At 68.3% G+C, this 115,343-nt stretch carries 95 protein-coding genes and 3 pseudogenes (1 of these 98 running past the window's edge); 51 read left to right on the forward strand and 47 right to left on the reverse strand.

All coding sequences use genetic code 11. The annotated features are described in order from the left end of the window. A pseudogene (locus ACFXKA_RS16300) lies at window positions 1-124 on the reverse strand (1,4-dihydroxy-2-naphthoyl-CoA synthase); the annotation flags it as partial. A gap of 1,511 nt (window positions 125-1,635) precedes the next feature. Between ACFXKA_RS16300 and ACFXKA_RS16305 the strand changes: the two are divergent. Both ACFXKA_RS16305 and ACFXKA_RS16310 read left to right on the forward strand, forming a co-directional pair. Continuing rightward, window positions 1,636-2,325: a Zn-ribbon domain-containing OB-fold protein gene (locus ACFXKA_RS16305; RefSeq protein ID WP_379427820.1), complete on the forward strand. Its 690-nt coding sequence runs from the start codon at window positions 1,636-1,638 to the stop codon at window positions 2,323-2,325. Window positions 2,326-2,385: 60 nt separating this feature from the next. Beyond that, complete coding sequence (locus ACFXKA_RS16310) at window positions 2,386-3,630, forward strand: serine hydrolase domain-containing protein (protein WP_379427821.1); 1,245 nt, start codon at window positions 2,386-2,388, stop codon at window positions 3,628-3,630. Between the two features lie 183 nt (window positions 3,631-3,813). Here ACFXKA_RS16310 and ACFXKA_RS16315 read toward each other — a convergent pair whose 3' ends face one another. From ACFXKA_RS16315 to ACFXKA_RS16325, 3 genes and pseudogenes are all read right to left on the reverse strand, one after another. After that, window positions 3,814-3,936, reverse strand: a complete 123-nt coding sequence (locus ACFXKA_RS16315) for a hypothetical protein (RefSeq protein ID WP_379427822.1) — start codon at window positions 3,934-3,936, stop codon at window positions 3,814-3,816. An 88-nt stretch (window positions 3,937-4,024) separates the two neighbouring features. After that, window positions 4,025-5,584, reverse strand: coding sequence for an enoyl-CoA hydratase-related protein (locus tag ACFXKA_RS16320; protein ID WP_379427823.1), 1,560 nt, complete (start codon window positions 5,582-5,584; stop codon window positions 4,025-4,027). A 254-nt stretch (window positions 5,585-5,838) separates the two neighbouring features. Continuing rightward, window positions 5,839-6,154 (reverse strand): annotated as a pseudogene (locus tag ACFXKA_RS16325) (hypothetical protein); the annotation flags it as partial. A 1,008-nt stretch (window positions 6,155-7,162) separates the two neighbouring features. On the opposite strand from ACFXKA_RS16325, the gene ACFXKA_RS16330 reads away from it, so the two are divergent. Both ACFXKA_RS16330 and ACFXKA_RS16335 read left to right on the forward strand, forming a co-directional pair. After that, a complete protein-coding gene (locus tag ACFXKA_RS16330; protein WP_354841796.1) occupies window positions 7,163-7,627 on the forward strand; it encodes a hypothetical protein in 465 nt (154 codons plus the stop codon). Window positions 7,628-8,251: 624 nt separating this feature from the next. Next, window positions 8,252-8,638 (forward strand): MarR family winged helix-turn-helix transcriptional regulator, encoded by a 387-nt coding sequence (locus ACFXKA_RS16335; protein ID WP_379427824.1) that lies wholly within the window; start codon window positions 8,252-8,254, stop codon window positions 8,636-8,638. Between the two features lie 402 nt (window positions 8,639-9,040). Here the strand turns inward: ACFXKA_RS16335 and ACFXKA_RS16340 are convergent, their stop codons facing one another. Then, window positions 9,041-12,322, reverse strand: coding sequence for a protein kinase (locus ACFXKA_RS16340; RefSeq protein WP_379427825.1), 3,282 nt, complete (start codon window positions 12,320-12,322; stop codon window positions 9,041-9,043). Window positions 12,323-12,769: 447 nt separating this feature from the next. Here ACFXKA_RS16340 and ACFXKA_RS16345 point away from each other — a divergent pair, with 447 nt between their 5' ends. Together ACFXKA_RS16345 and ACFXKA_RS16350 are read left to right on the forward strand one after the other, a co-directional pair. After that, window positions 12,770-13,261 (forward strand): Zn-ribbon domain-containing OB-fold protein, encoded by a 492-nt coding sequence (locus tag ACFXKA_RS16345; RefSeq protein ID WP_379427826.1) that lies wholly within the window; start codon window positions 12,770-12,772, stop codon window positions 13,259-13,261. Window positions 13,262-13,405: 144 nt separating this feature from the next. Continuing rightward, entirely contained in the window at window positions 13,406-13,729 is a 324-nt protein-coding gene (locus tag ACFXKA_RS16350; protein ID WP_379427827.1) for a hypothetical protein, read from the forward strand. Window positions 13,730-13,798: 69 nt separating this feature from the next. On the opposite strand, the gene ACFXKA_RS16355 is transcribed toward ACFXKA_RS16350, so the two are convergent. Beyond that, window positions 13,799-14,224, reverse strand: a complete 426-nt coding sequence (locus tag ACFXKA_RS16355; protein WP_379427828.1) for a hypothetical protein — start codon at window positions 14,222-14,224, stop codon at window positions 13,799-13,801. A gap of 404 nt (window positions 14,225-14,628) precedes the next feature. Then, on the reverse strand, window positions 14,629-15,867 hold the full coding sequence (locus ACFXKA_RS16360; RefSeq protein WP_379427829.1) for a cytochrome P450: 1,239 nt from the start codon (window positions 15,865-15,867) through the stop codon (window positions 14,629-14,631). Between the two features lie 8 nt (window positions 15,868-15,875). On the opposite strand from ACFXKA_RS16360, the gene ACFXKA_RS16365 reads away from it, so the two are divergent. Then, entirely contained in the window at window positions 15,876-16,793 is a 918-nt protein-coding gene (locus ACFXKA_RS16365) for a helix-turn-helix domain-containing protein (protein WP_379427830.1), read from the forward strand. 18 nt (window positions 16,794-16,811) lie between these two features. Here the strand turns inward: ACFXKA_RS16365 and ACFXKA_RS16370 are convergent, their stop codons facing one another. After that, window positions 16,812-17,708 carry a tyrosine-protein phosphatase gene (locus ACFXKA_RS16370; protein WP_379427831.1) on the reverse strand — a complete coding sequence of 299 codons (897 nt, stop codon included), beginning with the start codon at window positions 17,706-17,708 and terminating at the stop codon, window positions 16,812-16,814. Between the two features lie 305 nt (window positions 17,709-18,013). Between ACFXKA_RS16370 and ACFXKA_RS16375 the strand changes: the two genes are divergently transcribed. Beyond that, on the forward strand, window positions 18,014-18,979 hold the full coding sequence (locus ACFXKA_RS16375) for a LysR substrate-binding domain-containing protein (RefSeq protein ID WP_354841756.1): 966 nt from the start codon (window positions 18,014-18,016) through the stop codon (window positions 18,977-18,979). Window positions 18,980-19,461: 482 nt separating this feature from the next. Here the strand turns inward: ACFXKA_RS16375 and ACFXKA_RS16380 are convergent, their stop codons facing one another. The 3 genes from ACFXKA_RS16380 to ACFXKA_RS16390 form a co-directional block, all read right to left on the reverse strand. Further along, entirely contained in the window at window positions 19,462-20,997 is a 1,536-nt protein-coding gene (locus ACFXKA_RS16380) for a cellulase family glycosylhydrolase (protein ID WP_379427832.1), read from the reverse strand. Window positions 20,998-21,137: 140 nt separating this feature from the next. Next, the gene (locus ACFXKA_RS16385; RefSeq protein ID WP_379427833.1) at window positions 21,138-22,148 is read right to left on the reverse strand and encodes an alpha/beta hydrolase; all 1,011 of its coding nucleotides are present in this window, start codon (window positions 22,146-22,148) and stop codon (window positions 21,138-21,140) included. Between the two features lie 84 nt (window positions 22,149-22,232). Further along, window positions 22,233-22,952, reverse strand: a complete 720-nt coding sequence (locus tag ACFXKA_RS16390; protein WP_379427834.1) for a hypothetical protein — start codon at window positions 22,950-22,952, stop codon at window positions 22,233-22,235. Window positions 22,953-23,585: 633 nt separating this feature from the next. Here ACFXKA_RS16390 and ACFXKA_RS16395 point away from each other — a divergent pair. The 4 genes from ACFXKA_RS16395 (at window position 23,586) to ACFXKA_RS16410 (ending at window position 27,983) form a co-directional block, all read left to right on the forward strand. After that, window positions 23,586-24,185: a hypothetical protein gene (locus ACFXKA_RS16395; RefSeq protein ID WP_379427835.1), complete on the forward strand. Its 600-nt coding sequence runs from the start codon at window positions 23,586-23,588 to the stop codon at window positions 24,183-24,185. Between the two features lie 218 nt (window positions 24,186-24,403). Continuing rightward, window positions 24,404-24,526 (forward strand): hypothetical protein, encoded by a 123-nt coding sequence (locus ACFXKA_RS16400; RefSeq protein WP_379427836.1) that lies wholly within the window; start codon window positions 24,404-24,406, stop codon window positions 24,524-24,526. A 1,001-nt stretch (window positions 24,527-25,527) separates the two neighbouring features. Then, window positions 25,528-27,009, forward strand: coding sequence for a glycoside hydrolase family 5 protein (locus tag ACFXKA_RS16405; protein ID WP_379427837.1), 1,482 nt, complete (start codon window positions 25,528-25,530; stop codon window positions 27,007-27,009). A 41-nt stretch (window positions 27,010-27,050) separates the two neighbouring features. Continuing rightward, window positions 27,051-27,983, forward strand: a complete 933-nt coding sequence (locus ACFXKA_RS16410; RefSeq protein ID WP_379427838.1) for a tyrosine-protein phosphatase — start codon at window positions 27,051-27,053, stop codon at window positions 27,981-27,983. 190 nt (window positions 27,984-28,173) lie between these two features. Here ACFXKA_RS16410 and ACFXKA_RS16415 read toward each other — a convergent pair whose 3' ends face one another. Further along, the gene (locus ACFXKA_RS16415) at window positions 28,174-28,716 is read right to left on the reverse strand and encodes an SMI1/KNR4 family protein (protein ID WP_354841735.1); all 543 of its coding nucleotides are present in this window, start codon (window positions 28,714-28,716) and stop codon (window positions 28,174-28,176) included. A 344-nt stretch (window positions 28,717-29,060) separates the two neighbouring features. Between ACFXKA_RS16415 and ACFXKA_RS16420 the strand changes: the two genes are divergently transcribed. From ACFXKA_RS16420 to ACFXKA_RS16440, 5 genes are all read left to right on the forward strand, one after another. Next, window positions 29,061-30,011 carry a LysR family transcriptional regulator gene (locus ACFXKA_RS16420; protein ID WP_379427839.1) on the forward strand — a complete coding sequence of 317 codons (951 nt, stop codon included), beginning with the start codon at window positions 29,061-29,063 and terminating at the stop codon, window positions 30,009-30,011. An 87-nt stretch (window positions 30,012-30,098) separates the two neighbouring features. Beyond that, window positions 30,099-30,437, forward strand: a complete 339-nt coding sequence (locus ACFXKA_RS16425) for a transposase (RefSeq protein WP_379427840.1) — start codon at window positions 30,099-30,101, stop codon at window positions 30,435-30,437. Window positions 30,438-30,851: 414 nt separating this feature from the next. Continuing rightward, complete coding sequence (locus ACFXKA_RS16430) at window positions 30,852-32,312, forward strand: flavin-containing monooxygenase (RefSeq protein ID WP_379427841.1); 1,461 nt, start codon at window positions 30,852-30,854, stop codon at window positions 32,310-32,312. 100 nt (window positions 32,313-32,412) lie between these two features. Beyond that, window positions 32,413-32,745: a transglycosylase family protein gene (locus tag ACFXKA_RS16435; protein ID WP_379427842.1), complete on the forward strand. Its 333-nt coding sequence runs from the start codon at window positions 32,413-32,415 to the stop codon at window positions 32,743-32,745. A gap of 265 nt (window positions 32,746-33,010) precedes the next feature. Further along, window positions 33,011-34,492 carry an FAD-binding oxidoreductase gene (locus ACFXKA_RS16440; protein ID WP_379427843.1) on the forward strand — a complete coding sequence of 494 codons (1,482 nt, stop codon included), beginning with the start codon at window positions 33,011-33,013 and terminating at the stop codon, window positions 34,490-34,492. Between the two features lie 21 nt (window positions 34,493-34,513). On the opposite strand, the gene efeB is transcribed toward ACFXKA_RS16440, so the two are convergent. From efeB to ACFXKA_RS16455, 3 genes are all read right to left on the reverse strand, one after another. Next, window positions 34,514-35,743: an iron uptake transporter deferrochelatase/peroxidase subunit gene (gene efeB / locus ACFXKA_RS16445; RefSeq protein ID WP_379427844.1), complete on the reverse strand. Its 1,230-nt coding sequence runs from the start codon at window positions 35,741-35,743 to the stop codon at window positions 34,514-34,516. Between the two features lie 28 nt (window positions 35,744-35,771). Further along, window positions 35,772-37,862, reverse strand: a complete 2,091-nt coding sequence (gene efeU, locus ACFXKA_RS16450) for an iron uptake transporter permease EfeU (protein ID WP_379427845.1) — start codon at window positions 37,860-37,862, stop codon at window positions 35,772-35,774. A 107-nt stretch (window positions 37,863-37,969) separates the two neighbouring features. Further along, window positions 37,970-38,473 (reverse strand): GtrA family protein, encoded by a 504-nt coding sequence (locus tag ACFXKA_RS16455; RefSeq protein ID WP_379427846.1) that lies wholly within the window; start codon window positions 38,471-38,473, stop codon window positions 37,970-37,972. Window positions 38,474-38,777: 304 nt separating this feature from the next. Here ACFXKA_RS16455 and ACFXKA_RS16460 point away from each other — a divergent pair, with 304 nt between their 5' ends. Next, complete coding sequence (locus ACFXKA_RS16460) at window positions 38,778-40,976, forward strand: phosphocholine-specific phospholipase C (RefSeq protein WP_379427987.1); 2,199 nt, start codon at window positions 38,778-38,780, stop codon at window positions 40,974-40,976. Between the two features lie 47 nt (window positions 40,977-41,023). Here ACFXKA_RS16460 and ACFXKA_RS16465 read toward each other — a convergent pair whose 3' ends face one another. Together ACFXKA_RS16465 and ACFXKA_RS16470 are read right to left on the reverse strand one after the other, a co-directional pair. Beyond that, window positions 41,024-41,776 (reverse strand): hypothetical protein, encoded by a 753-nt coding sequence (locus ACFXKA_RS16465; protein WP_379427847.1) that lies wholly within the window; start codon window positions 41,774-41,776, stop codon window positions 41,024-41,026. A 6-nt stretch (window positions 41,777-41,782) separates the two neighbouring features. After that, a complete protein-coding gene (locus tag ACFXKA_RS16470; protein WP_379427848.1) occupies window positions 41,783-43,231 on the reverse strand; it encodes a lipase maturation factor family protein in 1,449 nt (482 codons plus the stop codon). A 242-nt stretch (window positions 43,232-43,473) separates the two neighbouring features. On the opposite strand from ACFXKA_RS16470, the gene ACFXKA_RS16475 reads away from it, so the two are divergent. After that, window positions 43,474-43,644, forward strand: a complete 171-nt coding sequence (locus ACFXKA_RS16475) for a hypothetical protein (RefSeq protein ID WP_379427849.1) — start codon at window positions 43,474-43,476, stop codon at window positions 43,642-43,644. Here the strand turns inward: ACFXKA_RS16475 and ligD are convergent. After that, the gene (ligD, locus tag ACFXKA_RS16480; protein WP_379427850.1) at window positions 43,641-44,606 is read right to left on the reverse strand and encodes a non-homologous end-joining DNA ligase; all 966 of its coding nucleotides are present in this window, start codon (window positions 44,604-44,606) and stop codon (window positions 43,641-43,643) included. The genes ACFXKA_RS16475 and ligD overlap by 4 nt on opposite strands. 111 nt (window positions 44,607-44,717) lie before the next feature. Here ligD and ACFXKA_RS16485 point away from each other — a divergent pair, with 111 nt between their 5' ends. Beyond that, entirely contained in the window at window positions 44,718-46,334 is a 1,617-nt protein-coding gene (locus ACFXKA_RS16485; protein WP_379427851.1) for an FAD-binding protein, read from the forward strand. 21 nt (window positions 46,335-46,355) lie between these two features. Here ACFXKA_RS16485 and xdhC read toward each other — a convergent pair whose 3' ends face one another. Genes xdhC through ACFXKA_RS16500 form a run of 3 tightly spaced genes read right to left on the reverse strand, consistent with a single transcriptional unit; the run spans window position 46,356 to window position 50,996 of the window. Then, window positions 46,356-47,183 (reverse strand): xanthine dehydrogenase accessory protein XdhC, encoded by an 828-nt coding sequence (xdhC, locus tag ACFXKA_RS16490; protein WP_354841699.1) that lies wholly within the window; start codon window positions 47,181-47,183, stop codon window positions 46,356-46,358. Then, on the reverse strand, window positions 47,176-49,548 hold the full coding sequence (gene xdhB, locus ACFXKA_RS16495; RefSeq protein ID WP_379427852.1) for a xanthine dehydrogenase molybdopterin binding subunit: 2,373 nt from the start codon (window positions 49,546-49,548) through the stop codon (window positions 47,176-47,178). The genes xdhC and xdhB overlap by 8 nt, the downstream gene beginning before the upstream one ends. Beyond that, window positions 49,548-50,996 (reverse strand): xanthine dehydrogenase small subunit, encoded by a 1,449-nt coding sequence (locus ACFXKA_RS16500; protein WP_379427853.1) that lies wholly within the window; start codon window positions 50,994-50,996, stop codon window positions 49,548-49,550. Before ACFXKA_RS16500 ends, xdhB begins: the two co-directional genes overlap by 1 nt. 397 nt (window positions 50,997-51,393) lie before the next feature. On the opposite strand from ACFXKA_RS16500, the gene ACFXKA_RS16505 reads away from it, so the two are divergent. Next, a complete protein-coding gene (locus ACFXKA_RS16505; protein ID WP_354841690.1) occupies window positions 51,394-52,785 on the forward strand; it encodes a nucleobase:cation symporter-2 family protein in 1,392 nt (463 codons plus the stop codon). Between the two features lie 4 nt (window positions 52,786-52,789). Here the strand turns inward: ACFXKA_RS16505 and ACFXKA_RS16510 are convergent, their stop codons facing one another. Continuing rightward, the gene (locus ACFXKA_RS16510; RefSeq protein ID WP_379427988.1) at window positions 52,790-53,797 is read right to left on the reverse strand and encodes a bile acid:sodium symporter family protein; all 1,008 of its coding nucleotides are present in this window, start codon (window positions 53,795-53,797) and stop codon (window positions 52,790-52,792) included. An 83-nt stretch (window positions 53,798-53,880) separates the two neighbouring features. On the opposite strand from ACFXKA_RS16510, the gene ACFXKA_RS16515 reads away from it, so the two are divergent. From ACFXKA_RS16515 to ACFXKA_RS16525, 3 genes are all read left to right on the forward strand, one after another. Further along, window positions 53,881-54,750, forward strand: a complete 870-nt coding sequence (locus tag ACFXKA_RS16515; protein WP_379427854.1) for a LysR family transcriptional regulator — start codon at window positions 53,881-53,883, stop codon at window positions 54,748-54,750. A 168-nt stretch (window positions 54,751-54,918) separates the two neighbouring features. Then, window positions 54,919-56,166: a glycosyltransferase 87 family protein gene (locus ACFXKA_RS16520; RefSeq protein ID WP_379427855.1), complete on the forward strand. Its 1,248-nt coding sequence runs from the start codon at window positions 54,919-54,921 to the stop codon at window positions 56,164-56,166. A 110-nt stretch (window positions 56,167-56,276) separates the two neighbouring features. Then, window positions 56,277-56,471, forward strand: a complete 195-nt coding sequence (locus ACFXKA_RS16525) for a hypothetical protein (protein ID WP_354841682.1) — start codon at window positions 56,277-56,279, stop codon at window positions 56,469-56,471. A 21-nt stretch (window positions 56,472-56,492) separates the two neighbouring features. Here the strand turns inward: ACFXKA_RS16525 and ACFXKA_RS16530 are convergent, their stop codons facing one another. Continuing rightward, entirely contained in the window at window positions 56,493-56,831 is a 339-nt protein-coding gene (locus ACFXKA_RS16530) for a helix-turn-helix domain-containing protein (RefSeq protein ID WP_354841679.1), read from the reverse strand. Window positions 56,832-56,900: 69 nt separating this feature from the next. On the opposite strand from ACFXKA_RS16530, the gene ACFXKA_RS16535 reads away from it, so the two are divergent. Beyond that, on the forward strand, window positions 56,901-57,227 hold the full coding sequence (locus ACFXKA_RS16535) for a hypothetical protein (protein WP_213557582.1): 327 nt from the start codon (window positions 56,901-56,903) through the stop codon (window positions 57,225-57,227). Window positions 57,228-57,234: 7 nt separating this feature from the next. Continuing rightward, window positions 57,235-57,876, forward strand: a complete 642-nt coding sequence (locus ACFXKA_RS16540; protein ID WP_354841676.1) for a cysteine hydrolase — start codon at window positions 57,235-57,237, stop codon at window positions 57,874-57,876. Here the strand turns inward: ACFXKA_RS16540 and ACFXKA_RS16545 are convergent. Next, entirely contained in the window at window positions 57,860-59,134 is a 1,275-nt protein-coding gene (locus tag ACFXKA_RS16545) for a cytochrome P450 (RefSeq protein ID WP_379427856.1), read from the reverse strand. The genes ACFXKA_RS16540 and ACFXKA_RS16545 overlap by 17 nt on opposite strands. 118 nt (window positions 59,135-59,252) lie before the next feature. Here ACFXKA_RS16545 and ACFXKA_RS16550 point away from each other — a divergent pair, with 118 nt between their 5' ends. The 3 genes from ACFXKA_RS16550 to ACFXKA_RS16560 all read left to right on the forward strand — a co-directional run bounded on the left by ACFXKA_RS16550 (window position 59,253) and on the right by ACFXKA_RS16560 (window position 62,418). Further along, complete coding sequence (locus ACFXKA_RS16550) at window positions 59,253-59,885, forward strand: TetR/AcrR family transcriptional regulator (protein ID WP_379427857.1); 633 nt, start codon at window positions 59,253-59,255, stop codon at window positions 59,883-59,885. Window positions 59,886-60,048: 163 nt separating this feature from the next. Next, window positions 60,049-61,524 carry an AIM24 family protein gene (locus ACFXKA_RS16555; protein WP_379427989.1) on the forward strand — a complete coding sequence of 492 codons (1,476 nt, stop codon included), beginning with the start codon at window positions 60,049-60,051 and terminating at the stop codon, window positions 61,522-61,524. An 87-nt stretch (window positions 61,525-61,611) separates the two neighbouring features. Further along, the gene (locus tag ACFXKA_RS16560; protein ID WP_379427858.1) at window positions 61,612-62,418 is read left to right on the forward strand and encodes a DUF1460 domain-containing protein; all 807 of its coding nucleotides are present in this window, start codon (window positions 61,612-61,614) and stop codon (window positions 62,416-62,418) included. A gap of 11 nt (window positions 62,419-62,429) precedes the next feature. Here the strand turns inward: ACFXKA_RS16560 and ACFXKA_RS16565 are convergent, their stop codons facing one another. The 4 genes from ACFXKA_RS16565 to ACFXKA_RS16580 are packed head-to-tail and all read right to left on the reverse strand — an operon-like array spanning window position 62,430 to window position 66,176. Further along, a complete protein-coding gene (locus ACFXKA_RS16565; protein WP_379427859.1) occupies window positions 62,430-63,221 on the reverse strand; it encodes a DeoR/GlpR family DNA-binding transcription regulator in 792 nt (263 codons plus the stop codon). Continuing rightward, window positions 63,218-64,042, reverse strand: coding sequence for a carbohydrate ABC transporter permease (locus tag ACFXKA_RS16570; protein ID WP_354841645.1), 825 nt, complete (start codon window positions 64,040-64,042; stop codon window positions 63,218-63,220). The genes ACFXKA_RS16565 and ACFXKA_RS16570 overlap by 4 nt, the downstream gene beginning before the upstream one ends. Then, window positions 64,039-64,875, reverse strand: coding sequence for a carbohydrate ABC transporter permease (locus ACFXKA_RS16575; RefSeq protein ID WP_379427860.1), 837 nt, complete (start codon window positions 64,873-64,875; stop codon window positions 64,039-64,041). The genes ACFXKA_RS16570 and ACFXKA_RS16575 overlap by 4 nt, the downstream gene beginning before the upstream one ends. A gap of 59 nt (window positions 64,876-64,934) precedes the next feature. Next, window positions 64,935-66,176, reverse strand: coding sequence for an extracellular solute-binding protein (locus ACFXKA_RS16580; protein WP_379427861.1), 1,242 nt, complete (start codon window positions 66,174-66,176; stop codon window positions 64,935-64,937). Between the two features lie 158 nt (window positions 66,177-66,334). Here ACFXKA_RS16580 and ACFXKA_RS16585 point away from each other — a divergent pair, with 158 nt between their 5' ends. From ACFXKA_RS16585 to ACFXKA_RS16610, 6 genes are all read left to right on the forward strand, one after another. Next, a complete protein-coding gene (locus tag ACFXKA_RS16585; protein ID WP_379427862.1) occupies window positions 66,335-67,288 on the forward strand; it encodes an SIS domain-containing protein in 954 nt (317 codons plus the stop codon). Between the two features lie 13 nt (window positions 67,289-67,301). Continuing rightward, on the forward strand, window positions 67,302-68,240 hold the full coding sequence (locus ACFXKA_RS16590; protein WP_379427863.1) for an ROK family protein: 939 nt from the start codon (window positions 67,302-67,304) through the stop codon (window positions 68,238-68,240). After that, window positions 68,237-69,394: an N-acetylglucosamine-6-phosphate deacetylase gene (locus ACFXKA_RS16595; RefSeq protein WP_379427864.1), complete on the forward strand. Its 1,158-nt coding sequence runs from the start codon at window positions 68,237-68,239 to the stop codon at window positions 69,392-69,394. Before ACFXKA_RS16590 ends, ACFXKA_RS16595 begins: the two co-directional genes overlap by 4 nt. Further along, the gene (locus ACFXKA_RS16600; RefSeq protein WP_379427865.1) at window positions 69,391-70,329 is read left to right on the forward strand and encodes a hexose kinase; all 939 of its coding nucleotides are present in this window, start codon (window positions 69,391-69,393) and stop codon (window positions 70,327-70,329) included. Before ACFXKA_RS16595 ends, ACFXKA_RS16600 begins: the two co-directional genes overlap by 4 nt. Next, window positions 70,326-71,183, forward strand: coding sequence for a class II fructose-bisphosphate aldolase (locus ACFXKA_RS16605; protein ID WP_379427866.1), 858 nt, complete (start codon window positions 70,326-70,328; stop codon window positions 71,181-71,183). The genes ACFXKA_RS16600 and ACFXKA_RS16605 overlap by 4 nt, the downstream gene beginning before the upstream one ends. A gap of 63 nt (window positions 71,184-71,246) precedes the next feature. After that, on the forward strand, window positions 71,247-72,899 hold the full coding sequence (locus ACFXKA_RS16610; protein WP_379427867.1) for a sulfatase-like hydrolase/transferase: 1,653 nt from the start codon (window positions 71,247-71,249) through the stop codon (window positions 72,897-72,899). Here the strand turns inward: ACFXKA_RS16610 and ACFXKA_RS16615 are convergent. From ACFXKA_RS16615 to ACFXKA_RS16630, 4 genes are all read right to left on the reverse strand, one after another. Then, window positions 72,886-73,734, reverse strand: coding sequence for an NAD(P)H-binding protein (locus ACFXKA_RS16615; protein WP_354841619.1), 849 nt, complete (start codon window positions 73,732-73,734; stop codon window positions 72,886-72,888). The two genes, ACFXKA_RS16610 and ACFXKA_RS16615, sit on opposite strands and share 14 nt — an antisense overlap. Window positions 73,735-73,745: 11 nt before the next feature. Then, the gene (locus tag ACFXKA_RS16620; protein WP_379427868.1) at window positions 73,746-74,750 is read right to left on the reverse strand and encodes a saccharopine dehydrogenase NADP-binding domain-containing protein; all 1,005 of its coding nucleotides are present in this window, start codon (window positions 74,748-74,750) and stop codon (window positions 73,746-73,748) included. A 163-nt stretch (window positions 74,751-74,913) separates the two neighbouring features. Continuing rightward, window positions 74,914-75,645 carry a DJ-1/PfpI family protein gene (locus ACFXKA_RS16625; RefSeq protein WP_379427869.1) on the reverse strand — a complete coding sequence of 244 codons (732 nt, stop codon included), beginning with the start codon at window positions 75,643-75,645 and terminating at the stop codon, window positions 74,914-74,916. 15 nt (window positions 75,646-75,660) lie between these two features. Beyond that, window positions 75,661-76,617 carry a GlxA family transcriptional regulator gene (locus tag ACFXKA_RS16630; protein ID WP_379427870.1) on the reverse strand — a complete coding sequence of 319 codons (957 nt, stop codon included), beginning with the start codon at window positions 76,615-76,617 and terminating at the stop codon, window positions 75,661-75,663. A gap of 139 nt (window positions 76,618-76,756) precedes the next feature. On the opposite strand from ACFXKA_RS16630, the gene ACFXKA_RS16635 reads away from it, so the two are divergent. The 3 genes from ACFXKA_RS16635 to rplL are packed head-to-tail and all read left to right on the forward strand — an operon-like array spanning window position 76,757 to window position 78,017. Then, the gene (locus ACFXKA_RS16635) at window positions 76,757-77,140 is read left to right on the forward strand and encodes an acyl-CoA thioesterase (RefSeq protein ID WP_379427871.1); all 384 of its coding nucleotides are present in this window, start codon (window positions 76,757-76,759) and stop codon (window positions 77,138-77,140) included. After that, entirely contained in the window at window positions 77,140-77,592 is a 453-nt protein-coding gene (locus ACFXKA_RS16640; protein ID WP_379427872.1) for an acyl-CoA thioesterase, read from the forward strand. The genes ACFXKA_RS16635 and ACFXKA_RS16640 overlap by 1 nt, the downstream gene beginning before the upstream one ends. 41 nt (window positions 77,593-77,633) lie before the next feature. After that, window positions 77,634-78,017 carry a 50S ribosomal protein L7/L12 gene (gene rplL, locus ACFXKA_RS16645; protein WP_354841604.1) on the forward strand — a complete coding sequence of 128 codons (384 nt, stop codon included), beginning with the start codon at window positions 77,634-77,636 and terminating at the stop codon, window positions 78,015-78,017. A gap of 20 nt (window positions 78,018-78,037) precedes the next feature. Here rplL and ACFXKA_RS16650 read toward each other — a convergent pair whose 3' ends face one another. The 3 genes from ACFXKA_RS16650 to ACFXKA_RS16660 all read right to left on the reverse strand — a co-directional run bounded on the left by ACFXKA_RS16650 (window position 78,038) and on the right by ACFXKA_RS16660 (window position 79,247). Continuing rightward, complete coding sequence (locus ACFXKA_RS16650) at window positions 78,038-78,178, reverse strand: hypothetical protein (protein WP_379427873.1); 141 nt, start codon at window positions 78,176-78,178, stop codon at window positions 78,038-78,040. 23 nt (window positions 78,179-78,201) lie between these two features. After that, window positions 78,202-78,810, reverse strand: a complete 609-nt coding sequence (locus tag ACFXKA_RS16655) for a MerR family transcriptional regulator (RefSeq protein WP_379427874.1) — start codon at window positions 78,808-78,810, stop codon at window positions 78,202-78,204. Between the two features lie 275 nt (window positions 78,811-79,085). Continuing rightward, window positions 79,086-79,247: a hypothetical protein gene (locus ACFXKA_RS16660; protein WP_354841596.1), complete on the reverse strand. Its 162-nt coding sequence runs from the start codon at window positions 79,245-79,247 to the stop codon at window positions 79,086-79,088. Window positions 79,248-79,406: 159 nt separating this feature from the next. Here ACFXKA_RS16660 and ACFXKA_RS16665 point away from each other — a divergent pair, with 159 nt between their 5' ends. Further along, complete coding sequence (locus ACFXKA_RS16665) at window positions 79,407-80,711, forward strand: hypothetical protein (protein WP_379427990.1); 1,305 nt, start codon at window positions 79,407-79,409, stop codon at window positions 80,709-80,711. Here the strand turns inward: ACFXKA_RS16665 and ACFXKA_RS16670 are convergent. The 5 genes and pseudogenes from ACFXKA_RS16670 to ACFXKA_RS16690 form a co-directional block, all read right to left on the reverse strand. After that, window positions 80,703-81,731, reverse strand: a complete 1,029-nt coding sequence (locus tag ACFXKA_RS16670) for an LLM class flavin-dependent oxidoreductase (RefSeq protein WP_379427875.1) — start codon at window positions 81,729-81,731, stop codon at window positions 80,703-80,705. The genes ACFXKA_RS16665 and ACFXKA_RS16670 overlap by 9 nt on opposite strands. 51 nt (window positions 81,732-81,782) lie before the next feature. After that, window positions 81,783-87,827, reverse strand: coding sequence for an amino acid adenylation domain-containing protein (locus tag ACFXKA_RS16675; RefSeq protein WP_379427876.1), 6,045 nt, complete (start codon window positions 87,825-87,827; stop codon window positions 81,783-81,785). Between the two features lie 117 nt (window positions 87,828-87,944). Then, the gene (locus tag ACFXKA_RS16680) at window positions 87,945-89,135 is read right to left on the reverse strand and encodes a DUF1501 domain-containing protein (protein ID WP_379427991.1); all 1,191 of its coding nucleotides are present in this window, start codon (window positions 89,133-89,135) and stop codon (window positions 87,945-87,947) included. Next, window positions 89,121-89,543, reverse strand: a pseudogene (locus ACFXKA_RS16685) (DUF1800 family protein); the annotation flags it as partial. The gene ACFXKA_RS16680 and the pseudogene ACFXKA_RS16685, both read right to left, overlap by 15 nt. A 64-nt stretch (window positions 89,544-89,607) precedes the next feature. Then, a complete protein-coding gene (locus ACFXKA_RS16690; protein WP_379427877.1) occupies window positions 89,608-90,480 on the reverse strand; it encodes a class I SAM-dependent methyltransferase in 873 nt (290 codons plus the stop codon). A 65-nt stretch (window positions 90,481-90,545) separates the two neighbouring features. On the opposite strand from ACFXKA_RS16690, the gene ACFXKA_RS16695 reads away from it, so the two are divergent. Then, window positions 90,546-91,253, forward strand: a complete 708-nt coding sequence (locus tag ACFXKA_RS16695; RefSeq protein ID WP_379427878.1) for a haloacid dehalogenase type II — start codon at window positions 90,546-90,548, stop codon at window positions 91,251-91,253. A gap of 56 nt (window positions 91,254-91,309) precedes the next feature. Continuing rightward, entirely contained in the window at window positions 91,310-92,653 is a 1,344-nt protein-coding gene (locus tag ACFXKA_RS16700) for a TerD family protein (protein ID WP_379427879.1), read from the forward strand. Window positions 92,654-92,815: 162 nt separating this feature from the next. Here ACFXKA_RS16700 and ACFXKA_RS16705 read toward each other — a convergent pair whose 3' ends face one another. Continuing rightward, window positions 92,816-93,910: a TerD family protein gene (locus ACFXKA_RS16705; RefSeq protein WP_379427880.1), complete on the reverse strand. Its 1,095-nt coding sequence runs from the start codon at window positions 93,908-93,910 to the stop codon at window positions 92,816-92,818. A 283-nt stretch (window positions 93,911-94,193) separates the two neighbouring features. Here ACFXKA_RS16705 and ACFXKA_RS16710 point away from each other — a divergent pair, with 283 nt between their 5' ends. From ACFXKA_RS16710 to ACFXKA_RS16720, 3 genes are all read left to right on the forward strand, one after another. Next, a complete protein-coding gene (locus ACFXKA_RS16710) occupies window positions 94,194-94,826 on the forward strand; it encodes a GNAT family N-acetyltransferase (protein ID WP_379427881.1) in 633 nt (210 codons plus the stop codon). A 100-nt stretch (window positions 94,827-94,926) separates the two neighbouring features. Continuing rightward, window positions 94,927-101,265, forward strand: coding sequence for an SDR family NAD(P)-dependent oxidoreductase (locus ACFXKA_RS16715; RefSeq protein WP_379427882.1), 6,339 nt, complete (start codon window positions 94,927-94,929; stop codon window positions 101,263-101,265). After that, on the forward strand, window positions 101,262-102,653 hold the full coding sequence (locus tag ACFXKA_RS16720) for an aminotransferase class I/II-fold pyridoxal phosphate-dependent enzyme (RefSeq protein WP_379427883.1): 1,392 nt from the start codon (window positions 101,262-101,264) through the stop codon (window positions 102,651-102,653). Before ACFXKA_RS16715 ends, ACFXKA_RS16720 begins: the two co-directional genes overlap by 4 nt. On the opposite strand, the gene ACFXKA_RS16725 is transcribed toward ACFXKA_RS16720, so the two are convergent. Next, window positions 102,626-103,918, reverse strand: a complete 1,293-nt coding sequence (locus ACFXKA_RS16725) for an MFS transporter (protein WP_379427884.1) — start codon at window positions 103,916-103,918, stop codon at window positions 102,626-102,628. The two genes, ACFXKA_RS16720 and ACFXKA_RS16725, sit on opposite strands and share 28 nt — an antisense overlap. A gap of 91 nt (window positions 103,919-104,009) precedes the next feature. On the opposite strand from ACFXKA_RS16725, the gene ACFXKA_RS16730 reads away from it, so the two are divergent. After that, window positions 104,010-104,891 (forward strand): LysR family transcriptional regulator, encoded by an 882-nt coding sequence (locus ACFXKA_RS16730; RefSeq protein WP_379427885.1) that lies wholly within the window; start codon window positions 104,010-104,012, stop codon window positions 104,889-104,891. On the opposite strand, the gene ACFXKA_RS16735 is transcribed toward ACFXKA_RS16730, so the two are convergent. Continuing rightward, the gene (locus tag ACFXKA_RS16735; RefSeq protein ID WP_379427886.1) at window positions 104,878-107,166 is read right to left on the reverse strand and encodes a molybdopterin-dependent oxidoreductase; all 2,289 of its coding nucleotides are present in this window, start codon (window positions 107,164-107,166) and stop codon (window positions 104,878-104,880) included. The two genes, ACFXKA_RS16730 and ACFXKA_RS16735, sit on opposite strands and share 14 nt — an antisense overlap. Window positions 107,167-107,501: 335 nt before the next feature. Between ACFXKA_RS16735 and ACFXKA_RS16740 the strand changes: the two genes are divergently transcribed. Genes ACFXKA_RS16740 through ACFXKA_RS16750 form a run of 3 tightly spaced genes read left to right on the forward strand, consistent with a single transcriptional unit; the run spans window position 107,502 to window position 110,824 of the window. Beyond that, the gene (locus tag ACFXKA_RS16740; RefSeq protein WP_379427887.1) at window positions 107,502-108,179 is read left to right on the forward strand and encodes a TetR/AcrR family transcriptional regulator; all 678 of its coding nucleotides are present in this window, start codon (window positions 107,502-107,504) and stop codon (window positions 108,177-108,179) included. Window positions 108,180-108,181: 2 nt separating this feature from the next. Next, the gene (locus ACFXKA_RS16745; protein WP_379427888.1) at window positions 108,182-109,042 is read left to right on the forward strand and encodes a 3-hydroxyacyl-CoA dehydrogenase; all 861 of its coding nucleotides are present in this window, start codon (window positions 108,182-108,184) and stop codon (window positions 109,040-109,042) included. A gap of 18 nt (window positions 109,043-109,060) precedes the next feature. Further along, window positions 109,061-110,824 (forward strand): oleate hydratase, encoded by a 1,764-nt coding sequence (locus tag ACFXKA_RS16750; protein WP_354841548.1) that lies wholly within the window; start codon window positions 109,061-109,063, stop codon window positions 110,822-110,824. A gap of 63 nt (window positions 110,825-110,887) precedes the next feature. Here ACFXKA_RS16750 and ACFXKA_RS16755 read toward each other — a convergent pair whose 3' ends face one another. Both ACFXKA_RS16755 and ACFXKA_RS16760 read right to left on the reverse strand, forming a co-directional pair. Next, window positions 110,888-111,022, reverse strand: a complete 135-nt coding sequence (locus tag ACFXKA_RS16755) for a LysR family transcriptional regulator (RefSeq protein ID WP_379427889.1) — start codon at window positions 111,020-111,022, stop codon at window positions 110,888-110,890. Further along, window positions 111,019-111,141, reverse strand: coding sequence for a hypothetical protein (locus tag ACFXKA_RS16760; RefSeq protein ID WP_379427890.1), 123 nt, complete (start codon window positions 111,139-111,141; stop codon window positions 111,019-111,021). Before ACFXKA_RS16760 ends, ACFXKA_RS16755 begins: the two co-directional genes overlap by 4 nt. Window positions 111,142-111,306: 165 nt before the next feature. Here ACFXKA_RS16760 and ACFXKA_RS16765 point away from each other — a divergent pair, with 165 nt between their 5' ends. Then, window positions 111,307-111,744: a nuclear transport factor 2 family protein gene (locus tag ACFXKA_RS16765; protein WP_379427891.1), complete on the forward strand. Its 438-nt coding sequence runs from the start codon at window positions 111,307-111,309 to the stop codon at window positions 111,742-111,744. A 76-nt stretch (window positions 111,745-111,820) separates the two neighbouring features. Continuing rightward, a complete protein-coding gene (locus ACFXKA_RS16770) occupies window positions 111,821-112,600 on the forward strand; it encodes an SGNH/GDSL hydrolase family protein (protein ID WP_379427892.1) in 780 nt (259 codons plus the stop codon). Here the strand turns inward: ACFXKA_RS16770 and ACFXKA_RS16775 are convergent. Both ACFXKA_RS16775 and ACFXKA_RS16780 read right to left on the reverse strand, forming a co-directional pair. Then, window positions 112,597-113,172, reverse strand: coding sequence for a TerD family protein (locus ACFXKA_RS16775; RefSeq protein ID WP_354841817.1), 576 nt, complete (start codon window positions 113,170-113,172; stop codon window positions 112,597-112,599). The genes ACFXKA_RS16770 and ACFXKA_RS16775 overlap by 4 nt on opposite strands. Before the next feature lie 358 nt (window positions 113,173-113,530). Further along, window positions 113,531-115,123 carry a carboxylesterase/lipase family protein gene (locus ACFXKA_RS16780; RefSeq protein WP_379427893.1) on the reverse strand — a complete coding sequence of 531 codons (1,593 nt, stop codon included), beginning with the start codon at window positions 115,121-115,123 and terminating at the stop codon, window positions 113,531-113,533. Window positions 115,124-115,306: 183 nt separating this feature from the next. On the opposite strand from ACFXKA_RS16780, the gene ACFXKA_RS16785 reads away from it, so the two are divergent. Beyond that, a protein-coding gene (locus ACFXKA_RS16785) for a cytochrome P450 (protein WP_379427894.1) crosses the window boundary here: on the forward strand, window positions 115,307-115,343 show its start. 1,184 nt of this gene lie beyond the right edge of the window; the window shows 37 of its 1,221 coding nt (coding positions 1-37); it begins with the start codon at window positions 115,307-115,309; its stop codon lies off the right edge, out of view.

Raw genomic sequence — 115,343 nt, forward strand, 5'->3', positions numbered from 1 at the left:
TGCGTACCTCGGGACGATCGAAGGCGATCCGCACCGTGCCCTGCTCGATGTGCCGGTGATACGTGATGTCGGTGAGGTTCTCGAATCCCGGGACGACATTCCACAGATCTGGATTGAAGGTCACCGCGCCCACCCTAGACAAGTTCACATTTCGCGAGATCCACGACCCATGTCCCGCTGGTAATGGCGAGCCGAAATACTGTGCAATACACCACTTCTCGCCTGGTACAGGACAGGTTGCCCGACATGGGACGGGTCCGCACAGCAACGCGTTCGATCGCGATCTAGTTGTATTCCGGATGGATCCAATGAGGATGCCTAGCAGCGAGGTGGTCGTCGATCGCGGCCTCGACCAGCTCTCGCCAACGCGGATTGCTCTGGGTGGTGTTCTCGTCGCGAAACCACCGGCAACCAACCGTAGGGCACAAGAATCGATAGGTGCCGAGATTGTCGATGCGGCCACCCAGGCTTATGGGGCGCTTACGGCTCGCACCAGCGTCGCGACGACTGCCGAAGGCTGAAAGTTCGTCTCCCACTCCAACACTCAATCACAGGCGGACATGCAGGCGACACTTACGAACCGCGTGGTATGTGATCTTGTGACAGGCGGCCTCTGATTTCGAACGGGCACAGCTGCGTCGCTCTCGGCGGGCGCTCGACGATTTCAACGCTGCACTGCGGCACTGGCTCGATCGCTGCTGACGCTGCATCGAGCATGTGCTGTGCCACGTTGTGGGCCAGCGGGTTTCAAGCATCTCGGCTAATTTGCACAACGCGTGGGGCACCCGTAGGGTTCGGCCTGGGCCGACCTGTATACCCCCAAGCGGTGTTGACCCACGCGATGGTGGCCAGTTGCAGCTCGAACGCTGTCGGCTGCCGATGATGTCGATGTCGCCGGGTCAAATTCCCCCCTTCACCCGGCGGCATCGCTCTGTCGAATCGGTCACCTCGTCATTGCGGTCGGAGGTCATCCGCCGCGCCGGGTCCGTCCTGGCCGACGACTCCGACCCTGGACAACCTTCCCCGCCTTTCTGCGAACAGCCTTGCTCAACCATCTCAGCACCCCCTGCCAACCAGCGCCGAGCGCATGATCGAACTACACCTGCGCTACCTGGACCGCGTGCTGGACGGCCTGACAAACCCGCCGCAGTGATGCGGCCCCGTCCACCGCCACGCCCGGGCCGGGCTCCGACACCTGGGCCCCTGACCGCATTCGAGCGATCGAGACCGCGACCTACGTGAAATTCGCCATCCTCGAGGTCGCCGCGGTACTGTCTGCGCTCAGGCGCTGACCGCACGCCTTCCAGACGAGTCAGCCATGTAGAGGGCCTTCAAGCAGGTGAATGCCTGCGGTTCCTATCCTGCAGACGCGTCGCGTCGTGCCGGACGGATTTGTGCCTGCCAGCCCTTGTCGACCGGTGCCTCTATAGGGCGGGGGTGGCAAAAATAGGTATGTCGTGGGTAGTTCTGCCGTCGCGGGCAGGGCCCTCCGTGACGCAGGCTCGTCAGTGACAGCGCAGGCAAGAATTGGCGAGGATTGCGATGTTCGACTACAGGCCGGAGAACCCACGACACCACGGCGGCACGACCCTGATGATCAGGCGTTGCACTGACTGCGCAACGTTGGTCGCGCCAATGACCAACGCCTGCTCATCGTGCCGAGCCACGACTCTGGACTGGGTACCCTCCTCGGGCACCGGGTCGATCGTGTCGTGGAAAGTGGCGCACCACCCCTCGAACACCGGGGCGTGGGAGCAGTCGACGGTCGCCATTGTCGAACTCGACGACGGCCCCTGGATCTACTCCACGATCTACGGTGAGCTCCCACCACCCTCGGACAAGCCGATCCGTGTCCGATACGAACCCGACCCGCCCGAGGACCGGTTCCCGGTTTTCGCCATCGACACCACCGACCCGCGGCCTTCGGACAGCAGCACCCCGCCCGGCAGCGCGCCCGCGAATGATCCGAAGCGCCCGCAGTCGGTGACTTCCCCGGAGACGCACACCACCCACGACCCGGGATGGGTTCGTTCCTCGATGACGCACTGCGATTTCCTGGCGGCCAACAAATCGCTCGACACGGCCGCGAGATCCGTGGTCGAGTTCGCGATCCGACGGGCCCCGTCCGGCGGCGCCAGCACAGGCGAACTACTGGTCGCCTTCGGCGTCACCCGCTGGCGGTTCGTGCAGATGATCCGCGAGGCCCTCGTCCAACGCCCCAGCGACACCCGGGATGCGCGCACGCTCAAACGCAACCTGCTGGACTCGCTGTCTTGGGCGTGGCGCGCCTACCCCGACTCTTCGGCTTCCTACGTCCCCTGCTAGCGACGCAGTTTCGATTCCCCTGTGCTGCAAAGAAATCCAGTAACAAAAGGCGACAACGACGTGCCTGATCCACTTCCCTTCCGACCCGATCACCCTCAGGCCGCCGGCACCGTCGTGCACGGCACCTGGGCACCCCGCTACGCCGATGCGATCGCCGCATTCGCCCGGCTGTTCTCCACCGGCCGCGGTGGCGGCGCACTGGCGGTCTACCACCGCGGCCGCCCTGTGGTCGACGTCTGGACCGGCACCGCCGACCCGGACCGCGGCACCGCCTGGCAACGCGACACCGCCGCACTGTCGTATTCGACGTCCAAAGGCATCACCGCCACCGTGCTGCACCGGCTGGCCGAACGCGGACTGATCGACTACCACGCACCGGTCGCCGAGTACTGGCCCGCCTTCGGCGCCAACGGCAAGAAGAAGATCACCGTCGCCGAAGTCCTCAGCCACCGCGCCGGACTCTCACACGTCACCCCGCTGGCCAAAAACCTCGACGAGCTGGTCGACCACCACCTGATGGAAGAGCGGATCGCCGCCGCCGCACCGGACCGATGGCGCGGAATACCCGCATACCACGCGATCTCCTTCGGCTGGCTGGCCGCCGGAATCGCCCGCGCGGTCACCGGTAAGGGAATGAGCGAGCTGTACCGCACCGAACTCGCCGAACCCCTGGGAACCGATGGCCTCCACCTCGGCATCCCACCCTCGTCGGCGAACACCACCGTCGCCGTCTCGCACGGATCACGCATCCCGTTCGGCATCCCCGGCGCCGCCCACGTCCTGCGAATCGCCGGACGAATCCCCCTGCCGGGCACCGGATTCGCCCGAGCCATCTATACCCACGGCATCGACCAGCTCACCTCCGGAAGCGCCCCAGCGATCCTGACCGGTGAAATGCCCGCCGCCAACGGAGTATTCACCGCCCGCGCTGTCGCCTCCGTCTACAACATGATCGTCACCGACAATTCCCTGTTGTCCCGGTCACGGGTCCAGCAGATATCGCGCGTGCAGACCTGGCTCCCGGACCGAAACCTGCTGCTCCCCATGGGCTGGCGACTCGGCTACCACTCCATCCCCGCGCCCGGCGCCCCACGAGGCTTCGGACACGGCGGGCTCGCCGGCTCCGGCGGCTGGGCCGACCCCGACAGCGGCCTCGCCGTGGGACTCGTACACAACTGGCTCCCCGACGCACGCCACCTACCCCGTGACCAATTCGTCCTCCCCCGCCTGCTCGCCCCCGTCGTCCGCGCCGCCATCGGCACCACACACCCCCAACCGAACGATCTCAGTACGGGGATCAGCTGACGAGCGTCGGATTGTTCGCCGGAGATCGAATCTTGCTTCTCGCCAGTTCATCTCGCAACCGTCCGGCCCCCTTCCCCTCGCTGCGATGACCCACGCACCTCCACGCTCGGACTACTGGAACGGCGATGCCGATGGCTCGACACCCCGTACCGAAGTTGCGGTATGACGTTGGGAGACAGCTGATTACGCTTGCACCAGCGCGACCGGGAATGGGCGCTCGAACAACCCCGCCAGCAGTTCGACGAACTGGTCCACCACGGACTCGAGCTGGTCGTTGGTGCCGACGAAACCGGCGTACATGCTCATCCCCACACGAGAAGCAAGGGCAAGTACATCGACTCGACGCCGGTGGGCTCGGCGGCCAGGTGAGCACCCTTGAAGTGATCGATAACCATCAGGTCTGCTCCGTTTGCGTGAGTTGTCCGAGAAGGTGGGCGGGTGTGGCCGAGGGGCGGGCCTTCGTCACGAAGTCGTGGCGGAGCCGGTGATAGGGCTCGCCCGGGCCGTAGAAATGTTGACGCATCCGGCCGAGTTCCTCGGATCGGTACGCCGCCAAGGGTTTTGCCGCCTCGTCCACTGCGCGGCCAAGCTTCTTGTCGAGCAGTCGACCCACTGTGGTGGACAGGGCCGCCGAGAGGGTGGCGGCCTCTCGCCGCACCCAGGCACGAAACTCTCCGACATCTCCTGCGACGACGCGGTCCACCAGGCCGAGAGCCTCGGCGGCGCGTGCACCGACCGGCAGTGCTTCCCGCATCAGGCGATCGGCCTGCTGCGTACCGGCCCGGCGTGGCAACGTGTAGGTCCAGTACTCGGACCCGTACAAACCCATCAGCCGGTAATGCGGGTTGAGCACAGTGGACTCCCGGCACCAGACCTCGTCAGCGGCCAGTGCCAGCATCACTCCACCCGCAGCCGCGCTCCCGGCCAGTGCCGAGATCACCAATTTGTCCGTGGTCGTGAGAATCGCCTCGACCAGGTCGTCGATGGCGTTGATATTGCGCCAGGACTCGTCGGCGCGGTCCGCGGCGGCTTCGATGACATTGAGGTCGATGCCGTTGGAGAAGAAGTCGCGCGCCGGCCCCAGCACGAGCACGGTTGTCGGTCGAGCGCACGCCTGCCGATACGCGTCGAGTAGCCGCCGGCACTGGTCTGTGCTCATTGCTCCACCGGCAAAAGAGAATTCGAGGTGGCCGACGTTGCCGAGTTCGTAGTACCGCAGCTCGGACCAGGTATCGCGGGTTGCGGCCTCGGCTGCCGAAATGGGAAGGTCCGGCACTCCGGCCAGGAGCTCGCGGTCTATCACCGCGGTGGCGGGCAGCTTGAAAGTCGCTGGGCCGCCGGGTATCCGGCGGCTGCGCAGCTGCGGCAGCCAGACCGCGGCGTCCACGGTGGCTCGGCAGATCGCGCCGTCCCGGGTAGCGAGAACAGCCCCCGGCGCTCCGCGCAGTCGATCCTCGCGATGCCCCCCGTGTACGAAGTACTGGCGTCCGTACAGCTCGTCCAGCACACCGGGTTGGGAGTCTGCCGCGCGCAGCTTGCGGAGCACCATTTCCGTGCTGTCGCTGGACCAATCGATACGTCGAAATTCCTGCGCGTGATATGGCCGCTGTCGTCCGCAGACATCGGGACGGTCGTAGTCGAGCGGTTCGGGCTCGAAGCCCCCCTGCTCGAAATGGTCAACCGCCCGCAATACTGCACACACCGCGGCATCGGAGACTTCGGTACGGTACAACTCACTTTTCCCACAGGGCCGCATCACAAACGACTCCGAGGCCCAGATCGGACCCGCGTCCAATTCCGCGACGGCCTGCAGAACGGTGACACCCCACTCGGTGGCGCCGGAACTGATCGCCCAGTCCAGCGCCGACGGGCCCCGGTCACCCTTTGGGCCCGGGTGCACGATCAGCACTGTGTTCTCCGACCAAATATCTTCTGGCACAGCGACTGTCAGCATCGGCGCAAGGATCAAGTCGGGCCGGAATCGCGCTACACCCGCCCGTAGCGACTCGTCACCGAGTGCCAACTCGACCCCCACGCGGTGCCCCCGCTGCCGCAATTCCGCGTGAATACGCTGAGTGAGGCTGTTGAATGCGCTCGAGAGAAGCAGGATTCGCACTGGGTCTCCCTAACACATTGAGCTCGATGCGACAGAAACCGACACGCACCAGAAATCCAAAAACAATCAGGGACAGAAAGGGCCTGCCACTTTCAAGAAGCATGTGTGCCAATACCTTGTGCATGAGAGTCCGGCCGACGCGGCACCGACGACAGACCGCCCCGACCAGCGCGACTGCCGCATCGACCGCATCACCCTTGGGGACCGGGCGACCAGCTTCCAGCCAGTACTGTGCCGCGAATTGCCTCGCACCGACCAGGCCAACCGCCAAGGTTCGAGCCTGATAGGACTCCAGTCCCGCACCCTGCGCAACGATGTCGAATACCGCGTCCACGCATGCCTCGACCCTCGCGTGACACGCCGCCATACCGAGAGCTCACCAGGTACGTCGGACTCAGCCATCCGCCGACGGCGCCGCAGTGGGCACCGCCATCGACGGGGTGATCGGGCGTGCCGGCGGAGCGCTGCTTGTCACGGCGTCGGTTGCGGTCGCCTCTCTGATACTTCACCACCGTCACGAACCCTTCACCACGGCGACGCCCGCCACCAATAACCGATGCACCCCGGCCGCACCATTCCGGCACGGCCGAAACCCACCATCAAGCACGGCCACCACAGGGCATCGCGGCAGGAGACCATCGGGGTCGTTGCCTCGTGGCCTGCGATCGCGGGATACCGCAATTCGCCGATTCGGACGAGATCGGTTACGCGAACCGAATTCAGTTCTCACCCACAGGCCGTCACCTCGAGCAGCGTTCCGTCACCGAGTGAACACATGGCAAAACGCCGTTTACATGCGCATGGCAACCTCTCTATAAGCGAAATTTCGATCCGACATGGTCGCTGATCCGCGCGACTCGCCGATGGACGCAAATTGTTGGGCAACCCACTTCTTCCGCAAGAGAAGCCTGAGACTCGCCAACCGCGCGGGCGGCAGCCGATGGCCAACATTGAACTAAACACCAGGTAAAGGCGCATGTTTGATCGAATTGACTGCGGTTTCTGCCCGTGATCGCAAGACCGATGAGTTCCAGAGGTTCGATCGATTCGCGTCAAAGCCTTAGCGAAATTAACTTTCCAAACTGAATAATTAATAGCGGATAAGGACCTGCCGGAACCATCCTCCGACCTAGCCATCGATGCCAAAACGTTATTTCCGATTTCGATCGATGCCAGATGTGAACAGGTTATATTTTAGACCCCTTATGGTTACGGCGCGACATCCCGGGTCGTACCGTTTCTTCACTTTTGGAGATAGTTATGAGATCGACTGCATCCATGCTGCTTCGTGCCGGAGTTGTTACTCCGATGGCGCTTGCCACTGTCTTCTGTTTAGCTGCACCCGCAAATGCCGCCGCCGTCAGCGTGAACTGGAGTTGCCAGGGCACCATCTTCGGCATAGGCCAAACCTCGAGCATGACCACATCGGTCAGCGGTACCGCGCCGGCCTCGGCGGCATCCGGCTCCGCGGTGGCCATCACCCTCACCCCCGGTGTTTCCACGGTTCCCGGCTCGGCCTCGGGCTTCACCGTGAACAACATCAGCAACCTGAAGATGATCTTCCCGACTCCGGCGAATTCGACGCTGGTCTCGGCTACCGCTTCCGGTGGTAGCGTGGCCGGCACCGTCACCACCTCGGGCGGGAATGTCGTTCTCACGGTGCCGGGTCCGATCGCCGGCGGCTCGAGCTTCACCCCGCCGGCGGTGACCATCAATGTCACGGCCGGTACCCCCGGAACGCCGATCACCAGCAAGTACGCGGGGACCAGCTATGCCAATCCCGGGATGACCATGACGACCAACGTTCAATGGGTCGGCAATGTCGCGACCGCGTGCTATCCGAATCCGTCCCCGACGCTCACCACCACAGCTGTCAGCTGAGCCCGAGGGCAGACGGAGCCGCGTGACAGTCGGTATCCGCTCTGGCGAAATGTGGTGAATATGCCTGGACTGGGCTGTTACCAGCAGCCCAGTTCAGGTTCCGCCCGATCGGATCGGACAATCGCCGCCCCGTACGGCGTTCGGCCGCTTCGGCTTTCGTGCCGCAAAAGCCACTCTGACCGGGGTATGTAATGCAGAATATCGTATCGGCTCACTGTGTCGCGGATGTCCGGGCACTGCCTCCGGTAGCTTCGGCGGCCGGGGCGGTGCCCGCCCTCGGGACGATAGTCAGCCGCGGTATGGACTGTTGACCTATCGTCGATAGGAGTTGGGAGATGCCCGCATCGAACACCTCGCGGGATCCGCACCGCACGACCGCGGCCCGCGATATTCATTGAGTCCATCGAACTCGGTGGTTCATGCGCGAAATCATGCTGTTCGACGATCGATCGAACCGTGGTCGTGGAATCCGTTGGGAGGTTTCATGTTTCAAGTGTTCGAGGGTGGGAGCCGCGTCCGATGTCAACCGAACCCGCTCGGATCGCAGTAGAGCTCAGAAAGGCTCTGGAGTTCTATCACGGAACTGCCGAGGATCTGGCCCGAGAATCGATCAGATTGCTGGGCGTGAACGAGACCGATCGACGTGCGCTGGAAATCGTCCTGCTCGGGGACGAGAAGTCCACGACACCCGGAATGCTGGCCGAACGGCTGGGGCTCACCGCCGCAGGCGCCACCGTCATGCTCAACCGGCTGGAGAAGCAGGGCTATATCGCTCGCTCACTGCACCCCACCGATCGTCGCCGCGTGATCGTGGTGGCCACCGATCTCGCCGCCCGTCGCGTGCAGGAACTCATCTCACCATTGGTCGACGAGGGCTACAAGATGATGCTGAGCTGGTTCGATCCCGCCGAACTCGAGATGATCGCGGGCTTTCTCACCCGGGCGGGCGAACTGCAACGAACCCACCGGCAACGGCTACGCAACATGGACCCCTACCCGCGGGCAAAATAGGTATGCCCCCGGGTCATTCGACGGTCGTGCGACTACTCCGCACAGACGATGCTGAAGCGAAATCCACCAGCACCGTTCCGCGGAGGTTCCATGTTCCCACCGAACGCCCAGAACCCGGACGGTGTCAGCGACGACCGCGCTGACCTCGGAGTAGCCCCACGTCTTTGGGAGGCTGGCCCCACGTCTTTGGGGGGCTGCGAGCCTTTCCAATATTCCGCAACATTCCGGAGAACGCGGAACTTGGATATTCATGAGCCGATGTGCAAATACGAGCATTCGCTCACACCGGGAAATGCTAGGGCACAGCGAAAGAGAACTTGAATCCTATTTGAGGACCGTTGACAGCCCGGTATCGTCAATGGTCGCGCAGCGAGGTGGCCGATCATTTCGATCGGCGGTCGATCACGGATTCTGGCGTTCCGCACCTTCTTCGATCCATGCCGCGATCTGGGCGCGGGAGGTGAATCCGAGTTTGGTGAGGATGTGCTCGACGTGGCCCTGGGCGGTGCGTTGGGAGATCACCAGTTCGGCGGCGATCTGTTTGTTGGTCAGGCCCCGGGCGACGAGGTCTGCGACCTGGCGTTCACGCTTGGTCAGAGCCACGCCCGGACCCGAGGTCTGCGGAGCGACGGGGGGCTGCTCGCCGAGTGCGTACGCCACGGCCGCGTCCATCCCCATCGCTCGGCCGCTGCGGACGGCCGCATCGAACCTGCGCGCGCCGAGGGCCGACCGGGTCAGCCGGAGACATTCGTCGTGATACTGCGGCACAAGCGGGACGACACTCGCGACGGTACCGAGGGACCGATCGAGTTCCTGCGCGGCTCCCATCAGTACGGCCGCGCGCTCGGCATCACCATCGGCGCACGCGGCCCAGGCCAACGCCTCGAGACTCACCGCGGCGATGAGCGGGCTGCGTATTGGCCGATGGATTCTCAATGCCTTCTCGAGCAGCTCGGTGGCCTGGGCCCGGTCGCCTTCCTGCCAGGCGATAGTGCCCAGGCCGTAGAACGCAGTCGAACGGAAGAGGGTTTCGCCGTGCGCGTCGGCGATGGAGATCAGCCGCCGGTAGGACTCGGCCGCCCGTTGGGTATCACCGGCAAGTCCACGCACCAAACCGAGCGCGAGCAAAGAGGCAAAGTACGCGAATCCGGGCCGATAGGAATCGAGCGCCTCGACGGCGCGTTCGAGGCGCGAGGTCGCGAGGGCAAGGTCCCAACGATAAACCGCCACCCCACCGTCGGAGCTGTCCATCAGCGCCTGGTTCATCGGCGTGGGATCTTGCTGGGTGAGGCGACGCCCCTCCTCGACGAGCGCGGCCGCCGCCGGCACATCACCTCGCATCACCACCATGGCGCAACAGGCGTGGATCGCTTTGACCCGGTCGGGGATGGATTGCCGGGCGGGGTGGGCGAGAGCACGCTCGATCCAGCGGCGACCTTCGCTGTACAGGCCCCGGAAAGTCCAGAACCCCGCCAATGCGGCGGTGGTCCGCAGTCCGGTTGCGGCCGCCTGGTCGGTGTCCTCGGCCAGGCAGTACTCGAGCGCGCCGCGCAGATTCGGTAGTTCGCGGTCGAGCCGGGCTACCCAGTAGGGCTGCCGGTCGCTGATCCACTGGTCGTCCGCGGCCAGCGCCAAATCCTGGTACCACTCGCGGTGCCGCCGGCACAGATCGGCGTACTCGCCGATTTCCTGGAGCTTCTGCCGCCCGTAGTCACGCACCGTCTCCAGCATCCGCAGCCGCACCACACCCTGCGACTCGACCCGGATCAGGATCGACTTGTCCACCAGCGAGGACACCACATCCAGCAAACTGTCGGCATCCAAGTCGATGCCGCAGATCCCCTCGACAGCGTCGAGCTCGAAACCACCGGCGAACACCGACAGCCGCGCCCACAGCCGCTGCTCGACCGGGCTGCACAGCCGGTAGCTCCAATCGACACACCACCGCAGCGTCTGCTGCCGCGTCGGCGCGCTGCGACTGGCGCGGGTCAACAACGCATACCGGTCGTCGAGCCGCCCCAGGATCTGCTCGGGCGACATCGTGCGGACTCGCGCCGCGGCCAGTTCGATCGCCAGCGGCAACCCGTCCAGCCGCGCGCAGATCCGGGCCACCGTTGCCTTGTCGTCGTTGGAGAGCCGCAGGCCCGGCACCGCCGCGTTCGCGCGGTCGGCGAACAAGGTCACCGCGTCGTAGCGGGGCAGTTCCCGCGACGACGGCTCCCGCTCCGGATCCGGGATCGGCAGCGGCGGCACCCGCAGCACCACCTCTCCGCCGATATCGAGCGGTTCGCGGCTGGTGGCGAGGATCCGCAGGTTCGCACACGCCCGCAACCACGTCTCGGCCAGCCGCGCGACCGCCAGGGCCAGGTGCTCGCAGTTGTCCAGCACCAGTAGCGACTCCCGATCGGACAGGAACTCCAGCACTACCTGCGGCAACGGCCGTGCCAGATCATCACGCAACCCCAGGGCAGCCGCCACCACGTCGACCAGCAGGGACGGATCGGTGACGTCGGCCAGCTCGACCAGCCACAACCCGTCGCCGAACTCGCGGCGCACAGTCGCCGCGGAATGCAGCGCCAGCCGCGTCTTGCCGACCCCGCCGATCCCGGTCAATGTCACCAATCGCGCCGAGGCCAGCAGATTCTTCACCTCCGCCACCTCGTTGCGTCGGTCGACGAAACTGGTCAACTCCGGCGGCAGGTCGCCTGCACCCTGCGAAGGCGCTGACGCCCGCGCACGCCACCCCGACGCGACGCGCCCGCGCTCCTCGCGCTCGTGTGCCGGTTCGGCCTGCAACGCCATCTCCTTCACGGCGTACCCGTGAAGGCGCTGTGCCTGCCGGATCGCCTCCCCCAGCGCCTGCGCCGACGGCCGCTCAGCAGGATCGCGGCTCATCGCCGCCGCCATCAGCGCGGCGATGTCCTCCGCAATGCCCTGCTCACGCAGGTCCGGCACCGGCTCGGTGGTGATCCGCAGAAACTGGGTCACCACGTTCTCCCCGCTGCGCCGCTCGAATGCCGCATGCCCGGTCAACGCACAGAACAGGGTCGCGCCCAATCCGTAGACATCCGCCGCGGGAGTCGGAGCCTCCCCCTCGAGCACCTCCGGAGCTGTGAACGCCGGCGACCCGGTCACGGTGCCCGTCTCGGTCCGGAACCCGCCCGCGATACGCGCGATCCCGAAATCCGTCAACGCGGGCTCGCCGTAATCGGTCAATAAAATATTGCCCGGCTTCACATCCCGATGCAGGATGCCCAGCCGATGCGCGCTCTCCAACGCCCCGGCGATCTTCACGCCGATCCACAACACCGTCTCCGCCTGCAGCGGACCTTGCTCGCGGATCCGGGCATCCAGCGAACCCAATGGGTGATACGGCATCACCAGAAACGGGCGCCCGTTCGCGGTGGCCCCCGCCTGCAGCATCGTGACGATATTCGGATGCCCCGTCAACCGGCCCATCGCCCGCTGCTCCCGGAAAAAACGCGCCCGGCTCTCGGCATCCAGCTCGGCGGTCAGGACCTTCACCGCCACCGTCCGATCCAGCTCCTCCTGCGTGCAGCGATACACCACACCGAAACCGCCCCGCCCGATCTCCTCCGCATCCTCGAACCCGGCCTCGGCCAATTCCTCTGTCACCGAATCGAACACGTCACGGACCGTCCGGAACCGATCATCCTCGATCATCAGCTACACACCACCCGCCAGACAGGGCACGAACACGGAGAATCACTGTGTTAACTCGTCGTTAATGGACAGCGTATCCCCACCGACCTCGGCGACCGAAGTAGTTGAGCGAGAGCGAACCTGTGCCCTCCGTGCCTCTCTATCGCAGCGGTTTCGCCCTGGTGGCGGCGCACATCCGGGGTCGCCGAACCAACTCGGGCCCGCCCGCTGACAACCGCTGCCCGCGTCGGCCGGTGAGGACTCGGAATAACGACGAGGGGGGCGCCGCAGACACTCAGATCCGCAATATCTCCATACGGCGATTCGTGGAGTGACCTGTTCATACGCACGCACCGGCGAAGGCTCGGCCAAAAATAGGTATGCCCCCGGCAATTCAACCGTCGTGGGAGTACCCCGCGCGGACGATGCTGAAGCGAAATCCACCAGCACCGATCCGCGGAGGTTTCCATGTTCCCGCCGAATGCCCAGCAACCAGAGGGTGCTAGCGACGACGGCGCCTATCGTGTCGAAGACACGTTGACGATCCGGCGTTGCGCGGCCTGCGACAAGCTCTTCGCGCCGCTGACCCCCGCGTGTTCCGCCTGCGCGTCCGACGATCTCGAGTGGGTGCCCTCGTCCGGTGCGGGTTCGATCGTGTCGTGGCGGGTGGTCCATCGCGCGAGTGATCCGCACGGCGAGTTGACGCCGTTGACGATCGCCGTAGTCGAACTCGACGAGGGCCCGTGGGTCTACACCTCCATCGAAGGTGAAGTCCCGCTGATCTCCACCGGGCCGGTGCGCGTGTACTTCCAGCCCAGTCCCCGACAGGACGGGTTCCCGGTCTTCAAAGTCGACTCAGATTCGCGACAGCCGGCGCTCACGATCGCCAAGCTGGTCATCGCCGCCCGCGCCGGCAGATCGGCATCGCGCATGCCGGCCACAACCCGCCCACTTCCGTGAGCAGATCGGCCGCGCCCGCATACCGAGAGCGATGGCACAGGGTGCACAGATGCCGCCCCTGGGCCGACAGATCCAGATGACACACCTCCCGGCTGCGGGAGGTAACCCTCTCGTGGCCGACCGACCGGGAAACCGGATGCTTCGATGACTGCTTTACTGCCTCTTGCCTATGGATATGTGCGCGACGATCTGCTGAGTGATCGCGACCCGAATTCCAGCGACAGCATATTGCGGGCCGCCGCCAGATCACTCGGGTATGCGCTGGGCACCGTATTCCACGAGTCGGAACCACAGAACGCGATATTGCCCCCGGCGTTCGTCGATCTCGTCCAGGAATGCCGGCGAGCCAAGGCACAAACTGTGCTGACGTTGCCCGGACACCTGTCGGGCATGTCCGTGTGCCGCATGGTCCTGCTCGCGATCCTCGAGGTACGAGCCGAAGCCGCAGTACAGGAAGTTCACCCCTGACCTGGATGATGTTCTGCGTGCCCTGACCGGGCAGGCCACCATGGAAGTCATCGCACGATGAACACACGTTCAGGCCGAGACGCGGTCCGATCGCTGGAGAATCGCCAGCCGGATGGCGGCCAGTACCACTGCTCGGTGTGGCAATCCGAGCCGGCCCGGCTCCGGTTCGTTCGCCCAGTGCCAGCCCGGCTCGTGGTCGGAGGTCGGCAGCATGATGTGGCTGCCGCGGTCCGGCATGGTTACGCCGTTCTCCTGCAAGAAGGTTCGAAGTCGCTGGGGTACGGGGTGATATGGGAGGGGCGGGGCGACCAGGAAGGTCCAGAAGCGGTCGCGCGGGTCGGCGACCACCGGCGTGGACGGCAGCCAGGACAGCCGTAGGCGGACCCGGTCGCCCAGTGATTCCGGCAGTGCCAGTGCCTCGACCGCAGCGCCGACGGTGAGGAGCGGGCGGTCGGCGTACATCTCCACCGGTAGTCCGAAGCGCGCTCTCAGCACATGGGCTGATTCGTAAGGGGAACAACATGATTCGAACATCGAAACCTCCGTGCGCGCAACGAGGGGTGCACCCGGCGCCAGGGGTGTCCGCGGGTTCCCGTGGCCGACGCGAGGCATGAACGGAGGATTCGCGTCGAGTGCGGACACCGGGCGATTGGAGGCTCGTCGACCGGCACCGGGTGCGAGAACAGTCTCGACCATCAACCGTGCCACAACGGTGACGCCCGGATGGCATCCGGATGACCGGCTGTAAATCTGTGTCCCCCAACAGCGAACCAGCGCCCGTGAGAAAGCTCACCAGCGAAACCGACGGCCCTGGAATACTTTTCACCACCGCATCGAGAGCGTCGCCGACCTCGGTGATCTCGGTGCCCGTGGTGGTCCAACGCCGTCTGTGCTCGGCGTCAGTGCAGCTGGACCGGGAGGGCGGCCAGGCCTCGGACGATCAGGCTTTTGCGCCAGTGGAGGTCGATGTCGGGGGCGAGTTCGAGGTTGGGGTAGGTGGATAGGAGGCGGGTGAGGGCGATGGCGCTTTCGGTGCGGGCCAAGGGGGCGCCTACGCAGCGGTGGATGCCGTGGCCGAAGGCTATGTGGTTGGGGGCGCGGTCGGGGTCGAAGCGGTGAGGGTCGGGGAATTGGGTGGGGTCGCGGTCGGCGGCTGCCATGGAGATGAGGATGAGTTGGTCCTGGGGGATTTCGATGCCGCCGAGGGTGGTGGGGGCGGTGGTGTAGCGGAAGGTTGCTTCGGTGGCGGGGGCTTCGAAGCGGAGGACCTCCTCGATGAAGGCGGGGATGCGGTCCGGGTCGGCGAGGAGGGCCTGGTGAAGGTTCTTGTCGGCCAGGAAGATTGCGACGCCGTTGCCGATGAGGTTGACCGTGGTCTCGAAGCCGGCGACCAGGAGCAGGAAGACCATGCTGATCAGTTCGCGGTGGCTGAGGCGGTCGTCGTCCGCCCGGGCGGCGATGAGTTCGGAGAGCAGGTCCTGGCCGGGGGTCGCGTCCTTGGTGCGGATCAGCTGGTCGATGTAGCGGACGAAATCCATGACCGCGGTGGCGCGGGCCTCGTTACTTTCCTCGCTGGACAACAGTGAGGTGGACCAGCGCTGGAAGGCGTCGCGGTCCGTGCCGGGAACACCGAGTAGTTCGCAGATCACCGACATGCCCAGCGGGACGGCGAAGCGTTCCAGCAGATCCACGACTTCGCCACGGCCGGAAGCCAAGTCGGCGAGAAGGTCGTCGGCGAGTTCGCTGATCCGCGGCGACAGCTCGGCCATGGCGCGTCCGCTGAAGGCCCGGTTGACCAGGCCGCGCAGGCGGGTGTGCTCCGGCGGGTCGTAGAAGACCATCATGTCCGCGAACATGCTGCCGCCGAGATGCCGGTCGCCGCCCTCCGCCGCGACCGTGGCCTTGGCGCCGGGGGACTTGAGGACCTTGCTGAGGGCTGGGTCGGTGAACGCGGCCTTGGCGACCTCGTAATCGGTGATCAGCCATCCGAGTCCGGAATCCGGCAGGCGGACCCTATGCACCGCTCCCTTGCCCCGCAGCTGGTCGTACACCGTGTGCGGGTCATCGAAGAAGTTATCGGTCAGTTCGATGACCTCGGTCGCCAAATTGTCTGCCGGAGAGACGATCTCGTACCCCATGTTTCGGAATGTATCAGGGCGGGTCCGACGCGACCCGAACCGAACATCCCCGGCCCGTATATACAATCGCGTTGCATGTAGTACCCAGAGAGGATCCGCCGAGAGTGGTGAACGAGCCCACGAAACCGTCGTTGGGGCAGCATCTTACGTTTTTGCGCAAGCGCGAAGAGGTGCACAGGCACGAGACCGGCGAGCTTCCCGCGGCGCGCAAGTTCAGCCGGGAAAAGGCTGCGGCCGAAGCGCATATCACCGCCAGCTATCTGACCAAGGTCGAGCGTGACGAGGTCGGACAGGTCGACGTCGGGATCCTGCGAGTGCTGGCGACGACCTATCAGGCCAGCGACGACGAGTGGCGTTATATCTGCGATCTGGCCGGCTACGCCTCGCCCTATCCGTCCATCACCGGAATCGGCCCGGCCCTGGAGATCCCGGAGTTCGAGGTGTTCGAGACCGCGGTGACATCGATCATGGACACCGAAATGACCGAGGCGGCAGCCGATCTCGTGTCCTTCTACGCGCCGCAGCGTCGGCTGATCACGGCGAATCAGGCCTACTACGACACCTTCCCGACGCATCGGCCGGGGATGTACATGCTCGAGTGGTCGTTCACCGACGAGGCTCGGGAAATCATGATCAACTGGAATGACCAGGTGGGGATCGGAGTCGCCACCCATCGAGGATTCATGGGGCGCTACGGCCACACCTCGTGGGCGCAGGAATACCACCAACGGCTGGAGCGATTCCCCGACTTCCGGACCATGTGGGAAGCCGGGGCCGTGACTTACACGCTGCCACTGGATATGCAATCGCGGCTGCGGGTTCGAGGCGGGCTGTATTCGCTGACCATGGAGAACTGGCAGATGCAGCACCAGCTGCCGATCGTCCGTTCCCGGGGCCGGCTCCACCCCCTGGACGCCGACTCCTGACAGCCCGCCGCCGGGCGGCTACTGGATCAGCTTGTGCTTCAGCTGTTCAATGGTCTGACCCTTCAGGCCCAGACCGTCCTTCAGATACTTGTCGACCGAACCGTAAGTCGCGGTGAGCTGATCGATTCCGGCCTGCAGGTAGCTGCGGTCCACACCGAGCAGCGGCTGGTAGAGGGCGGCGGCCGCGTCGCCCTTGGCAGCCTTGATCTGGGCGAGGGTGGCGGCGATGGAGGCGGCCGAGTACTGGTTGGTGAGCAGGTAGTCGTTCATGATGGTGTCGGAGTCGACGCCCGCGATGCTCAGCAGCAGGTAGGCGGCCCAGCCGGTGCGGTCCTTGCCCGCGGTGCAGTGGAGGATCGCGGGACCGTCCTGACCGGCGAGCTGGGTCAGCAGATTCGCGAACCCCGCACGCTCGTCCGCGCCGGTGACGAAGAGCCGGTTGATGTCCCGCATGAAGTTGGCGGCGTCATCGGGCGACTTCAGCTTCGCCACGGCGCCGGACAGATCGCCGCCGAGAATCGGGATGTTCACGTACGCAGCGCCGGCCGGAACACGGTCCTGTTTGGCGGCGATCTCGCTGCTGCTGCGCAGGTCGAAGACGCTGCTCAGGTGCAGCCCGTTCAGCGTGGCCAAATCGGAATCGTTGGGGGTCAGCGCGTTCGAGCGGTAGAACACCCCCTTGTTGACGTGATGGCTGCCCTGCGCGTCGTAACCGGCCCCGGTGCCCGCGACATCGCGGAAATTGTCGACGCTGGCGAGCCGGGGCGCATCCGCCGCCTGATCGGATTTCGGCTCGGCGGTCGCCGCCGGCAGCGCCGACAGCTGGGCATCCACCACGTTCCCGAGCAACGGGCTTGCCAGCAGCCCAACACTCAGCGCGACAACGACGGCGCTACGACGCCACGAAACAGACAACTCTCGGACTCCTGTTCGTGCCTGCCACCCGCGCCCTGATCTGCGACAACGCGTGACACGCAATTGATCGCAGACAGATCTACGCGGACCGGATGAACCGGCGGAAACCAATCAGAAAACAGTCCAACAGGTCTCATTCAGCGGGACATCGACTACCCGGTATGCGGTCGTGCGGATACGACGAGGAGTGAGTGAGTACGAATCTCTGCTCCGACCTGGATAACTGCTGCAAAATTGCTGATCGTTCAAGGCGGAGTTGGCGGAATGACCCATTTAGGACATCTGACCAGCCTAGACTGCCCTGCGTGGAAGTTCATTCTCGGCAGTTGCAATACTTCATCGCGGTAGCGGAAGAGTTGAGTTTTACCCGTGCCGCCCAGCGGCTCCACGTCTCCCAGCAGGGTCTGAGCACACAGATCAAACAGCTGGAGCACGATATGGATGTCGCACTCTTCTCGCGCACAACCCGGCAGGTGGAGCTGACGGCGGCCGGGGCGGCATTCCTGCAGCATGTCCGAGAAGCCTTGGCCAGCTTGGCTTTCGGGCTCGAGGAGGCCCGTGCCGTGCATCGCGGTGAACACGACAGGCTGGTGCTGGGCTGCCTGGAGGGGGCGGCGCTGACCCTGACCGAGCCGATTCTGGCAGCGTTCCGGGAACGCCATCCCGAGGTCACCCTCGAGATGAACCACTTCACGTACGAGACGCCGTCGGCGGGCCTGTCGAGCGGGCAGGTGGATGTCGCGATCGTGCGGCGGCCGTTCGCGGACGCGGGGCTGCGATTCGAGCCGCTGTTCGAGCAGCCGTTGATGGTGATGCTGCCCGCGCACCATCACCTGGCCGACCGTGCGGAGGTCACGACGGAGGAACTACTGGACGAGCCGATTCTCTCCTCCGCAGCCACCGACCCGGTGTGGAATGCCTTCTGGCAGCTGGACTCTCATCGCGGTGGTCGCCCCGCACCGGTGGCCTATCACGCCAAGACCCTGCTCGAGGAATTGCACCAGGTTGCTACGGGGGCCGCCATCGCACTGACGGTGCCGTGTGCGGCGTGGATCAAGTTTCCCGGCGTGCGCCTGGTCCCCGTGACCGACGCGGCCCCCAACCAGGTCGCGGTGAGCTGGCGCGCCGGACACGAGAACGCCCTCGTACGTTCGTTCATCGAGGTCGCGCGCCGGGTTCGCGATGCGAATCCCGGCCTGCTCGCGCGGCTTCAAGCGCCGCGCTGCCACGACCGGCAACACGCTCGCGCGGCCGCCGCGATACCGTCCTGACCTCTTCGCGCCCGGCGAACCTCGCTGCGCGATACCACTTACGATCTACAATTGTTCCTTGTCGATCATCCCCGACAATTGATTTCAGTTCTTTTCCCATGTGCCATAACGTTTTCGATGTGAGCGCAAGCTCATTCGAAAACACCTGAAGGAGAAGAACAAATGGGTTCGGTCGCCAATTTCCTGCTGGACGCTCTCATCTCGGAGCTGACCAAGAAGCTGTTCAGCGGTTCCGCCGGCACCAAGGCTTAATTCGCCCCTGCCCCGGGCGATTTTAAATATACGGGGTGCCGTGTCTTACGACAACGACTCGGCACCGCTTTTTTGCGTCCGGACACCGGGGCAACGGCACAAGGCCCGGAACCTGATGGTTCCACCGGCGCGAAGAGAAATCCGAATTCGAGACCGATTCACAAACCCCGGCTGTCGATAACGTTGCCAGGAACTCGAACACCTCGATCACTCAAAGGACGAACACCGGTTCAAGAGCCCGATCCGGAGGACGAGCCCGATCCGGATCCGCTGGCAGAGCCGGACGCCGAGCCGGACGCGGAACCCGTTCCGACCGGGCCGTCGGGCACGGTCGCGCCCTTCGATCCGGGGCGGTTGATGTATACCGTGACCGGCGTCGAGCCGTTGGCCTGCACGGTCACCACGCGAGCGCCGGCGGGTGAGGTCACCGTGCCGCCGTCGACGCGCACTTGATAGCCGTCCGGGTAGTGGAGGTCGGAGACGTAGATCTCGGTAGGCTTCGTCGTGGCATGGGGGGTGTAGCGGTAGGCGAAGTCGCCGTTACCCGAGTCGAAGATCATCCGGCCGGGTGTGCCCGCGGTAGCCTGCGGATAGGTGCGCACCAGCTGCGTGCCGATATCGCCGCGGAACGGTTCGTCGCCCCGGTAGGCCCAATACTGCCAACCCAGGAACCGGTCATCGGCGTTGATCAGCGTATTGCTCAGCACCGTCGCGTCGCCGTCACCGAATTCGGTGACCAGCGCAGGGATTCCGGTTCGATGCTGGAAGGCGTCGATATTGCCCCAGGTCTTGCCCTGCTGCAGCGGGCACAGGCCGCGCAAGAAGGTCGGCAACCCGTTGTAGACGGCCATCTGGCTGGGAATGCAGTAGTCGTGCGGCGCGAAGACGATCCCGGGTGCGCTGATCGGCGGATTCTTGCCCAGGTTGGTAGGCATGGTCTCGTTCCAGGTGACATTGGGCTCCCAGAGCACCATGATGTCGCCGTTGCGGACCCGCACCGCGTCGGTCAGCTTCTGCATGGCCGCTTGATATTTCGTATCGAAGCCCGAGCAGCCGTTGGGATAGCAGGACAGAAACGCCGAGCCGGGCCACGGCTCGTTGAGCAGCTCGATACCGAGCGCACCCGGGTGGCCCTTCATCTTGTCCGCGAGCGCGCCCAGCGCCTGCCCCAGATAGTCCAACGCGCCGAAGCTGTTGTTCCACAGCTCGTCCCAGGCGGAGTTCATGCTGGGCATCAGATAGAAGAGTGGGAAGCCGGGATTGTTTTCGCCAGGGCCGGGCCGGGCGTGGATGGCCCATTCGGGAAACCCGTTGCCGCCCCAGATCCTGGACAGCCCGTCCTGGTGATTGTCGAGCACGGTGTGAATACCGTACTGCGCCAACAGGTCCACTACGCCGGCGACGCGATCGAGGTACGCGGTGTCGACCACGCCCTGGGTCGGCATGAGCCCGTCGAAATTGACACCGAGCCGAACAGTGTTGAAGCCGTGCTCAGACAGCAGTTCCGCATCCTGCGCGCTGAGAGTCAGCCCGGGCTCGAAGTAGGGCGGTTCCTTGTTCACGCTGTTGACGCCGTGCAGCAATACGACCCGGCCGTACTCGTCGACGAACCGGGAGCCGTCGACATGCAATCCCGAAATTCCTTCGGGCGCAGCCATGCTGGGCGGCGTCGACGCGCCGAGCACGCAGCAGGCCGCCGCCAAGACAGCCAGTGATCGGGTCAATCGCTTGGCCCGGCGGGGCGTGCCGATGACTTTCGTGTTCATGATCTTCCTGTTTCAGTGATCGGCACCGCCGCCGGTCCGGAGCTCGAGTCGGCCGCCGACGGTGCCGACCATTCGAGATGGCCCCACGTCGTTGGGGGGCGCAGCGAGCCGGTACGGGCGGCTCGCGTCTACACGCCCGGCTACTCCACGCCGAGCGCGGAGGCCAGCAGCGGCCAGGAGTTGTGGAGGTCTTGTTGCCAGTAGGCCCAGGTGTGGGTTCCGGTGGGCCGGAAATCGACCTGGGCCGGAATATTCAGGGCGGCAAGATGATCGGCGAGCTGATGAGTGCACGAGTTGGTGGCGGCCTCGATCATGCCGCCCAGCACCATCTGATTCGCCTTGGTGATCACCTGGTCGGGTGTGGACCGCGCACCGAGCTCCTCGGCGGGTCCGGGCAGGCCGGTGCCGCTGGAAAGGTAGATCGCCTTGCCGCGCAGGCTGTCCGCATTCAGGACGGCATCGTGGGCGCGCCAGGCCGGGTCGTCATCGGGGCCCCACATGTTCTTGGGGTCGGCGTCACCGCGCGCCAGCACCAGGCGGATGTAGGCCCGTCCGGCGGGATCCGAGGTGGACGCGCAGCCGCTGTAGGCCGCGACCGCTGAGTACACCTCCGGCGCGGCCGATATGAGGTCCAGCGCCGAGGTGGCCGACATGGAAACGCCCGCGATCGCATTCATGCCCGATGTGCGCAGGGCCGCGTCGATGATGGGCGGCAGTTCCCGGGTCAGGAACGTCTCCCAGCGGTTGCGGCCCAGCTTCGGATCGTCCTGTTGCCAGTCGGTGTAGTAGGAGAACTCTCCTCCGACCGGAGTAACCACGTTCACATTCTTGTTCCAGAAGAACGGGACGATATCGGTCCGGCTGTACCAATTGGTGATATCCGTCCCGCCGCTCGCGCCGTTCAGCAGATACAAAGTCGGGCGTGGCACGCTCGTATCGGAGGCCGTGAGTACCTGCAACGGGATTACCCGTTGCATGGCAGCCGAATACACATAGAACATTTCCTGCCGCTGTCCCGCGCGGTCGATGTGGTCCAGATGGGAGGCGACGTCGGCACGCGAAACCTGTAGCGCACCAGGTGCGACGTAGAGCAGGGACGCGGCGACGGCGCACGATGCGATGAGCGACGCGATGGTCCGCCTGGGCGACACAACTGACTCCTCGGAAACGATGGTGGAAAGGGGTCCTGGGCCGTGGCGGCCGCGCAACACGCCACGGTCCAGGAGTATCGGAACTCAGCTGCCCATCAGGCGCTTGATCACATTGGCGATGGTGTCGGTCACCGAACCGGTCGAGCTGAGCTGGTTCTGCGAGGAACCGAAGCCGCCCTGGTCGAGGCTGCCCAGCAGAGCCTCACCGGGATTCGCGCCGCGAGCGGTGAAGCACACGCCCATGCTCGGCTGGTTGGATCCGACGCCGACGGTGCCGCCGACGCCGATACCACCGCTGAGGACCTGCTGTCCTTCGGTGACGGAGGCGGGCACCTTGTAGGTGAACTCGGCGGTGACGGGATAGCTGGAGTTCACGAACCAACCGGTGCTGGTCACCATCCAGCCGCCGAAGTCCGGCTCCGGCGTCACTTCGACGGCCTGCTCACCCGTCCCGGCGTGATAGGCGGTGACAACGGCCTTGACCGGTTTGTCGAACCCCGGCGGCGGAAAGTCGTTGATTCGATTGACATACGGATTGCCGATGCTGGTGGTGCCGACCACGATCTTGTAGGTGACCAGGGTTCCCGCCGCGGCGGTCGATACGTCGACGGACTTGTCGTAGGTGTGAGTGATCCAGAAGCTGCTGGCGCCCGGGTTGTAATCGACGTGCTGAGTCTGGACGCACGATGAGGACGGGGGTGTCGTATCCGCGGTGGCGGGCGCGGTGCCGAGAGCGATACCCGCCCCCGATATCACCAAGGTGGCCGCCGCGATTCCGGCAGCCAATTTCGGGGTCTTACTCATGATTCCTTCCAGCAGTTCCCGCCGAACGCGGAACTGGTAACGAGTGAGCCGGTGTGGAATTCGAGCCTTCGCTCACGCCGAGAAACGCTAGAGCACAACGGAACAGAACTTAAATCCTAATTTCCGGGGCATTGACAACCCTGCCTTGTCAATCGTCCGGAACTACTGTTTCCGCTCCGGTCCGGTGGGCCACTACCGGTCACGTCCCGGCCCTGCCGCAGATCACCGTCGGGACGAACGACCCGGTGTCAACCCGCGCCGGCCTGACTGCGCGCGAAACCCCTCGCCTGACGGCCTCGAGGAGAGGAGATTCCCAGATGCCACACCGACCTCGATTGCGCGCCATGAAAGTCCATACCCGCCGAGTGCTACCGTGGGGAAAACGCGCCGGAACCGCCTCTGGTTCCGGCGCCGTTTCATGTTGGATCGCAACGCGTTCGGCGAAGTCCACACACGGCGACCTACAAGTATGGGTTGTGGATGATCCGTAAATTGTGATTTCTCATGCGTTCCGTAGGGTTCTAGCATTTCCCGGCGTGAGTGGAACGACTCACGGTCGTAGTTAGAAATGACACAAGGGAAATCGCTATGGGACGACGAGTTATGACGCATTCCGCTGCAGGTGCCGCGGCCGTGATCGGGGTTGGGGCGTTGGCCCTGTTCGGCGCCGCTACAGCAAGCGCGGATCCCGCGACGATCACCTGGAACAACGACAGTTCCCAATACACCCGCACGATCAGCAACGCCACGCCCGCCGTGGGTGACACCATCACCGTCACCACGACTTTCAATCGGGTCATGATCGGGGATGAAAACCTCAACTGGTTCAAGGACTGGCACCCCTCGTGCCTGACCTATGTCACCGATTCGGCCAAGGTGACCGACGCCGCCGGGGACCACCCTGTCGAGCCCTATCTCGAAATCAAGCCCGATTTCATCGCGGGGGACTTCACCGCCACCAGCTATCGGGTAGTCATGAAGGACCACGGCCCGGCTGCCAGATTCAGCGCGAAGTACACCGTCGGCTCGTGCGCCACCGGGACCGCGCTGAACACCGGGATGGAGTACATGTCGAACACCGCCGGTCATGTCGACTTCTCCACCAAGGGCCCGTCGATCACCGTTGGCGGGACTTCCGGCCCGGGCACCGGAGGCGACACCGGCAGTAGCAGCCCGACCTCGCTGCTCGGCGGGCTGACCTCGCTGCTCGGCGGCCTGGGTTCCAGCAAGTAGCACCGAATCGCTTGTGGTTGCCCGAATTCGACCATGTTGGATATCTGACCAGCAGAGCTGGTGACCGGCTCACCGATCGGGCGGTGACCGGCACTCGAATCGCTCCGGAAGATTCCGGTGGATGAGACATACAACAAATACGTCAACGAGGTCACTCGCGCCCGCCGCCGACCCCTTCGAACCCGGCGACATTCCGGCACCGGTTCAAACTCGCGGACGTGATCCGCATCGACACCGGCCGGCACTGCATCATCGCTACCAACGACGGCCAGCCCGGCGGCCTGACATCCATCGTGCTCGGAAAGAGATCAGCTGAAGGCTTCGGAGCCCAGCCCGAATAGCATGAGATGCACCGTTGTCCTAGGTAACGGGCGGCGCGGGCGTGGCGGCGGCGGAGCCGGTGGCGAGAAGTGTCAGTGCGCCGACCGTCAGCGCGGCGGCCGCGATCGTCGCAGTTGATGTAGCCGGTCGTTGTGCCATGCCGGTTTTCCTCATCTTCTCTTCGCATACATTGAAGCTCGCTGCACTCCAGGTGTTTTCGGTGCAGCCGAATGAGCGCATTCACTCAGGCTCTGAAACGTTATGCCAGGGGTAGAGGAACTGAAATCTCCAGTTCAGGATTATAGACAACAGAAAGTTGTTGATCGAGAAGCACATCGCCCGTTCGAGATTCCTGCACCAGATCTACTCGCCAATCCACCGTTGCAGGCCCGACGGGATCGACAACTCAATCTTGCCGATACACAAGAAGAATCGACTTCTCGAAGTTACAGCCGAGAAGTACGGTTTCCTCACGCGCCGGACCGTACGACACCGGAATTCGCTATGGAGGTGGCGGATTCGGCTCGGTGCGCTCATCGGCTCCAGCGCGTCCTCGACGACCGCGCCGAAGGAGGCCGGCAACCGACTCCCGGCTCCGGCGTCCGCGGCCGTGGTACTCGAAGAACATCACGTCCCATTCCGGCGGAAACCGCCGGCTCATCGCGAAATACGCGGAAGTCGCGCCGCCCGCGTTCGGGAATCCGATCAACCGGATGGTGGGGTGACCGGATATCGGCAGGTGCAGGAATCGGTTGATGACGCCTTCACCTCCGCGGTCGAGCACCGAAGTGGATATCGCTGAGCCGGTGGGGAATTAGAGTGTCCCCTCACTCCGGGAAACGCTAGAGAACAACCGAAGAGAACTTGAATCCGAAATTGCGGGACATTGACAACCCCGTCTTGTCAATCGGCCTGGAACTACTGTTTCCGCTCGGGTCCGGTGGGCCACTAGGTTTTTCGTGCACCCACCGGGCACCGCCCGGAAAAATCGTCGCGATTTCGCCCCATGGAAAGGTTTGACATGCTACGGAGAGGCCGAGTCCTGGCCCCTGCCGCCGCGGCGGCGCTCTTGTTCACCGGCCTTGCGGCTCATCAGGCTCCGGAAGCCTCGGCGGCATCGGACGGATGGACCCTGCCGCAGCTCACCGTGTCGAACGGCGTCATCACCGATGTCACTGGGCGGACGGTGTTGCTGCGCGGCGCGAATGTCAACCAGCTCAACGACTACGCGCAGAACGATCCGGCGCTGCCGACCGTCGCGCCGCTGGATGGCACCGACTTCGCGCAGATGGCGGCCCTCGGCTTCAATGTGGTGCGGCTCAATTTGGCCTGGTCGGCGCTGGAGCCCACGCCGGGCGCGTTCGATCAGAACTATGTGGCCCGCATTCACACCGCGGTCGACGATGCCAAGGCCAACGGCATCTACACCGTGCTGGACATGCACCAGGACGCGTGGGGCAAGGCGGTGGGCACGCCCAAGGGCCAGGGCTGCCCGATCTTCATGCAGCCCGGTCTCGGCTGGGACGGCGCGCCGGCCTGGGCGACCCTCACCGACGGTTGGACGACCTGCAACTTCGGCGGTGTCCGCGAGTCCGCGCCCGCCGTCGCCCGCTCGTTCCAGAACTTCTACGACGACACCCAGGGCATCCAGGGCCATCTCGTCGCCACCTGGGCGAAGCTGGCCGCGGAGTTCAAGGACGAACCCGCCATCGCCGGGTACGACCTGCTCAATGAACCCAATCCCGGTCTGCGCGATCCGTTTTCGGCGGCGGACCAGCTCGGCAAGTACTACCAGCGGGTCATCGCCGCCATTCGGCAGGCCGAGCACGGCAGCCCGCCGCACCTGGCGATCTTCGAGCCCAGCGCCATCTGGTCGGCCCTCGGCATCGACGCCACGCCGCCCGCGCACTACATCACCGATCCGCTGGCGGTGTTCTCCCCGCACCTCTACAGCGAGTCCATCAATGTGGTGAACGCCTTCCCGACCATCGAGGTGGGCTTCAAGTTCGCCCTGGACGCCGCCGCCAAGTACAAGGTGCCGGTGTGGAGCGGCGAGTGGGGCTGGTTCGGAGATCCGAATTCCGATGCGGCCAAGGTAGATCGGTTCGAGGACCAGTTGAACGCCAATCGCATGGGCGGGGCCTGGTGGTCGTGGAAGCAGGCGTGCGGCGACCCGCACGCGGTGAAGGGCGGCGAGCCGAACCATCCACAGGGCAATCTCAACCCGTTCGCCTGCCCGTCGGGGTCACCGCTCGGCCGGCCCGCCGGATACGCCCGGCCGCTGTCGCGCGCCTACCCGCGCGCGGTACCGGGGTCCCTGACCGCGGTCAACGCTACCGGCTTCACCGGCAGCGGCACCGGACGCATCGAAGCCTGGTACCCCGGTGCCACACGCCCGAGTGTGCAGTCCACCAATGTTTCCGACCTCACCTTCACCCAGGTGCCGGGCGGCTGGCAGCTGACTGGGAACACCGTCGGCTCCTACTCGATCAAGCAGTCCTGATGGACTCGAATCTCGTTATCCCCCACTGTAAGTAGGTCACCATGTCCCCTCGCAAGACCCGTCGCGTCGATGCCGCCGCAGTGGCGCTCGCCGGAATGATCGTGCTCGGCGCGGCCTTGGCCGACGCCCCGGCGTCGGCGCAACCCGCCGATATCGCGTCCGGATCCGGTTCCGGCTCGGGAAGTCTCGGTTCGTCGGGCTCTTCCGATTCCGGATCCGGCGCGGCGAACGACCCGGTGTCGACCCTGCCCGCACCGGCCTCGACCACCATCCGGCTCGACGGTGCGGCCAATTTCCGCGATATCGGCGGCTACCGCACCTCCGACGGGCACACGGTCCGCACCGGCGTCGCCTTCCGCTCCAACCGACTGGCCGGACTCACCGACGCCGACCTGGTCAAGCTGGCCACGGCCGGGGTCACGCTGGATGTGGACCTGCGTGCCGGCTCCGAACGCAGCAGCGCGCCCGATCGGGTGCCGACCGGCGCACAGTACAAGGTCGCCGACGTGATCAGCTTCGACAGCGGTATCTCGTTCCACGAGTTCCCGCCGATCACCCTGGGGCGCGGTGTGATCGACGGTGTGGTCAACGGCTCCGCCAGCCTGGTCCAGTCGATCGACTATCCGTTCATGGTCAACTTCCACGGCGCGGACGTCGCCTTCGGCACCCTGCTGCGCTCCATCGCCGGAAACAGCGGCGCGACGGTGTACCACTGCACGGACGGCAAGGACCGCACCGGCTGGGCCACCGCGGTCCTGCTCACCCTGCTCGGTGTGCCCCGGGATGTGGTGAACGCCGACTATCTGGCGAGCAATGCCGAACTCGGAAACCCGCAGGCGGTCCAATTGTCCTGGCTGGAAGCGGCTTTCGGCGAGGTCGACCGGCTCTACGGCAGCGTCGACAAGTACGTGCGCGACGGGCTCGGCCTGGATCAGTCCACTATCGACGCGCTGCGCGCCAAGCTCCTGGCCTGATGCTCGCGACGTAACCACAAGAATTGTTTGCGAACAATCCGGAACTCGTGATTTCTCCCGCATTCCGATAACTTCCAGTATTTCCCACGTGAGCCAAATAGCTCACCGACTCCGGCAGTAGCAGCCTCACCTCCCCGCTCGGCGGTCTCGGCTCGAGCAAGTAGTGCCGGACCGCCGAAACCGATGGCGGTCAGCGCAGACATCGGCGGTCCGCGATCTCCTCGTTCAACGCGTAGGAGATCGCGGCCGCTTCGTGCTCGGCCCAGACGCCGAAGTCGGGGTAGCGGAGGTCGATTCCGGCCGCGCAGTCCCAACACGGACTCGCGCCATACTCCGGCCGCATCGGGAACATCATCACGATGAATCGCGGTGAGAACATGGTTTTCCCAACGAGCACACGGCGATACCCATCGGGCACGACGAGCACGCCCGAAGCGTCGGTGCCGAAATACGCCTCGGCGAATGCCGAATCCCGACGCCATTTCTCACCCGCGGCGAGATCACCGACGCCGAAGAGTTGGATCGTCCCGAACCGTGACCATCCGTCGCAAACCAACAGGAACTCACGGAACTCGGCATCGAAGCACACGCCCAGCCGTCGCTCGGCCGCCGCGATCGCGGCCTCGGAGGCGGGCGGATTGGGCGGCATGGACAGGCCCGGCTCGCCGAAGCGCTCTGCGGCCCCGTATTGGGTTGCGTACAGCGAGCCCACCAGGGCGTTCCAATTCGTCATCGATTCCTGTCGCCGGGGACGATTTCGATCGCGAAAGTGTCGGCACCGCTGGCTGTCCCCGGCTCCTCGCTACGGTTGCCAACGGCGCCGACATTGCCTCAGCACCAGTGAGGCGGTGCGAGCCTGGAGGGAAGCGGGCTCGCACGTTATCGCGTTGTCGGAGCGGCATGGGAAGGGACTACTTCCGGTCTCCCGGTCACGACGAACGCTCTGGAAACGCTAGAGCACCGGACAGGCGAAGAGAAATCATTGTTCGTGGACTGTTCACAAGCCCCATTTGTCAATCGGTCCGCTTTTCGGGAAAAAGTTCTGTCCGGAACCGTCGTCCACCTAGACTGCGCGACATGGAAGTTCACACCCGTCAGTTGCAATACTTCATCGCAGTTGCGGAGGAGCTGAGTTTCACTCGTGCGGCGCAGCGATTGCATGTCTCGCAACAGGGGTTGAGCACTCAGATCAAGCAGCTCGAGCAGGCGATGGACGTGGTGTTGTTCTCCCGGACCACCCGCAATGTCGAACTGACCGCCGCCGGCGCGGTGTTCCTGCAGGATATCCGCGGCGCGCTGACCGGCCTGGACGTCGCGGTCGAGCGCGCCCGTTCGGTACATCGCGGCGAGCAGGACCGGCTGGTCCTGGGCGCACTGGAGGGCGCGGCACTGACCCTGACCGAGCCGATCCTCTCCACCTTCCGCCAGCGCCATCCGGGCATCACCGTCGAGTTGCGCCATTTCACCTATGAGGATCCGTCGGCCGGTCTGGTCACCGGATCGGTGGACGTGGCCTTCGCCCGCCGCCCGTTCGTCGACGACGGCGTCCAGTTCGAGACGTTGTTCGCCGAACCCCTGATGGTGATGCTGCCGACGAACCATCGGCTGGCCGAGCGCACCGAGGTCTTCGCGCACGAGCTACTCGATGAGCCGCTGCTCGGCGCCGCGACCACCGATCCGGTGTGGAATGCGTTCTGGGAGTTGAGCGCCCACCGCGGCGGGGCCCCCGCCACGGTGGTGTCACGTTCGAGTTCACTCCTCGAGGAGCTGCACAAGGTCGCGACGGGCGTCGGCATCGTCCTCACGGTGGCCTGCGCCCGGTGGATTCCTTTTCCGGGGGTGCGCCTGCTCCCCATCGCCGACGTGCCGCCCAACGAGGTGGCCGTCGGCTGGCGCGGCGCGCAGGAATCGGCGCTGGTCCGCTCCTTCGTCGAGGTCGCCCGCTGCATCCGCGACACCTGTCCGGACCTGGTCGCTCAGCTGCAGGAACCCGACTTCACGGATTGCACTGTGCCGCCGCATCTCTGATTGACAACCCGGACTTGTCAATAATCCGAAAATGGTGATTTCTCCGTAGTTCCGTTGTGAGCTAACGTTTCTCGGGATCGACGAGAAATGGGGTCGCCCGTGGCACCACCGAGAAAGTATCCGGACGCGCTGCGGACGCATGCGATCCAACTGTACCGAGAATCGGATCCCAAACCGACTTTTCGAAGAATGGCAGCGGATCTCGGCGTCCATCACGAGGCGCTGCGATTGTGGATTCGCCACGCGGAGCACATGGAAGGGCGTGCCGGGAACGCAATCGGCGCGACCGAGGAGAGCCTTTTCACCGCCATGGCCAAGGAGAACAAGAAACTCCGCAGACGGGTGGCCGACCTCGAACGGATAATCGCCGTATTGCGCACGACCCGGCCCCTTGCCTCCATGGAATTCGGCCGAATCCTGCCCTGACCGAACACAATTCGTCGTTGTCAATGCATCCATAGCAGTGATTTCTCTTCGAACTCCTTGTGCCATCACGTTTTCAACGAGCGCACAAGCAATCCAAACAATTCCGGATCGAAGGAGAAAACAATGGGTTCCCTGGGCAATCTCTCGCTGGACGCCATCCTCCCGGCACTGAAGAACCTGATGAGCACCGGCTCGGCCACTCTCCACAAGACCAACTGACCCATTCCGGGGCGCGGGTTCCGGTTCCGAACTGTGACCGGACCGGACCCGCCCTCGAACCAGCGGAACCGACCCGCACACACAACCGCGCCAGTTCCGCGCTGAGCTGCGACCATCGCCGGCCGATTGACATACCCACCGGTTCCAAATACCGTCAGTATTTGAGTTCCTGAGGTATCCAACAAGGAGGTTGGGATGGGTGCGGCGCGGCAGCCTCGCATCGTGATCATCGGGGCCGGGGTGTCCGGCATCGCGAGTGCGATCACGTTGCAGCGCAATGGGTTCGACGACTTCGTGATCCTGGAGAAGGGGTCCGACGTCGGCGGGGTGTGGCATTGGAACCACTACCCCGGACTGACCTGTGACGTTCCCTCCCAGCTGTACCAGTTCGGGTTCGCGCCGAAGCCGGACTGGTCGCACATCTTCGCACCCGGCCCGGAGATCCAGCGGTATCTCGCCGATGTGGCCGAGCAGTACGGGCTGCGGCCGCATCTGCGGCTGAATTCCGAGGTGGTGGCGGCGACGTTCACCGGGTCCGGGTGGCTCGTCGAGACCGGCGACGGGAGCCGCTACGAGGCAGACTTCGTCATCGCGGCCACTGGAGTACTGCATCATCCGGCGGTGCCGGATCTGCCCGGACTGTCCGAGTTCACCGGCGAGGTGCTGCACACCGCGCGCTGGGACGACAGCGTGGCGACCGCCGGGCGGCGGATCGCGGTCATCGGCACGGGTTCGACCGGCGTGCAGGTGGTTTCGGCGCTGCAGCCGGAAGCCGAGCGCGTCACGCACTTCGTGCGCAGCCCGCAGTGGGTGATCTGGGCTCCGATGCAGATCCCGCAGCCCGCGATCCTCGGTGCGGTGCTGAACCGGCTGCCGCAGGTGAATCGCGCGCTCTACCAGGCAGGCATGACGGGAGCCAGGCTGTTCACCGACGTGGTGACCCGGCCGAGCTGGCGGCGGCGGGCGGTCCAGCAGTACGCCCGGCTGAGCCTGCGTGCGCAGATCCTCCAGCCGGAGCTGCGCGAACAGCTCACCCCCGACTACGAGCCGCTGTGCAAGCGGCAGGTGCTGTCCGGCACCTACTATCGCGCGCTGCGCGCCCGCAATGCCGAGCTGATCACCAAGGCCATCGAGGAGGTGACCCCGACCGGCATCCGCACCGCCGACGGCCGCCACCACGAGCTCGATATGATCGTCCTCGCCACCGGCTTCCGCGCCCACGACTACATGCGGCCGATGAATCTGACCGGTCGCGACGACATCTCGATCGACGATGCCTGGGCGAAGGGCCCACGCGCCTACCGGATGACCGCGATCCCGGGCTTCCCCAACTTCTTCACGGTCCTGGGCCCCCACTCCCCCACCGGCTCCATTCCGCTGCACCACGCCGCCGAGGTGACCGCCCGCTACATCACCCGGTGGATCCAGCGCTGGAGCGCAGGCGAATTCGACACCGTCGAGGTCACCGAGGACGCCACCGCACGGTTCGAGACCGAGGTCTCCGTGGCCATGGGCCCCACGGTCTGGAACACCGGCTGCAACTCCTGGTACTTCACCGAGGGCGGCAGCATCGACCTGCTCCCCTTCGACCGCGCCACCATGGAGTCCATGCTGTCCGAGCCCGACCCGGCCGACTTCCACCTGCAAACCAGCTAATTGCCAGGTCAATACTAAAATATAGAATCCTAGCAAATCTTCAGCTACGATCGGCTGGTTGTCTTTCCCGCGAGTTCGGCTACCAGGGCGGAGATACGCCATGATCGGACAGCACTCGTTTCGAAGACCTGCTCACTTTCTTGCTCTCGCGGTTGGAATCACGGCCTTGACCTGCGGGCCGGCCGCAACCGCACTCGCCGCCGGCTGGCACGACTGGGATGCCGTCGTCCAGTGCGAGGCGGGCGGGGATTGGGGGGCGAACACCGGCAACGGCTACTACGGTGGCCTGCAATTCAGCCAGGGCACCTGGAATGCGTACGGCGGCAGGGGGAATCCCGCCGACGCCAGTCGCGAGGAGCAGATCCGCATCGCGGAACGGATCCTCGCGCACGAGGGTCCCGGGGCGTGGCCCTACTGCGGGTCCTATCTCTGAGGCCACAGCTCCTCCGACTTCACTACCTAGAGCGCAACTTCACGACCTAGAGCGACACGCGGGCAAATTCGGTTACGGTTGCCTGTGAGTTGTCTTAGGCCTAGGTCGAACTCATGCCTCGCCACCCGGGTGGTCGGCACAATTACCTGGCGGCTGTTGAACATCCGCAGGAAATTGCGGCAAACCACACATAGTCGACGTCCCGGGCAGGCGTGCATCTGTTGCCCGCCATGGTTTTCCGGCTAGCACCGAGCCTGGAGGGCACATGCGCAGAGTGAGATCCGTACGGGCGACGGATGCCGGCTTCTCGCGAGGCACATTTCTGTGTGGCGCACTGGGAATCGCCCTGGCCGGGTGGGGATTCACCGGCCTCTCCGATGCCGATCCCGTCTCGGTCGCCTCCGGACCCGGTGCGGCCAAACCGAATTGGAGCAGGCTGGAGCGGCTCATCCGCGGCCGCGTCGTCCGGGTCGGCGACGCCGGCTACGAGATGGCCAGGCAGGTCTTCAACACCCGGTTCGACAGCGAGACACCCACTGCCGTGGTGCAGGTCGCCTCGACCGCCGATGTCGTCTCCGCCATGAGTTTCGCGGCCGAATACCGGCTGCCCGTGGCCGCTCGATCCGGCGGGCACTCCTATGCGGGGGTGTCGACGACGACCGGCGCGATGATCATCGACGTCCGGCAGCTCACCGGCGTGAGTGTTGTCGATGCGGGACAGGCGGTGGTGGGGCCGGGCCACACCCTGTACGACGTCTACCGCGAGCTCGACCGGTCGGATCTGACCATCCCGACCGGTATGTGCCCGGATGTCGGCATCAGCGGACTCGCCCTCGGCGGCGGCCTCGGCTTCGAATCCCGCGCCTACGGCGTCACCTGTGACCGGCTCGCCGGCGCGACGCTCGTGCTGCCCGACGGCACCGTCGCGGAGGTCTCCGAGACCTCCCGCCCGGACCTGCTCTGGGCGCTGCGCGGCGGCGGCCCACTGTTCGGCGTGGTCACCTCGCTGACCTTCGACACCTGCCCCGCGACGCCAAAAGATTTGGTGCGCTTGACCTTTCCCGGCGACAGCGCCGCGCAGGTGATCGCCGGCTGGTCCGCCTGGCTGCAGTCCGCGGACCGCTCCCAGTGGGCCGACGTGAGCATCGACGCCGATGGCAACGGCAGCCTGGACTGCTGGCTGCAGCTGGTCTGCCCGGCCGGGTCCGGCGACCAGGCCGCGGCCGCGCTGACGGATGCGATCGGTCTGCCACCGTCGACCACCGACACGCAGACCCTCGATCACATGGACACCATCATGTATCTGGCGGGCGGCAGCCCCACCTCACCGCGCGCGAGTTTCACCAACGGTTCCGACGTCGTCTCCGAGCTCACCTCCGACGCCATCGCCCGCATCATCGAAGCCCTGACGATCTTCTCGCGCGCCGGCGGCACCGGCTGGGTGCAGATCAACACCCTCGACGGCGCGATCCGCGATACCGCACCCACCGCCACCGCCTTCCCCTGGCGCAACCACGCCGCCCTCGTCGAATGGGGCGCCTACCAACCGATCCCGCACGACACCGCCCAGGCCTGGGTCACCGCCGCCCACCGGCTCTTCGCACCGGTCTCGGTCGGGGCCTATGCCAACTACCTCGAACCCGGCGATCCCCTCAGCCGCTACTACGGCCAGAACTACCCGCGCCTGGCCGCGCTGCGCCGAACCATCGACCCCGGCAACCGGATCCACACCGTGCTGACGGTCTGACCCGGCTCGGGCGGCGACGGATCAGCCCAGCAGCGTGCGGGCGTACCAGTCCTTGGTGTCGGTGACGCCCGGCAGGACGAAGAAGTAGCCGCCGCCGAAGGGCTGGACGTAGTCGGTCAAAGGCTCTCCGGCCAAACGGGTCTGGATGGTTTCGAACTGACGCTGGATGTCCTGCTGGAAGCAGGTGAAGATGTGGCCGGTGGCGAGATTGCCGTTCGGGTCGACGCCGAGGTCGTAGTTGTAGGAGCGGCGCAGCAGCTGCTGGTCGGCGGTGTCGGCGGTGCGGGGATTGGCCAGGCGGATGTGGGCGGTGGCGGGGGTGACGGTGGCGTCGGGATCGGCGGCGTAGTTGGGGACGTCGAATTCCTTGGTGCCGTCCAGGGGTGCGCCGGATTCGCGGCGGCGGCCGAACATGTTCTCCTGCTCCGCGATCGAGACGCGGTCCCAGAACTCCACCAGCATGCGGATGAGGCGGACCACCTGATAGGTGCCGCCCCGGGTCCACGCGGGCTCGTCGGGGCTGTCGGCCCAGATCAGAGCGGCGGCGTCGGAACCGGTCGGGTTGGCGGTGCCGTCCTTGAAGCCGAGCAGATTGCGGCCGGTGCCGGACGGCCGCGGCGGGGAGTTGTAACCCTGGATCTTCCAGCGCAATTGGATCCCGCCACGGGTGTGGCGGGTGAGGTCGCGGATGGCGTGGTGGATGGTGTCGGGGTTGTGGGCGCACAGCTGCAGCAGCAGATCACCGTGCATCCACGCCGCTTCCGGGGAGTCGTCGGGGAAGACCCGCATCGGCGTCAGGTGCGCGGGCTTCCGGGAAGCCAGCCCGTACCGCTGATCGAACAGGCTCGCACCGACACCGGTGGTGACGGTCAGGCCGTCGGCCGGGATATCGGGCCCCAGGACGGCGCTGTCGGCGGGCGGGTGGCTCGGACCCAGATCCGGCGGCGGGCCACCGGCGGTGAGGGCGCGGGCGCGCTCGGTGAGCGTCTTCATCAGGTCGGCGAGTTCGGCGCGGTTGGCGGCGGTCACGTCGAATGCGGCGAAACAGGAGGCATTCTGGCGATCGGCCGGAGCCGGGGTGAGAATGCCCGCCTGATGCGCGCCGTGGAACGGGTAGGCCGGTGTGGTCGTGGCCTGCCCGCCCGCGGCGGCGTCCACGCGGGCGCCCTCGACGAGAACGCCTGCGGTCAGGGCGGTTCCGGCGGCGCCCGCGGCGGCGCCGGAGAGGAAGCGGCGGCGGCTGACAGTCATGGTGATGGCCTCGGTCCTTCGTAGAGAGTCAGTTCGCTTTGGTTTCCAGCAGCCGCGGCACCCGGTCCAGTGTTTCCAGGGCGGCGCCGATCGCGGCGAGCACCGCCTGCCGGGTCGCCTGCGGCGTCTGCGCGGGCGTGCGCCAGTGGCCGTTGTCCTGGGTGGCCAGCAGGGCAGCGCGCAGCCGGTCCAGTTTGGTCCCGAGGTCGGGGCGCAGCTGCGGGTCACGCTCGTCCAGCGGGACGGCGAGCTGATCCAGGACGGTGCGGGTGACCTCGACATCGGCCAGCGTCGCCGGATAGGCCGCGCCCGCACCCTGATCGTCCAGGCCCGAAAGGTGGTCGCGCAGTGCGTCTTCCAGAATCTCGTGGGCGCGCACCGGCAGGGTGGCGGGATCACCGGCGATATCGGTGCTGGTCAGCTTGTCCCCGATCGCGGCGATATCCGCGGTGAGCTTGTCGACCACGGGCAGCAGCTGATCCGGGCCCTGGCCGTGCCAGAGGCCGTATTCGAGGCGGTGCAGGCCGGTGAATCCCGGATCGTTGACGCCGTCCGGCAGACCGCCGGGCAGCCCGTCGACCGCGGTCCCCGCCTCGCCGAAGCTGTTGTACGACGCGCCGACCCGCTCCCACTCCTGCAGCGCGAGCAGCCAATCGGCCTGCGCGGCGGGGATATTGCGCGCCCGCAGATCCCGGCCGACCGTGCCGACGGCACCGGTCAGACGGGTCAGCACGCCCCGCACGTACGCCTGGTAGGCCTCGTTCGGCCCGTGCAGTTCGCTGGCCCGCGCGGGTTTGAAGGCCGGCGGCGCGTCCGTCTGCGGACCGGTGGCCTGAACGCGCGGCGAGGACAGCGACGGGCGGCCCGACATCAGGCAGACAATGGTGTAGCTGCCCGAATTCAGGGTCGCGGTCAGCTCGGCGGTGGTGCCGGGACCGATGTTCTCGATCTCACCGGCCACCGCGCCGTCCGCGTCGACCAGATCGATCTCGCCGGACTTGCCGGACGTATTGTGCACCGCGATGGTCTGGGTGCCGGTGTGCGCCGAGGTCCATTCCGGCGCACAGGCATCCGCCGTCACGGTGACCGTGCGCGCGGTGTTCGAGCCGCCCGAGGGCAGCAGGGCGATGGCGGTGCCGGCCGCCAGCACCGGGACCAGCACCAGGGTCGCGCCGACCAGCACCGGACGCGGACCGGCGATCCGCTCCCACCAATCCGCGTGCGCGGGCTCGGTTTCCGGCTTCTTGTCGGTGGGCTCGGTTTCCGGCTTCGCCACCGGCTCGGCCTCGGTCGCGGGGGTGCGGCCCGCCCGGACGAACAGCGGAATCACGGTGGCCAGGTAGGCGATCCACGCCACCACCTGCAGCACCGTCATCCTCGGCGACAGGTTGGTGATGCCGGTGATGATCGAGACCCACCACGAGTTCGGGTCGACGTGCGCGGTCAGGTCGAACGCGATCCAGCGCGCGCCCGGCAGCCAGCCCGCCTCCTGCAGGTCACCGAGGCCGTAGGCGAGCACGCCCGCGGCGATGATGATGAGCAGCACGGCGGTCCGGTTGAAGAAGACACCGAGGTTCAGCCGTACCGCACGCCGGAACAGCAACCAGCACAGCGCGATCGCGATACCCAGTCCGAGGGCCGCGCCGACCAGCGGAGCGGCTGTCGATCCCGCCGCCTTGATGGCCGTCCATACGAACAGCGTGGTCTCCAGGCCCTCGCGCCCGACGGCCAGGAACGCCGTCACCGCGAGCACGCCCGCGCCCAGCCCCGCGGCCCGCGCGACCTCACCGCGCAGGTGTCCCGACAGCGAGGCCCCGGTGCGCCGCATCCAGAAGATCATCGCGGTGACCAGGGCCACGGCCAGCACGCTCAGCACGCCCGCGACCGCGGCCCGGGCCGAACTGGTCAGTGCGGCAGTCGAATACGTCAGCACGGCGGCGAAACTCCCGGCCACCGAGATCGCGCCGAGCACACCCAGCCAGACCGGCGTGGTCGAGACCGGGCGTTCAGGTGTGGACAGCCGGCGCACGGCGGCCAGCAGGATGGTCACCACGAGCCCCGCCTCCAGGCCCTCCCGCAGGCAGATCAGCAGATTCGGCACAGCCTCGGCAACACTCACGGGTGCCAAGGTAAGCCATACCTATATGCCCGTCCAGCCCGCCCCCGTCCAGCCCCGCTGACCCGTCCTCGCTGGTAGCGCTGGTGGCCGGGTATCGCACACGCGCGCTAACGACGCGAGCGGCCGCTGGTCGGTGACCAGGTCCGGAAGACGAGCAGCCGCATCGACGTGTACATGAACAAACCCTCGCCGAGACCGCCCAGGATGCGGGCGATCCGGTAGTCGATGCCGAGGGCGGCCACACCGCTGGTCACGCCGAGGATGAACACCAGGTAGTTCACCGCGACGACCACGACATAGACGGCGACCTGCGGACCGACCGCGGCGTGCGACTCGAAGTTGAGGGTCCGATTCAGCAGATAGCTCGCGCCGAATGCCGTGCAATAGGCCACGGTCACCGCGATCGGCAGCGCCAGGCCCGCGACCCCGTGCAGGGCGGTCAGCACCACCAGATCCAGGGTGAAGGTGAACCCGCTCACCAGCAGATAGCCGACGAAGGTCGGGGCCACGAACCGGCCCAGCCCGAACGGCAGCCGCGCCACCACCCGGTCGCACACCAGGTGGAACCAGCGCACCGCGCGCGCCGGCCGCGTCTGTGTCTCCGTCCGCACGCGACCACCGTGGCACCTCTACATGACCCCGGGGTGATCATCCGACCAACTTCATGGGGCCGATTTTTCCGCTACCGGCACCCCCACTATCCGCGCTTATAGCGAAAAGCGCTGGCCAGGACACGTTTTGGACGCTGCGGACCGGCGGGCGTGCCGGTAGCGTCTGCGGCGCCGCGATGGCTGGGGACAGACGACGGATCGGAGATTTCTGATGGGGCGTGGATTCGCCAGGACGAATCGGCGAACGGTGCTGGGGTCGATGCTGGCCGCGGGCGCGGCGGGGGTGACCGGGCTGCCGGAGGGCATGGCGGAGGCACTGGCGGAGCCGGGGCGCTCGGGTTCGTTGGATCAGGTTCAGCACGTGGTGATCCTGATGCAGGAGAACCGCTCGTTCGATCACTACTTCGGAACCATGAGCGGCGTCCGGGGTTTCGGTGACAAGCGCGCCGTCAGGCTGCCCGCCGGCGGCTACGACCCGATCCTGCAGGCGGCCATGGACACCGTCCTCGCCGGCGGACCCGGGACCGATCTGGGCAGTGGGTCGGCGGGCACCGGGAGTGCCAGTGGATCGGCGAGTGGTTCGGGCAGCGGATCGGGCAGCGGGAGCAGCAGCGGATCGGCGGGCGGCGACAACCGGGACGCGTTCCATCAGCCGGATGCGTTCAGCAGCACCGGATTCCTGCTGCCCTGGCACGTCGACACCAGCCGGGTGGACGGGCAGGATCTCGGCGATCTGGCGCACGACTGGAACACCACGCACATGGCGTGGGCCGATGGCGCCTACCACTCCTGGATCGCGGCCAAGTCCAAGATGACCATGGGCTACTTCACCGAGGCCGACATTCCCTTCCACCGCGCACTGGCCTCCGCGTTCACCATCTGCGATCACTACTTCTGTTCGATCCAGGGACCCACCACCCCGAATCGGCTGTTCCACTGGACCGGCACCATCGACGCCGCCGGCCGGGCGGGCGGACCCGCCGTGTCCAATCCCCCGGACTATCGGCCCGTGTACACCTGGACCACCTATCCGGAACGCCTGCAGCAGGCCGGAATCTCGTGGCAGGTGTACGCCGACTCGCACAGCGGTGGCGACTTCCTCGCCGACTTCGGCGACAATCCGCTGTGGCTGTTCCGCGCGTATCACGACGCGGCGGCCTCGTCCGATCCCGCGGTCCGCCAGCTGGCCGATCGCGCCAAGGTGACCACGACCGGCATGACGCCCGCACCGGCCGGCACCGACGGCACCAATGTCGATTACGTGCTGCAGCAGTTCATTTCCGATTGCGCCGCCGGCACCCTGCCGCAGGTGTCCTGGGTGGTCGCGCCCGCCGGCTACTCCGAGCACCCGGCCTACCGTCCCGCCGACGGCGCCGCCTACATCCAGCGCGTCCTGCAGGCCCTGTGGGACAACCCGAAACTGTGGGAGTCGACGGTCCTGCTCGTCAATTACGACGAGAACGACGGCTTCTTCGACCACGTAGTGCCGCCGACCGCGCCACCCGGCACCACCGATGAGATCCTGCCGTCGCTGGAGATCACCGGCACCGACCTGAATTCCGGCTCGGCGACGCTCGGGCTCGCCTCGGGCTCCGCGACCATGGACACCCTGATCAGCCGGGCCGGGGCGCTGCTGGGCGGGCAGTCGCCGATCGGCCTGGGACCACGGGTACCGATGCTGGTCATCTCACCGTGGAGCCGCGGCGGCTACGTGAATTCCCAAGTGTTCGATCACACTTCGGTGCTGCGCTTCCTGGAGCAGTGGACCGGCGTCGTCGAACCCAATATCTCGGCCTGGCGGCGCGCGGTGTGCGGCGACCTCACCAGCTGCTTCGATTTCGGCAGACGCGACACCAGTATTCCCACCCTGCCCGACGCCAATGCCGAGCGCGCCCGCGCGGCCGGTCAGAAGAACCTGCCCAAGCCGACCCCGCCCTCCCCCGCCGGACAGCAGATGCCGGTCCAGGACGCGGGCCGCGCCAAGGCCCGGCCGCTGCCCTATCAGCCGGTCGCCTGGGTGGAGGTCGCCGGGAACGCCGCGACGGCCAGGTACGGCAATCAGGGCACGGTGGCCATGCCGTTCCAAACCTTTGCCTACCACGACAATTCGATCCGGCAGACCGTGGTTGCCCCGGGCGGCAGCGCCCAGGAGCGATTCCAGCTCGGCGGCTCCTACGACTTCGCGATCCACGCCCCCAACGGATTCCTCGTCGAGGCCGCGGGCACCGCCGATACCGCGGCGCTCACCGCCACCGCCGCCGTCGGTGACACCGCCGATCAGCCCACTTTCGTTGTCACCGTGATCAATTCCGGCACTTCGGCACTGACGGTCCAGGTGAGCGGCGGTTCCCCGGCCACGATCGACGCCGGATCCAAACGCGATATCACCGCCCCGCTCGACCAGGGCTGGTACGACCTGACGCTCAGCCTCTCCGGAAACTCCAACTGGCGCAGGCATTTCGCCGGTCACCTGGAGAACGGCAGCGCGAGCAGCACCGCGTAGTCGCAGCACGGCCTTCGGATCGGGCCTTCCGGATCCGAAGGCCGGCTTCAGGATTCGAACGCCGCGGCGCGCCAGCCAGGAAGGGCGTCGGGGTTGGCTCGCAGGTATTTGAGGGATTGCTTCATGTAGACACGGGGGTTGGTATCGAGGTGGGCCGACCAGGCGGGGCGCGGGTCGCCGCGCATGACCGTCCAGCAGGCCAGGGCGTAGCCGTACATGGGCTGGGAGAGGTAGCCCAGGCGCTGGGAGCGCCAGCCGCGGCTGTTCTGCGAGAACTGGAAGGCCGCATTGGCATTGAAGACGCCGAGGCCGAGGTAGACCGTGGCCAGATCGGTGAGTTGTTCGCCGTCGTGCCGGTCCGGTGCGATGCGCTGCTCACCGAGCAGTCGCTCGTGGGCGAGTTCGTGGGCGACGGTCGCCACCAGCGTGACCGGTGAGCGCAGCCGCGCCAGTTCGAGCGTCACCACCGCCCGCCCGTGCTCGAGCCGGTAGTGCCCGGCCTCGCCGCGGGCCGCGCCCTCCAGCTGCATGAGCTGGTCGGGCGGCGCCGCACCGGCCGGATCGAGTTCCACGACAATGCGATCCCGCCCAACCCCCATGTACCGGACCACCCGCTCCACGACCGCGAGCACCTGCGATTCGGCGCCCGAGTAGGTGTCCGGGAAGTAGTCGGAGGTCGGGAGGATGACGGGGGTGCGCAACGTCCTGGTACCGAATTGGGTGGCGCACCAGGACAGCATCTCCTCGACCCAGAGCCGTTCCACCTCCCCCACCGGGCAGCGCGGCCTGAAGAAACCCATGCCGCATTATGTCCGGGTCACGCGCGAGATGCGCGGCGAGAACATCGGCGGCGCGTATTCGCCGACCAGGGTACGAACCCACCAGGCGTGGGTCTCCAGCAGTTCACGGGGACTGGTGAAGCGGTACTCGTAGAGCCGGGCGCGGATGTAACGGGGCGGGACGTCCGGGAAGGGATTGCGGCGCAGCAGGCGCAGGGTGGCGGGGTCGTTGCGCAGCAGGCGCTGGAGGAGACCGTCGAACCACGGCCGGGCATAGCTGGACGAGTGGGCCGCGAACCACATGAGCCAGTCCAGGCGCAGGTGGTACGGGGCCCACTGGCGGGGCAGCCGACGGGGGTCGCCGGGCTTGCCCTTGAATTCGTATTCGCGCCAGTGGGTGTGGGCGGTGAGCGCGACTTCGTCGGTGCCCTCGACGACCACCTCGTAGCGGATGCGGTCTACGACGCCGAACGCGCCGAACGTGTTGATCAGATGGAAAGGATTGTAGGACTGGTTCATTCGCTGATGACTCGACAGCATATTGCGGACCGGCAGGTAGCTGAGCACCACGGTGCAGGCCACGAAGACGAATACCGGCACCGTGAACCAGAGCGGCGAGTCCGGCAGAGCCGGTGCCGCGGGTATCGGAAACACCTTTGCCACCGCGGAATCGGAGACGGCGGACCAGGCGAGCACGATGACCAGCCAGTTGAGGAAGGCGAAGTTGCCCGACAGCACCAGCCACAGCTGCGTGACGATGATGATTCCGGCGGCCACGCTCGCGATCGGCTGTGGCGCGAAGAGCCCGAAGGGCACCACCAACTGCGCAACGTGATTGGCCCCCGCCTCGATCCGGTGCAGCGGCCGCGGTAGCTGATGGAAGAACCAGCTCAGCGGGCCGGGCATGGGCTGGGTCTCGTGGTGGTAGTAGAGGCAGGTCAGATCCCGCCAGCAACTGTCACCGCGCAATTTGATCAGTCCCGCCCCGAACTCCACCCGGAACACCAGCCACCGGGCCAGCCACACCACCAGCACCGGCGGGGCCACCCGGTCGTTGCCGAGGAACGCGACCAGGAAACCGGCCTCCAGCAGCAGCGACTCCCACCCGAACGAATACCAGACCTGCCCCACATTGACGATCGACAGGTACAGCACCCACACCAGCAGCCACACCACCACGGCCGCCCACAGCGGCAGCAGATCCGCGACCCCGGCCACCAGGGCCGCGGACACCGCCGCCCCGCTCCAGGCCACCGTCGCGTAGAACCGGTCGGTGTAGTGCAGCTGAAAGATGCTCGGCGCCACCCGGAACGGTCGCCGCGCCACGAACCGCGGTACCGGCAGCATGCCGTGTTCCCCGGTCAGCGCCCGGAACTGCCGGGCCGCCGCCACGAACGCGATCAGATAGATGGCCGCGATCCCGCGCTCGATCACCTGCCGCGCGAACCAGTATTCCGGTGCGATGAACCACTCCATCCCGCGCCTCCTGCGCCGGCCGTGTCACCTCGGGCACTCAGTCCGTCCACTTGGAAGCGTACTCACCCCGCGCGCACCGGCCCGGTTCGCTGACCCGGGTGGCCGTTGACTCCCCGCCCGCCAACAGCCGCGGGAGCAGCCGCTGCGCGGGCCGGACGCGGACCCCACTGCACGGTTCACTCCTCCGCGGCCGGACGGGTCTGTCCGTCGGGTGTTCGGCGGACACCGCGGCGTCCGCCGGGATGCCATGCCGGCTCGAATCCGGTTCGGTACGTGACCGGGTGCTGCGCGAAGCCGACCCCACCCACGCCGCGGTCGCGCAGGAGGCGACGTGGCCGGCCATCCGCTTCCGGCACGCCGCCTGCCTGCTGCTCACCGTGGTCCATCTGACCGGCGGAACCGACGCGCTCTAGTCGCCGCCGTCCTCGTCGAGGTCGACGTCGATCCGATCGCGGTCGGCCCACTCCAGCAGCGGTTCGATGTCGAACACCGCCTCGTCGATGCCGGCGTGCAGGTCGCCGAGTTCGGCGTAGCGCGCGGGCACGGTCTTCATGGTGAAGTCGCCGGGGTGCACCTCGGGAATCTCGTTCCAGCGCACCGGAGTCGACACCGTCGCCTCGGGCACGCCGCGCACCGAGTACGCCGCGGCGATGGTGTGGTCACGCGCGTTCTGGTTGTAGTCCACGAACAGCTGGGCCGGGTCGCGGTCCTTGCGCCACCAGGCGGTGGTGACGTCCGCGGGCGCGCGCCGCTCCACCTCGCGGGCGAAGGCCAGCGCGGCCCGGCGCACCTCCTGGAATCCGAAGCGGGGCGCGATGCGGACGTACACGTGTAATCCCTTGCCGCCGGAGGTTTTCGGCCAGCCGACCGCACCCAGCTCGTCGAGCACCTCGTGCACGACCCCGGCCACCCGCTGCACCCGCGACCACGGGCAGTCCGGCATGGGGTCGAGGTCGATACGCCATTCGTCGGGTAGTTCGGTATCGAAGCGGCGCGAGTTCCAGGGATGGAACTCGACGGTCGACATCTGCACCGCCCAGATCACGTCGGCGACCTTCTCGACACAGAGTTCGTCGGCGGTGCGGCCGTAGCGCGGGAAGTACAGCTGGACAGTCGGAATCCAGTCCGGCGCACCGCCGGGCAATCGTTTCTGGTGGACCTTGCCGCCGGGCAGGCCCTTCGGGAAGCGGTGCAGCATGCACGGCCGGTCCCGTAAGGCGTTGACGATCCCGTCGCCGACGCTCAGGTAGTACTGCACCAGGTCGAGCTTGGTCGCCCCGGTCTCCGGGAAGTACACCCGATCCGGATTGGACACGCGCACCGTGTGTTCGCCGACCGGCACCTCGATCGCCGGTGCGGCTGACTTGCTGGCCACCCGTCCGACGGTAACCGGCCTTCCGGTCATCCGCGACCGGCTCGCCGCGAACCACACACCGAACTAGAACACGTTATAGTTCACCTCGCTGGGATTTCTTCACTCGGGAAGGTGGACGCAACGGTGCGGACCTGGGACTATTCGGCCGATGTGGTGGTGGTCGGATACGGCGGCGCGGGTGTCGCGGCGGCGCTGGCCGCGCGGGAGTCGGGCGCCGACGTGCTCGCCCTGGACCGCTACCTGGGCGGCGGGGCGACGGCGCTGTCCGGCGGAATCGTGTACGCGGGCGGCGGCACCTGGGTGCAGCGCGCGGCCGGGGTCGAGGACGACGTGGAGAACATGCTCGCGTATCTGCGCGCCGAGGTCGGCGACACCGTGAGCGAGCGGACACTGCGCAGGTTCTGCGAGGAGTCGCCCGCACTGATCGATTGGCTGACCGGGCACGGGGTGCCGTTCCAGCCGTCGCTGTGCCCCTTCAAGACCTCGTACCCCACCGACGACTACTACCTGTACTACTCGGGCAGCGAAAACTCCGGCGGCTTCCGGGAATTGGCGCGACCGCGGCAGCGCGGGCATCGCGCGCACGGACACGGCGTGTCCGGCAAGAAGCTGTTCGGTCCGCTCGCCCAGTCGGCGGCGAAACACGGAGTGCGCGTTCGAACCGGGACCCGGGCAACGCGACTCGTGGTCGAGGACGGCCGGGTGGTCGGCATCGAGGCGACCACGATCAGCGGCGCGCCCGCGGCGGTGCAGCGCAGGTTCGCCGCGCTGGCCCGGATCTCGGCGAAACCCGGTGTGTACCACCAGGGTTTGCGCAAGTCGGTGCAGGCGCTGCTGGCCCGCATCGAGCGGCGCTACGGGGCGCCGGTGCGCATCCAGGCGCGGTCCGGTGTCATCCTCACCACCGGTGGCTTCATCGCCAATGGCGCGATGGTCGCCGAGCACGCGCCCGACTATCCGTGGGCCGAGGGCCTGCCGCTGGGCACCGCCGGTGACGACGGCAGCGGTATCGCCATGGCCCAGGCGGCGGGCGCGGCCACCGGTCGCATGGACGCGCTGTCCACCTGGCGTTTCATCGCCCCGCCGAGTGCCTACTTCGGCTCGATCGCGGTGGATGCCAACGGGCAGCGCATGATCGACGAGTCCCGCTACGGCGCGGCGCTGGGCGCGGCCATCGCCGCCGGTCCGGGGCATCGGGCCTGGCTGCTGGTCGATGCGCGGCTGGCCGCCGAGGCGCGCAGCCAGATCGGGAAGCAGTCGGTGTGGTTCCAGCGCATGCAGGCCGAGCTACTGCTGCGGTTCGGCAGCGTGACCGGCCGGACCGTCGAGGAGGTCGCGGCCCGGGCCGGTATCGACCCGGCGGCCCTGCGCAAGACCGTGGACGCGCACAATCGCGCCATCGAGCAGCAGCTGCCCGACCCCATGGGCAAGCCCGACGACATCCGCCGCCCGTTGCACGCGGGACCCTTTGCGCTGCTGGATATCTCGTTCAAGTCCCGGCTGACCTACCCGATGCCCATGCTCACCCTGGGCGGGCTGCTAGTGGACGAGGAGACGGGCGCGGTCCGCACCGAATCCGGCGCGGCCATCCCGGGTCTGTTCGCGGCGGGCCGGGCCGCGGTCGGGGTGTGCTCGAACTCGTACGTGAGCGGCCTGTCCCTGGCCGATTGCGTCTTCTCGGGCCGCCGCGCCGGCACCCACAGCGTGGAGCTGGCGGCCACGCACTGAGCCCGGCGGCCGGCCGCGGCGTCAGTCGGTGGTGCGCGCCCCGAGTTCGAAGGTGCGCAACAGATCCGCCGCGACGCTCACCGCGATGACGGCGGGTTCCTTCCCGGTGATATCGGCCAGCCCGATCGGAGTCTTGATGCGGCCCAGGGCTTCCGGCGAATGGCCGCCCTCGGTGGTGAGCCGCTTCCGGAACCGCGCCCACTTGGCCGGGGATCCGATCAGGCCGATGGTGCCGAGGTCGTCGGCGCGCAGGGCGGCATCGCAGAGGGCGGCGTCCTCGGCGTGATCGTGGGTCATGATCAGGACGTGGGTGCCGGGCGGCAGCCGGTCGAGGACCTGCTCCGGCAGCAGCGGCGTGTGATGGGTATGGACCCGGGCGATGGCGTCGTCCAGCGGCGCGAGCCGTTCCCCGGTGAGCACCTCGGGCCGGGAGTCGATCAGGTGCAGGTCGACATCCTGACGGGCCAGGATGCGGGCCAGTTCCAGCCCGACATGACCGACCCCGAAGATGGCCACCGCCGGGCGCACCGGCAGCGGCTCGAGCAGCACGGTCACCGTGCCGCCGCAGCATTGGACGCCGTGCTGACCGACGACCTTGTCGTTGAGGGCGAATTCCATCAGCTCGGGTTCGGCGTGCGGTTTCGCGATCAGCTCGCGGGCGCGTTCGACGGCGACGGCCTCGACATTGCCGCCGCCGATCGAACCCCAGATATCGGACTGTCCCACCACCATTTTCGCGCCCGCCCGGCGCGGCGCGTGGCCGCGCACGGACGCCACCGTCACCAGGACGCCGGGTTCCCGCCGGTCGCGCAGTCGCGCGACCGCGGACACCCAGGTCAGGTCACGCACGGGCGGAAACGCTTTCCCCGGTGGCGAATTCGCGGGCCCGCCGGGCCGCGTCGAGGGCCCAGTACACCGCCTCCGGCGTGGCGGGCGCGCCCAGCTCGACGCTCACCCCGTCCGGTCCGAAGGCCGCGGCTGCCTGGCGCAGTGCCTCGCGCACCGAGAACGCCAGCATGAGCGGCGGCTCCCCCACCGCCTTGGACCCGTACACCACGCCCTCCTCGTGCGCGTGCTGCAGCAGGGTGACATTGAAGACCTCGGGCATCTCCGAGAAGCTGGGCAGCTTGTAGGTGCTCGCCGCCTGGGTGAGCAGCCGCCCGCGGCCGGGTCCGTCACCGGTGTCCCAGCGGATGTCCTCGAGCGTCAGCCAGCCCGCGCCCTGCACGAAACCGCCCTCGATCTGGCCGATGTCGATGAGTGGGGACAGGCTGTCGCCGACATCGTGGACGATGTCGACGCGGCGGATGTGGTACGCGCCGGTGAAGCCGTCCACCTCCACCTCGGCGGCGGCGGCGCCGTAGGCGAAGTACTTGAACGGCGAGCCGTGCATGGTCTTCGCGTCCCAGTGCAGGCCCTCGGTGCGGTAGAAACCGGCCGCGGACAACTGAACTCGCTGCAGATAGGCCGTCCGGCACAGCTCGTTCCACTCGACGACCTCGTCACCGGGGCCCAGGGCGCGGGCGACGCCGTCGGCGATGCGGACGTCGGAGGCATGGACTCCCAGCCGGGCCGCCGCCACCTGCAGAAGGCGCTCGCGCAGCTGCTCGCAGGCGTTCTTGATGGCCGCGCCGTTCAGGTCGGCCCCCGAACTCGCCGCGGTCGCGGAGGTGTTGGGCACCTTGTCCGTTCGCGTCGGCGCCAGCCGCACCTTGTCCAGCGGGATGCCCAGCGTGGTGGCCGCCACCTGCAACATCTTGGTATGCAGGCCCTGCCCCATCTCGGTGCCGCCGTGATTGATCAGCACCGACCCGTCCTTGTAGATCAGCACCAGCGCCCCGGCCTGGTTGAAGGCCGTCATATTGAACGAGATGCCGAACTTGACGCCGGTGACGGCCAGCCCGCGCTTCACGTGCGGATGCGTCGCGTTGAAGGCCGCGATCTCCCTTGTGCGCGTGGCGATCTCACCGCGTTCGAGCACCTGGTCCCAGGTGGCGGTGATGCGTTCGGGGTGGCGCACCTGCTGCCCGTAGGGCGTGGTCTGCCCGGCACGGTAGAAGTTGCGGCGGCGCAGTTCCATCGGATCCAGGCCGAGCAGTGGTGCGCACCGGCCCAGCAGGTCCTCCATGACGAGCATGCCCTGCGGACCGCCGAAGCCCCGGAAGGCGGTATTGGACGGCTTGTTGGTCTTGGCGATGCGACCGGTGAAGCGCGCGTTGGGAATCCAGTACAGGTTGTCGACATGGCAGAGCGCGCGGGCCAGCACCGGTTCCGAGAGGTCCAGGCTCCAGCCGCCGTCCGAGGTCAGGGTGGTGTCCAGGGCCTGAATGTGCCCGTGGTCGTCGAATCCGACCCGCCACTGCGCGTGGAATCCGTGCCGCTTGCCGGACATGGTCAGGTCCTGGGTTCGGTTGAGCCGCAACCGGACCGGACGCCCGGTGAGGGTCGCGCCGAGCGCTGCGATGGCCGCGAAGCCGTGCGGCTGCATCTCCTTTCCGCCGAATCCGCCGCCCATGCGCAGGCATTGCACGGTCACCTCGTGACTGTGCAGCCCGAGTACGTGGGCCACGATCTCCTGGGTCTCCGACGGATGCTGCGTGCTGGACTGCACGAACACCTGCCCGCCCTCGTCGACATGCGCCAGGGCGGCATGGGTTTCGAGGTAGAAGTGTTCTTGATCGGAGAAGTGGATTTCACCGGTGAACACGTGCGCCGAGGCCGCGAACCCCGATTCGAGGTCGCCGCGCCGCACCTGAGGATGCGCGCCCTGGAAGCTGCCGGCCGCCACGGCTTCCTCGATCGTGATCAGCGAGGGCAGCGGCTCCAGCTGCACCTCGACCGCCGCCGCGCCCAGCCGCGCGGCCTCCAGGGTCTCGGCCAGCACCCAGCAGACGGCGTGGCCGTGGAAGCAGACCTCGTCGGGGAACAGCGGCTCGTCGTGCTTGACGCCGGCATCGTTGATGCCCGGCACGTCCGCCGCGGTGAGCACCCGCACCACGCCCGGCACGCGCAGCGCGGGCGCGGTGTGCAGGGCCGTGATGCGCGCGTGTGCGTGCGGCACCTGCACCGGGTACGCGTGCAGCACATCCTTGGTGCGGTACACCAGGTCGTCGGTGTAGAGCGCGGCCCCGGTGACGTGCAGGGCGGCGCTCTCGTGCGGCAACGCCACACCCACCGCGGGATTCTTGGGTCGTTGCGACAGGTGGCTCATCATCACAGCACCCCCGCGAGTTCGGTGGTCTCGGCGAACAGCTTGCGCAGGCTCTCCCCGAGCATGGCGCTGCGATACCGCGCGCTGGCGCGGTGATCGTCGAGCGGAGTGCCCTGGTCCCGCAACACCTGTGCGGCGGCGATCACGGTCGATTCGGTCCAGGGCCGGCCCACGAGGGCCGCCTCGGTGTCGTAGGCGCGCACCGGGGTGGCGGCCACACCGCCCAGCCCGATGTGCGCGGTGCGGACCAGACCGTCTTCGATGTCGAGCGCGAAAGCCACGGCGACGCTGGAGATGTCGTCGAAGCGGCGCTTGGCGATCTTGTGGAAGGCGGTCACCGGCGCCAGCGGCAGTGGAATCCGGACGGACTTGATGAGCTCGTCCGGCCGCCGCACCGAGCGCCGATAGCCGGTGAAGTAGTCGGCCAGCGCGACCTCGCGCTCACCGTCGGCATCGGCCAGCACGACCGACGCCGCCAGCGCCAGCAGCACCGGCGGCGCGTCGCCGATGGGCGAGCCGGTGCCGAGGTTGCCGCCCAGGGTGGCCGCATTGCGGATGAGCCGGGAAGCGAACTGCGGGAACAACTCCGACAGCAGTGGCACCCGCCCGGCCAGGCGGCGTTCGATCTCGGTGAGGGTGAGCGCGGCGCCCAGCTCGATCCGGTCCGCGCCGATGGTCAGCTCACGCAGTTCGGGCAGCTGATCGACGGCCAGCGTGTATTCCGCCCGCCGGCCGCGGAGGTTCACCTCGACGCCCACGTCGGTGCTGCCCGCCACCACCGTGGCGTCCGGGTGCTCGCGCAGCAGCCGGAGTGCGTCGGCGAGGGTCGCGGGCCGGACGAAACGCTGCCCACCGGAACTGAAGTCGGTCGCCACCGGTTCCGGCGGGTCGGAGGCCAGCCGCCGGGCCAGTTCGTCATCGGCCTCGGGCTCGCCCACCGCGAAGGCGGCATCGCGGATGGGGCGGTAGCCGGTGCACCGGCACAGATTGCCGCTGAGCGCGTGCAGATCGAAGCCATTGGGCCCGGTCTCGGCATGCGCGCAGTCGGGTGCGATCTCGTCGAGCGCCCGCCGATCCGGCCGGTAGTACTCCGCGGCCATGCTGCACACGAATCCCGGTGTGCAGTAACCGCATTGCGATCCGCCGCGCACCGCCATCTCACGCTGCACCGGATGCAGCCGCGCGGGGCCGCCCAGGCCCTCGGCGGTGACGATCTCCTGTCCGTCCAGCGCGACGGCGGGCACCAGGCAGGCATTGATCGCCACCCATTCGGTCGGCTCGGCCACTCCCGGCCGGGCCACCAGCACCGAACACGCGCCGCATTCGCCTTCCGCGCAACCCTCCTTGCACCCCGTGAGACCGAGCTCCCGGAGAAAGTCCAGCAGAGAAGTATGCGGCGCGGCGGGAGAAATCGTCGTGGTCTTCCCGTTCACCGTCATGAAAATTGCCATTGCAGGCTGCCTTCTACATCGAGTGCACTATCCAGTGTTCGCGGATTAATTCCGCTCGTCGAGAAAGCCGTGCCTCAGCAGCCGTGCGCCACCCGGCCTGGCACCCACACCGTCCGGTGGGCGAGGCGACGCAGGTCGGAATTGGTGGACATCCGGTCGCCTCCTGCCTGTGACCACGGGTTACGAGGCCCCGAACCTACGTCGCGGCACGATATTCGGTCAACACGAGGGGCCGCGCGCCGCGGGATTCTGTAGGAAAATACGAAGGTGGCCGGGAGGCGCGCCGAGCCGGCTGGACAATCGAACAATCTGCTGCGGGACAGGTATTTCCTGCGCCATCATTCGGGTCGTGGTCGCGGCCTGTTCGGGCCGTTGTTCACGCGTTCCAGGAGGCATCATGCAAATGCGCTTTTCGCGCCCCTCCCGTAAACCCGATATCGGCGTCGCCCGGCCCCGGCATCCGGTCGACGAAATCCCGCCGCCCCCACGATTGGCGCTGCTGGGCCTGCAGCACCTGGCGATCATGTACGCGGGCGCGGTCGCGGTACCGCTGCTCGTCGGCGGGGCGCTGAAACTGCCGGCCCACACCATCGGCCTGCTGGTCAATGCCGATCTGCTGGTCTCCGGCATCGTCACCATCATCCAGTCGGTCGGCATCGGCCGGATTCTCGGTGTGCGGCTGCCGGTGGTCGCGGGCGCGACCTTCACCGTGGTCTCACCCATGATCCTGATCGCGCAGCAGTTCGGCGGCGGCGAGGCCGGGCTGCCCACCGTCTACGGCGCGATCCTGGTGTCGGGCGTGTTCGGTCTGATCATCGCCCGCTTCTTCGCCAAGGTGGTGCGGTTCTTCCCGCCGCTGGTGTCGGGCTGCGTGATCTGTGTGATCGGGCTGTCGCTGATCGGCGCCGACGCCGGGCTGATCGCCGGCGACGACCCGAAAGCGGCCGACTACGGCCAGATTTCGCATATCGCGCTGGCCGGGCTGGTGATCGCGCTGATCGTGGTGATCCACCGGTTCGCCCGCGGGCTGATCGCCCAGCTGGCCGTGTTGATCAGTGTCGTGATCGGCACGCTGGTGGCGGTGCCCATGCATCTGGTCGACATGTCGGCGGTCGGGTCCTCGGGCTGGTTCGCGATCTCGCGGCCGTTCGTCTTCGGCGCCCCCGAGTTCCATCTCGGCGCGATCATCTCCATGTGCGTGGTCATGCTGGTGACCTTCACCGAGTCCACCGCCGATATGGTCGCCGTCGCCGAAATGGTCGACAAGCAGCTCGAGCCCGCGGACCTGGGACGCGGCCTGGCCGCCGACGGACTCTCCGCGGTGCTGGCCGGATTCATGAACTCCTTCCCCGACACCGCCTTCGCCGAGAATGTCGGCCTGGTCGGGCTGACCGGCGTGCGCAGTCGCTGGGTGGTCGCGGCCTGCGGCGGCATGCTGGTGGCGCTGGGGCTGGTGCCCAAGGTCGGCAGTGTGGTCGCGGCACTGCCGGGTCCGGTGATCGGCGGCGCGGCCACGGTCATGTTCGCCATGGTCACCGCGGTCGGGCTGCGGGTGCTGCACAAGGTCCAGTTCGAGGGCACCAGCAATATGCTGATCATCGCGGTCACGTTGTCGGTGGCACTGCTGCCGGCGGTGGCCCCGAACATCTACACCAAGTTCCCGGCCGACTTCCAGATGATCGCGGGCAGCCCGATCACCTCGGCCGTGATCGTGGTCTTCGTGCTCAATCTGGTCTTCAACCACTGGGGTGCGAGCAAAACCGGCACACCGGTGAACGAGGCGCACTGACCCATCACACCGGTTCCACTGCACCGCTGGGCAACTCGGCTTCCACCGGGTCCGCCCGGCGGGCATAGCGCTGGGCCAGAGCCGCGCAGGTGAAGAGCTGGATCTGGTGGAAGATCATGAGCGGCAACACGATCAGGCCGACCGGATGCCCGGCGAAGAGCACCGAGGCCATGGGCAGGCCGGTGGCGAGGCTCTTCTTGGAGCCGCAGAAGGTCAGCACGATGCGGTCCGCGCGGGAGAAGCCGAGTAGCCGGCCACCCAGCGTGGTGAGGGCCAGCACCGTGGCCAGCAGGGCCGCGCAGACCAGCACCGTGGACACCAGTACCCGGGCCGACAGATCGTGCCAGATGCCCGCTGTCACACCGGCACTGAACGCCGCGTAGACGACCAGGTAGACCGAGCCGCGATCCACCGTCTTGGTGGCGGCCGGATGGCCGAGCACCCAGCCCAGGCGGGGGCGCAGCAACTGCCCGGCCAGGAACGGCAGCAGCAGCTGGACCACGATGGCGAGCACTGCCGACGGTGAAACATGCACGCCCGCCGTGGTTTTCATGCAGGCCATCACGAGCAGCGGGGTCGCGAAGACGCCGATCAGATTCGACAGCGAGGCGCTCACCACCGCGCCCGCCACATTGCCGCGGGCCATCGAGGTGAAGGCGATGGAGGACTGCACCGTCGAGGGCACCAGGCACAGGAACAGCACACCGGTGTACAGGTCCGGGGTGAGCACGCTCGGCACCAGCACCCGCAGGGCCAGGCCGAGCAACGGGAAGATCACGAAAGTGGCTGCCAGCACTCCGGAGTGGAGTCGCCAGTGCCGCAGTCCGGCCAGGGCCTCCCGGGGTTCCAGGCGGGCGCCGTAGAGCAGGAACAGCACCGCGATGGCGATCTTGGTGGCCCAGTCCAGCACCTCGGCCGCGTCGCCGCGCGCGGGCAGCAGGGCGGCCAGCGCCACGGTGGCGAGGATGCCCAGCATGAAGGAATCGATGCGGAGTTTGGCGAGGAGCTGCACGTTTCGACGGTAGGAGCGCGGATGCTGATCGCGATAGTCGTTCGATCCGATATCTCTCATCGGGATACGTGATAATTACCTGTATGTTCGAACCCGAGCTGCTACGCACCTTCCTGGCCGTGGAGCGGGCCGGCGGCTTCACCGCCGCGGGCCGTCAGCTGGGCCTGCGCCAGTCCACCGTGAGCGGCCATATCGCCCGGCTGGAACAGGCCGCCGGGCGGGAGCTGTTCCGCCGCGACACCCGCAATCTGGCGCTCACCGCCGATGGCGCGGCCATGATCGGCTTCGCCCGCGCCATCCTCGACGCGCAGGCCCAGGCCCAGGCCTACTTCTCCGGTTCCGCCCTCACCGGCCTGGTCCGGCTGGGCGCGTCCGACGATGTGATGGCCCGGGCGCTTCCCGACATCCTGGTGGAGTTCCAGCGCACCCATCCGGGCGTGGATCTCGAGCTCACCGTCGGCCTGAGCGAGACCCTCAAATCCCGCATGGCCGCAGGCGAACTCGACCTGGTCTTCGGCAAGCGGCTGCCGGGCGAGCGGCACGGCACGCTGCTGTGGCGGGACCGGCTGGTGTGGGCGGGGCGTTCGGCCACAACGGAATTCGAGGACCCTGTGCCCTTGATCACCTATCCGGAGCCGAGCCTGACCCGGCAGCAGGCGTTGCGCGCGCTCGAGCACGCGGGCCGCACCTGCCGGGTCGTGTGTGTCAGCGACAGCCTGCTCGGCCTGCGGGCGGCGGCCCTGGCCGGGCTCGGGGTGATCGCGCACGCGGCGGGTGTGCTGCCCGACGGGCTGGTCCCGCTCACCGACCCCCGGCTCCCCGAATTGGGGGAGCTGGATTTCGTTCTCACGCACCGCCGCACCCGGCTGGCGGATCCGGAGCAGGCGCTGGCCGACGCCATCATCGCCAATGCGCGCCGCCTATCACTCCAGACCACGCGGTCGGGCATGTGACCGCACCGTCCGCTGCGGACGGTAGGGTGCTGAGAATCCGAATTCGCGCTACGCAGAGCGCGGATCGGCCGGCCGCTGGCCGGGAGCGTCAAGGCGGGTGGGCTGAAGCGTTCGTGTTCAGCATTTCTCGAGCCCGGCAGTGTGTATCGCACATCCGAGGTGGGTTTGGTGTTGATCGGTGCAAGGACGAACGACGGTGCTGTCATTGCGGATTCCGGTGGGCCACCACCGGCGTGGCGCAGGACGACGCTGATCGTGCTGGCCTTCGGTGCGGTGCTATCGCTGGTGCTGATCTTCACGACCGTGGATCCGTGGCTGGACCAGGTGGGTTTTCTGGCCGGCGGCTTCGACGTCCACGTGTACCGGGACGGCGCGTGGAAGATCTACCACGACCATCCGCTCTACACCGAGACGACGCATCGCGGCCTGTCCTACACCTACACGCCGTTCTCCACGCTGATGTTCCTGCCGATCCTGATGGTGCCGTGGGGCTACGTCACGAATTCCTGGCTGGCACTGAACATTTGCGTGCTCTACGGCTGTGTCCTGTTGTGCTGGCGCGTACTCGGCCACCGCCTCACCTGGCGGCTCGCCGGGATCAGCGCCCTGCTGGCGGCGACGGCCATGTTCCTGGAGCCGGTGCGCACCACGCTGTATTACGGCCAGATCAATCTCGTCCTGATGGCGCTGATCCTCTGGGACTTCTCGCGCCCGGAGGGCAGCCGGTTGCGCGGCGTGGGCACCGGGCTGGCCGCGGGCATCAAACTGGTGCCGCTGTATTTCGTGGCGCAATTCCTGGTGCTGCGGCAGTGGCGGGCGGCCGTGGTGGCCGCGACCAGCTTCGTCATGACGATCCTGGTCGCCGGCGCCGTCCTCCCGTCCGATTCGAAGCAGTACTGGACCAGGACGTTCTTCCAGTCGGATCGCATCGCCCCCGATACCCAGCCGGCCAATCAGTCGCTGCGGGGCACGGTCGCCCATCTCACGGGCCATCAGGTGCCGCAGTGGCTGTGGCTGCTGATCGCCGTCCCGGTCGCGGTCGGCGGCCTGCTGCTCGCGGCGGCGCTCTACAGCCGCGGCGAGAGACTGCTCACCGTCACCACCGCGGGCCTGACCTCGTGCGCGGTCTCCCCGTTCTCCTGGAACCACCACTGGGTCTGGTTCCTGCCGCTGTTCGTCTACCTGATCAACCGTGCCGCGTCGGAACCGCGTTGGTGGTCGGCGGCCGGGTTCCTCTACCTGACCACCGGCGCCTGGGCCTACCACTGGACCGATCGCTGGGTGGTGGTCGGCTGGTTCCTGTTCCCGCCGTCCTGGCCGATCTCGCAGATCCTGCTGAACTGCTATGTCATCGTCTACATGGTCATCCTGGGCGGCCTGATCGCCTGCCTCCGGCGCTCCCCCGACCGCGGATAGGCAACCGACCGGTCGGCTATTTGACCGCATCCGTTATGGAAGAGTTGCCGAGGGTATATCCGAATCAGGCCGGGGATGGGAATCCCTCTCGCGCATACCTTTCGCGAGCGATGACCGAGGAGGACGCCATGAAGGAGCCGGTGTGCATCGATTGCTGGCGGCGTGACAACCTCACCTTCGCCCAGCGGCTGGACCCCGCCTTCATCAAGCCGGGGCCGAAGTACCGGTGCGCCATGCACCGGGCACAGTGCGAGGCGGACGGCATAGGACCGGACCACACGGAGCGCACCGACCGCGCCGCCTGACGAACCCGGACGCGGGGCGTGTCACGGCGTCTCGATGACGAGACCCGTTCGCGCGCTCCGCTTCTCACCCCACTCGTAGAGCGCGGTCAACACCGGGACCAGACTCCACCCCTCGTCGGTGAGGTCGTACTCCACCTGCGGCGGGACGGCGGGAAATACCGTGCGCCGCACCAGCCCATCGGACTCCAGTTCCCGCAACTGCTGAACCAGCATCTTCTCGCTGGTGTCCGGCATGAGCCGCCGCAACTCCCCATACCGCCGCACCCCCTCCTTGAGGTGCGCCAGAATGACCGCCTTCCATTTGCCCCCGATCAGATCGACGGTCACCTCGACCGGGCAGTGGTAGCGCTTCGCCGGCATCTCGCCTCCGGTACTTACCGAAAAGTGCGTTCTTGTAACACTGTAATCATGGGACTTTCATGAATTCCCATGAAGGTCATTACATTCGATCGATTCAAGCCCGGCGTCACGCTGGAGACCATCACCCCGTATCTGCCCGAGGAGGTCGCCAATGTGTGGCGGCTGTGGAAGGCGGGCATCGTGCGGGAGAACTATGCCCGCGCCGACGAGCCGGGGGTGGTCATCGTGTTCGAGGTCGACAGTGTCGAGGAGGCGCAGCGCTACGTGAACGACTTCCCGCTCACCAAGAAGGGGTTCCTGGAGTGGACGTATGTGCCGGTCACGGCGCCGCTGCCGATCGAGGCGCTGATGGACGCCTCGGTGGATGTCGCGGAACCCTACGACCGCACCCGGTGAGGCCGTCATGCGACAAGCCTACGGCCTGACCATTCCGCAGACCGTCGAGGACGTCTGCCACCCGGAACGCATGGCGCTGCTGATCTACGACATGCAGGTCGGCATCGTAGGGCAGCTGCCCGACGGCGAGAGCATCGTGAAATCCTGCGTGCGGTTGCGGGATGCGGCGCGGGCGAACGGTTTCCGCGTCTTCTACACCCGCCACATGTCGATCCCTCCGGCGGCGGCGGGGATTTCACAGCTGCGCACCGCCATGGAGTGGCAGCACGTGGACGATCCGGCCGAAGTGCGGGCCGCTTTCGCGCAGGGCTCGCCGCAGTACCAGTTGGTGCCCGAGCTGTCCCCGGGTCCCGACGAGGTCGTCTTCGACAAGATCACCATGTCCGCCTTCGCCGCGACGCCGCTCGATATCGCCCTGCGGGACTTGGGAATCGGCGCGTTCGCGGTGGCGGGCATCGCCCTGGAGGTCGGCATCGAACCCACGGTGCGGCACGCCACCGACCTCGGCTACCTGCCCATCGTGGTGACCGACGCCTGCGGTGCGGGCCACGCCGAGGCGGCCGAACGCTCGCTGGCCGGACTGGCCTTCGCGGGCGGTTCCCGCACCACCGGCACCGATGCCCTCGGCGCGCTCATGAATCGCCGCTAGCGGGCAGAATCTCGGTGTAGGACAACGGGATCGCGGCCGGTCCGCGCAGCGTGACATGTTCCCGATACGGCGGACTGTCGCAGTCGAGCCGGGGTTCGCGCACCCGCCGCGCGAATCGGGTCACGGCGATATCGGCCTCCAGCCGGGCCAGCGGTGCGCCCAGGCAGAAGTGCTGGCCGAGACCGAAGGCGAGGTGCCGGTTCTCGCGGGCCGGATCGAAACGGCCGGGCTCCGCGAAGACCTCCGGATCGCGGTTGGCGGCGGCGAGCAGCATGATGATCATGTCTCCCGCCGCGATCTCGATGCCCGGCAAGGTAATCGGGTCGCGGGCGATGCGCGGAACCAGTTGTACCGGCGGGTCGTAGCGCAGGGTCTCCTCGATCACCGGACCCGCGAGCGATCCGGCGGTACGCAGATTCGCCAGGTGATGACGGTGATCGAGCAGTGCCAGAGTGGCATTGGCGATCAGGTTCACCGTGGTCTCGTGCCCGGCGATCAGCAGCAGCCCGCAGGTCGCGATGAGCTCCTCGTGGGACAGCGCGTCCCCGGACTCCTCGGCGGCGATGAGCGCGGTCAGCAGGTCCTCCCCGGGCCGCCGGCGTCGCTCGCGCGCCAATTGTTCGAAGTAGGAGTGCAATTCGTTGTTGGCCCGCACCAGCTCGACCGGGTCGGGGCGGCCGGAGGTGGCGGTCCCCGACACCGGGTCGAGGGTGCGGGCCAGCATGGACGACCACTCCCGCAGGCGCGGTTCGTCCTCGATCGGCACCCCGAGCAGTTCGCAGATCACCGTGATCGGCAGCGGATACGCGAGATCCGCCACCATATCCAGCCGCCCATGCTCCGCGGCCCGATCGAGAGCGGCGTCCGCGATCGCGGTGATCCGCGGCGCCATCCCCCGCACCACCGCCGGCGTGAACGCCCTGGCCACCAGCCGCCGCAATCGCGTGTGATCGGGCGCGTCCCGGAACAGGAACGACATCGTTCCCGCCAATTCCGCGCCCCGCTCCCCCGCGAGATCGTAGGTCGGCGTCGGCCCCAGCGGCAGCGACGCATGCCGCCGTTCCACCACCGCCCCCGGATGCCGCAGCACCGCCGCGCAATCCGGATACGACGTCAGCACCACCACCGGCCCGCCCCCGAGCCGCACCGGCCCGTGCTCGCGCATGCGGTCGTACAGCGGATAGGGATCGGCCCGATTCGCCGGATCCAGCAACCCGGCGAAGAACCCGGGAGCGGACGGGGAGTGCGCAGTGGTCATGGATACCGCCTAGAGGTCCGCCGAGCCGACAAAGCTACAGTCACTGTAGCTACACTGACTGTAGTATTTGCGCGACAGATCCAGATGTCAAGGCAGCTCCGAAGCAGAGAGGTGAATCGTGACCGAGCGCCGAAACCGCGCCTACGCACCTCGGATGGCACCCGAGCAGCGACGGGAGCAACTCCTCGACGCGGTGCTTCGGGTCATTGTCGAGGAGGGCATTCACCGGGTGTCCATCGACTCCGTGGCCCGGGTGGCCGGGGTCAGCCGGCCGGTCATCTACGGCCTGTTCGAGGATTCGGACGCACTGCTGCGCGCCTCACTGGACCGCGAGGAGACCGCGGCGCTCGCGGAGCTGGCGACCGCGGTGCCGCTGGCCTCCGCCGGGGATCCGGGCCGCGCCGCCACCGAGAGCCTCGAACGCTTCCTCACCGCGGTGCAGGCCGCGCCGGATCGGTGGCGGGCGGTCTTCCAGCTCGTCGATTCGAGCACTCCAACATTCCGGCGCCGGTTGGAGCGCGGGCGGCAGGCGTTCATCGCGGCGCTGGAAACCTTCGTGCGCGAGGCGGTTCCGGCCCAGCGACGAGCGGCGGTGGATGTGGAGCTCACCGCGCGCACCCTGTTCGCGCTGTTCTGGGAGGCGGGGCGGCTGGTGCTGGCCGCGCCCGAAGCCTTTCCGCCGCAGCGTATCCGCGATTTCGCCGCGAATCTGATCCCGGCGCTTCCCGCCTTCCAGCGGCCGGGCGACTGAGCGCGAAAACATCTCGGGGAATCCCCGGATGGCCATTGATTCGGACATTCGGGACACTGGTGGCTGTGAATCTCCTATTGCCCGAACAGGTCCGCGCCGCCGGTGAGGGGCCGCGGTGACGGCACTCGCCCGCGGGGAGAATCGGCCCGCGCCCGCCGACCGGATGACGGTCACCGTGACCTGCTCCGCCGCAGTCGATGTGTCCGCGCTGCTCCTGGGCGCGAATGGGCGGGTGCGGTCGGACGGGGACTTCATCTTCTTCAACCAACCGGTCGGTCCCGGCGTGGTCTACCGGCACGGCCGCGGGGCCGGGGACATGGTGGACGTCCAGACCTCCGCCCTGCCCGCCGACGTGGATCGAGTCGCCATCACCGCCAGCCTCGACGGCAGCGGGCCCGCCACCTTCGCCGCCGCCGGGACACTCACCGCCGCCATCGGATCTCCCGCGGGCACACTGACTTTCCCGATGAGCGGACTGACCAGCGAGGCAGCCGTCGTCTGCGTGGAGATCTACCGCCGCGGCGACGCCTGGAAGGTGCGCGCGGTCGGCCAGGGCTACGACAACGGCCTGGCCGGACTGGCCGAAGCCTTCGGCGTGTCCATCGACGACGACCCCGAGCCGCCGGTGCAGGCCCCGCCCGCCCCTGCGCTTCCGGCGCAGGCCCTCCCGCCGCAACCGGCCGCGCCACCCCAGCAGCCGCAACCCGCGCAATACCTGCCGACACAACCCAATCCCGCAGCGCAGCCGATGCCGTTGCCGCCGCCCACCCTGCCGGCCCAGCAATTCCAGCCGCCGGCCGCGTCGCAGCAGATGCCCACGGCCCCGGAGTCTTTCGCGCCGCCGCCCTATCCGCCCGCGGCCCCCGTCCCGAATCATTCCGCGCCACAAGGAGTTCCGTCCGTGCAGAGCGAGCTGTTCCACCCGAATCATGCCGAGGTCAGCGGTTACGGCATTCAGAAGCAGGGCGGCAAGATGATCCGGGTGGCCGTCGACGGGGAGACCCTGGCACGGGCCGGATCGATGGTCGCCTATCAGGGCGAGCTGCACTTCAAGGCGCTCGGGTCGGGTGGGATCGGGCGGGCGATCCAGCAGCGGCTCACCGGTGAGGGCGTGCCGCTCATGCAGGTGTCCGGGCGCGGGGATCTGTTCCTGGCCAATGCCGCCTCCGATGTGCACATCGTGGACCTGGACGGCACCGACGGCCTGACCATCAATGGCGCGAACGTGCTGGCCTTCGACTCCACGCTGTCCTACAACATCCAAAGGGTCCAGGGCGCGGCAGGTTACGCCAGCAATGCGGGCTTCTTCAACTGCGTCTTCACCGGTCGCGGCCGGATCGCCATCACCACCCACGGCTCCCCCGTGGTGCTGAATGTCGACCAGCCGACCTACGCCGATCCGCAGGCCGCGGTGGCCTGGTCGTCGAGCCTGCAGACCGGCATCAAGCGCAATGACTCCTTCGGTTTCAGCCGTCTGATCGGCCGCAGCACCGGTGAGGGCCTGACCCTGTCGTTCTCGGGCCGCGGCTTCGTCATCGTGCAGCCCTCCGAGCTGCCGCCGGGCGGTTTCATCGGCGGCACCGGCGGTGGTCAGGAGGCCGGGCAGTCGGGCGGCATGTTCGGCGGGCTGCTCGGCTGACCTCGCCGTTCGTGGGTCAGACTGTGGCTCAGCGCTCGACGGCGGCTGTTAGGTTCGATGTGCACGTCTCGTTCCGATGGAGGGGTTTTGCGCACAGTCACCCGAATCCTGCTGATGCTGGTCACGCTGGTCTCCGCGCTGGCCATGCTGCCTTCCCAGGCCATGGCCATCCCTGCCGACCCGGCGCTCGACGAGGCCACCTCGCAGCAGCTGGACGAGCTGCTCGCCGTGCGCAACTCGACCACGGGCACCCGGACCGACGCCATCGCCCAGCTCTCCAGCCACTTCCTCGGCACCCCCTACGGCGCGAACATGCTCATCGGCTCCGCCACCCAGCCCGAGCAGCTGGTCATCGACTTCCGCCGCGTCGACTGCTTCACCTACCTCGACTACGTGGAGGCCCTGAGCCGCTCCACCACCCGCGCCGACTTCATCCAGAACCTGGTGGCCACCCGCTACGCCGAAGGCCAGGTCGAATTCACCCGCCGCAAGCACTTCTTCACCGACTGGGCCACCGTCAACCGCATCGCCGCCACCGACATCACCCCCACCCTCACCCCTGCCGCGATCACCGTCACCAAACACCTCAACGCGAAAGCCGATGGCGGCAACTATCTTCCGGGCATCCCCGTGGTGGACCGCGACATCACCTACATCCCCAGCCGCTCCTTCGACAACGCCGTCATCACCGCCCTCCACACCGGCGACTACCTCGGCGCCTACACCCCCGACGCCGGCCTCGACGTCTCCCACGTGGGCATCTTCATCAGCACCCCGAACGGCCCGATGTTCCGCAACGCGTCCTCCCTGACCGCCAACAACCAGGTCGTCGACACCCCCCTGACCCAGTACCTCACCACGGCGCCGGGCCTGGTCGTACTGCGCCCGAACTGATTCGGCCGCGCTCAGACCAGGTGGACCTCGACGCCCGCTTCGCGGATGGGGGTGAGGGCGGCGGGGTCGGCTTCGCGGTCGATGACCAGGACGTGGATGGCGTCGATGGGGCAGATGCGGGCGAGAGCGGTGCGGTTCAGTTTGTCGGCGGTGGCGACCGCGATGACGCGGTGAGCGCGGCGGACCATTTCGGCATTGATGCCGGCCTCGTCGAGGTGGCGGCATTGGGCGCCGCCCTCGGCGGAGATCGCGCCGACGCCGAGAATCACGGTGTCCAGGCGTAATTCGGCCAGCGCCAGGGCGGCCAGGGGGCCGTGGAGTTCGTAGGATTCACGGCGGGCCAGGCCGCCGAGGCAGATGGTGCGCAGGTGGGGGCGCAGGACCAGTTCGGCGGCGATATTGAGGGCGTTGGTGACGATGGTGAGTTCGTGGTCGGTGGAGGTGGGGAGGTCGGGGCGAGCGGCCAGGGCGCGGGCCACGGCCGTGGTGGTGGTGCCGCCGTTGAGGGCGACCACTTCGGCCGGATCGATCAGGGCCGCAGCGTGTTCGGCGACGCGCTGTTTGGGCTCGTCGGCGCTGCCGCGGTAGCGGGCGGGGAGATCGTAGGCGACGGCGGTGGCGACGATGCCGCCATGGGTGCGGGTGGCCAGGCCCTGGTCTGCGAGGGCGGTGAAGTCGCGCCGGATGGTGGCGGGGGAAGCGCCGAGGCGGGCGGCGGCCTCTTCGACCGAGAGGCGGCCGGCGTCGGCGAGCAGTTCCAGCAGGCGATTCCAGCGCCGGGAACGGTCTGCGGGAGCGGTCATTTGACGCTGCCGGCGGTGAGGCCGGCGACCAGGCGCTTCTCGATGAGCGCGAACAGAATCACGACGGGCACGATGCCGACGGTAGAGATGGCGAACACGTATTGCCAAGCCACGTCGTACTGCCCGACGAACTTGGTGAGCGCCACCGACAGTGGCTGATTCTCCGGCGTGGTGAGAATGACCAGGCTGGCGGCGAATTCGTTCCAGCACGAGACGAAGGCGAACACGGTGGCGGTGACGATGCCGGGCCACACCAGCGGCAGGCTCACCCGGGTCAGGATCTGCCAGCGGTTCAGCCCGTCCAGCTGGGCGGCCTCCTCCACCTCGACCGGCACCCCGGCGAAGAAGCTGTGCAGGATCCACACCGCGAACGACAGATTGAACGCCCCGTTCACCAGGATCATGGCCAGCCAGGTGTCGTTGATGCCGAGGGTGAAGAACTCGCGGAGCAGGCCGGTCACCAGCACGGTCGGCTGCAGCATCTGGGTGACCAGGACCAGACCCAGGAACAGCGTCTTGCCCGGAAACCGCCGCCGCGCGGTGTAATACGCGGCCGGAATGGCCACCACCAGCACCAGCAGCGTCCCGAACACCGAGATCACCAGGGTGCTCACCAGATTGAACGGCAGCGGCGTCTCCGGCGTGTGCCACATGGTGGCGTAGTTGTCCGGCCGCCACTGCCGCGGCAGGTAGGTCGGCGGGATCCGCAGGATCTCCGAACGCGGCTTCAGCGACCCGAGCACCATCACCAGATACGGCAGCAGGAACACCGCCGCCAGCACCGCGCCGACAGCCGTGAGACCCCACCGCCGCCGGGTCATCGCGACTCCTCGCCGGCGGGCCGGATCAGCTTCACATAGATCGCGATGATCACCAGGATCAGCACGAAGTTCAGCACGCTCATCGCGGCCGCCGTCGCGACCTGCTGATTCTGCCGAATCAGCTTGAAGGTCAACGTGGTCGTGGTGTCCGCCGAGAAGCCCGCGATGCTGCCGGTCAGCACCTGCAGGATCGGCAGCGAGTTGAACGAGTTGATGATGTTGATGACCGTCGCCACCGCCATGGCCGGACGCAGTTGCGGCAGTGTCAGATACAGGTATCGCTGCCGGGAGCTCGCCCCATCGACCCGCCCCGCCTCATCGATATCGGCCGGAATCGATTGCAGCCCAGCCAGAATCGTGTAGGTAGTGAACGGCACGGACACGAACACCGCCACACCGATGGCCACCAGGAACGCCGGCCCCGGCTCCTTGGTGAATCCGAAACCCCGGTCCAGCACCCCGATATCGACCAGGAACCGGTTGGCGATCCCCACATCCGGATCCAGCATGTAGTCGAAGATGGTGGTCGTCATGACCACCGACGCCGCCCACGGCACCAGGATGGCCAGCCGCACCGCCGTCCGCCCCGGGAAGTCCTTGTTCAGGAACTGTGCCAGCCCGGCCGAGAGCACCAGCGTGATCACCACGACCGCTACCACCCACACCACGGTGTGCGCCAGGATCGCGGGCAGCTCGTCGATGGCGAACAGCCTGCGGAAGTTGGCGAATCCGGCCGGGCCGCGGTCGGTCCCGTAGGCGCTCAGGTCGCGGGTCGAAGTCCAGATCATGTACCCGGCCGGGTACGCCACCACCGCCGCGATCAGGACCAGCACAGGGCCGATCCACGGCAACGCGCGCAGCGTGGCCGTGGATCGATGGGAGGCGACGCCCCTCAACTCGCCGCCTGCTGAATCTTCTGCAGCACCGAGGCCGGGTCGCTGCCCTGCGCGATCGTGCCCATCTGCTGCCGGATGGCGCCCTGTGCGGCACCCCATTTCGGGTTGTTGCTCGGATAGAACTTGGCGACCGGGAGGGTGGCGGCGAACGCCTTGGTGACGGGATCGTCGGTGAGCGCGGCCGCACCGCTGGTGGTGATGGGGATGAAGTGCTCGCCGCTGACGAACTTGGCGTAGACGGCCGCGGAGTAGAAGTAGCTGAGGAACTTCTTGATGGCCGCGGCCTTGGTGCCGTCCTTCTTGAAGGCCATCAGGTGGTCGGCCACACCGAGGGTGGACGGGTCGCCGGTCTTGGTCGGCGAGGGCGCGGTGGCGTACTTCAGGCTCGGATTCTTGGCGGCGATCTGGCTGATGGTCGGCGGCAGCCCCTCGATCATGCCGATCTTGCCCTGGATGAACGCGTTGATGACGTCGAGCCGGTTGGTGGCGCCCGGATTCGGTTCGGTCGCACCGGCGTCCGCGATGGCCTTCATGGCCCGCACGCCCTCGAGGTTCTGCGGGGTGTCGACGGTGACCTTGTCACCGTCGGACCAGGTGCCGCCCGCGCCGAAGGTCCAGATGGAGGTCTCGCCCTGGGCTTCCTCGCTGCCCAGCGGCAGCCCGTACCCGGAGACGCCGCCGAGCGCCTGGATCTTCTTGGCGTCGTCGGTGAGCTCCGTCCACGTCCGGGGCGGTACGCCGATGCCCGCCTTGGCGAACAGCTCGGTGTTGTAGAACAGCGTGCGGGTGGAGGCGAAAAGCGGTAGCGCCCATTGGGTTCCGTCGATGGACGCGTTCTTCGCGAAGCCGGGCTGGATGTCGGCGATCACCGCCGGGTCGGCGATATCGGTGGCCGGGTACAGCTGGCCGTCGGTGGCATAGGTCGAGTAGGCGTCGATGTTCAGGATGTCGGGCGTGGTGCCCTTGGACTGCAGTTTGGTGCGGACCACGTCATTGATCGAATCCCAGGACTCCATCGAGAGTTTGACCTTGACGTCCGGATTGGCCTGCTGGAAATCCGCGATGATGGCGTCCCACTCGGCCTTGGTCCCGTCGCTGTAGGTCGGCGCGAGGAAGGTGAGCGTATTGGGGTCCGAGTCGTCGGATTTGCTCCCGCCGAAACCGCAGGAGGACACCGTCAGCACCAGGCCGGTCAGCAGCGCCACCGAGGAAAGTGCGCCGCGCAGTGGACGTTTCACGACAAGGGCTCCTCAATCTGCACACCCTGCGACTCGAATCGCGGATGATGAATGAAGCGAACGATTCGGTATGTCCGAATCTAACGCGAAGTCTGCTCGAATGTGATCGTTTGACCGGGAAAATTGACAGGAACAATCACTAGGTTGATCCTGGGTACGTGCTGCCCGAGGCAAATCGAATCTCCATCCCCGCAAGCCATCTGGCCGCCGGATCCCATCTCGCCCGCGAAGTGGCCACCCAGCCCGACGACTGGGCCCGCGCCGCGGCCACCGCCGTCGCGCACCGCCACCTGCTGCCCGTTTCGGGCGAACGGGTGGCCGTACTCGGCTGCGGCACCTCGCTGTTCATGGCCCGCGCCTTCGCGGCACTGCGCGAATCCGCCGGGCAGGGGCTCACCGACGCTTGGCCGGCGGGCGATCCGCGGCTGCGCGATCTCGCGGGGATCGGCCGCGGCTACGACCGCTATCTGGTGATCTGCCGCTCCGGCACCACCACGGAGGTGCTGGACGCCATCTCCGTACTGCCCGAGGAGATTCCGCGCACGGTCATCAGCTCCAGCCCCGCCACGCCGGTGCTGGAGCTGGCCGACCCCATCCTCATCGACGAGGTGGACGAGCGGTCGGTGGTCCAAACCCGGTTCGCCACAACGACGCTGGCGCTGCTGCGCTGGCACCTCGGTGAGGATCTGCGCCCAGTGATCGAGCAGGCCCGGGCCGTGCTGGCCGACCACGACCCCGATGCGCTGAACGTTATCCGCCATGCCGAGCAGATCACTTTCGTGGGAATGGATTTCGCCGCCGCGCTCGCCGACGAGGCCGCGCTCAAGCTGCGCGAATCCTGCCGCTCCTGGACCGAGTCCTATCTGTCCACCGAATACCGGCACGGCCCCATCAGCATCGCCGGACCCGGCCGCGCGGTGTGGGCGCTGGGCCCGCAGCCGCCCGGGCTCACGGACGACGTCCGCGCCACCGGAGCGCATGTCGAGCAGCACGACATCGACCCCATGGCCGAGCTGGTGCGAGTGCACCGGCTGTGCCTGCTGCGGGCCGCCGACCTGGGTTTGGACGCCGATCACCCGCGCAACCTGACGCGATCGGTCATCCTGAGCTGATGGGTGTGCCGTGATGGCTGACGCAGCAACGGATCTGGTGCTCGCCGTGGACGTCGGGGGCGGCACCACCAAGGCCGAGATCACCGATGCGGGCGGCGCCGTCCGATGCGCGGCAACCGTCGGGACACCGCACGGCGAGGCCGCCTTCGACGGCATCGAACGGCTCGGCCGCGAGCTGCTGGCGGCCCTGCCGCCGGGCGACCGGCAGCAGGTAGCGCGGGCGGCGGTGGTCCTGCCCGGGCTGGTCGACTCCGATCGCGGCATCGCGGTGTTCAGTAGCAATCTCGGCTGGCGGAATGTGAAGGTGGGCCATCGTTTCGCCGACAGCTGGGGCCTGCCGGTGCTCATCGACCACGACGTGACCGTGGCGGGCTGGGCCGAATGGCGCTTCGGCGCGGGCCGCGGCCTCGACGATGTCTGCGTGCTGATCCTCGGCACCGGCATCAGCGGCACGCTGTCGGTGGGCGGCCGCCTGGTGCGCGCTTCCGCCGGGCAGCTCGGCCTCGCACAGACCGGGGAATACGGCCACATCCCCGTGCGCTACCGCGACGGGCTGCCCTGCCCGTGCGGCAATACCGGCTGCGTCGAGACCGTCGCGTCGGGACCGGCCATCGCCCGCGCCTACGCCGCGAGCACGGGCCGCGAAATTAACGGCGCGGAAACCGTTTTCGCCGCTGTCGATACCGATCCGGCAGCCCGGGCGGTAATCGACGATGCCATCGACGCGCTGGCCGCGGGCCTGCTGGGTGTCGTGCACGCGAGCTGCCCCGAGCTGATCGTGCTCGGTGGCGGCCTGGCCCGCGCGGGCGCGGTCCTCACCGACGGCCTGCACGCCCGGCTCACCGCCCTGCTGCGGGTGGCGCCCGTCCCCCGGGTCACACTGGGCGAGTTCGGTATTCGGGCCGGCCTGATCGGCGCTGCCCACCTGGCGCGGACGGGCGAACTGCGATGAGCGCCCGGCGCGGACTCGAATTGCGCGGCCGGGTGGTGACCCGGGCGGGGGTGCTGGAGGACGGTGTCGTCTCGATCCGGGGCGAGCGGGTGGCCACGGTGCGACCGGCCACCGAATGGGCCACGACCCACCGCGAACTACCGCCCGAATACGCGGGCACGATCGTCCCCGGCCTGGTGGACATCCACACCCACGGCGGTTTCGGCCATCGTTTCGACACCGAGGACCCGGCGGAGGCGCGCGCGGCCGCGGCCTTCCATCACCGGCACGGCTCAACCAGCGTGCTCGCGAGCCTGGTGACCGCGGCGCCCGACACCATGGTGGCCCAGGCCGCCGTGCTGCGGACGCTGGCCGCCGACGGAGCCATCGCCGGCATCCACGTCGAGGGTCCGTTCCTGTCCCGGACCCGCTGCGGGGCACACGATCTCGGCTGTCTCATCGATCCGGATCCCGCGCTGATCGACCGTCTGCTGCGGGCCGCCGAGGGCAGCCTGCGGGTCATGACCCTGGCCCCGGAACGTGCCGGATTCGATACCGCCGCCAAACAATTGGCCGACGGCGGCGTGGTGGTCGCCGTCGGCCACAGCGATTCGACCTTCGCCCGCTTCCGGGCGGCGTTGAGCCCGGAGGGGTCCGCCACCCTGGTCACCCATCTCGCCAATGGCATGCCGCCGCTGCATCATCGGGCGGCCGGGCCGGTGGCGGCGGGCCTGGTCGCGGCGGCCCGACGGCAGGCCTTCGTGGAAATCATCGGGGACGGCGTGCATGTCGATTCCGGTTTCGGCGCACTGGTTTTCGCTGCCGCCCCGGACCGCGTGGTGCTGGTCACCGACGCCATGCAGGCCGCGGGCATGCCGGACGGACAGTACCGGCTGGGACCGCGGCCCGTCACCGTGACCGACGGTGTGGCCCGGGTCCCGGGCGGCTCGCTGGCGGGCGGCACCGCGACGCTGCTGCACTGCCTGCGCTGGGCGGTGCGCGAATGCGGCGTCCCGCTGTACGACGCCGTCGCGGCCGTCACCTCCACCCCCGCCGACGCCACCGGGCTGGATCAGGTCGGCGACCTGCGGCCGGGCCTGTACGCCGACGCCGTGGTGCTCGACGACGACCTGAACCTGCGGCGGGTGCTGCGGCGGGGACGGTGGCTGGCGTGATCCTCACCGTCACCATGAATCCCGCCTACGACCTGACCTACCGGCTCGAACACCTGGAACGCGGGCGCGCCCAGCGGGTGCTGTCGGTCGAGCAGCGCCTGGGCGGCAAGGGCATCAATGTCACCCGCATCCTGTGCCAGCTCGGCAGCTGCGTGCGGGCAACGGGATTCGCCGACCACACCTTCGCCGCGGCGGCCGCGGCCGAATTCCCCGCCGACTTCGTGCCCGCCCTGCCGTGGGTCCGGCGCACCCTGGTGGTCAGCGAATCCCGCGACGGCACCGCCACCGGCCTGTGGGAGCCGGGCGCGTACGTGCACGAGCCGCACGCCGTGGACCGGCTGCTGGATCGCGTCGCGTTCCTGCTGCCCGAGCTGCGCGGGCTGGTGATCTCCGGATCGCTGCCCGGCGGGGTCGACGACGCGGTGCCCGCCGAGCTGGTGCGCACGGCCGTCGCGGCGGGCGTGCCGGCCGTGTGCGATGTCGACGGTCCGGCACTGAAGCTCGCGGCCACCGTCCCCGGCGTCGTGCTCACCCCCAATCAGGATGAGCTGGAACGTCTCACCGGCGTGGTCGCCGAGACCCCGCGGGCCGTGGCGGCCGCCGCCGGTCCACTGCTGGCGGCCGGTGTCCGCGCCGTGGTCGCCACCCGCGGCCCGGCCGGCGTGGTCGCGGTGACGGCGTCCGGGGCCTGGTCCGCGACGCTGCCGGAACCGTTGGCGGGCAATCCGACCGGCGCGGGCGATGCCGCCGCGGCCGCGGTGATCCGCGCGCTGGCGGCCCCGGGCGAGCCGGACTGGCCCGCCCTGCTCACCGATGCCGTCGCGACCTCCGCTGCGGCCGTGGTGATCCCGGTGGCGGGCGAGATCGACCTGACGCTCCGCGACCGCCTCGCCCCCGCCGTCCAGGTCACCGCTATCCCGGAGTCCCACCCGTGACGCTGGTCCCGCTCCCCGAACTGCTCGCCGCCGCCCGTCCCGGCGGGCTGGGCGCGTTCAATGTCATCACCCTGGAGCACGCGCAGGCCATCGCCGCCGCGGCCGAGTCAGCGAATCGTCCTGCAGTGCTTCAGATTTCGGAGAACACGGTCCACTACCACCGGGGGCTGAAGCCGCTCGCGCACGCCTGCCTGCACCTGGCCGCCGACAGCACCGCCGCCCTCGCGGTCCACCTGGACCACGCCACCTCCCGCGAATTGATCACGCAGGCGGTGGAACTCGGCATCACCTCGATCATGTACGACGGCTCCGCCCTCGACTACACCGCCAATGTGGAGGCCACCGCCGCCATCACCCGCTGGTGCCACGACCGGGGCGTGCACGTGGAGGCCGAGCTGGGCGCGATAGGCGGCAAGGACGGTGCCCACACCCCCGGTGTGCGCACCGATCCCGACGAGGCCGTCGCCTTCGTCTCGTCGACCGGGGTGGACGCCCTGGCGGTGGCGGTCGGCTCCGCCCACGCCATGCGCACCCGCGATGCCGTGCTGGACACCGAGCTGATCGCCGCCCTGGCCGCGAAACTCCCGGTCCCCCTGGTACTGCACGGATCGTCGGGCGTCTCCGACGCCGGCCTGGGCGCGGCCGTCCGGCACGGCATGGCGAAGATCAATATCGCGACCCGCCTGAATATCGCACTGGCCGAATCGGTCCGGTCGACCCTCGCGACACACCCGGACCTCTCCGACCCACGGCGATATCTGGGCCCCGGCCGGACCGCGATTCAGCACGAGGTCGAGCAGTACCTGCGCGTCCTGTCCCCCGGACGGGGGATGGCGGGTCCCGCGCAGGCGTGACGATCGGCTCGCGGAACTGTCCTACGCTGCCCGGGAATCGCCACTTCGGCAGTAGGAGGCCCCTTGTTCGGCAGACGCGGATTCCTGACGGGAGCAGCGGCATCGGTGACCGCGGCGGTGGCCGCCACGGCGACCGGTCCGGCAGCCCGGGCCCGGGCCGATGTGGACCCGGGCAAACCGAACATCCTCGTCGTCATCGTCGACGAGATGCGGGCACCCGCCTGGTTCCCCGATCAGCAGACCCTGGATCAGCTGCTGCCCAATCTGGCTCGCATCCGGCACGGCAGTGTCTCGTTCGAGCAGCACTACACCGCCGCCAACGACTGCACCGCCTCCCGCGGCGCGCTGGTGACCGGACTCTACAGCCACCAGACCGGCTGCATGGTGGTCTCGGAATCCACGCTGTCCCCGCGCTTCCCGACCTGGGGCTCCATGCTGCGCGAGCAGGGCTACGAGACGACCTGGTGGGGCAAGTGGCATCTGGGCCACTACCCGGACCGCACGCCGGGCGCGCTGGACGCCTACGGGTTCGGCGGCGGCACCTACCCGTCGCCGAACGGCGCGCCGGGACAGGGGTTGCAGTCCGATCCGAAAATCGTCGACGACTTCGTGGACTGGTTCGAGCACGATTCCGGCGGGTCGCCGTGGTGCACCACGGTGTCGCTGGTGAATCCGCACGACATCCAGTACTGGCCGCGCTGGACCCGCCGGGACCAGGCCAACCTCGACCTGCCGCGCTGGATGGACCAGCTGCCCGGGAATTTCGAATCGCTGGAACAGCTTTCGGCCAAACCGCGGCTGCAGATGGCACTCGTGCAGGCGTCGGTGGTGGCGTTCGGGCTCGCGCCCTACGGCACGCCCGAGGCCACCCAGGCCTGGATCGATATGCGCAACCTGTACCTATGGCTGCAGCAGCAGGTCGACGGGCAGATCGGCCGGGTGCTCGACACGCTGTACTCGCGACCGGACGTCGCCGCCGATACGGTCATCGTGTTCACCTCCGATCACGGCGATTACGCCGGATCGCACGGGTTGCACGGCAAGGGCGGCGGCGCCTACGACGAGGCGATCCGGGTGCCGCTGTACGTACACGACCCGCGCGGATACCTCAGCCCCACCGATTCCACCAGCGCCCGTATGCAACTCACCTCCAGCGTGGACCTCGCGCCCCTGCTGCTGACCATTGCCACCGGCGGCGCTGACTGGCGGGCCGGGGATCGCTACGAGCATCTGCGCGGCCGCCTGGACCTGGCCGCTCTGTGCCGCAATGCCTCCGCCGCCGGACGCCCGTGGATCGCGCACACCACCGACGAGTCCACCATCGAGGAGGCGGCGATCCTGTTCGACCACAACGCGCCCGGCCACGTGGCCATGGTGCGCACGGCCGACGCCAAGTTCGCCTCCTACTCGAAATGGCTGGACGGCCGCATCCAGATCGACACGTCGTCCGAGCAGGAGTTCGAGCTCTACGACTATTCCACCGAGAACGGCCGCCTGGAGCTCGACAATCAGGCGGCGAGCGGAAATCCGCTGCGGGACACCATGGCACAGCTGCTGGCGCAGGCCATCGACACCGAGATCCAGCAGCCGCTGCCCGGGTACCTGAAGGATGCCCAGGAGCAGGGCATCGACGACTATGTGCAGTCCAACCGCAGCATCGCCACGCGCGCCGAGCGCCTGGGCAACTTCCTGGAGGACTTCCTCACGCCGAAGTGACGAACTCGCGCAGGGTGATCGGCGGGTGGCCGGTGAACCGCTCGATGGATTCGGTCACGCGGAAGAGCTCGTGACCGGATCCGATGGCGGCGAACATGGTCCACAGGTGGGTCAGGTGCTCGACGGCCACCGCGTCGCGGTAGACGGTCATGGCCCACTCCGACCACTCCGCCGGATCGACGTTCCGGTAGGGGACGCCGAACAATTCGGCGGCCTCGCCGACGGTCATGATCTCGCCCGCCAGCCACAGCACCGGATCCACCGGGCCCTCGGTGCGCAGCACGCCCGCACCGACCCCGGCCACATCCGCGCCCGCGATGAGCGGCAGCACGGTGTCGGGCGAGCCGAGCGGCAGCGCCAACTCCCCCCGGTCGCCGATGGCCACCCGCAGGTTCTCGTAGAACACCGCCGCGCGCAGGTGCACCGCGCCGATGCCGGCGGTGTCGAGCACCTGTTCCGCCACCCAGTGCCGCCGCATGTGCGGGGTGCCCGCCTGCGGATCGGAGCCGAGCTGTGACGTCGCGACCACGCGCTGCAGCCCAGCCTGACGGCCGACGGCCGCGAGAACCGCGGTGGCGTCGAGCATTCCGGCGGTCACCGGATAGGTGAAATAAGCCCGTCGCACACCCTGCAGGGCGGGTGTCACGGCGGTGATCTCGCGCAGATCGCCGACGACGACCTCCGCGCCGAGATCTTTCAGCTCGGCCGCCCGGCCGTCATCGCTGTGCACGAAGGCACGCACCGGCAGGCCCGCGCGCATCAGGGTTTCGGCGACCAGTCTCCCGGTACCGCCCTGGCTTCCGCCGGCCGCGCCGGTGACGAGAATCGGTTCCATTGCTCTGCTCCTCACGCCGTCGCCGGCAACCGCAGTTCGAAGGCCCCGCGCGCGGCGAGGCCGGTCAGGAAGTCCACGGCGTCGAAAGCCTCGCCGGGACTGGCGACTCCGCTCTTGGCGCCGCCGTCGATGAGCCGCACCGCGGCTTCCACCGAAGCCAGCGCGGCCGCCGACCACAGGTCCCGGCCGGTCAGCGTCCCGGCCGCGGAGCCGCCGGGCGCGAGAACCTGTGCGGCGATCATGAATTCGCTCGCCGCGCGAGCGGCCGCGTCCACCTGCTCACTGGCGAAGGCCTGCTCCTCCTCGAAGGTGCGCGAGGTCAGCTGCGCCTCCACAGCTCTGGTGCGGGTGTGCCGGGGCACCGTGACCGCTTCCGGGAACGGCACCGGAGCGATCATGGGCCGCGGCCCGACCGGCGGCGGGAACGCGAAGATCGCCTGTCGCGGTTCCACGAATCCGTACCGCTGCTCGCCGTCCTCGTAGCCGATGCGATCGGTGTCGGCGAACAGCAGCCGCGCGGTCTCCACCGCGCCGTGGGTCATCATCCAGTTGGTGACGTTGTAGGCCACCGTGATCCGGTCGATGTCGGGGATCCCGCGTGCGACCGCACCGGCCAGTAGATCACCCAGTCCCCCATAGAAACTCACGCTCGGCAGCATGGTGATACCGGCGCGCTGCGCGGGTTCGGTGAAGCTGTCGAACAGCCGCTTGACGTGGTGTACCTCCACCGCGTGATCGACATAGTGGCAACCGCCCTCGACGGCGGCGGTGGCGACCGGCAGTCCGGTGGTGGCGAAGGGCCCCGCGCAGTGGATGATCACGTCGGCGGCCTCGGCCAGCGCCCGCAGTGCCGCCGGATCATCCAGCGCGGCGGGCATCACCCGCGAATAACCAAGGGCAGCCAGAGCATCCGGATCCCGCCCGGACACCACCACCTCCTTTCCCCGTGCGGTGAGATCAGCGGCGACCAGGCGACCGGTGTGACCGGTGGCCCCATAGATGGCGAATACGGTCATGAAAGATCAACTCTTTTGACTCGACGGATAATTCGAACGTCAGTTCACGTATATAGACCGCCGCGCCGACGAAAAGTCATCGCTCGTCGCCGGGGAATTTCGAGTCCGGTCGTCGCGCAGTGGGGGCCGAGCAGTTCGGTCACCCTTCCGGCGGTACGGGAAGTCAGCGCTTGGCGGCGGCGCGTTCCCGCATGCGGTTGAGGGTCAGTCGCCAGAAGGTGGTGGCCAGGTCGACCGGAAGGCGGGGTGTGGTGGCGCGTTTGGTCATCTCCAGACGCGCCTTGCGCATGATGTCGGCGGGCGCCTTGTCCGGGTGGCCGGTGTCGAACGGCGGGTGCGGGTCGTATTCGATGCAGAGCTGAGTCATCTGCGCGACCTGCTCCCCCGCGATCCGGCCGACCAGCCACAGCCCGAGGTCGATTCCGGCGGAAACCCCGGCGGCGGTGACGATCTTGCCGCTGTGCACGATCCGGTCGTGCGGGCGCGACTCGGCCCCGAACGCGGCCAGCGCGGGCTGGGCGGCCCAGTGCGTGGTGGCGGGATGACCACGCAGGATGTCCGCGGCGGCCAGGATCAGCGCACCGGAACAGACCGAGGTGGTCCACTGTGTGTTCGGGTGCACGGCCCGCAGCCACTCGATGAGCTCGCGATTGGCCATGGCCTCGGTGGTCGCGGCCTCGGATCCGCCGACCAGCACCAGATCCGGTGCGGGCGTCTCGGCGAAGGTGTGGGTCGCGCCCAGCGCCAGCACTCCGCTGTCGGAGACGATGGGTCCGACTTCGTTGGAGACGAACCGCAATTCGCTGTCCGGAATCATCCGCAACACCTCGTACGGCCCGATCGCGTCCAGCACGGTCATACCCGGGTAGAGCACGATGGCGATCTGGAATGTCATGGGACACTCCCCCTTTCAGAATGTGGTGAACCGGGCGCGGTACTCGCCCGGCGGTATGCCCAGCTGGCGGTGGAAGATTCGGTACAGGGTCTCGGGGCTCCCGAGCCCGACGGCGGCGGCGATCCGGTCCATGGGCTGGTCGGTGGTCTCCAGCAGGCGCCGGGCCGCGGCCACGCGGACCTGCTCGACATAGCGGGCGGGGGTGGTCCCGGTCTCGCCCGCGAAGACTCGGGAGAAATGCCGGATGCTCATGCCGACCCGCCCGGCCAGCGCGGGCAGCGAGAGATCCGCCTCCGGATTCTCCTCCATCCAGACCTGCAGCGCCCGCAGCGAATTCCGCTTGGGCGGGTTGGCCGCGAGCGGCGCGCTGAACTGGCTCTGCCCGCCCGGCCGGTGCAGGTACACCACCATCCAGCGCGCCACCTCGCGCGCCAGGTCCGGCCCGTGGTCGGCGGCCACGATGGCCAGCGCCAGGTCGATGCCCGCGGTCACCCCGGCCGAGGTCCACATCGGCCCATCGCGCACGTAGATGCGGTCGGGTTCGGTGGTGATGGCCGGGAACTGCTCGGCCAGCAGCTCGCCGCCCGCCCAGTGCGTGGTGGCGCGGCGACCGTCCAGCAGTCCGGCCCGGGCCAGCAGGAAGGTGCCCGAGCACACCGAGCCCACCCGATCCGAGCCGGCGGCCAGCCGCCGGATGCCGGTCACCAGCTCGGCGTCCCCGGCCGCGGCCCATACGGTGAGCCCGCCCACCACGAGCAGCGTGTCGAGCGGTCCGTCCCAGGTGCCGAGCCCGTGCGCCGCGGTCACCTCGATGCCGCACGAGGAACGCACCGGACCGGCCTGCGCGGCGGCCAGTTCGACCCGGTAGCCCGGATTCGCGCCGAGCGCGGCCGCCCCGGTGAACACGTCGGCGGGCCCGGCGAGATCGGTCAGCTGGAACCCGTCGAAGACCACGATCAGCACCACCCGCATGCCTTCAGCCTGCGGTCTCCGCCCCGATGGCGTCAATGACACGACTCTGGCAGATTCAGCCATCCGGCATTGGCCCGGAGGTTGCCGCCCCGAATTGGCATGAGCTGAATCACCCCGGCACGCTTGATATGAATGCGGGGTGGCCCGACACCTTTTCCTGTGCCCCCTGCGGTGGTCCGACATGGACGCCGACGGGCATGTGCACAATGCGGCGCACCTGCGCTACCTGGAGGAATCCCGGATCGACCTGTTCTGGACGCGGGGTTTCGGCGGCGCCAATGTGGTCGCGCAGATGGACATCGACTACCTGACGCCGCTGCGCTACCGCCAGGAACCGGTGCGGGTGGAGACCTGGGTGACCAAGATCGGCACCTCGTCGTTCGCGCTGCAGCAGGAGATCCGGGACGAGGACGTGGTGTACTCCACGGCCGTGTGCACCATGGTCGCCTTCGATCCGGCCACCCAGAGGTCGAGCCCACTGCCCGAGGATCAGCGCCACCTGCTGAAGGATCTGGAAGCCTGATGCACACCTACGACATCCAGCTGCGCCGCACCGACATCGACGCGCAGCAGCACCTCAACAATGTGGTGTTCGCCCAGTACCTGGACGAGGCCCGCTCGGATCTGCTGGGCCGCTACGAGTCTCTCGCGGGTAGCCACGAATCCCTACCGGGTAGCCACGAATCCCTGCCGGCTGGCCACGAATCCGGCGGCGCCCCGTGGCGGGTGGTGGTCGCGGGCCAGCGCCTGTCCTATCGCATGCCGCTGCTCTTCCGGGCCGCGCCGGTCACCGTGACCTCGGTCGTGGAACGCATCGGCACCACCTCGTTCACCCTGGCCCACGAGGTCCGCGACGCCGAATACCTGTATCTCTCCGCCACTTCCACGCTGGTCGCCATCGACGGCGGCGCGCCACGCCCGCTGACACGCGGGGAACGCGAATATCTGATGACCTTGGCGGCCCCGCCCGCTTAGACTTGTTCGTATCGCCTGGTCAGCGTTGCAAGGGGTACATCATGGCCAAGATGACCATTGTCGAGTTGCTCGACGTTTTCAAAGGTATGACGCTGCTGGAGCTTTCGGAGTTCCTGAAGGCGTTCGAGGAAGAGTTCGGTGTCACCGCCGCGCCGCCCGTGGCCGTCCAGGCCGTGGCGGACGCGCCGCCGGCCGAGGCCGCGGACGAGCAGAGCGAGTTCGATCTCATCCTGGAATCCTTCGGGGACAAGAAGATTCAGGTCATCAAGGCCATGCGGGAGATCATTCCCGGCCTCGGCCTCAAGGAGGCCAAGGACCTGGTCGAGGCGGCCCCCAAGGCGGTCCTGGAGAAGGTCGACAAGGATGCCGCCGAGGCGGCCCGGATCAGGCTCGAGGCCGCCGGGGCCCGCGCCGCCCTCCGCTGATCACCGGGGCACAGCGCGGTTCAGTCCTGTGCGCGGCGGCGGGCAGCCGTCTCCAGGTACGCGCGGAGTTCGGATTGCAGCACCTTGCCGAGGGCTCGATCGAGGCTGTCGTGGATCGATCGGGTCCCGAGTTCGCGGAAAGCGTGGCCCCGGCGGGACACCGGGGCCACACTCGCCGACGCGACTACCCCTGCGCGCCACCGGGTTCGAAGCCGGGCGGCAGGTAGCGTCGCCGCTCCTCCTGCATGCGCTCGACATCCTCGGCGCTCACTGCGGCGAAGGCGGCCTCGCGGCGCTGGAACAACTCGGCGCGCTGTTCCTCGGTGAGCTCCCGCATGCGGGCCTCGCGCTGCTGGGCGAGCCGGGTGAATTCCTCCAGTGTCATGGGCTGATTCATGGCCACCATCTCCTCGATCAATCGCAGGAACTCCAGTGCCGACGGCTCGGCCATGCGGTCGAGGCCGTCGCGCACACCGAGCAGGCGGGCGCGCAGGCGCTGGGCCTGTGCGATCCGGCGGTCGAGCACCTCGAGCTGCTGGCGGGCCAGGTCCCGGGGGTCCTGATCCGGAGCGTCGGCGAGCACGCCCGCGATCTCCTCGAGCGTGAACCCGAAGTCCCGCAACGCGATCACTCGATGCAGCCGCCGCACGTCCGCCTCGCCGTAGCAGCGATGCCCGCCACCGGTACGCGAGGACGCCGTCACCAGCCCGAGCCGGTCGTAGTGATGCAGCGTCCGTACGGTCACCCCGGTCTCCCGGGCCAATTCCCCGACCCGCCAGGTCCGATCTCCCATCGCGCCTCCCTTTCGGTGTGCTCCACCCACGCTAAAACCTGACGTTACGTCGGTTTCAAGCGTGAGACCGGTCACAAATTCCCGATCCCGACCTGATACTTTTCGGCTATGACGGTCGATTGGGAGTCGACAGGTGGCACGCCAGGGAGCGCGCGAACCAGACCACCGGCCTGGCTGCGAGCTCCGGTGGCGGCCGGCCGAATAACGAAAACGCCCGCCGCCCCGAATGATTCGAGACAGCGGGCGTCGGCCCGGTGACCTTGCGCAGCCCGGGCTCAGCGGGTGCTGTGGGCGCCCAGCGCGGCGCTGAAGATCGCGGCGCGGGCACGCGTGGACCGCAGATTGGCCCGCTCCTGAGCGGTCAGCGCCGAGCGGGAACGCTCTGCGAGGACCGAGAGCACGGTCAGCGGGTTACGAGAGAAGTTGATGAAAGCCATGACAGCCCTCCTTCCGGAGTTGCGCCGGCGTAATACCGATTGCACAAACCTCGCGGGTTGCGAGGCGCAGAGCGGCAATTATGGCCCACCATCGACCTTTTGGTCAAGTTCCGTTCACCTTCCGTTCACCTTAGGAGAACCATGCCGGATACGAGCTCTATGGGATTGCCGCCCTTGACTCTTGGGGATGGCGAACGGGACGCGCTGCGTGAACTGGCGCGGTTCCCGCTGCTGGATGCCATCTACGGGCGGCGCTCCCGGCGATTTCCGCTGGGCGGGAGTATCCCGGCGGGCCCGCTGGCGTTCACCAGCAAGCACGCGCCACGCGCCCTGAGCGAGCTGGAGCGGGCGGTGGTGCTCAATACCGTCGCGGGCTGGACCGGCTGGCATTTCGGGATCAGCCACCATCCCGGATACGCGCCCGCGTGGCCGAACTACAGCGGGTCGGCGACGGGACGCACTTTCGCCTCGGCGGCCGGATTCCACACCAGCGAGTTCTTCTTCACCGACGACTCCGGGACCTACTTCCTGCCGACCCGCGACGCCCCACCGACGGCGACCTACGCCGAGGGCGAAGGTGCGGCCGATGACCAGCTGAACGCGCTGCTGGCGCGGGTGATCCGGTTGTCGGACAAGCGCATTCACATTCCGCGCCAGGAGCCGTACCTGGAGGGCCACAACACCTGGATCGCCAATCACCCCGGCTCGCTGCTGGTGATTCCGGTCGCGGATGTGGCCCAGCAACTGCTGGCCAATATCGGGTTCTTCGTCCAGAACGGGTTCGCGCTGTACGACGACATCAACAAGCGCGAGATCCCGGGCGTCGAAAAGTACCGGGACCGTTTGCGTTTCACCGATCCGATTCCGCTCAGCTTCATCGAGCAGTACTCGCTGACCGAGGCCACCGCGGAACTCATGGCGGCGGTGGTGAACGGCCATCTGCTGCTCGGTGCCATGGGCCTGGGCGGGTGGACCTTCGACGGCATCGACCGGCTCACCGTGCTGGGGGCGTCCGGCGATCCGGAAGTCCCGGGCCTCGGGTTCCGCTATGACGCCGATCCGGAGTGGCCGTTCCCCAATCCCACCGGGCTGCCCGGGGTGTTCGAGGCGTTCTGCCGTCCGCACCACGAGTCCATGGCCGCCGCGGTCGAGGCGCTGGCCGAGCGCAAGTTCGGGCCGGGCGGGCCGTACCACCCGGCCACGCCGGGGCCCTTCGCCGACACCCCTGGAGTCCGCGGCGCCGCCGCGCCGTGGGACCGCCGCTTCCGCGAATTCGTCGCTCTCCAAGCGACTTACATCGACGAGACCTTCGGGAAGTTCCCGGGCACGGTGCCCACGGTCTGGATCATGAACTACCTCCAGGCCCAGCACATCGACCTGGATTTCTACGACACGCTGCTCACCGGCACGGCCTACCTGTCCACCCACCGCGCGCATGACGGCGTCTGGCACGGCTCACACTGAGGCGCGCCGACCTTCCGCGTCGGCGCGCAGTCCTACCGCGTTCGCGAGCCGGCGGTGCGACTCCAAGCGGGCGGTGCGGTCGTAAGTGCTGGTGTGGACCAGGAATTCGTCGGCCCCGGTGCGGCGCAACAGGCGGTCGAGGTCGGCGAGGACCTCGGATTCGGTGCCGTGGATGTGGCCACGCAGGGCTGCCTCGAACAGCTCGCGCTGGCGATCGGTCATGGGTTCGCGCTCGATGAGCTCGGGCGGGCTCAGGGGCGGGAATTCGCCGCGGGTGCGGGACCAGGCCGCCGACCATGCCTCGGGCAGGAGCAGGCGGTGGGCCTGCTCGGTGGTGTCGGCGATGACGACCGAGCCGGAGAGGACGACATACGGTTCGTCGCCGCCGGGGCCCGGTCGGAAGCCGGTGCGGTACCGCTCGATCGCCTCCACCATGGCGTCCACACCGGACACGGGCGCAATGACCAGGGGCAGGCCGAAGCGGGCGGCACGCTCGGCCCCGGAACCGGTGGCGAGCAGGAAGGCGGGCACCCGCAGGCCCTCCGCGGGCCAGGCGTGCACCCCCTGGCGGCCACCCGCGAAATAGGCCAGCAGCTCGGACAATTGGGCGTCGAAGTCCTCGGCGTCGCGCCGGTCGTGGCCGAGGGCGCGGCGCACGCCGCCGGTGAAGCCGACCGAGCGGCCCAGGCCCATATCGATGCGGCCGGGATACAGCGATTCCAGGACACCGAACTGTTCGGCGACGATCAGCGGCTGATGATTGGGCAGCATCACGCCGCCCGTGCCGACGCGGATGCGGGAGGTGGCCGCGGCAATGGCGGCGGCCAGGACCGTCGGCGCGGACCCGGCCACGCCGGGCACGCTGTGGTGTTCGGAGACCCAGAAGCGGTGGTAGCCCCACTCCTCGGCCAGCCGGGCGAACTCGACGGTCTCGCGCAGGGCCTCCGGGTGCGGCTGGTCCAGGCGCACCCGGGAGCGGTCCAGGATGGAGAAGCGGATCGCCCGCAGTGCCGCAGTCATGGTCAGTGCCAACGCAGGTGACGAGCATTGATTCCGGGCGCGCGATCCGGGTCACAGCGGCGGCGGTGGGAGGAAGCCGGTGGCGACGTAGTAGTCGAGGTAGCGCTTCAGGGTCACCTGGTCGGCGCCGGGACAGGCGGAGTCCGGATCGCCCGGGGCCCCGGTGATCTCGGTCGAATAGTTGACGGTGAGTGCGGCCGCCCGCACCAGCAGGTCATCGGCTCCGGGTTGTTCGGCCGCGGTCAGCAGCGCGGTCGTGAATTCGGCCGGGTCGACGAGGTCGATTCGATAGCCCCGGCCCAGGAGTTCGTCGCGAATGGATTTGAGGGACACAGTCCTTCCCGGCAGCAAGCCGACAGTGCCGGACCCTGAGGGCTCGGATGCCGCGGCCACGATGGCCGCGGCCGCCTGGTCGACGGGCAGCATGGCGACCTCGGCGTCCGGCAGCTCGGGTGCGAGGCCGAGGACCAGCATGGCGCGCAGCATGGTCCACCAGGCGTCGTCGGTGCCGGCGGCGCCGGTGTGGGAATCGCCGGTGATCAGGCCGGGGCGGTAGACGCGAGCGGGCAGGCCGCGCTCGGCGGCGGTCCGGACGAGGTGTTCGGCAACCCATTTCGTAGCGACGTAGCCCGGCAGACCGTGCGGGAGCGCGGCGTCGGCGACCGAGACGGTCGAGATGTAGTGGACCGGCTTGCAGCGACCCGTGGTGGCCAGTCGCAGGACCTCCACCGTGCCGCCGACGTTGGCGTCGCGCATGCGCGCATACGGCTCGAGGTGGTTGACGAGGGCGGCGTTGTGGTAGATCACGTCGATCCGCAGGGTCAGTTCGGTGAATTCCGCCGGGGTCAGGCCGAGCCAGGGTCGGGTGAGATCGCCGGGGACAGCGGCGATTCGATGGATATCGGCGGAGATGTCGATGCCGAATCGGGTGGCGTTCGCGGAGATCCGGTCGCGGGCGGCGGAGGCATCGCGGGCGCGTGTCAGGCAGTGGATGGTGGCGGAGGTTCGGTCGAGCAGCTCCCGCAGCAGGAAGACGCCGAGGAATCCTGTCGCACCGGTGAGCAGAATGGCGGCGGGCTCGCCGGGGCGCGGCGCGGGGAGGCCCGCGGCGGTGATTTCCGGGGCCAGGGCCGTGTCGGCCGAGGGGTCGGGTTCTGCGCCGGTCGGGGCCGAGTCCGGCCGCAGCGCGGCGGCGAGTTCCCGCACCTGTGGATGGGCGAAGAGGTGAGTGAGCGGCACGGGAAGGCCGAGCCGGTCGGCCAGGGCGGCGCGAACCCGGATGGCGGACAGTGAGTTTCCGCCGAGCGCGAAGAAGTCGTCCTCGCGGCCGACCCGATCGATGCCCAGTTCCGCACTGAGCACCTGCGCAATGACCAGTTCTTCGGGTGTCTCCGGGGCACAGTATTCCCGCACCGGGAGTTCGGGATCGGGTAGCGCGGACCGGTCCAGTTTGCCCGTCGGTCCGAGGGGGAAGGCTTGGATCACGGTCAGCTGGGCCGGAATCATGTAGCCGGGCAGCCGCTTTCGGGCCGTCGCGAGCACGTCGGAGAGGTCCGGCCCGGCCTCGCCGGTGCGCAGATATCCCACCAGCCGGCCCCGGCGGATCGCCACGACGGCCTCGGCGACGGCGGGGTGCGCGCGCAGTGCGGCCTCCACCTCACCGGGTTCGATGCGCAGGCCGCGCAGCGTGAGCTGGAAGTCCGTGCGGCCCAGGTATTCCAGGCCACCGCGATGGGTACGCCGGACCAGGTCGCCGGTCCGGTACATGCGCTCCCCCGCAGTGGTGAAGGGATCGGCTACGAAGTGATCCGCCGTGGCGCCCGCCTGTCCGAGGTAACCGCGGGCGAGTTGAGCACCCGCGACGTACAGCTCCCCGGGCGTGCCCACGGGCACGGGGTGCAGCCGGGAATCGAGGACGTAGGCGCGCGAATTCCAGTGCGGCGCACCGATGGACACCGGTGCGTCGCCCACGTGCGTGACCTCGGCGCCGGTCACGGAGATGGTGGCCTCGGTGGGCCCGTACAGGTTGTGCAGCCGGGCCGGGCCGGCGGCGGTGAACCGCGCGATCAGCTCGGCGGGCAGGGCTTCACCACCGGCCCACACCACACGCAGTGCCGCGAAGGCTCCCGCCGGAGCATGGTCCAGCAGCGCGCGCAGCAGAGACGGCACGGCGAGGAAGGCCGACACCCGGTGGCGGGCCATGAGATCGGCCAGGTGCTCGGGATCGGTGCGGCCCGGACCCGACGGGATCACCAGGTGCGCACCCACGGCAAGCGGGACCGTGGCACCGATCAGCGAGGCGTCGAAAGTAGCGGGCACCAACTGGAGATAGGTATCGCGTTCGGTCAGCTGGTATTCGTCGGTGAAGAACGCTATGTAGCCGGTGAGGGCGGCATGCGGGACGCCGACGGCCTTGGGGCGGCCGGTGGACCCGGATGTGAAGATCACATAGGCGAGGTCCTGATCACGCAGCGGCCGCAACCGATCGGCGTCGGTCACCGGATCGGCGGAGAACCCGGACAGCTCAGCGGAATTCAGCAGATCGGCCGTCACCGTGCACACCGGCGCGGCCGCGGCCAGCATGGCCTCGATCCGGTCGGCGGGCTGGCCCGGGTCGATCGGCATGAACGCGCCACCGGCCTGCACGACGGCGTAGAGGCATACCACCAGATCGGGGCCGGGATCCAGCGTGGCGCAGACCCTGGCACCGGGGCCGACGCCCAGCCCGATCAGCGTGCGTGCCAGGCGATTCGATCGCTCGGCGAGCTCACCGTAGGTCAGTGCGGCACCGTCTCCGGTCACCGCAATCGCGTCGGGTGTTCGGTGGGCCTGGTCCGTGAACGCGTCGAACATGAACCTGTGTGGCACCGCGTGACTCGGCCTGGCCGTCACGAAGGTCGCGAGTTCGGCAGCCTCGGTGAGCGGCAGGTCCCCGACCGCCCGCTCCGGGTCGGCGGTGACCGCGGCGAGCAGCGCGGTCAGCCGCCGGCCGAGCCGGGCGATGGTCGGATCGTCGAACAGATCGACGGCGTACCGCCACGAACAGTTCAGTCCCGCAGTACCTTCGGCGTCGCGCTGCGGGACGACGGTCAATTGCAGATCGACGGGTGAGAAGGTCTCACCGAGATCGGCCGCGGTGACCGTCAGACCGGGCAGCCGCAGCACCTGAGCGCCGAATTCCTGGAAGGACAGAGCCACCTGGAACAGCGGGTGATACGCCCGGCTGCGCGGCGGGTCCAGGTCGGCCACCAGCCGTTCGAAGGGCAGTTCGGCATGGGCGAGGGCGGTCAGGTCGATGTCGCGCACCCGGTCGAGCAGGCGGGCGAAGCTCTCCGCCGGGTCGATGCGGGTGCGCAGGACCAGGGTATTGACGAACATGCCGACCACATCGTCGAGTTCGGGTTCGCCGCGGCCCGCGACCGGCACGCCCACCGCCACATCCGTGGTCCCGGCCAGCCGGGCCAGCACGACCGCCAGCGCCGCATGTAGCAGCATGAACACCGAGACGCCGCGGGCACGGGCCAGTTCCTCCAGCGCCCGGTGCAGGGTGGCGTCCACCCGGAAGTGCCGGGTCGCACCGCGATGCGACGCGACCGGCGGGCGCGGGCGATCGGTGGGCAGGTCCAGCAGTGGGGGCAGGCCTGCCAGCGCCTCGCGCCAGTACCGCAGTCGAGCGGCCAGCAGTGAGCCGGGATCCGATGCCGCGCCCAGCAATTCGCGCTGCCAGATCGCGTAGTCCGCGTACTGCACTCGCAGTGGCGGCCAGTCGGGGGCCGTGCCGCGGGTGCGGGCGGTGTAGGCGGTCATGAGGTCGCGGGTCAACGGGACCATCGAGAAGCCGTCCGCGGACAGGTGGTGGATCACGACGGCCAGCACATGCTCGTGGTCGGCGATCCGGAACAGCCGCACCCGCACCGGAACCTCGGCGGTGACGTCGAATCCCGTGCCCGCCAAGGCGGTCAGCCGCGGCCTTACCTCGGACTCGGCGATGTCGACCGGCGTCAGATCCCACTGGACCGCGGCGGCGGGCCGGATGTCCTGATGGCCGGTGCCGTGGTGCTCGGGATAGCTCGTCCGCAGCGCCTCGTGCCGGTCGAGCAGATCACGCACGGCGAGTTCCAGAGCCGCCGTGTCGAGTTCGCCGGACAGGCGCAGTGCGAACGGGATGTTGTAGGTCGCCGATCCCGGGTCCAGGCGCGCCAGGAACCACAGGCGCTGCTGTGCCGGCGACAGCGGCACCCGGGTCGCGCGGTGCGACCGCACCGTCAGCGGTGGCCGGTCGCCGGCGTCGAGCCCGTCGACGACCGCTGCCAGCTCGGCCACCGTCGAATGCTCGAAGATCAACTGCACGGGCACCCGGGTGCCCCGATCCGCACCCAGGCGTCCGGCCAATCGGATGGCGAGCAGGGAGTTTCCGCCGAGCTCGAAGAAATCGTCGGCGGCGCCGATCCGGCCCACTCCGAGCAGTTCCGTGAAGGCGGCGGCCACGGCACGCTCGGTGGCGGTCGACGACGGCCGGTACGAACGCACGGCGACGGTGGGCTCGGGCAGGGCGGCCCGATCCAGCTTGCCGGACGGAGTCAGCGGAACGGCGTCGATCACGGTGAGGGCCGCCGGGACGGCGTGACGTGGAAGCTGTTGCCGCGCGTACTCGGCCAGGCTCGCGGTATCCACGATCGCATCCGATGTGGGCACCACGTACGACACCACACCATCGGCCCCGCTGCGCAGGCGGCGCACGAGAGTGATTGCGAAGGCCACGGATTCATGTGCGGACAGGACGGAGTCGATCTCATCGAGCTCCACCCGGATGCCCCGGAGCTGCACCTGCGAATCGTTGCGGCCCAGATATTGCAGCGCCGGGACGCCGCCCCGGCCGCTGATCCAGCGCACCACATCACCGGTGCGATAGAGGCGCTCCCCCTTGCCATCCGGGTGCGCCACGAAGCGGGCGGCGGTCAGCCCGGGACGCTCGTGATACCCGCGTGCCAGGCCCGGCCCGGCCAGGTACAGCTCACCGGCCACCGCCGTCGGCACCGGCCGGAGCCGGGCGTCCAGGACGAGCGCGGTCACCCCGGCGATCGGTCCACCGATATCGACGGTGTCCGCGCTGGTCAGCGCGGCGCTGATGGTCGCGGCGACGGTGGTTTCGGTCGGGCCGTAGAGATTGAAGAAGGACCGTCCCGGCGACCAGCGTGCGACCAGATCAGGCGGGCACTCCTCGCCGCCCGCGACCACCACCGCCAGGTCGGGCAGCCCGCTCGCCGCCAGTCCGGCCAGAGCGGCCGGGGTCAGGAAGGCGTGCGTCACCCGCTCGGCGCGCAGCAGGTCCGCGAGTTCGCCACCGCCATAGCAGTCCGCGGGCGCGAGCACCATGGTCGCGCCGGCTCCGACGGCCAGCAGCAGTTCGAGCACGGCGGCGTCGAAGCTCGGGGAGGCGAAGTGCAGGGTGCGGGACTCGGCGGTGACGGCGAAGCGGCGGGACTGCTCGGCACAGAGCCCGGCGAGGCCGGAATGCGTGACGGCCACGCCCTTCGGGGCCCCGGTCGAGCCGGAGGTGTAGATGACATACGCGATGTCCCCGCCGTGCAGGCGGCGGGTGCGTTCGGTGAAGTGCAGGGATTCCGCCGAGGCGTCGGCCACGAGCGTGGCGCAGTCGGGCGCGTCGAGTTCGAGCCAGTCGAGGGCAGCGCCGAGCCGGTCGCGGAGTGCGGCCAGGGTGAGCCCGCAACGCGCGCCCACGTCGGCGAGCATGTGCGCCACCCGATCCGGCGGATAGCCGGGGTCGACCGGCACGAAGGCCGCGCCCGATTTGGCCACCGCCCAGACCGCGACCACCGCCTCGGGTGAACGCGGCAGCGCCAGCACCACCCGGTCGCCCGGACCCAGCCCCCGAGCCACCAGCACCCGCGCCAGGCGGGTGGATCGCTCGTCGAGCTCGGCATAGGTCAGCGACTGCGCGCCCGCGCGCAGTGCGATCCCGGACGGATTACCCTCCGCCGCCGCGGCCAGCAGCTGGGGCAGCAGTCGGATCCGTGGGTGGCGGCGGCCATGCGTGTTTTTCGCCCGGCCCACCGCAGAAACATCGGCGCGCACCGGTTCCTACTCTCAGCCTCGATTCGCCTTCCCACACGAGCGAACTGAATACCGCGTTCCGGGCCGGTCGGCAACACGTACGGGTGTGGCGGGGCCGACATTCCGGGCACGCCGCGGTCAGGCGGAGAGCAGGCCGAGGTCACGGCGACCGGAACCGACCACCGGGGTGGGGTCGGTGGCGAGGACCCGGTGCAGCAGTTCGTGATAGACGTCGCGGAAGTCGACGGTCACCTTCAGGTCGCCATTGTCGAGGTCGGTGAGGCTGGGCTCGTCGCCGTGGAAGCCGCCCGCCACCGACGCCCCGGCCAGGAAGACGGGTCCCGCGGTGCCGTGATCGGTGCCCTGCGAAGCATTGGCGGCCACCCGGCGGCCGAATTCGCTGTAGGCCATCAGCACCACATCGCGGCCGCGCGGATGCGTGGAGAGGTCCTTCAGGAAGGCGGTGACCGCCTCGTCCAGGCGGCCCAGCAATTGCTCCTGGGTGTGCCGTTCGTCGGCGTGGGTGTCGAAGCCGCCCAGGCTGACCGAGTAGACCCGGGTGGGGACACCGGCCTTGACGCACTGGGAGACCAGGTCCAGCTGTGCGGTCAGGGGGTTCGCGGCCGTCTTCCCGGGCGGCTTCAGGGACGAAAAAGTCTGCCGGACAGTCTGTTCGGCCTGGTAGCCGGTGCAGACCCGGGCCCGCGCCGGGCTGTCGGAGGCGTCGGCGGCGGCCAGGCCGGACAGGGCCGCCGCCAGGTCGTCGGACAGCGGCGCGGACGCTGGATCCAGCGCTGCCGCAGTGTGTTTCGCACCCAGGGCGAGCTGGGGCAGGACGGGCCCGATATTGACCGCGCGGACCGGATCGTCACCGGTCGCGTCCAGCCAGCGGCCGATCCACCCGGTCTGTACCGGCTCGTCGGGTGAGGCCGTCTGCCAGATGTCCATGGAACGGAAGTGGCTGTGGTCGGGTTCGGGATAACCGACCCCGCGCACAATGGCGAGGGTGCGGTCGCGCCACAGGCCGGACAGGCCCTTCAAGGCCGGGTTGAAGCCCAGTTGGTCATCCAGGTGCAGGACTTCCTCGGGACGGTAGGACAGCTCGGGGCGCGCGTCGTGATAGGCGTTGTCCGCGTACGGAATCACAGTGCTGATGCCGTCATTGCCGCCGTAGAGGGTGAGCACCACCAGAATTCCGGAACCGGCGGCCAGTGGGGTGGTGACGGCGCGCTGCTGCAGCTCGTCCCAGGTGATCACGGAGGCGCCGGCCACGCCGAGCGCGCTCAGCACGCCGGTGCCGACCAGAAACGCGGTCACCAGGGCGGACAGGTCCCGGCCGGGACCGTAGGCGGCGGTGAGGCGGTTCAGGGCGGCATCGGAGGGCGGATCGTCGGAGGCCAGCTGCTGCCACAGTCGCCCGGCCACGAAGCGCGGTGACTCGGGGCGGGCGAGCACGGCATCGCAGAACGACCGGGCGTCCAGTGAACCCGCCACGCCCAGGACGGTTTTCGAGCCCGGGTCGTGGCGTTCGACGTCGAAGGTGGCCGCACCACCGGTGATGGTCCAGCCGGTCAGGGCCCGGGCGCCCTCGCGGACATCGGCCTCGGGGTCGGCGGTCAGCGCGGCGCGCAGGTAGCCCGCCACATCCGGGACCGCGTCGATCTCGGACCCGGTCGCCCCGAACCCGGTCCGGCGCAGCACCCGCGCGGTACACATCCACTCCGCAGATTTGCCCATGTCCCCGAGTATCGAGCGCCCGCGCGCCCGCTCAGCGGGCCCGGCACGGAGTTTCAGGCAATCTTCAGTCCCCGACCGGCCCGCGAACCGCGTGCAGCAGCGGCGCGCGGCCCCTCCCCGGCGGCAGATCGGCCAGCGGTTCGCCGAGGTACTCCTCGAACAATCCCGACAGCGACCGCAGCTCGACCGTCTCGAAACCCACTGAGCGCAGCAGGTTCTCGATCTCCTCGGGTTCGAAGAAACTCAGCCACGGCTCATTCAGCGCCGCGATCCGCTCGGCCCGCGCCCGCACCTCGGCGCGCTCCTCGTCCGTGTTCCCCCCGCTCAGGTAGTCGAGCACGACATGCACCGGCTGCCCCTGACCCACGATGAACCGCAGGGTCTCCTCGATGGCGGCCCGGGTCAGATACATGACCACACCGAGCCAGACGAACACCGCCGACCGCTCCCGATCGAACCCGGCGGCAGCCAATCCCGCTGCCAGCGTTCCGGTTTCGAAATCCACCGGAACGAACGTGAGCGACTCCGGAATCTCGATCCCGGCCTGTGCGAGCATCTCACGCTTCCACTCCTGCGTGTCCGGATGGTCGACCTCGAACACCCGCAGACCGGGATACGGATTCCGATAGCCGAACGTATCCAGCCCCGCCCCCAGAATCACCACCTGCGTGGTCCCGTCGGCCACCGCCGCGGCCACCACCTCCTCGGCGAACCGAGCCCGCGCCGCCAGGAAATACCGCCGCACCCGCTGCCGCGGATCGTTCCCGCCCGGCCGATCCAGGGTCGCGGTATCCAGATCCCCGATCCGATCCACCGTCATCCCCAGAATTCGCGCCGCCAGCGGATCGGTGAACACCCGAGGCTCCCCCGAAAGCTGGTGATGGGCCCGCGCATACGCGGTAGCCAACGCCGTCCTGCTCGCCCTACCCGTCTCCATGGGCTCAGCCTAGAACCGTCCCCGGCCGTCGGAACTATGACAAACAACTCGCCTAGTCTTCGGCTGTGGACGTATTGAGCCCGAAGGCGCTGTTGTTCGATGTGCAGGGGACCGCTACCGATTTCCATTCGACCATCCGGCGGGCGGCCGAGGCCGCGCTCGGAGGTGAGCGGCCGGGAGCGGACTGGGGCGCGTTCGTGAACGAGTGGCGGGCCGCGTATTTCGCGGCGACGTCGCAGCGGCCGGAGCAGGGGCCCTGGGTGAGCGTGGCCTCGGTGTACCGGAAGACGCTGGACCCGCTGCTCGAGGCGAGGGGGATCTCGATCGGAGTGCCGGAGCGGGACGAGCTGGCCCGGGCCTGGGCTCGGCTCGACCCGTGGCCGGATACGGTGGCGGGGCTGCGGCGGTTGCGGGGACGGTTCACGCTGGCGACGCTGTCGAACGCGGATGTCAGTGCCGTGGTGGAGATTTCGCGGCACGGCGAGCTGCCGTGGCATGCCGTGTTCGCGGCCGAGATGGCCGGGGTGTTCAAGCCGGATCCGCGGACCTACCGGCTCGCGGCGCGGTACCTGGGGCTGGAACCCGCCGAGATCATGATGGTGGCCAGCCACAAGTACGACATCCGGGCGGCCGGCGAGCTCGGATTCCGGACGGCGTTCATCACGCGCCCGCTGGAGTACGGCGATCCCGAACTCGGCGATGCGGAGTTCTCGGACGAATTCGATATCAATGCCGTGGATTTCCTCGACCTGGCCGATCAGCTCGGCTGCTGAGGGCACCCCGGTCTCCTACAGTGGCAAGTGGGCGTCTCGATACGGGAGGATCGGCCTTGTCCACAACGCTTGTGAAGGGTCAGAACGGACCGCTCACCGCGCCGGAGGTGGTGGTTTCCGTCCGGGTCGCGGCGGCCGCCGCGCTGTCCGCGCTGCTGGTGACCGAGCACGGGAAGGTGCGCTCGGACGCGGATTTCGTGTTCTACAACCAGCCGGCCGGGCCCGGGGTGCGGCTGCGGAACGGGGAGGCGGGGCAGCCCGCCGAACTGTCGGTGGCGCTGACCCAGGTGCCCGCCGACATCACCCAGATCCGGGCGGTGATCACGCTCGACGAGGCCGGGTCCACCTTCGGCCGCATCGCGCCGCCGATCGCGCTGGTCTCCGATGAACACGGGAATCCGCTGTACGAGTACAAGATCGAGGATCTGCAGAGCGAATCGATCGTGATCGCGGTCGAGCTGTACCGGCGCTACGGCAACTGGAAGGTGCGCGCGGTCGGCCAGGGCTATGCGGGCGGCTTCGCGGCCCTGGTCACCGACCACGGGGTCACCGTCGAGGAAGCGCCGCCCGCCGAGACCCGCAATGCTCCGCCGCCCCCGCCGCCGTCCCCCACGGCCTACCCGCCGCCGGTCGAGCCGACCTACGTCACGCCGAACTCGCCGTATCCCACTCAGCCGCCGCCGAACTCGCCGTATAGCACTCAACCACCGCCGACTTCACCGTATCCCGCTCAGCCCCAGCAGAATTCGGCGTATCAGGTCCCGCCGCCCCCGAACCCCGCGCCGCCGACAGGTGACGGCGGACTCTCACGCGGGCGACCGGTGAACCTGTCCAAGGGCCAGCGCGTCACCCTGCGCAAGGACGGCGGTGTCGCGCTGACCCGGATTCGGATGGGGCTCGGCTGGGATCCCGCCCGGCAGGGCGGTCTGTTCGGGCGGCGACCGGTGAACATCGACCTGGACGCCTGGGTGGCCATGTTCGCCGACCGGCACCTGGTAGACGTGGCGTACTACGGGCAGCTGACGTCCAAGGACGGCTCCATCCGGCATTCGGGCGACAACCTGACCGGTGAGGGCGCCGCCGGGGACGACGAGGTGATCCTGGTCGACCTCAGCCGGGTGCCACGCCAGGTGAACACGCTGCTGTTCATCGTCACCTCGTATCAGGGCCACACCTTCGAGCAGGTCAGCAATGCCTACTGCCGGCTGGTGGACGACACCACGCAGGCCGAGCTGGCGCGGTACGCGCTGGCGGGTGGCATGCCGTTCACGGCGATCGCCATGGCCAAGGTGTTCCGCGCGAACGGCGAGTGGGCCCTGCAGGCCATCGGGGAGGGCTTCCAGGCCAAGCATCCGGGCGAGGCCGTCCCGCAGCTGGGCCGGTTCATCACCGTCTCCTGAGAGCACGACGCCCGCCGGAGACGGGGCGCGCCCGGATCGGACGCGCCCCGCCGCGAACCGAACCGGGAATCAGGCCCCGCAACCCGGTTGAACCTGTTCACCCGCGGCACACCGGCCACTCGCCGGAAAACTCGGCCGGGTGAACCGGCCGAGGTCCGGAACTCAGAGGAACTTACCGACCTGCGACGCCGCCTCGACCGGATGTCCGGCCTGGATCGGGTGACCGAGCGCCTGCACCTTCCAGATGCCGTCCTCGCGATGCACTTTCGCCACCACCATGCCGGTGTGCGGGCCGCCCGAGCTCAGGTTGGACCGGGTGAGCTCGGCGCTGTTGGTGCCGTCGATCAAGCGCCAGAAGGCATTACGCACCCGCTCGAAGGTGTGCCCCGCGTAGGAGGTGATGACGAAGACGATGGCGGTGACGTGCGAGCCGACCCGGGTCAGGTCGACCGTGATGACCTCGTCGTCGCCCTTGCCCTCACCGGTGAGGTTGTCGCCGGAGTGCCGGATGGCGCCGTCCTTGGTCACCAGCTGGCCGTAGTACGCGGCGTCCACCAGATCGTGCCCGGCGTACACCAGGGCCGAGGCGTCCAGATCGATCTCGACCGGACGCGAACCCCACTTGTGCTGCACGTGGACGGGATCCCAGCCCAGCCCCATCTTGACGAAGCTCAGATCGGCGCCCTGCCGCCGCAGCGCGACCGTGTCGCCGACCCGCAGCACCGGCGCGATGACGGGCGCGGCCGAGCGCGCCGGCTGCGGCGAGGTGCTGATCGACACGCCGTGATCGGCGAGCAGTGCCGCGAAGCCGCCGGGATGGCCGAAGCCGACCGCCCGGGCATACCAGCCGTCGGCGCCGCGGTCCAGATCGACCGCCGCCACCGTCGACTCATTGCCGAGGCCGTCGATCACGTACTCGTACAACGGGATTCCGCGTTCGTCGGCGATGCCGATGTGCGGTGCGGGATAGTCGCCGAGGCGGCCGTCGCGGTCGTCGAGGGTGACCACGATGCGAATGTGCGCCACCCCCTGCGGTACCGACGCCAGGCTGACGGCGACGGCGTTCTGCCCGGGCACCAGCTGGATGCCGGGGCCCGCGGGTTGGTTGTAGAAGATCAGGTCGTTGTCGTCGCGGACGGCGCCCCGATCGGTGAGAAGCAGCGCGGCCAGATCGATACCCGCGCTGAAGTGCACCGTCACGGTGATATCCGCGACGCCCAGTTCACCGGTCTGCCCTTGGGTTAGAAGTGCGGCCACGCTCCCACTTTATGGGAACCATGGGTCACCCGGACGAAACGAAGCGATATCGCTTTTACGCGCGCGAACCTTAGGACATGTCACAGCGTCAGGCCATCCCCCGGTGAATCGTTTTATGCCACAACACGAATCGGTCGCATGATCAGTAACTTACGAGTACCCTACTCGACAGTAGCCTGCGGGGCTATCGTTCAGTAGGGGACACGCAGGCACCACTGGACACCAGCAGACTGTCCGTCATCGGGGTCGGGCGCCGACGGGCATGAAAATGTAAGGGACTGTTTTGGTTCAGTCGGATGCACCGGTCGTTCGCCGCGCCACCGAGGCCGACATCGAGGACATGGTCCGGGTGCTCGCCCTGGCCTTCGAGTCCGACGACCCGATCGAGGACTACGTCTTCCCCGATCCCGTGGTCCGCCGCCGGCGCGCGCCCGGCATGCTTCGCGTTCTGATCAAACACCGCTACCTGCCCGCCGACGGCGCGCTGGTGGCGGAGGTGGACGACCGGATCGCCGGCGTGTCGCTGTGGATTCCGGACGGCTACCGCAATCCGGTATGGCGGGAAGCCATTTCGGGCCCCCAGCTGCTGTGGGCCATGGGCGCCGGCGCGACCAAGCGCGGCATGGAGGTGGATGCCGCCATCGCCCGCACCGCACCCGCCGAACCGCACAACTATCTGGTCTATCTGGGCGCGGAACCCCAGGCGCAACGGGCGGGTGTGGGCCGCGCGCTACTGGCCCGGCTCACCGCCGAATCCGACGCGCACGGGCGCGCGCTGTGCGGAATCTGCAAGGACGAGAACGTCGTCTACTACGAGGCGGTCGATTTCGAGCAGGTCGGCCGGACCCGAATCGGGAGTAGTGGTCCGGACATGAACTTCCTGCTGCGTCCGCCGACGCGCGTCAGCGCCGGCTGACGTCGGCAGCGGACGCCCGGATCGTGGATCACGAGCCGGGCGGCTTCGCATTGCCTCGGGGGGATCACCAGGTTCGCTTCTGTTTTGCCGAGGAGACGTAGTGTCTGACATTGCCATTGTCGGAATCGGGTGCCGCTACGCCGGTGGTATCGATTCACCGGAATCGTTCTGGGACTTCATCATCAACAAGGGCGACGGGGTCGTGGAGATCCCGTCCGATCGGTGGGACTACCGCCGCTTCTACGACCCGGACAAGCGCACGCCGGGGCGCATGTACACCAAGCGCGCCGCCTTCATGACCGGCGATCCGTGGGCCTTCGACCCCGAGTTCTTCGGCATCTCACCGCGCGAGGCCGCCGCCATGGACCCCCAGCAGCGGCTGGTGCTCGAGGTCGCCTGGGAGGCACTGGACGACGCGGGCATCGCCGGTCGCGTCTCGGGCGCGCCGATCGGCGTCTACGTCGGGGCCTTCACCCTCGACCAGATGGGCACGTCCCTGACCAATGCGACGCTGCCCTGGGTGGACATGCACACCCCGGCGGCCGCGTCGTACACCATGATCTCCAACCGGATCGCGTACGCGCTCAACATGATCGGCCCCGCCCTGACGGTGGACACCGCGTGCTCGTCGTCGCTGGTGGCCTTTCACCTGGCCTGCCAGGCGCTGGAGAACGGCGACTGCACCGTGGCGCTGGCCGGTGGCGTCACCCTGATGCTGCAGCCCGAGACGTTCGTGTCCATGTGCAAGGGCGGCTTCCTGGCCGCCGACGGCCGCAGCAAGCCCTTCGACGCGAGCGCGGACGGCTACGGGCGCGGCGAGGGCTCGGGCATGGTGGTCCTGAAGCGGCTCGAAGACGCCGAGCGCGACGGGGACCGGATCTACGCGGTGGTGAAGGCGACCGGGTCCAATCAGGACGGGCGCACCACCGCCATCACCGTGCCCAATGCCGATCTGCAGGAGGCCCTGGCGAAATCGGTGACCGAGCGGGCGGGCATCGCGCCGCACGAGGTCACCTATGTGGAGGCGCACGGGACCGGCACGCCGGTCGGCGATCCGCTCGAGCTGCGGGCCATCGGCCGCGCCTACGGACGGGTCGCGGAGCGCACCGGACCGCTGGGCGTGGGCTCGGTGAAGGCGCAGCTCGGGCACACCGAGGCGGCCTCCGGCATCGCCAGCGTCATCAAGTCGGCGCTGGCCATCACCCATCGCACGATCGCCCCCCAGGGCTGGCTCGACGCGCCCAACCCCGACATCCCCTTCGAGGAGCTCGGTCTGGCGCTGCAGCTGGAGGCCCAGCCGGTCGCGCCGGAGACGCGAATGACCATCGCGGTCAACGGCTTCGGATACGGCGGCACCAATGCGCACGCCATCCTCCAGGAGTACATCGCGGCGGAGGCGCCCGCCCGTGAGCCCGGACACCATGGGGTACTGCCGATTTCGGCCCGCAACGACCAGGCCGCTCGCGACCTGGCACGCGGCTTCGCCGAACTGATCGCGGCGGGCGCCGAACCCGCCCGGCTGGCCGAGGCGGCGTGGACGCGTCGCCACCATCACCCGGTGCGCGCCGGCCTGACCTTCGGTGACGATGCCGAGCTGGTGCGGGCGCTGGTGGACTTCGCCAATGGCGAGGGCCGCACCGCCAAGGTGATCACCCGCAAGGTGCCCGAGCCGGTCTTCGTCTTCACCGGCATGGGACCGCAGTGGTGGGCCATGGGCCGCCAACTGCTCACCGCCGGTGGCACTTTCGCCGCCGCGGCCGAGCGGATCGACGGCATGTTCCGGGAGATCTCGGGCTGGTCCATCGTCGAGGAACTGTTGCGGCCCGAGGAGGAATCGCGGGTCACCTCGACGGCGATCGCCCAGCCCGCCAACTTCCTGATCCAGGTGGCGCTGGTCGCGCTGCTCGAGGAGCTCGGGATCCGGCCCGCCGCCGTGGTCGGCCACAGCGTCGGCGAGGTGTCGGCCGCCTACGTCACCGGGATGCTCTCGCTGCGGGACGCGCTCCTGGTCAGCTATCACCGGGCGCGGTTGCAGGCCACCACGGCCGGTTCGGGCGGCATGCTCGCCATCGGCCTGCCGCAGGCTGCGGCCCTGGAGCTGATCGAGGGCGATGAGCTGGTCAGCATCGCGGCGGTCAACAGCCCGAGCGCGGTGACCCTGGCCGGCAATGAGCAGCGGCTCGACGAGATCGCCGAATCCCTCACCGAGCAGGGCGTTTTCGCGCGCCGACTACAGGTCGAGGTGCCCTACCACAGCTATCTGATGGACCCCATCCTCGACGAGCTGCGCACGGAGCTGGCCGATCTGGCGCTCGCCGATCCGCGAATTCCCCTGTGGTCCACCGTGACCGGCACCCGCGTCGGCGCGGGCGACTGGGATGCCGAGTACTGGTGCGCCAATGTGCGGCAGCCGGTGCGCTTCGCCGACGCCGTCACCGAGCTGGTGGGCGCGGGCAGCCGGGTGTTCCTGGAGGTCGGCCCGCATCCGGTGCTGGGAGCCAACATTCGCGAGATCCTCATCGGGGCGGGCGAGACCGGAACCACCGTCGCCACCCTCGATCGCAAGCAGGCCGACGACGAGAGCATCCGGCAGACCGTCGCGGGCCTCTACACCGCGGGCGTGCTCGATATCGACGCCCTCTTCGGCGCGGTCGTCACGCCGCACGTGGACCTGCCGCGCTATCCATGGCAGCGCACCCGGCTGCGCGTCGAACTGCTGGGCGTGCAACAGCTCAAGTACGGCACCCCCGGCGGCTACCGCATGCTCGGCGATCCGACGCTCGAGGACCCGACCACGGCCTGGCGCAGCCAGCTCAGCGTGGGCGATCTGCCGTGGCTGGCCGACCATGTGGTGGGCGGCTCCCGGATCCTGCCCGGCGCGGCCTATCTGGACGCGGCGCTGAGCGCGGCGGCGCTGCGCACCGAGTCCACCCGGGTGGCCGTCGAGGATGTCCGCTTCCTCGCGCCGCTGGTGGTGGACGAGGGCATGGCGCCGGTGGTGGAGCTGCACGTGGAGGAATCCACGCGGCGGTTCACGATTCGCTCCCGCGAGCCCGCGAGCATCAACTGGACCATCAATGCCACCGGCCGGCTGGTCGAGGGCGTGTACGAGCCGAGCAAGCCCGACCTGCCGGCGCTCGAGGAGATGCTCGCCATCGACCCGGACGCCTATTACACCGCCTTCGCCGCACGCGGCCTGGACTACGGCCCGGCCTTCCGCCGCGCCACCGAGCTGCGGGTGTCCGGCAATACCGTGGTCGCCACGCTGGACGGCGCCATCGCCCGCGACAGCGGCCACCTCGCCCACCCGGCCGTCGTCGACGCGGCCGTGCAGTGCTTCGGCGCGGTCCTCGCCGCCGCGCCGAATGCCGAACGGGGCGCGCTGGTTCCGGTCGCGGTGGAGGGGGTGCGAGTGTTCGCGCCCATCCCCGACCAGGTGACCGTGGTGGCGCGGCTGCACAGTGGTGACAATCTGACCTGCGACTACGACCTGCTCGACGCCGAGCGGAATGTGGTCATGCGGATCATCGGGCTGCGGCTGGGGGCCATCAACCCGGATCGCGGTGCGCTGCAACGGCTCACGGACTACTTCTACGAAAACCGCTGGGACATGCGGGAACCCGTGGACACCAGCGCGCTGCCGTCACCGGAGACGGCGTACACCCTGGCCATCGACCTCGCCACCGAGGCCGGTCCGCGCGCCGGTTTCATCGCGGGCACGACAGCACACGGTGAGGTGCTCGCGGTCGGCGATCCGACCCGCGAGGACCTGGAAGCCGTGGTGCGCGAACGGCTTCAGCAGATCGTGGCGCTGAGCGGCGTCGAGCGCACGCACGTCGTCCTGGTGGCGGGTTCGGAATACACCGACCTGGACGCGCTCTGGACGCTGCGCCGGATCGCGGTGACGATCGAGGGCTTCCTCGAGGACTGGCTGCAGCAGCGCGGCGACGAAATCCCCATGACCGGTGACGGTTCCATCCACGTCTCCCTGGTCACCGAGCGCGCCTTCGCGCACCCGGACGAGGATGCCGCGCCCGACCCGGCGCACGCCGCCCTCGCCGGCGCCCGCCGGGTGCTGCTCAATGAGCAGTCGCGGCTGCGCTGGCGGCTGATCGACGTGGATCCCGAGGTGGCCGAGGCGGATCTGGCCGCCGAGCTCGCCATCGCGGGCGCTTTCACCTACGACCACTCCGACGAGGTGGTGCTGCGCAACGGCCTGCGCTGGGTGACCGTGGTCGCCGCCACCCTGCCCGACCGGCTCGAAGCCCTGGACCGGGCCGAACCGCTCACCGATCCGGAGGCGAATTTCCGTCTGGAGCTGCCGAAGTCGCGGGTGCTGTCCCGGCTGGCGTGGCGGCGCTGCGACCGGCGCGCCCCGGGTCCGGCCGAGGTCGAGGTGCGGATCCTGGCCATCGGCCTGGGCTACAAGGACCCGCTCAAGGTCATCGGCGTGCTCGGCGAGCGCGAGATGACGGGCACCTTCTACGGCACCGAACCCGGCATGGAGGCCGACGCCGTCGTCGTCCGCGTCGGTGCGGACGTCGACAATGTGGCCGTCGGCGATCGGGTGTTCCTGACCTCCAAGGCCATGATCTCCCGCTTCCACACCACCGACGCGGACCTGATCACCCGGGTCGCCGACAGCACCGAGGTCGGCCAGTGCACGAGCACCGTGGCGTTCGCCACCGCCGAGCATTCGCTGCTGGAGCTGGCGCGGGTGCGGGCCGGCGATGTGGTGCTGGTGCACGGCGCGGCGGGCGGCGTCGGCTCGGCGGCGGTGCAGATCGCGAAACTGCACGGGGCCACCGTGATCGGCACCGCGGGCAGTGACGAGCGCCGGGCCTACGTCCTGTCGCAGGGCGCGGACCACGCGCTGGACTCCCGCTCGCTCAACTTCGCCGACGACGTCCTCGGCCTCACCGACGGCCGGGGCGTGGACGTGGTGATCAGCACCGCGCCCGGGGAGATCCTGCGCCGGAACTTCAAGGCGGTGGCCGAGTTCGGGCGCATCGTGGAGATCGGCAAGGCCGACATCTACACCGGCGGCGTGCTCGACCTGGGGTACTTCGACAAGAACCTCTCCTACCACTCCTTCGACCTGGACCGCATGCTCGCGTTCAAGCGCAGGCCCACCGGAGAACTCGTGCGGGGCGTGCACGAGAAGCTGGCCGCCGGGATCTACCGGTACCTCCCCTACGAGCTGTACGACACCGCCGACGTGGCCAAGGCCTTCGAGGACGTGGCCCGGTCGGCGCACTTCGGCCGCATCGCGGTGAGCCTGGAATCCGAAGCGCCGCAGGTGCGCCCGATGATTCCGGCGGTCACCGTGGATCCGGCGGCGCAGTACCTGATCACCGGCGGCTTCGGCGCCTTCGGCCTGGCCATGGGCCGCTGGCTGGTCGGGCTGGGCGCCCGGCGGCTCACCCTGCTCGGGCGCGGCGGCCCGCGGACCGAGGCCGCCCGGACCCAGCTCGCACTCTGGCAGGAACAGGGCGTCGAGGTGGTCGAGGAGCGGGTGGACGTCACCGACGCCTATGCCATGACCGCGGTGATCGCGCGGGCGCACACCGCCGAGCACCCGCTGCGCGGCGTCTTCCACACCGCGGGCAGTCTCGACGACAAGCGCGTACCCGATATGAGCCGGGACAGCCTCGCCACCGTGTACCGGCCCAAGGCCGAGGGCGTGATCGCACTGCGGCGCGGCATCGAGGCCGCCGGGGCCGAGCTCGACATGTTCGTGCTGTTCTCCTCCGGCAGCGCCATTTTCGGCAGCATCGGCCAATACGCCTACACCGCGGCCAATCTCGCACTCGATGCCACCGCGGACGTGGTGGCGCGGCAGGGCGGCACCGCGCTGTCGGTCGGCTGGGGCCACATGTCCGGCGGCGGGATGGCCGAGGACGAGTACGTGTCCCGCTACCTGCGCACCGCCGGATTCGATCCGATCAGCATGGAGGAGGGCGCCGAATACCTGGAGAAGGCACTGGAACTCGGCATCCACCATCAGGCGTCCATCATTCCCATCGACTGGTCCCGCGTGGCCGCCACGGTGTCCTGGTACGCCATGACCGGGCGCACCGCCGAACGTATCGCCGCCGCGGTCGAGGACAATTCGGCCGCGTCGCATCTGGTGGCGGCGCTGCGCGAGCTCGACGAGCAGAAGCGCGCCGATGTGGTGGCGCACATGCTGGCCGAGCAGCTGGCGGTGGTCATGGGCGTCGACGCCGACTCCATCGATCTGACCGTGCCGGTACCGGAACTGGGCCTGGACTCGCTGATGGCGGTGGAATTCGGTGCGCTGGTGAGCAAGACGCTCGGCGTGGACCTGATGTCCATGAAGGTCGGCCGGTCCTTCACCCTCCAGCAGGCCGGCGCCCGCGCGGCCGAACTCCTGGTCGGCGGCGACGCGGCGGCGACCGGCCAGGCGGTGCCGGCATGACCGAGTCCGCACGCGATCTGGCCCGGAAACTCCTGGCGGGCAACGGGATCAAGGAGACGACGGCCACGGGCACCGCGGCGCCGCACCCGGTGTCCACCGGGATCGCATCGCCGGGCCGGACCGCGGCCGCGCGCACCCCGCGCGGTCCCGGCCGTCAGTTCGCCGATCACCCCGATGTCGCCGCGGCCGTGGTGAAGCGGGCCGCCATCGGCGCCCTCTACGGGCAGTCGGGGATGCCGAACCCGGTGTTCCTGCCACGAACCGGCCCGAACGACACCGTGATCCGGGCCCTGGACACCGACCTGGTGAACTTCAGCGCCTACAACTACCTCGGGTTGTCCAGCCACCCCCGGGTGGTGCGGGCCGCCAAGGACGCGCTCGACCAGTACGGCGCGTCCGCGTCGGCCAGCCGGATCGTCTCCGGCGAGATCCCGCTCTACGGCGAACTCGAACAGCGGCTGGCCGGGATCTACGACGTGGGCGACGCCATGGTCACCACCAGCGGCTATCTCACCAATGCGGGAGTCATCGGCTTCCTGCTGCGCGAGGGTGATGTGGCCTTCTGCGACAGCCTGATTCACGGCAGCGTGGTGTCGGGCACGCAGTGGGCGGGTTGCCGCCGGATCAACTTCCGGCACAATGACCCGGACTCGCTGCGGTCGGTGCTGAAGATGTCGCGCTCCGGATTCGATCGGGCGATGGTGGTCATCGAAGGCCACTACTCCATGGACGGCACCGTCGGCCGCGTTGCCGAGCTGGCCGCCGTCGCACGGGAATTCGACTGTGCGGTCATGGTGGACGAGGCCCATTCGCTCGGCGTCCTCGGACCCACCGGGCACGGCATCCGCGAGCACTACGGCATGGCCGGCGCCGATGTGGACATCTGGATGGGCACACTGTCCAAGGCGCTGGGCAGCGTCGGCGGGTTCATCGCCGCCGACGCCGATCTCATCGGGGCGATGAAGTCGAGCGCGCCCGGCGTGGCCATGCTGACCGGCGGGCCCGTGCCCTCGGGCATCGCCGCGGCCCTGGCCGGGCTGGAGGTGCTGGAGGCCGAGCCGGAGCGGGTCACCCGGCTGTGGGAGAACGCGCGCCTGTTCGATGCCGCGCTGCGGGAGCGGGAGCTGAATCTCGGTGACTCCCAGGGCACCCCGATCCTGCCGGTGATCGTGCCGGGCGAGATCCGGGCCGGATTCGTCTCGGCCCACCTGCTCCAGCACGGCGTGTACGCCGGGGCCATTTCGGCCCCGGCGGTCCCGGTGGGCAAGGAGCGGCTCCGCTTCTTCATCACCTCGGAACACACGCGGCAGCAACTGCTCTCGGCGGCGGACCTGCTCGCCGAGGCGATTGCCATGTCCGGTCAGCTGCCCGCCGGCATGATGGGCTGACGCACCCCCGCGCGCTGTGGGCGGAGCGCGAACACCGCCCACAGCAGCAGGCCCAGCATGGTTGCGGCGACACCGATCTCGCACACCAGCGCCCAGCCGCCCGCCTCATAGGCCACCCCGGCGGTCACCGAACCGGCCACACCGCCCAGGAAGTAGGTGACCATGTACGCGGTCGTCAGGCGGCTGCGCGCGGCCGGATCGAGGGTGTAGATGGCGCTCTGATTGGTCAGATGCGCACCCTGGATGCCGAAGTCGAAGATCACCAGCGCGGCGATCAACGCGACCACGCTGTGCCCGCCCCAGGCCATCAGCGCCCAGCTCGCCAGCAGCACCAGCCAGGTCAGCGTGGTGACGCGGCGCAGGTGCCCGCGATCGGCCATCCGCCCGACCACGGGCGCGCCGAGCGCCCCGACCACACCTGCCAGACCGAACAGGCCGATGGTGAATTCGCCATAGTGGTAACCACTTCCGTGCGACCCGGACAGCAGGAACGCGATGGCCGTCCACACCGCCGAGAAGCAGGCCATGAGGATGAAGCCCAGCATCATGCGCTGCCGCAGCACCGCGTGCCGGCGGATCAAACCCAGGATCGAGGCCAGCACCTGCGGGTAGCTCTCGCCCGTGGCCGCCCGCGGCGTGGCGGGCGCGAGCAGGTACACGCTCACCGCCATCACCACCTGCAGTCCGGCCGCCACCAGCAGCACCGCCCGCCAGCCGCCCAGCTGCGCCACCGCCCCGGACAGCACCCGCGACAACAGGATTCCCAGCAGCAGTCCGCTCATCACCGTGCCGACCACCTGCCCGCGCCGGGCCGGATCGGCCAGCGCCGAGGCCCACGGCACCACCACCTGCGCGGCCGAGGCCGCGACACCGGTGGCCACCACCCCCGCGAACAGCACCGCGAAATCGGGCGCGAAGGCCGAAACCAGCAGGGCCGCAACCGAGGCCAGCAGCAGCACCGGGACCATACGGTGGCGGCGCAGGAAGTCGCCCAGCGGCACCAGCAGGGCCAGGCCGCACAGATAGCCGATCTGCGCGGCGCTGACCAGCAGGGCCGCGGTCGCGGTGGAGATGCTCAGATCCCCGGCCACCTGGTGCAGCAGGGGTTGCAGATAGTAGTTGCCGGCCGCGGAGGAGCCCGCGGTCACCGCGAACACCAGCACCGTCGTCCGGGTCAGCGCTGCGCTGGCCGCGGTCGCGGTGTCGGGCGCGGTCGCGGTGTCGGGCGCGGGCCGGGTGGGGGCCACGGTCATCGAATCAGTCACCAGTCCATGGTGGGTGTGCCGATGGATCAACAAAAGCGATGGTTTTCGATACTGCCATCTCTGAAGTAGATGGCATCGGTAGGCTCGGAGCATGGAGTTGCGTCAGATCGAATGCTTCCTGGCCTGCTGCGACCATCGGTCCTTCACCGCCGCGGCCCGCGCTCTCAATCTGGTCCAATCGGCGGTCTCCACCAGCGTCGGCAAGCTCGAACACGAACTCGGGGTGCGCCTGTTCGACCGCACGCCGCGCACCCTGGAACTCACCGAGGCGGGGCGGGCCATGGTCGCTCCCGCCCGGACGCTGCTACGCGCCCGGCGCGACATCGTGGACGCCATCGACGCCGCTCGCGGCGAGATCCGCGGCGAGGTGGTGGTCGGCAATCTCATGAACATCCACAATCTCGACCTGGCGGGCATCATCGCCCAACTGCACCAGCGGTTTCCGGCGGTGACCCTGCAGATGCGGCAGAGCATTTCCGGTGTCGCGGGCAATGTGGCCGGGCTGCGCGACAATTCGCTCGAGCTGGCGCTGCTGGCCGGCATGAGCAGCGAATTTCCGGGCATCGCCACACATCTCATCGCCGAGGAGACCCTCGTGCTCTGCACCGGGCCGGACCATCCGCTGGCGGGGCGTCCGTTCCGGGCCGCCGACCTGGACGGCGTTCGCTACATCGACTTCCCGCCGGGCTGGGGCATCCGCACCATCGCCGACGAGCTGTTTCCGGGCCGCGTTCCCGTGATCGAGGTGGCCGACCAGGCCTTCGCACTGGAATTGGCCGCCAAGGACTTCGGGATGGTCCTCATCCCGAAGTCCGTCGCGCTGCTCTCCCCCGGCGTGCCCCACTCCGAATTCGCACCCCGGCCGCTGCCCTGGAAACTGTGCGTCGGCCACGCAGTCGAGCGCACGCCGTCGAATGCGGCTCGCACCGTGATCGAGGCCCTCACGGCGAACAACGCGCTCAGGAACCGGTGATCGCGGGCGGGCCGGTGACGGTCAGCGGCGGGACCGGGCCGGTATGGAGCTCGATCTCCACCAGGGACAGCTGACCGGTGCAGCCCTGACTCAGGCGGGAGGTGCCGCGATCGTCGGTCAGCGCGTTCGGGTTTCCGTGGCGACAGCAGGCCGGGTCGGCCGGGTCGGGGTCGTACCAGGCGCCGGTCGACAGCTGCGCGACTCCGGGACGTACCGCGTCGCTGATATCCAGTCCGGCCAGACAACTGCCGCGGTCATTGAAGATCCGGACGATGTCACCCGCGGCGAGGCCGCGGGCGGCGGCGTCGTCGGGATGCAGCCGGACCGGTTCACGGCCGGAGATTTTCGTGGACTGGCTGTGCGCGCCGATATCCAGCTGACTGTGCAGCTTGGTGCGGGGCTGGTTGGCCACCAGCTGCAGCGGGAACCGCGCCGCCAGCGGGCTGCCCAGCCACTCGTCGGGCTCGAGCCAGACCGGATGTCCCGGGCAATCGTCGTAGCCGAAGCCCGCGATGGTCTCGGAGAAGATCTCGATCCGGCCGCTCGGGGTGCGGAGCGGGTGCGCCGACGGGTCGGCCCGGAAGTCCGCGAACGCGATGTGCTCCTCGGCCTCGATGGGCAGGTCTATCGACTCCCCGGCCCAGAACGAGTCGTAGTCCGGCACCTCGTGACCGCGGTCGTGCAGCCGCTCGCGCCATTCGTCGTAGAGGTGGCGCAGCCACTCCCGCGTTGTCCGTCCCTCGGTGAATTCCTTTCCGAAGCCCAATCTTTCGGCCAGCTCACCGAACATCCAGTAGTCGTCACGGGCCTCGCCGTGCGGGCGGGTCAGGGCCGGCATCGGGAACAGGAAGCGGTCGCCCTCGCCGGAGCCGTAGTCGTCGCGTTCGATCGTCATGGTCGACGGGAGCACGATGTCGGCGTGCCGGGCGGTGGCCGTCCAGAACGGATCGTGCACCACCACCGTGTCCGGCCGGCCGAACGCGGTGCGCAGCCGGGCCAGGTTCTGGTGGTGATGGAAAGGATTGCCGCCGGCCCAGTAGACCAGCCGGATAGTCGGATACGTCCGGTGCTCGCCGTTGTATTCGTAAGGCGCGCCGGGGTTCAGCAGCATGTCCGCGATGCGCGCGACCGGAATGAAGTCATCGACGCCGTTGACGCCCTGGGGCAGGCGCGGCGGCGACGTGAGTCGCACGGCCAGACCGACATTCGCGGCCGACCCGTAGCCGTGGCCGAATCCGCCACCGGGCAAACCGATCTGGCCGAGCATGGCGGCGAGGACCACACCGAGCCACAGCGGTTGCTCGCCGTATCGGGCGCGTTGCAGCGACCAGCTCACCGTGACCAGCGTGCGCGTGCCCGCCATCTCCCGCGCCAGCGTGCGAATCCGTTCCGCGGCAATGCCGGTGATCGGCTCGGCCCACTCCGGATCCTTGACGACGCCGTCGACCGCACCGCGCAGATAGCCGGCGAAGCGCTCGTAGCCGACGGTGTAGCGGTCCAGGAAAGCGTTGTCCGCCAAGCCTTCCGCGTCCATCACCTGGGCGAGCGCGAGCATCAGGGCGGTATCGCTGCCGGGCCGGGCGGAGATCCATTCGGCTTCCGCTTCGGCCGGAATATCGTCGCGCAGCGGCGAGACGGTGACGAACCGGCAGCCGTTCTTCCGCGCCGTCTCGATCCAACCGCGACCGTTGTGCCGCGAGACTCCGCCCGGCGACACCGCTGTGTTCTTCGGCGACAGTCCCCCGAACGAGACCACCAGCCTCGAATGCTTCGCCAGCACCGATTTCGTCGTTGCGCGCGACATGATCGTGCCCATATCCGCGAGGATGTGCGGCAGCAACACCGTCGACGCGCCCAGGCTGTAGCTGTTGCGGTGCGAGACATACCCGCCGAGGCAGTTCAGGAAGCGGTGAACCTGGCTCTGCGCGTGGTGGAATCGCCCGGCGCTGGCCCAGCCGTAGGAGCCGCCGTACACCGCGGTCGGTCCGAATTCGCGGTACACCCTGGACAATTCACCGGCCAGCAGATCCAGCGCGGTGTCCCAGGACACCGGCACGAACTCGTCGGCTCCGCGCGCCGCGGGTCCCGGACCGTTCTCGAGCCAGCCCTTTCGCACATAGGGCTGCGAGATGCGCGCCGGATGATGTTGGGCCGAGGCCACATTCTCGATCAGCGGGGTGGGTTCCGGATCACCTCGCCAGGGTCGGACCGCGGTGAGCCGGTCCCCGTCGCTGCTCGCCTCGAAAACGCCCCAGTGGGTGAGATGCGTGGCCATCCGACCAACATACGCCCGGCAGACCCCGCCGGCTCGTTCGGCGACACCCCGGCGCGGCTCGAGAACAGCTGCACAACCATGTCGAAAACACTGCGCGGTAACGGATTACACGGCCGTGAGCTGGATCGCGACTACCGGCGGGCGGTCCACGCGGATCCGGCGGTCGGTCCACGCGGATCCGGTGGTCGGCCCAGGCGGATCCGGCGGGCGGTCCACGCGGATCCGGCGGTCGGCCCAGGCGGATTCGTCGACCCAGCGGGGTTGCGCAATCGATAACTCGGAGTACGCTCATTTTTGAGTCAACTCAGTTTTCCGATCCGGGTTGGAGGTGTCCGATGGTCACGCAGGCCAAACCGGTGCACGTCGGCCGACGCCAGCGCAAGATGCACGACAAGCAGTCACGCATCTTCGAGGCCGCCGCCGCCCTTTTCGCTGAGCACGGATTCGATAGAGTTACCACTCAGCAAATCTCCGATCGGGCGGATATCGCCGCCGGGACACTGTTCCGCTACGCCGCCACCAAGGGTGAGTTGTTGCTGATGGTCTACAACGAGGAATTACGCACCGCGCTGGCGGACGGCGCCGCCGCGGCCCGCACGCAGACCGATACCGTCGAGGCGGTGACGGCCCTGCTGCGCCCGCTCCTGCGCGCGGCCGAGCAGCGGCCCGAGAACACCATCGTCTATCAGCGTGAGCTCCTGTTCGGTTCACCCACCGACACCTACCGCTCCGAGGGCCTGGCCCTGGTGGCCGGGCTGGAGTCCATGATCGCCGAGCGGCTCATCGCCCACGCGCGCCGCGACGGGATCGGCACGCCGCACGGCGACGAAACCGCATCGGCGCGTTGGGAAGAGCAGGCCAGGCTGGCGGGGCGCAGCATCTTCGCGGTCCTGCACCTGGCGCTGGTGCAACCGTCCACCGGAGCGCATCCCGGCCACGACGCCATGGCGGATCTGCGGGCGCAGATCGCACAGATAATCGCAGGATTCTTCACATCCCCAGGGAGGCAATGACAATGAGCATCGACATCCGCAAGGTCACCGTGCTCGGCACCGGAGTTCTCGGTTCCCAGATCGCATTCCAGACCGCGTTCCGCGGATTCGACGTCACCGCGTACGACATCACCGATGAGGTGCTGACCGCGGCGCGCGGTCGCTTCGACAAGCTGGCCGCCACCTACCGCGCGCAGGTGCCGGGCGCGGGCGACGGCAAGGCCGAGACGACCGCGGCGGGCATCGCGCTGAGCTCCGATCTGGCCGCGGCGGTCGCCGACGCCGACCTGGTGATCGAGGCGGTTCCCGAGGTGCTCGCCATCAAGCAGGACACCTACGAGAAGCTGGGCAAGCTCTCGCCCGAGCGCACCATCTTCGCCACCAACTCCTCCACGCTGCTGCCCAGCGCCATGAAGGACTTCACCGGCCGCCCGGACCGGTTCCTGGCGCTGCACTTCGCGAATCAGGTGTGGCACTTCAACACCGCCGAGATCATGGGCACCCCCGACACCGATCCGGCCGTCTTCCAGGCCGTCGTGGATTTCGCCACCGCCATCGGCATGGTGCCCATCGAACTGCACAAGGAGAAGGCCGGCTACGTCCTGAACTCGCTGCTGGTGCCGCTGCTGGACGCGGCCATGAACCTGGCCGAGGGCGGCTACGCCGAGCCCGAGGCGGTGGACAACACCTGGCGCATCGGCACCGGCGCGCCGGCCGGACCATTCCAGATCCTCGACATCATCGGCCTGACCACGCCTTACAACATCATGGCCCACGGCGACGAGAACGCCCAGCGAATCGCCAAGTGGCTCAAGGAGAACTACATCGACCAGGGCAAGCTCGGCCTCGCCACCGGGGAAGGGTTCTACAAGTACACGGCGTGATTCGAGACGGGAGTTCTCATGTTCTACAGCAGTGGCAATTACGAAGCCTTCGCGCGGCCGCGCAAGCCGGCGGGCGTCGAGGACAAGACGGCCTGGTTCGTGGGGTCGGGCCTGGCCTCGCTCTCCGGGGCGGCCTTCCTCATCCGTGATGGCCAGATGCCCGGTAGCAAGATCACCATTCTGGAAGAGCTGAAGTTGCCGGGCGGCGCGCTCGACGGCATTCGGGAACCCGAGAAGGGCTTCGTCATTCGCGGTGGCCGCGAGATGGAGAACCACTTCGAGTGCCTCTGGGACCTCTTCCGGACCATCCCGTCCATGGAGGTCGAGGACGCGAGCGTGCTCGATGAGTTCTACTGGCTCAACAAGGACGACCCGAACTTCTCCCTCGAGCGGGCCACCGTGAACCGCGGTCAGAGCGCCCAGACCAAGAACCTCTTCACACTGAACGACAGGGCGCAGCAGGACATCACCAAGATCTTCCTCGCCACCCGTGAGGAGATGGAGGGCAAGCGCATCGACGAGGTGTTCTCGAAGGACTTCTTCGCGAGCAACTTCTGGATGTACTGGCGCACCATGTTCGCCTTCGAGGAGTGGCACAGCGCCCTCGAGATGAAGCTGTACCTGCACCGGTTCATCCACCACATCGGCGGCCTGCCGGACTTCTCGGCACTGAAGTTCACCAAGTACAACCAGTACGAGTCGCTGGTGCTGCCGCTCTACCGCTGGCTATTGGACCAGGGCGTCACCTTCAAGTTCGACACCACCGTCACCGATGTCGACTTCGACCTCACCGCGGATCGCAAGCAGGCCACCCGGATCCACTGGATCTCGGAGGGAGTCGAGGGCGGCGTCGACCTCGGGCCGGAAGATCTGCTGCTGATGACCATCGGCTCGCTCACCGAGAACTCCGACGAGGGCGACCACCACACGCCCGCCAAAGTCGACGCGGGTCCGGCCCCGGCGTGGGATCTGTGGCGCCGAATCGCCGCCAAGGACAAGGCCTTCGGCCACCCGGACGTATTCGGTTCACACATTCCCGAGACCAAGTGGGAGTCGGCCACCGTCACCACGCTGGATCAGCGCATCCCCGAATACATTCAGAAGATCTGCAAGCGGGATCCCTTCAGCGGCAAGGTCGTCACCGGCGGCATCGTCACCGCGAAGGACTCCAACTGGCTGATGAGCTGGACGGTCAACCGGCAGCCGCATTTCAAGCAGCAGCCGAAGGACCAGATCGTGGTCTGGGTGTACTCGCTGTTCGTCGACAAGCCCGGCGACTACGTGAAGAAGACCATGCAGGAGTGCACCGGTGCGGAGATCACCCAGGAGTGGCTGTACCACCTGGGCGTTCCCGAAGCGGACATCCCCGAGCTGGCCGCGAGCGGCGCCAAGTGCGTGCCGGTCATGATGCCCTACGTGACCGCCTTCTTCATGCCCCGCAAGGCGGGTGACCGCCCGGACGTGGTCCCGGAGGGTTCGGTCAACTTCGCCTTCATCGGTCAGTTCGCCGAGACCAGCCGCGACTGCATCTTCACCACCGAGTACTCGGTGCGCACCGGCATGGAGGCGGCGTATCGGCTGCTCGACATCGAACGCGGCGTCCCGGAGGTCTTCAACTCCACCTACGACGTCCGTACCCTGCTGGCCGCCATGAGTCGCCTCCGCGACGGCGATCCCATCGACCTCCCGGGCCCGGACCTGCTCTGGCGCGCGCTGGCGAAGCGCCTCGGCAACAACGAGATCGGCGAACTGCTCACCCAGTACGGTCTCGTCGAGAAGTAGGCGGTACGGATTCCGCCCGACGTGGCACGACGGCCCGGTCCCGTGGGGACCGGGCCGTTGTCGTCAGTCCGGGCAGTCGTGCCAGGCCACCCGCGCGGCTAGATCGTGTGCGGCCGTGGTCGGGGCGACACCGCGCGGCAGCCGCTCGAACAGCGGCCGTCCCACCTGGCGTTCCAGCGCCTGCAGCTGGGTGGTCACCGTCGGCTGCGAGAGGCGACCTGACCCGCGGCGGCGGTGATCGACCCGGCCCGGTAGACGGCCAGGAAGGTCCGCAGCTGCGTCAGGTCCATGGAGCCATCGGCCTGCCTATGTCGCACCCGGTGAGTCTATTGGTGCGGTGATGCGCGGGCGCCGCGGGCGCGGGTTCAACAGCGCTTTTATAGGCAACTTATTGAATATCAATGACCTGGACATCCTCAGGAACTGCGCGCTACTGTTCGAAGTTAGTAGACAATGATTTGACTATAGGAAACGAGGGAATCATGCACCCCTTCCGCAAGGCCGTCGAGGCCCGTGACGAGGCGGCCATGGCGGCCCTGCTCGCCGACAATGTGGTGTTCACCAGCCCGGTCGCCTTCAAGCCCTACCCGGGCAAGGCCATCACCGCGGCCATCCTGCGCGGTGTCATGCGGGTGTTCGAGGACTTCCGCTACATCAAGGAGATCGGCGCGGCGGACAGCAGCGATCACGCACTGGTCTTCGAGACCACGGTCGCGGGCAAGCGCATCACCGGATGCGACTTCCTGCACTTCGACGCCGACGGCCGGATCGACGAGTTCATGGTGATGGTGCGTCCGCTCTCCGGCGCGCAGGCGCTCGCCGAGGCGATGGCCGCGCAGTTCGAGCGAATCCAGGCCGAGGCCATCGCGCAAATCGAACAGGAGGCAGCAGCGGCCGAACGCCAAGCGGCGGGCTCGTGAACGAGTTCGACCCGACGCCCGTGCCGGCCGATTTCCTGGGATGATCCACGAACAGTCACCGAAAGGCCGATCCGCCATGACCGATGGCAGGTACACCCGATACGTCGCCCTGGGCGACAGTCAGACCGAGGGCGTGGGCGATGGCGACGACCTGACCGGCCTGCGTGGGTGGGCGGACCGGCTGGCCGAGCGTCTCGCCCTCACCAATCCCGAACTGCGCTATGCCAATCTGGCGGTGCGCGGCAAGCTGGCCCACCAGATCCGCGACGACCAGCTGGACGCGGCGCTGGCGCTGCGCCCGGATCTGGCCACCGTGCTGGCCGGCATGAACGATCTGCTGCGCCCGAACTTCGACCCGGACGAGATCGCCGGGCACGTCGAGGCCATGTTCGCCGCGCTCACCGCCACCGGCGCTGTGGTGGCGACGCTGACCTTTCCCGATGTGGCCGAGACGATCCCGCTGGCCCGGCCGATTCGCGGCCGGATCGCGGCGATCAACGACCGGCTGCGGTCGGCGGCCCAGCGGCACGGGGTTCTGGTGGCCGAGACCGGCCACCATGCCGTGGTGACCGATCCCCGCCTGTGGGACGCGGACCGGCTGCACGCCAGCCCGCTCGGGCACCAGCGCATCGCCGACGCCGTGGCCGAGGCGCTGCGGCTGCCCGGTGCGAACGACGCCTGGACCCGTCCGCTGATCCCGGATCTGCCCGAGCACGGGGCGTTGCGCTCGATCGCGGCCGAATTCCAATGGGCGGCAACCGCGCTGGGGCCGTGGGTGATGCGCCGCCTGCGCGGCATCTCCTCCGGTGACCGGCGGGTGCCCAAGCGCCCGGTGCCGCTCCCGGTGCGCGTCTAGACGTTGACCCCGTAATCCCGTGCGATTCCGGCCAATCCGGAGGCGTAGCCCTGTCCGATGGCCCGGAACTTCCACTCGGGGCCGTGCCGGTACAGCTCGCCGAACACCATCGCGGTCTCGGTCGAGGCGTCCTCGGTGAGGTCGAAGCGGGTCAGCTCCGACCCGGTGACGGCGTCCACGACCCGGATGTAGGCATTGCGCACCTGCCCGAAGGCCTGGCGCCGGGTCTCGGCCTCGTAGATCGATACGGGGAAGAAGATATTGGTGATGCTCGGCGGCATGGCCGCCAGATCCACGGTGATCACCTCGTCGTCGCCCTCGCCCTCACCGGTGAGGTTGTCGCCGGTGTGCTCGATGGTGCCCTCCGGGGACCGCAGGTTGTTGTAGAACACGAAATGCCTGTCGGAGACGACACGCTGATTCGGCCCGCAGGCGAGGGCACTGGCATCGAGATCGAAATCGGCTCCGGTGGTACTGCGTACGTCCCACCCCAGGGCGACGGCCACCTTCGCCAGATTCGGCGCCTGCTTCGACAGCGAGACATTGCCGCCTTTGGCCAGACTGACACTCATCGCATTACCTTCCCTCCGCGCGCGGTACCTCCACACCCAATCGTCCTCGCGCAGCGAGACGGAAGCCACCTCGCCGTGCGAGACCGAGGTCGCCGAATCCGCATCCAGCTGTTCGGCGATCACGGCGATCCGGCGTTGCAGGGCGAGCAGTTCGATCAGGTCGCGATTCCTCGGCCCCACCGCGCCTTCGGAGACGGCCCCCGCGCGCACCGCCTCGGCGTGCGCGTCCAGCACCGCCGCCCGTAACCGCGCGGCCAATGCCGCCCGCGGCACCGCCGACTCGGGGCCCACCGCCCCGAGCCCCGCCCACGGCTCCCCCTTACCGAGCGTCACGCCTCGAATGTACCTGCACGGCAGGTCAACCGAGTGTGCTCCAGAACTCGCAGCGGTGGTCGGCGTAGAAGGCATCGGAGAACTGGTTGCCGCCGGGGCGGAAGGAGAGGAATGACGGTGCGGCCGTGGTGTATTGCGGGATGGCGGGCAATCCTTGCGGATCCGCGGTGCCCTCGGTGATGAAGCGGGTCCAGTAGCGGCGCATTTCGTCCTGCAGGCGCTGCTGGCCGGGGGTCATGGCGACGTGCAGGAGCGGGCCGGCCTGCACGAGGTCGAAGAGGGAGGGGAGTTCCGCGGCGTGGTAAGCGCCCATCGGGAAGGTGCTGGGCGGGGCCAGGGCGGTCCGGTCGTCGAATTCGTAGACATAGGTGGGGTTCTGGCGGCCGAAGTCGCCGACCTGGTCGACCAGCGTACAGACGAACTTGTCGGTCCAGGCCCGGATGAGCGCCAGCGCCGGTTGCGCGTAGTCGCCGAGGGGGTACTCCACCATGATCCGATCGACCTGCGCCCGGCCCATGCCGCCCAAGCGGGAGGTGAGCAGGGTGGGATAGTCCGCGGCGGTCATCCTGGCGCCGAGCGGGATGCCGTAATCCATCCACACCCACAGCGCCATCTCGTCATGGTTGGAGCCGATGAAGGTCGGAACATGGGTAATCCCACCGGCTTTCAGCACGGAAACGGGATCACGCGGGAGAAAGTCGTTGCCGTACACCACATCCGCCGACTCCGGCGCGCGATCGACGAGCACGTCCGCCGGAAGACTGCGCAGACAGACCGCGTCCGCTCCCGGGCATCCGGCTCCGTCCGCCCAGGCATCACCCTCGGCCTCGGCGGCGGCGAGGGCTTGCCCGGTGCACAAGCCGCTCTGCATCATGGCCGCCTGGAACAGCCCCGCCGAGGAGGGCGTGGCCAGCTGCGCGCAGATCGAAACCCCGCCCGCCGATTCACCGTCCACCGTCACCCGGTTCGGGTCGCCGCCGAACGCCGCGATATTGCGCTGCACCCAGCGCAGCGCGGCCTGCTGATCCATCAGCCCGTAGTCCCCCGAGCCGTCGCCCTCGTCCAGTGCCGAGGCGGCCAGGAAGCCGAACGTCCCGAGCCGGTAGTTGATGGTGACGACGATGCTGTCGCCATCGGGCTGCGACACCAGAGGCGCTGCGCCGTACATGCTTCCGGTGCCCGTCTGCAGGCCGCCGCCGTGGATCCACACCATGACCGGCAGGCCGCGGCCGTCGGCGGGCAGGGTGGGCGGGGTCCAGACGTTCAGGTAGAGGCAGTCCTCATCGGTCGAGCGCAGCCCGCCCACGCCCGTGGCCTGCGCGCATTTCGGCCCGGCGTCGCGGGCCTCGCGGACGCCCGGCCACGGCGGCACCGGTGCCGGTGGCCGCCAGCGCAGCGCGCCCACCGGCGGTGCGGCGTAAGGGATTCCATTGAAGAGCCGGTAGTCCGGGGCGAGCACGCCGTGCAGGCTGCCGCTGTCGATGGCGACGGTGTCGGCGGCAGCCGGCCGGGCCCGCGCCACCGGTCCGTTCACCGCGAAGACCGTCACCAGCAGGGCCACCACCGAGAGCACCGTCCCGGCTCCCCATCCCATCCACTTCCGGTCGCGCACGATCACCCGAGCCTCCTGGGCCAGCAGCGTTATCGCGTAACCGTTCGATACTAATCGGCTGTCCGGTACGGAGGCCCGGAGTCTCGAGATGCGCGCAAAACCCCTGCATACGAGTGGGTCACCGCGCGGCGGCCGTCTCACGGCGAGACGGCCGTTGACAGTCGGTTCAGCGCCGGAAACCGTGGGCGCATGACCCCGACCTCACCCGACGCGCTCGACCTGTTCG

The organism is Nocardia sp. NPDC059228 (assembly GCF_042754245.1).
GTDB lineage: Bacteria > Actinomycetota > Actinomycetes > Mycobacteriales > Mycobacteriaceae > Nocardia.

Excerpts from the sequence above, each read along its gene's own strand:
- ACFXKA_RS16410 (WP_379427838.1), top strand. The coding sequence starts at position 27,051 with ATGTCCCCTCGCAAGACCCGTCGCGTCGATGCCGCCGCAGTGGCGCTC.
- ACFXKA_RS16690 (WP_379427877.1), bottom strand. The coding sequence starts at position 90,480 with ATGGAGACGGGTAGGGCGAGCAGGACGGCGTTGGCTACCGCGTATGCG.
- ACFXKA_RS16730 (WP_379427885.1), top strand. The coding sequence starts at position 104,010 with ATGGAGTTGCGTCAGATCGAATGCTTCCTGGCCTGCTGCGACCATCGG.
- ACFXKA_RS16735 (WP_379427886.1), bottom strand. The coding sequence starts at position 107,166 with ATGGCCACGCATCTCACCCACTGGGGCGTTTTCGAGGCGAGCAGCGAC.
- ACFXKA_RS16630 (WP_379427870.1), bottom strand. The coding sequence starts at position 76,617 with ATGCGGGTGGTGCTGATCGTGGTCTTCGACGGGTTCCAGCTGACCGAT.
- ACFXKA_RS16435 (WP_379427842.1), top strand. The coding sequence starts at position 32,413 with ATGATCGGACAGCACTCGTTTCGAAGACCTGCTCACTTTCTTGCTCTC.
- ACFXKA_RS16420 (WP_379427839.1), top strand. The coding sequence starts at position 29,061 with ATGGAAGTTCACACCCGTCAGTTGCAATACTTCATCGCAGTTGCGGAG.
- ACFXKA_RS16565 (WP_379427859.1), bottom strand. The coding sequence starts at position 63,221 with ATGACCGCTCCCGCAGACCGTTCCCGGCGCTGGAATCGCCTGCTGGAA.
- ACFXKA_RS16390 (WP_379427834.1), bottom strand. The coding sequence starts at position 22,952 with ATGAGTAAGACCCCGAAATTGGCTGCCGGAATCGCGGCGGCCACCTTG.
- rplL (WP_354841604.1), top strand. The coding sequence starts at position 77,634 with ATGGCCAAGATGACCATTGTCGAGTTGCTCGACGTTTTCAAAGGTATG.
- ACFXKA_RS16665 (WP_379427990.1), top strand. The coding sequence starts at position 79,407 with ATGGGATTGCCGCCCTTGACTCTTGGGGATGGCGAACGGGACGCGCTG.
- ACFXKA_RS16655 (WP_379427874.1), bottom strand. The coding sequence starts at position 78,810 with ATGGGAGATCGGACCTGGCGGGTCGGGGAATTGGCCCGGGAGACCGGG.
- ACFXKA_RS16380 (WP_379427832.1), bottom strand. The coding sequence starts at position 20,997 with ATGAACACGAAAGTCATCGGCACGCCCCGCCGGGCCAAGCGATTGACC.
- ACFXKA_RS16765 (WP_379427891.1), top strand. The coding sequence starts at position 111,307 with ATGCACCCCTTCCGCAAGGCCGTCGAGGCCCGTGACGAGGCGGCCATG.
- xdhB (WP_379427852.1), bottom strand. The coding sequence starts at position 49,548 with ATGATGAGCCACCTGTCGCAACGACCCAAGAATCCCGCGGTGGGTGTG.
- ACFXKA_RS16500 (WP_379427853.1), bottom strand. The coding sequence starts at position 50,996 with ATGGCAATTTTCATGACGGTGAACGGGAAGACCACGACGATTTCTCCC.
- ACFXKA_RS16620 (WP_379427868.1), bottom strand. The coding sequence starts at position 74,750 with ATGACCGTATTCGCCATCTATGGGGCCACCGGTCACACCGGTCGCCTG.
- ACFXKA_RS16775 (WP_354841817.1), bottom strand. The coding sequence starts at position 113,172 with ATGAGTGTCAGTCTGGCCAAAGGCGGCAATGTCTCGCTGTCGAAGCAG.
- ACFXKA_RS16430 (WP_379427841.1), top strand. The coding sequence starts at position 30,852 with ATGGGTGCGGCGCGGCAGCCTCGCATCGTGATCATCGGGGCCGGGGTG.
- ACFXKA_RS16515 (WP_379427854.1), top strand. The coding sequence starts at position 53,881 with ATGTTCGAACCCGAGCTGCTACGCACCTTCCTGGCCGTGGAGCGGGCC.
- ACFXKA_RS16570 (WP_354841645.1), bottom strand. The coding sequence starts at position 64,042 with ATGACCCGGCGGCGGTGGGGTCTCACGGCTGTCGGCGCGGTGCTGGCG.
- ACFXKA_RS16320 (WP_379427823.1), bottom strand. The coding sequence starts at position 5,584 with ATGCTGACAGTCGCTGTGCCAGAAGATATTTGGTCGGAGAACACAGTG.
- ACFXKA_RS16745 (WP_379427888.1), top strand. The coding sequence starts at position 108,182 with ATGAGCATCGACATCCGCAAGGTCACCGTGCTCGGCACCGGAGTTCTC.
- ACFXKA_RS16770 (WP_379427892.1), top strand. The coding sequence starts at position 111,821 with ATGACCGATGGCAGGTACACCCGATACGTCGCCCTGGGCGACAGTCAG.
- ACFXKA_RS16440 (WP_379427843.1), top strand. The coding sequence starts at position 33,011 with ATGCGCAGAGTGAGATCCGTACGGGCGACGGATGCCGGCTTCTCGCGA.
- ACFXKA_RS16405 (WP_379427837.1), top strand. The coding sequence starts at position 25,528 with ATGCTACGGAGAGGCCGAGTCCTGGCCCCTGCCGCCGCGGCGGCGCTC.
- ACFXKA_RS16360 (WP_379427829.1), bottom strand. The coding sequence starts at position 15,867 with ATGGGGTACGAGATCGTCTCTCCGGCAGACAATTTGGCGACCGAGGTC.
- ACFXKA_RS16535 (WP_213557582.1), top strand. The coding sequence starts at position 56,901 with ATGAAGGTCATTACATTCGATCGATTCAAGCCCGGCGTCACGCTGGAG.
- ACFXKA_RS16330 (WP_354841796.1), top strand. The coding sequence starts at position 7,163 with ATGACCACATCGGTCAGCGGTACCGCGCCGGCCTCGGCGGCATCCGGC.
- ACFXKA_RS16670 (WP_379427875.1), bottom strand. The coding sequence starts at position 81,731 with ATGACTGCGGCACTGCGGGCGATCCGCTTCTCCATCCTGGACCGCTCC.
- ACFXKA_RS16345 (WP_379427826.1), top strand. The coding sequence starts at position 12,770 with ATGTTCCCGCCGAATGCCCAGCAACCAGAGGGTGCTAGCGACGACGGC.
- ACFXKA_RS16315 (WP_379427822.1), bottom strand. The coding sequence starts at position 3,936 with ATGAGCATGTACGCCGGTTTCGTCGGCACCAACGACCAGCTCGAGTCC.
- ACFXKA_RS16475 (WP_379427849.1), top strand. The coding sequence starts at position 43,474 with ATGCCATGCCGGCTCGAATCCGGTTCGGTACGTGACCGGGTGCTGCGC.
- ACFXKA_RS16530 (WP_354841679.1), bottom strand. The coding sequence starts at position 56,831 with ATGCCGGCGAAGCGCTACCACTGCCCGGTCGAGGTGACCGTCGATCTG.
- ACFXKA_RS16465 (WP_379427847.1), bottom strand. The coding sequence starts at position 41,776 with ATGGGTTTCTTCAGGCCGCGCTGCCCGGTGGGGGAGGTGGAACGGCTC.
- ACFXKA_RS16525 (WP_354841682.1), top strand. The coding sequence starts at position 56,277 with ATGACCGAGGAGGACGCCATGAAGGAGCCGGTGTGCATCGATTGCTGG.
- ACFXKA_RS16365 (WP_379427830.1), top strand. The coding sequence starts at position 15,876 with ATGTATCAGGGCGGGTCCGACGCGACCCGAACCGAACATCCCCGGCCC.
- ACFXKA_RS16415 (WP_354841735.1), bottom strand. The coding sequence starts at position 28,716 with ATGACGAATTGGAACGCCCTGGTGGGCTCGCTGTACGCAACCCAATAC.
- ACFXKA_RS16750 (WP_354841548.1), top strand. The coding sequence starts at position 109,061 with ATGTTCTACAGCAGTGGCAATTACGAAGCCTTCGCGCGGCCGCGCAAG.
- ACFXKA_RS16350 (WP_379427827.1), top strand. The coding sequence starts at position 13,406 with ATGACTGCTTTACTGCCTCTTGCCTATGGATATGTGCGCGACGATCTG.
- ACFXKA_RS16505 (WP_354841690.1), top strand. The coding sequence starts at position 51,394 with ATGCAAATGCGCTTTTCGCGCCCCTCCCGTAAACCCGATATCGGCGTC.
- ACFXKA_RS16595 (WP_379427864.1), top strand. The coding sequence starts at position 68,237 with ATGAGCGCCCGGCGCGGACTCGAATTGCGCGGCCGGGTGGTGACCCGG.
- efeB (WP_379427844.1), bottom strand. The coding sequence starts at position 35,743 with ATGACTGTCAGCCGCCGCCGCTTCCTCTCCGGCGCCGCCGCGGGCGCC.
- ACFXKA_RS16425 (WP_379427840.1), top strand. The coding sequence starts at position 30,099 with ATGGGGTCGCCCGTGGCACCACCGAGAAAGTATCCGGACGCGCTGCGG.
- ACFXKA_RS16625 (WP_379427869.1), bottom strand. The coding sequence starts at position 75,645 with ATGACATTCCAGATCGCCATCGTGCTCTACCCGGGTATGACCGTGCTG.
- ACFXKA_RS16660 (WP_354841596.1), bottom strand. The coding sequence starts at position 79,247 with ATGGCTTTCATCAACTTCTCTCGTAACCCGCTGACCGTGCTCTCGGTC.
- ACFXKA_RS16305 (WP_379427820.1), top strand. The coding sequence starts at position 1,636 with ATGACCAACGCCTGCTCATCGTGCCGAGCCACGACTCTGGACTGGGTA.
- ACFXKA_RS16590 (WP_379427863.1), top strand. The coding sequence starts at position 67,302 with ATGGCTGACGCAGCAACGGATCTGGTGCTCGCCGTGGACGTCGGGGGC.
- ACFXKA_RS16615 (WP_354841619.1), bottom strand. The coding sequence starts at position 73,734 with ATGGAACCGATTCTCGTCACCGGCGCGGCCGGCGGAAGCCAGGGCGGT.
- ACFXKA_RS16545 (WP_379427856.1), bottom strand. The coding sequence starts at position 59,134 with ATGACCACTGCGCACTCCCCGTCCGCTCCCGGGTTCTTCGCCGGGTTG.
- ACFXKA_RS16540 (WP_354841676.1), top strand. The coding sequence starts at position 57,235 with ATGCGACAAGCCTACGGCCTGACCATTCCGCAGACCGTCGAGGACGTC.
- ACFXKA_RS16555 (WP_379427989.1), top strand. The coding sequence starts at position 60,049 with ATGACGGTCACCGTGACCTGCTCCGCCGCAGTCGATGTGTCCGCGCTG.
- ACFXKA_RS16470 (WP_379427848.1), bottom strand. The coding sequence starts at position 43,231 with ATGGAGTGGTTCATCGCACCGGAATACTGGTTCGCGCGGCAGGTGATC.
- ACFXKA_RS16640 (WP_379427872.1), top strand. The coding sequence starts at position 77,140 with ATGCACACCTACGACATCCAGCTGCGCCGCACCGACATCGACGCGCAG.
- ACFXKA_RS16740 (WP_379427887.1), top strand. The coding sequence starts at position 107,502 with ATGGTCACGCAGGCCAAACCGGTGCACGTCGGCCGACGCCAGCGCAAG.
- ACFXKA_RS16720 (WP_379427883.1), top strand. The coding sequence starts at position 101,262 with ATGACCGAGTCCGCACGCGATCTGGCCCGGAAACTCCTGGCGGGCAAC.
- ACFXKA_RS16340 (WP_379427825.1), bottom strand. The coding sequence starts at position 12,322 with ATGATCGAGGATGATCGGTTCCGGACGGTCCGTGACGTGTTCGATTCG.
- ACFXKA_RS16460 (WP_379427987.1), top strand. The coding sequence starts at position 38,778 with ATGGCGGAGGCACTGGCGGAGCCGGGGCGCTCGGGTTCGTTGGATCAG.